This window comes from Pseudomonas sp. NPDC089401, from assembly GCF_044749485.1.
Classification (GTDB): domain Bacteria; phylum Pseudomonadota; class Gammaproteobacteria; order Pseudomonadales; family Pseudomonadaceae; genus Aquipseudomonas.
Window position 1 is genome coordinate 115,344 of the sequence record NZ_JBIVIA010000003.1, and the last position, 113,649, is coordinate 228,992.

99 protein-coding genes and 1 pseudogene (2 of these 100 running past the window's edge) are annotated in these 113,649 nt (G+C 65.5%); 43 read left to right on the top strand and 57 right to left on the bottom strand.

All coding sequences use genetic code 11. The annotated features are described in order from the left end of the window. A protein-coding gene (locus ACIP21_RS07985; protein ID WP_400686128.1) for a TerC family protein crosses the window boundary here: on the bottom strand, positions 1 to 1,105 show its 5' portion. Its footprint begins 467 nt before the window's first position; only the first 1,105 of its 1,572 coding nucleotides appear in the window; its start codon is at positions 1,103 to 1,105; the stop codon falls past the left edge of the window. 284 nt (positions 1,106 to 1,389) lie between these two features. Here ACIP21_RS07985 and ACIP21_RS07990 point away from each other — a divergent pair, with 284 nt between their 5' ends. Further along, positions 1,390 to 1,971: a LysE family translocator gene (locus ACIP21_RS07990; protein WP_400686130.1), complete on the top strand. Its 582-nt coding sequence runs from the start codon at positions 1,390 to 1,392 to the stop codon at positions 1,969 to 1,971. A 49-nt stretch (positions 1,972 to 2,020) separates the two neighbouring features. On the opposite strand, the gene ACIP21_RS07995 is transcribed toward ACIP21_RS07990, so the two are convergent. Both ACIP21_RS07995 and ACIP21_RS08000 read right to left on the bottom strand, forming a co-directional pair. Beyond that, positions 2,021 to 2,857 (bottom strand): AraC family transcriptional regulator, encoded by an 837-nt coding sequence (locus ACIP21_RS07995; RefSeq protein WP_400687099.1) that lies wholly within the window; start codon positions 2,855 to 2,857, stop codon positions 2,021 to 2,023. Between the two features lie 10 nt (positions 2,858 to 2,867). Then, positions 2,868 to 3,410 (bottom strand): helix-turn-helix domain-containing protein, encoded by a 543-nt coding sequence (locus tag ACIP21_RS08000; RefSeq protein ID WP_400686132.1) that lies wholly within the window; start codon positions 3,408 to 3,410, stop codon positions 2,868 to 2,870. Between the two features lie 152 nt (positions 3,411 to 3,562). Here ACIP21_RS08000 and ACIP21_RS08005 point away from each other — a divergent pair, with 152 nt between their 5' ends. Together ACIP21_RS08005 and ACIP21_RS08010 are read left to right on the top strand one after the other, a co-directional pair. Continuing rightward, entirely contained in the window at positions 3,563 to 4,345 is a 783-nt protein-coding gene (locus tag ACIP21_RS08005; RefSeq protein ID WP_400686134.1) for an aldolase, read from the top strand. Positions 4,346 to 4,378: 33 nt separating this feature from the next. Next, on the top strand, positions 4,379 to 5,266 hold the full coding sequence (locus ACIP21_RS08010) for a dihydrodipicolinate synthase family protein (RefSeq protein ID WP_400686135.1): 888 nt from the start codon (positions 4,379 to 4,381) through the stop codon (positions 5,264 to 5,266). Positions 5,267 to 5,391: 125 nt separating this feature from the next. Here the strand turns inward: ACIP21_RS08010 and ACIP21_RS08015 are convergent, their stop codons facing one another. From ACIP21_RS08015 to ACIP21_RS08025, 3 genes are all read right to left on the bottom strand, one after another. Beyond that, complete coding sequence (locus ACIP21_RS08015) at positions 5,392 to 6,810, bottom strand: short-chain fatty acid transporter (RefSeq protein ID WP_400686137.1); 1,419 nt, start codon at positions 6,808 to 6,810, stop codon at positions 5,392 to 5,394. A 192-nt stretch (positions 6,811 to 7,002) separates the two neighbouring features. Continuing rightward, entirely contained in the window at positions 7,003 to 7,659 is a 657-nt protein-coding gene (locus ACIP21_RS08020; protein WP_400686139.1) for a CoA transferase subunit B, read from the bottom strand. Positions 7,660 to 7,694: 35 nt separating this feature from the next. Continuing rightward, positions 7,695 to 8,393: a CoA transferase subunit A gene (locus ACIP21_RS08025; RefSeq protein WP_400686141.1), complete on the bottom strand. Its 699-nt coding sequence runs from the start codon at positions 8,391 to 8,393 to the stop codon at positions 7,695 to 7,697. A 140-nt stretch (positions 8,394 to 8,533) separates the two neighbouring features. On the opposite strand from ACIP21_RS08025, the gene ACIP21_RS08030 reads away from it, so the two are divergent. Together ACIP21_RS08030 and ACIP21_RS08035 are read left to right on the top strand one after the other, a co-directional pair. After that, on the top strand, positions 8,534 to 9,439 hold the full coding sequence (locus tag ACIP21_RS08030; protein WP_400686143.1) for a LysR family transcriptional regulator: 906 nt from the start codon (positions 8,534 to 8,536) through the stop codon (positions 9,437 to 9,439). Continuing rightward, positions 9,427 to 10,248: an aldo/keto reductase gene (locus ACIP21_RS08035; protein WP_400686145.1), complete on the top strand. Its 822-nt coding sequence runs from the start codon at positions 9,427 to 9,429 to the stop codon at positions 10,246 to 10,248. Before ACIP21_RS08030 ends, ACIP21_RS08035 begins: the two co-directional genes overlap by 13 nt. Before the next feature lie 112 nt (positions 10,249 to 10,360). Here ACIP21_RS08035 and ACIP21_RS08040 read toward each other — a convergent pair whose 3' ends face one another. Genes ACIP21_RS08040 through lexA form a run of 4 tightly spaced genes read right to left on the bottom strand, consistent with a single transcriptional unit; the run spans position 10,361 to position 16,097 of the window. Continuing rightward, positions 10,361 to 13,441 carry an error-prone DNA polymerase gene (locus tag ACIP21_RS08040; protein ID WP_400686147.1) on the bottom strand — a complete coding sequence of 1,027 codons (3,081 nt, stop codon included), beginning with the start codon at positions 13,439 to 13,441 and terminating at the stop codon, positions 10,361 to 10,363. Further along, on the bottom strand, positions 13,438 to 14,856 hold the full coding sequence (locus ACIP21_RS08045; RefSeq protein WP_400686149.1) for a Y-family DNA polymerase: 1,419 nt from the start codon (positions 14,854 to 14,856) through the stop codon (positions 13,438 to 13,440). The genes ACIP21_RS08040 and ACIP21_RS08045 overlap by 4 nt, the downstream gene beginning before the upstream one ends. Before the next feature lie 6 nt (positions 14,857 to 14,862). Further along, positions 14,863 to 15,480 (bottom strand): translesion DNA synthesis-associated protein ImuA, encoded by a 618-nt coding sequence (gene imuA / locus ACIP21_RS08050; RefSeq protein WP_400686152.1) that lies wholly within the window; start codon positions 15,478 to 15,480, stop codon positions 14,863 to 14,865. Further along, complete coding sequence (gene lexA / locus ACIP21_RS08055) at positions 15,480 to 16,097, bottom strand: transcriptional repressor LexA (RefSeq protein WP_400686155.1); 618 nt, start codon at positions 16,095 to 16,097, stop codon at positions 15,480 to 15,482. The genes imuA and lexA overlap by 1 nt, the downstream gene beginning before the upstream one ends. Before the next feature lie 95 nt (positions 16,098 to 16,192). Here lexA and ACIP21_RS08060 point away from each other — a divergent pair, with 95 nt between their 5' ends. Next, positions 16,193 to 16,852 carry an HAD family hydrolase gene (locus ACIP21_RS08060; RefSeq protein WP_400686158.1) on the top strand — a complete coding sequence of 220 codons (660 nt, stop codon included), beginning with the start codon at positions 16,193 to 16,195 and terminating at the stop codon, positions 16,850 to 16,852. 237 nt (positions 16,853 to 17,089) lie between these two features. Beyond that, complete coding sequence (locus ACIP21_RS08065) at positions 17,090 to 17,818, top strand: DUF899 domain-containing protein (RefSeq protein WP_400686161.1); 729 nt, start codon at positions 17,090 to 17,092, stop codon at positions 17,816 to 17,818. A 5-nt stretch (positions 17,819 to 17,823) separates the two neighbouring features. Here ACIP21_RS08065 and ureG read toward each other — a convergent pair whose 3' ends face one another. Genes ureG through ACIP21_RS08105 form a run of 8 tightly spaced genes read right to left on the bottom strand, consistent with a single transcriptional unit; the run spans position 17,824 to position 23,397 of the window. Then, the gene (gene ureG, locus ACIP21_RS08070) at positions 17,824 to 18,447 is read right to left on the bottom strand and encodes an urease accessory protein UreG (protein WP_027916761.1); all 624 of its coding nucleotides are present in this window, start codon (positions 18,445 to 18,447) and stop codon (positions 17,824 to 17,826) included. A gap of 11 nt (positions 18,448 to 18,458) precedes the next feature. After that, positions 18,459 to 19,133: an urease accessory protein UreF gene (locus ACIP21_RS08075; RefSeq protein ID WP_400686164.1), complete on the bottom strand. Its 675-nt coding sequence runs from the start codon at positions 19,131 to 19,133 to the stop codon at positions 18,459 to 18,461. Further along, positions 19,133 to 19,678: a HupE/UreJ family protein gene (locus tag ACIP21_RS08080; RefSeq protein ID WP_400686167.1), complete on the bottom strand. Its 546-nt coding sequence runs from the start codon at positions 19,676 to 19,678 to the stop codon at positions 19,133 to 19,135. Before ACIP21_RS08080 ends, ACIP21_RS08075 begins: the two co-directional genes overlap by 1 nt. Positions 19,679 to 19,703: 25 nt before the next feature. After that, positions 19,704 to 20,204 carry an urease accessory protein UreE gene (gene ureE, locus ACIP21_RS08085; RefSeq protein WP_400686169.1) on the bottom strand — a complete coding sequence of 167 codons (501 nt, stop codon included), beginning with the start codon at positions 20,202 to 20,204 and terminating at the stop codon, positions 19,704 to 19,706. Positions 20,205 to 20,214: 10 nt separating this feature from the next. Further along, positions 20,215 to 21,918 (bottom strand): urease subunit alpha, encoded by a 1,704-nt coding sequence (ureC, locus tag ACIP21_RS08090; protein WP_400686171.1) that lies wholly within the window; start codon positions 21,916 to 21,918, stop codon positions 20,215 to 20,217. Continuing rightward, positions 21,915 to 22,232 carry an urease subunit beta gene (locus tag ACIP21_RS08095; RefSeq protein ID WP_027916766.1) on the bottom strand — a complete coding sequence of 106 codons (318 nt, stop codon included), beginning with the start codon at positions 22,230 to 22,232 and terminating at the stop codon, positions 21,915 to 21,917. The genes ureC and ACIP21_RS08095 overlap by 4 nt, the downstream gene beginning before the upstream one ends. A gap of 19 nt (positions 22,233 to 22,251) precedes the next feature. After that, positions 22,252 to 22,554, bottom strand: a complete 303-nt coding sequence (locus ACIP21_RS08100) for an urease subunit gamma (protein ID WP_138217346.1) — start codon at positions 22,552 to 22,554, stop codon at positions 22,252 to 22,254. 9 nt (positions 22,555 to 22,563) lie between these two features. Next, the gene (locus ACIP21_RS08105; protein WP_400686174.1) at positions 22,564 to 23,397 is read right to left on the bottom strand and encodes an urease accessory protein UreD; all 834 of its coding nucleotides are present in this window, start codon (positions 23,395 to 23,397) and stop codon (positions 22,564 to 22,566) included. 272 nt (positions 23,398 to 23,669) lie between these two features. Here ACIP21_RS08105 and ACIP21_RS08110 point away from each other — a divergent pair, with 272 nt between their 5' ends. The 3 genes from ACIP21_RS08110 (at position 23,670) to ACIP21_RS08120 (ending at position 25,675) form a co-directional block, all read left to right on the top strand. Beyond that, complete coding sequence (locus ACIP21_RS08110; protein WP_400686176.1) at positions 23,670 to 24,047, top strand: glyoxalase superfamily protein; 378 nt, start codon at positions 23,670 to 23,672, stop codon at positions 24,045 to 24,047. Continuing rightward, positions 24,044 to 24,403, top strand: a complete 360-nt coding sequence (locus tag ACIP21_RS08115; protein ID WP_400686179.1) for a hypothetical protein — start codon at positions 24,044 to 24,046, stop codon at positions 24,401 to 24,403. The genes ACIP21_RS08110 and ACIP21_RS08115 overlap by 4 nt, the downstream gene beginning before the upstream one ends. 252 nt (positions 24,404 to 24,655) lie before the next feature. Continuing rightward, a complete protein-coding gene (locus ACIP21_RS08120) occupies positions 24,656 to 25,675 on the top strand; it encodes a branched-chain amino acid aminotransferase (RefSeq protein WP_400686181.1) in 1,020 nt (339 codons plus the stop codon). Between the two features lie 52 nt (positions 25,676 to 25,727). Here the strand turns inward: ACIP21_RS08120 and ACIP21_RS08125 are convergent, their stop codons facing one another. The 4 genes from ACIP21_RS08125 to tssI are packed head-to-tail and all read right to left on the bottom strand — an operon-like array spanning position 25,728 to position 31,602. Next, entirely contained in the window at positions 25,728 to 27,914 is a 2,187-nt protein-coding gene (locus ACIP21_RS08125; protein WP_400686184.1) for a lipase family protein, read from the bottom strand. A gap of 3 nt (positions 27,915 to 27,917) precedes the next feature. After that, positions 27,918 to 28,688, bottom strand: coding sequence for a hypothetical protein (locus tag ACIP21_RS08130; protein ID WP_400686185.1), 771 nt, complete (start codon positions 28,686 to 28,688; stop codon positions 27,918 to 27,920). Positions 28,689 to 28,705: 17 nt separating this feature from the next. Beyond that, on the bottom strand, positions 28,706 to 29,539 hold the full coding sequence (locus ACIP21_RS08135; protein ID WP_400686187.1) for a DUF4123 domain-containing protein: 834 nt from the start codon (positions 29,537 to 29,539) through the stop codon (positions 28,706 to 28,708). Beyond that, positions 29,536 to 31,602 carry a type VI secretion system tip protein TssI/VgrG gene (tssI, locus tag ACIP21_RS08140; protein WP_400686188.1) on the bottom strand — a complete coding sequence of 689 codons (2,067 nt, stop codon included), beginning with the start codon at positions 31,600 to 31,602 and terminating at the stop codon, positions 29,536 to 29,538. Before tssI ends, ACIP21_RS08135 begins: the two co-directional genes overlap by 4 nt. A 257-nt stretch (positions 31,603 to 31,859) precedes the next feature. On the opposite strand from tssI, the gene ACIP21_RS08145 reads away from it, so the two are divergent. Together ACIP21_RS08145 and ACIP21_RS08150 are read left to right on the top strand one after the other, a co-directional pair. Continuing rightward, positions 31,860 to 32,540: a response regulator transcription factor gene (locus tag ACIP21_RS08145; protein WP_400686191.1), complete on the top strand. Its 681-nt coding sequence runs from the start codon at positions 31,860 to 31,862 to the stop codon at positions 32,538 to 32,540. Beyond that, positions 32,518 to 33,909: a sensor histidine kinase gene (locus ACIP21_RS08150; RefSeq protein ID WP_400686194.1), complete on the top strand. Its 1,392-nt coding sequence runs from the start codon at positions 32,518 to 32,520 to the stop codon at positions 33,907 to 33,909. The genes ACIP21_RS08145 and ACIP21_RS08150 overlap by 23 nt, the downstream gene beginning before the upstream one ends. 137 nt (positions 33,910 to 34,046) lie before the next feature. On the opposite strand, the gene cysS is transcribed toward ACIP21_RS08150, so the two are convergent. Beyond that, positions 34,047 to 35,429: a cysteine--tRNA ligase gene (cysS, locus tag ACIP21_RS08155; RefSeq protein WP_400686196.1), complete on the bottom strand. Its 1,383-nt coding sequence runs from the start codon at positions 35,427 to 35,429 to the stop codon at positions 34,047 to 34,049. Positions 35,430 to 35,438: 9 nt separating this feature from the next. Continuing rightward, positions 35,439 to 37,142, bottom strand: coding sequence for a glutamine--tRNA ligase/YqeY domain fusion protein (locus ACIP21_RS08160; protein ID WP_400686199.1), 1,704 nt, complete (start codon positions 37,140 to 37,142; stop codon positions 35,439 to 35,441). Between the two features lie 248 nt (positions 37,143 to 37,390). Between ACIP21_RS08160 and ACIP21_RS08165 the strand changes: the two genes are divergently transcribed. After that, positions 37,391 to 37,894, top strand: coding sequence for a peptidylprolyl isomerase (locus ACIP21_RS08165; RefSeq protein ID WP_400686200.1), 504 nt, complete (start codon positions 37,391 to 37,393; stop codon positions 37,892 to 37,894). Continuing rightward, positions 37,891 to 38,613, top strand: a complete 723-nt coding sequence (gene lpxH / locus ACIP21_RS08170; RefSeq protein ID WP_400686202.1) for a UDP-2,3-diacylglucosamine diphosphatase — start codon at positions 37,891 to 37,893, stop codon at positions 38,611 to 38,613. The genes ACIP21_RS08165 and lpxH overlap by 4 nt, the downstream gene beginning before the upstream one ends. Before the next feature lie 123 nt (positions 38,614 to 38,736). On the opposite strand, the gene ACIP21_RS08175 is transcribed toward lpxH, so the two are convergent. After that, the gene (locus ACIP21_RS08175) at positions 38,737 to 41,049 is read right to left on the bottom strand and encodes an acylase (RefSeq protein ID WP_400686204.1); all 2,313 of its coding nucleotides are present in this window, start codon (positions 41,047 to 41,049) and stop codon (positions 38,737 to 38,739) included. Between the two features lie 200 nt (positions 41,050 to 41,249). On the opposite strand from ACIP21_RS08175, the gene ACIP21_RS08180 reads away from it, so the two are divergent. Continuing rightward, positions 41,250 to 41,624, top strand: coding sequence for a fe2+ zn2+ uptake regulation protein (locus ACIP21_RS08180; protein ID WP_400686207.1), 375 nt, complete (start codon positions 41,250 to 41,252; stop codon positions 41,622 to 41,624). A gap of 38 nt (positions 41,625 to 41,662) precedes the next feature. Here ACIP21_RS08180 and ACIP21_RS08185 read toward each other — a convergent pair whose 3' ends face one another. Continuing rightward, positions 41,663 to 41,851 carry a hypothetical protein gene (locus tag ACIP21_RS08185; RefSeq protein ID WP_400686209.1) on the bottom strand — a complete coding sequence of 63 codons (189 nt, stop codon included), beginning with the start codon at positions 41,849 to 41,851 and terminating at the stop codon, positions 41,663 to 41,665. A 370-nt stretch (positions 41,852 to 42,221) separates the two neighbouring features. On the opposite strand from ACIP21_RS08185, the gene ACIP21_RS08190 reads away from it, so the two are divergent. Next, positions 42,222 to 42,602, top strand: coding sequence for a Mor transcription activator family protein (locus ACIP21_RS08190; protein ID WP_400686212.1), 381 nt, complete (start codon positions 42,222 to 42,224; stop codon positions 42,600 to 42,602). Between the two features lie 9 nt (positions 42,603 to 42,611). Here the strand turns inward: ACIP21_RS08190 and ACIP21_RS08195 are convergent, their stop codons facing one another. The 3 genes from ACIP21_RS08195 to ACIP21_RS08205 are packed head-to-tail and all read right to left on the bottom strand — an operon-like array spanning position 42,612 to position 48,741. Next, the gene (locus ACIP21_RS08195) at positions 42,612 to 46,298 is read right to left on the bottom strand and encodes a translocation/assembly module TamB domain-containing protein (protein WP_400686214.1); all 3,687 of its coding nucleotides are present in this window, start codon (positions 46,296 to 46,298) and stop codon (positions 42,612 to 42,614) included. Next, positions 46,295 to 48,037, bottom strand: coding sequence for an autotransporter assembly complex family protein (locus tag ACIP21_RS08200; protein WP_400687101.1), 1,743 nt, complete (start codon positions 48,035 to 48,037; stop codon positions 46,295 to 46,297). The genes ACIP21_RS08195 and ACIP21_RS08200 overlap by 4 nt, the downstream gene beginning before the upstream one ends. A 53-nt stretch (positions 48,038 to 48,090) precedes the next feature. Then, entirely contained in the window at positions 48,091 to 48,741 is a 651-nt protein-coding gene (locus ACIP21_RS08205) for a GNAT family N-acetyltransferase (RefSeq protein WP_400686217.1), read from the bottom strand. 164 nt (positions 48,742 to 48,905) lie between these two features. Here ACIP21_RS08205 and xthA point away from each other — a divergent pair, with 164 nt between their 5' ends. Further along, positions 48,906 to 49,718, top strand: coding sequence for an exodeoxyribonuclease III (gene xthA, locus ACIP21_RS08210; protein WP_400686219.1), 813 nt, complete (start codon positions 48,906 to 48,908; stop codon positions 49,716 to 49,718). Between the two features lie 152 nt (positions 49,719 to 49,870). On the opposite strand, the gene ACIP21_RS08215 is transcribed toward xthA, so the two are convergent. Further along, a complete protein-coding gene (locus ACIP21_RS08215; RefSeq protein ID WP_400686221.1) occupies positions 49,871 to 50,623 on the bottom strand; it encodes an anti-sigma factor family protein in 753 nt (250 codons plus the stop codon). Next, complete coding sequence (locus ACIP21_RS08220) at positions 50,620 to 51,141, bottom strand: sigma-70 family RNA polymerase sigma factor (protein WP_400686223.1); 522 nt, start codon at positions 51,139 to 51,141, stop codon at positions 50,620 to 50,622. The genes ACIP21_RS08215 and ACIP21_RS08220 overlap by 4 nt, the downstream gene beginning before the upstream one ends. Positions 51,142 to 51,264: 123 nt before the next feature. Between ACIP21_RS08220 and ACIP21_RS08225 the strand changes: the two genes are divergently transcribed. From ACIP21_RS08225 to ACIP21_RS08240, 4 genes are all read left to right on the top strand, one after another. Further along, positions 51,265 to 52,317, top strand: coding sequence for a catalase family peroxidase (locus tag ACIP21_RS08225; protein ID WP_400686225.1), 1,053 nt, complete (start codon positions 51,265 to 51,267; stop codon positions 52,315 to 52,317). Further along, the gene (locus ACIP21_RS08230; RefSeq protein WP_400686227.1) at positions 52,314 to 52,847 is read left to right on the top strand and encodes a cytochrome b; all 534 of its coding nucleotides are present in this window, start codon (positions 52,314 to 52,316) and stop codon (positions 52,845 to 52,847) included. Before ACIP21_RS08225 ends, ACIP21_RS08230 begins: the two co-directional genes overlap by 4 nt. A gap of 86 nt (positions 52,848 to 52,933) precedes the next feature. After that, positions 52,934 to 54,139: an MFS transporter gene (locus ACIP21_RS08235; RefSeq protein ID WP_400686229.1), complete on the top strand. Its 1,206-nt coding sequence runs from the start codon at positions 52,934 to 52,936 to the stop codon at positions 54,137 to 54,139. Between the two features lie 79 nt (positions 54,140 to 54,218). Continuing rightward, positions 54,219 to 54,764, top strand: a complete 546-nt coding sequence (locus tag ACIP21_RS08240) for a cupin domain-containing protein (protein WP_400686232.1) — start codon at positions 54,219 to 54,221, stop codon at positions 54,762 to 54,764. 42 nt (positions 54,765 to 54,806) lie between these two features. Here the strand turns inward: ACIP21_RS08240 and ACIP21_RS08245 are convergent, their stop codons facing one another. Together ACIP21_RS08245 and ACIP21_RS08250 are read right to left on the bottom strand one after the other, a co-directional pair. Beyond that, complete coding sequence (locus ACIP21_RS08245; RefSeq protein WP_400686234.1) at positions 54,807 to 55,397, bottom strand: 2-hydroxychromene-2-carboxylate isomerase; 591 nt, start codon at positions 55,395 to 55,397, stop codon at positions 54,807 to 54,809. 27 nt (positions 55,398 to 55,424) lie between these two features. Continuing rightward, positions 55,425 to 56,156, bottom strand: a complete 732-nt coding sequence (locus tag ACIP21_RS08250) for an SDR family oxidoreductase (protein WP_400686237.1) — start codon at positions 56,154 to 56,156, stop codon at positions 55,425 to 55,427. A gap of 88 nt (positions 56,157 to 56,244) precedes the next feature. On the opposite strand from ACIP21_RS08250, the gene ACIP21_RS08255 reads away from it, so the two are divergent. Both ACIP21_RS08255 and ACIP21_RS08260 read left to right on the top strand, forming a co-directional pair. Next, on the top strand, positions 56,245 to 56,808 hold the full coding sequence (locus tag ACIP21_RS08255; RefSeq protein WP_400686239.1) for a TetR/AcrR family transcriptional regulator: 564 nt from the start codon (positions 56,245 to 56,247) through the stop codon (positions 56,806 to 56,808). Next, entirely contained in the window at positions 56,795 to 57,388 is a 594-nt protein-coding gene (locus tag ACIP21_RS08260) for a DUF4157 domain-containing protein (protein ID WP_400686242.1), read from the top strand. The genes ACIP21_RS08255 and ACIP21_RS08260 overlap by 14 nt, the downstream gene beginning before the upstream one ends. A 105-nt stretch (positions 57,389 to 57,493) precedes the next feature. Here the strand turns inward: ACIP21_RS08260 and ACIP21_RS08265 are convergent, their stop codons facing one another. Next, positions 57,494 to 58,498, bottom strand: coding sequence for a bile acid:sodium symporter family protein (locus tag ACIP21_RS08265; RefSeq protein ID WP_400686245.1), 1,005 nt, complete (start codon positions 58,496 to 58,498; stop codon positions 57,494 to 57,496). Between the two features lie 107 nt (positions 58,499 to 58,605). On the opposite strand from ACIP21_RS08265, the gene ampC reads away from it, so the two are divergent. Beyond that, positions 58,606 to 59,748, top strand: coding sequence for a class C beta-lactamase (gene ampC / locus ACIP21_RS08270; RefSeq protein ID WP_400686247.1), 1,143 nt, complete (start codon positions 58,606 to 58,608; stop codon positions 59,746 to 59,748). Between the two features lie 290 nt (positions 59,749 to 60,038). Beyond that, positions 60,039 to 60,371: a hypothetical protein gene (locus tag ACIP21_RS08275; RefSeq protein WP_400686250.1), complete on the top strand. Its 333-nt coding sequence runs from the start codon at positions 60,039 to 60,041 to the stop codon at positions 60,369 to 60,371. A gap of 45 nt (positions 60,372 to 60,416) precedes the next feature. Here ACIP21_RS08275 and ACIP21_RS08280 read toward each other — a convergent pair whose 3' ends face one another. From ACIP21_RS08280 to ACIP21_RS08295, 4 genes are all read right to left on the bottom strand, one after another. Further along, entirely contained in the window at positions 60,417 to 60,713 is a 297-nt protein-coding gene (locus ACIP21_RS08280; RefSeq protein WP_400686253.1) for a hypothetical protein, read from the bottom strand. 155 nt (positions 60,714 to 60,868) lie between these two features. Then, a complete protein-coding gene (locus ACIP21_RS08285; RefSeq protein ID WP_400686256.1) occupies positions 60,869 to 61,057 on the bottom strand; it encodes a hypothetical protein in 189 nt (62 codons plus the stop codon). 135 nt (positions 61,058 to 61,192) lie between these two features. Continuing rightward, a complete protein-coding gene (locus ACIP21_RS08290) occupies positions 61,193 to 61,513 on the bottom strand; it encodes a YbjQ family protein (protein WP_003258990.1) in 321 nt (106 codons plus the stop codon). A gap of 64 nt (positions 61,514 to 61,577) precedes the next feature. Continuing rightward, positions 61,578 to 62,465 carry an EamA family transporter gene (locus tag ACIP21_RS08295; protein WP_400686259.1) on the bottom strand — a complete coding sequence of 296 codons (888 nt, stop codon included), beginning with the start codon at positions 62,463 to 62,465 and terminating at the stop codon, positions 61,578 to 61,580. Between the two features lie 235 nt (positions 62,466 to 62,700). On the opposite strand from ACIP21_RS08295, the gene ACIP21_RS08300 reads away from it, so the two are divergent. From ACIP21_RS08300 to ACIP21_RS08325, 6 genes and pseudogenes are all read left to right on the top strand, one after another. Next, positions 62,701 to 64,098, top strand: coding sequence for a purine-cytosine permease family protein (locus tag ACIP21_RS08300; RefSeq protein WP_400686262.1), 1,398 nt, complete (start codon positions 62,701 to 62,703; stop codon positions 64,096 to 64,098). 109 nt (positions 64,099 to 64,207) lie between these two features. Continuing rightward, positions 64,208 to 64,474: pseudogene (locus ACIP21_RS08305) on the top strand (NAD(P)/FAD-dependent oxidoreductase); the annotation flags it as partial. 145 nt (positions 64,475 to 64,619) lie between these two features. Continuing rightward, a complete protein-coding gene (yghU, locus tag ACIP21_RS08310) occupies positions 64,620 to 65,459 on the top strand; it encodes a glutathione-dependent disulfide-bond oxidoreductase (RefSeq protein WP_400686265.1) in 840 nt (279 codons plus the stop codon). A 136-nt stretch (positions 65,460 to 65,595) separates the two neighbouring features. Then, complete coding sequence (locus ACIP21_RS08315) at positions 65,596 to 67,299, top strand: amidase (RefSeq protein WP_400686268.1); 1,704 nt, start codon at positions 65,596 to 65,598, stop codon at positions 67,297 to 67,299. A gap of 258 nt (positions 67,300 to 67,557) precedes the next feature. Continuing rightward, the gene (locus tag ACIP21_RS08320; protein WP_400686271.1) at positions 67,558 to 68,655 is read left to right on the top strand and encodes a carboxynorspermidine decarboxylase; all 1,098 of its coding nucleotides are present in this window, start codon (positions 67,558 to 67,560) and stop codon (positions 68,653 to 68,655) included. 33 nt (positions 68,656 to 68,688) lie between these two features. Then, complete coding sequence (locus tag ACIP21_RS08325) at positions 68,689 to 69,933, top strand: saccharopine dehydrogenase family protein (protein WP_016394970.1); 1,245 nt, start codon at positions 68,689 to 68,691, stop codon at positions 69,931 to 69,933. 162 nt (positions 69,934 to 70,095) lie between these two features. Here ACIP21_RS08325 and ACIP21_RS08330 read toward each other — a convergent pair whose 3' ends face one another. Next, entirely contained in the window at positions 70,096 to 71,142 is a 1,047-nt protein-coding gene (locus tag ACIP21_RS08330; protein ID WP_400686273.1) for a class I SAM-dependent methyltransferase, read from the bottom strand. A gap of 206 nt (positions 71,143 to 71,348) precedes the next feature. Further along, on the bottom strand, positions 71,349 to 72,926 hold the full coding sequence (gene mqo / locus ACIP21_RS08335) for a malate dehydrogenase (quinone) (RefSeq protein ID WP_400686276.1): 1,578 nt from the start codon (positions 72,924 to 72,926) through the stop codon (positions 71,349 to 71,351). Between the two features lie 137 nt (positions 72,927 to 73,063). Between mqo and ACIP21_RS08340 the strand changes: the two genes are divergently transcribed. The 3 genes from ACIP21_RS08340 to ACIP21_RS08350 all read left to right on the top strand — a co-directional run bounded on the left by ACIP21_RS08340 (position 73,064) and on the right by ACIP21_RS08350 (position 77,614). Continuing rightward, positions 73,064 to 74,284, top strand: a complete 1,221-nt coding sequence (locus tag ACIP21_RS08340) for a putative DNA modification/repair radical SAM protein (RefSeq protein WP_400686279.1) — start codon at positions 73,064 to 73,066, stop codon at positions 74,282 to 74,284. After that, complete coding sequence (locus tag ACIP21_RS08345) at positions 74,275 to 75,117, top strand: TIGR03915 family putative DNA repair protein (protein WP_400686281.1); 843 nt, start codon at positions 74,275 to 74,277, stop codon at positions 75,115 to 75,117. Before ACIP21_RS08340 ends, ACIP21_RS08345 begins: the two co-directional genes overlap by 10 nt. 310 nt (positions 75,118 to 75,427) lie before the next feature. Beyond that, positions 75,428 to 77,614: a TonB-dependent siderophore receptor gene (locus ACIP21_RS08350; RefSeq protein WP_400686284.1), complete on the top strand. Its 2,187-nt coding sequence runs from the start codon at positions 75,428 to 75,430 to the stop codon at positions 77,612 to 77,614. Positions 77,615 to 77,735: 121 nt separating this feature from the next. On the opposite strand, the gene ACIP21_RS08355 is transcribed toward ACIP21_RS08350, so the two are convergent. The 3 genes from ACIP21_RS08355 to ACIP21_RS08365 all read right to left on the bottom strand — a co-directional run bounded on the left by ACIP21_RS08355 (position 77,736) and on the right by ACIP21_RS08365 (position 80,440). After that, on the bottom strand, positions 77,736 to 78,707 hold the full coding sequence (locus tag ACIP21_RS08355) for a biotin-dependent carboxyltransferase family protein (RefSeq protein ID WP_400686287.1): 972 nt from the start codon (positions 78,705 to 78,707) through the stop codon (positions 77,736 to 77,738). Continuing rightward, on the bottom strand, positions 78,704 to 79,591 hold the full coding sequence (locus tag ACIP21_RS08360; RefSeq protein WP_400686290.1) for an allophanate hydrolase subunit 1: 888 nt from the start codon (positions 79,589 to 79,591) through the stop codon (positions 78,704 to 78,706). The genes ACIP21_RS08355 and ACIP21_RS08360 overlap by 4 nt, the downstream gene beginning before the upstream one ends. Before the next feature lie 90 nt (positions 79,592 to 79,681). Beyond that, positions 79,682 to 80,440, bottom strand: coding sequence for a 5-oxoprolinase subunit PxpA (locus ACIP21_RS08365; protein ID WP_400686293.1), 759 nt, complete (start codon positions 80,438 to 80,440; stop codon positions 79,682 to 79,684). A 118-nt stretch (positions 80,441 to 80,558) separates the two neighbouring features. Here ACIP21_RS08365 and ACIP21_RS08370 point away from each other — a divergent pair, with 118 nt between their 5' ends. Beyond that, on the top strand, positions 80,559 to 81,476 hold the full coding sequence (locus tag ACIP21_RS08370; protein ID WP_400686296.1) for a LysR family transcriptional regulator: 918 nt from the start codon (positions 80,559 to 80,561) through the stop codon (positions 81,474 to 81,476). 186 nt (positions 81,477 to 81,662) lie between these two features. Beyond that, positions 81,663 to 82,553, top strand: coding sequence for an aromatic amino acid DMT transporter YddG (gene yddG / locus ACIP21_RS08375; RefSeq protein WP_400686299.1), 891 nt, complete (start codon positions 81,663 to 81,665; stop codon positions 82,551 to 82,553). Between the two features lie 112 nt (positions 82,554 to 82,665). Here yddG and ACIP21_RS08380 read toward each other — a convergent pair whose 3' ends face one another. From ACIP21_RS08380 to gtdA, 5 genes are all read right to left on the bottom strand, one after another. Beyond that, on the bottom strand, positions 82,666 to 83,859 hold the full coding sequence (locus tag ACIP21_RS08380) for a 3-hydroxybenzoate 6-monooxygenase (protein ID WP_400686301.1): 1,194 nt from the start codon (positions 83,857 to 83,859) through the stop codon (positions 82,666 to 82,668). Between the two features lie 37 nt (positions 83,860 to 83,896). Beyond that, on the bottom strand, positions 83,897 to 84,538 hold the full coding sequence (gene maiA / locus ACIP21_RS08385) for a maleylacetoacetate isomerase (protein WP_400686304.1): 642 nt from the start codon (positions 84,536 to 84,538) through the stop codon (positions 83,897 to 83,899). Between the two features lie 18 nt (positions 84,539 to 84,556). Beyond that, positions 84,557 to 85,903, bottom strand: a complete 1,347-nt coding sequence (locus ACIP21_RS08390) for an MFS transporter (RefSeq protein ID WP_400686307.1) — start codon at positions 85,901 to 85,903, stop codon at positions 84,557 to 84,559. Between the two features lie 82 nt (positions 85,904 to 85,985). Next, positions 85,986 to 86,684 carry a fumarylacetoacetate hydrolase family protein gene (locus tag ACIP21_RS08395; protein ID WP_400686310.1) on the bottom strand — a complete coding sequence of 233 codons (699 nt, stop codon included), beginning with the start codon at positions 86,682 to 86,684 and terminating at the stop codon, positions 85,986 to 85,988. A 16-nt stretch (positions 86,685 to 86,700) separates the two neighbouring features. Continuing rightward, positions 86,701 to 87,756, bottom strand: a complete 1,056-nt coding sequence (gene gtdA / locus ACIP21_RS08400) for a gentisate 1,2-dioxygenase (RefSeq protein ID WP_400686313.1) — start codon at positions 87,754 to 87,756, stop codon at positions 86,701 to 86,703. A 141-nt stretch (positions 87,757 to 87,897) separates the two neighbouring features. Between gtdA and ACIP21_RS08405 the strand changes: the two genes are divergently transcribed. The 4 genes from ACIP21_RS08405 (at position 87,898) to ACIP21_RS08420 (ending at position 95,042) form a co-directional block, all read left to right on the top strand. Then, positions 87,898 to 88,824: a LysR substrate-binding domain-containing protein gene (locus tag ACIP21_RS08405; RefSeq protein ID WP_400686316.1), complete on the top strand. Its 927-nt coding sequence runs from the start codon at positions 87,898 to 87,900 to the stop codon at positions 88,822 to 88,824. A 161-nt stretch (positions 88,825 to 88,985) separates the two neighbouring features. After that, positions 88,986 to 91,052, top strand: coding sequence for a maltose alpha-D-glucosyltransferase (treS, locus tag ACIP21_RS08410; protein ID WP_400686319.1), 2,067 nt, complete (start codon positions 88,986 to 88,988; stop codon positions 91,050 to 91,052). 190 nt (positions 91,053 to 91,242) lie between these two features. Continuing rightward, on the top strand, positions 91,243 to 94,227 hold the full coding sequence (locus ACIP21_RS08415) for an autotransporter domain-containing protein (RefSeq protein WP_400686322.1): 2,985 nt from the start codon (positions 91,243 to 91,245) through the stop codon (positions 94,225 to 94,227). A 188-nt stretch (positions 94,228 to 94,415) separates the two neighbouring features. Continuing rightward, positions 94,416 to 95,042, top strand: coding sequence for a riboflavin synthase subunit alpha (locus ACIP21_RS08420; RefSeq protein WP_400686324.1), 627 nt, complete (start codon positions 94,416 to 94,418; stop codon positions 95,040 to 95,042). Positions 95,043 to 95,051: 9 nt separating this feature from the next. Here ACIP21_RS08420 and proP read toward each other — a convergent pair whose 3' ends face one another. Continuing rightward, positions 95,052 to 96,554: a glycine betaine/L-proline transporter ProP gene (gene proP / locus ACIP21_RS08425; protein WP_400686326.1), complete on the bottom strand. Its 1,503-nt coding sequence runs from the start codon at positions 96,552 to 96,554 to the stop codon at positions 95,052 to 95,054. A gap of 222 nt (positions 96,555 to 96,776) precedes the next feature. Here proP and ACIP21_RS08430 point away from each other — a divergent pair, with 222 nt between their 5' ends. Continuing rightward, positions 96,777 to 98,096 (top strand): NAD(P)/FAD-dependent oxidoreductase, encoded by a 1,320-nt coding sequence (locus tag ACIP21_RS08430; RefSeq protein ID WP_400686329.1) that lies wholly within the window; start codon positions 96,777 to 96,779, stop codon positions 98,094 to 98,096. A gap of 49 nt (positions 98,097 to 98,145) precedes the next feature. Next, a complete protein-coding gene (locus ACIP21_RS08435) occupies positions 98,146 to 99,480 on the top strand; it encodes an MFS transporter (protein ID WP_400686332.1) in 1,335 nt (444 codons plus the stop codon). 36 nt (positions 99,481 to 99,516) lie between these two features. Here ACIP21_RS08435 and hemB read toward each other — a convergent pair whose 3' ends face one another. The 4 genes from hemB to ACIP21_RS08455 all read right to left on the bottom strand — a co-directional run bounded on the left by hemB (position 99,517) and on the right by ACIP21_RS08455 (position 107,285). Then, positions 99,517 to 100,491 (bottom strand): porphobilinogen synthase, encoded by a 975-nt coding sequence (gene hemB, locus ACIP21_RS08440; protein ID WP_400686334.1) that lies wholly within the window; start codon positions 100,489 to 100,491, stop codon positions 99,517 to 99,519. Positions 100,492 to 100,602: 111 nt separating this feature from the next. Continuing rightward, positions 100,603 to 105,783 (bottom strand): S8 family serine peptidase, encoded by a 5,181-nt coding sequence (locus ACIP21_RS08445; protein ID WP_400686337.1) that lies wholly within the window; start codon positions 105,781 to 105,783, stop codon positions 100,603 to 100,605. Positions 105,784 to 105,878: 95 nt separating this feature from the next. Then, the gene (locus tag ACIP21_RS08450; RefSeq protein WP_400686340.1) at positions 105,879 to 106,772 is read right to left on the bottom strand and encodes a PA4780 family RIO1-like protein kinase; all 894 of its coding nucleotides are present in this window, start codon (positions 106,770 to 106,772) and stop codon (positions 105,879 to 105,881) included. A gap of 81 nt (positions 106,773 to 106,853) precedes the next feature. After that, positions 106,854 to 107,285 (bottom strand): multidrug/biocide efflux PACE transporter, encoded by a 432-nt coding sequence (locus ACIP21_RS08455; RefSeq protein WP_400686342.1) that lies wholly within the window; start codon positions 107,283 to 107,285, stop codon positions 106,854 to 106,856. Between the two features lie 189 nt (positions 107,286 to 107,474). Here ACIP21_RS08455 and ACIP21_RS08460 point away from each other — a divergent pair, with 189 nt between their 5' ends. Next, entirely contained in the window at positions 107,475 to 108,920 is a 1,446-nt protein-coding gene (locus tag ACIP21_RS08460; RefSeq protein WP_400686344.1) for a PucR family transcriptional regulator, read from the top strand. A 60-nt stretch (positions 108,921 to 108,980) separates the two neighbouring features. Here ACIP21_RS08460 and ACIP21_RS08465 read toward each other — a convergent pair whose 3' ends face one another. The 4 genes in view from ACIP21_RS08465 to ACIP21_RS08480 are tightly spaced (at most 58 nt apart) and all read right to left on the bottom strand, a layout consistent with a single transcriptional unit that may run on beyond the window. Then, positions 108,981 to 110,492, bottom strand: a complete 1,512-nt coding sequence (locus ACIP21_RS08465) for a CoA-acylating methylmalonate-semialdehyde dehydrogenase (RefSeq protein ID WP_400686347.1) — start codon at positions 110,490 to 110,492, stop codon at positions 108,981 to 108,983. A gap of 58 nt (positions 110,493 to 110,550) precedes the next feature. Further along, the gene (locus tag ACIP21_RS08470) at positions 110,551 to 110,901 is read right to left on the bottom strand and encodes a cupin domain-containing protein (RefSeq protein WP_400686349.1); all 351 of its coding nucleotides are present in this window, start codon (positions 110,899 to 110,901) and stop codon (positions 110,551 to 110,553) included. A gap of 12 nt (positions 110,902 to 110,913) precedes the next feature. Then, a complete protein-coding gene (locus tag ACIP21_RS08475) occupies positions 110,914 to 112,296 on the bottom strand; it encodes an NAD(P)/FAD-dependent oxidoreductase (RefSeq protein WP_400686352.1) in 1,383 nt (460 codons plus the stop codon). A gap of 49 nt (positions 112,297 to 112,345) precedes the next feature. Further along, positions 112,346 to 113,649, bottom strand: partial view of an amino acid permease gene (locus ACIP21_RS08480; protein ID WP_400686355.1) — the 3' portion only. Its footprint extends 100 nt past the window's final position; 1,304 of the gene's 1,404 nt are visible here — the last part of the coding sequence; the start codon falls outside the window, past its right edge — the gene reads right to left on this strand; it ends in the stop codon at positions 112,346 to 112,348.

Here is a 113,649-nt window from a genome sequence, read left to right on the forward strand (position 1 = left end):
GGTCCGGCTGGCTGCCCGTCAACAGCTCCTTGAGCAGTTCCTTCTTGTGCACGAAGCCCAGCGGTTCCTCGATGTGGCCATTGCGGATCAGCGGCAGGCGCGAGTACGGCGAATTGGCCAGGGCTGCGGTGATGGCGTCCGCCGGCTGCGCCAGGTCGATCACGTCGACTTCGGCGCGGGCGGTCATCACCGTGCGGATCGGCCGCTCGGCCAGGTTCAGCACGCCACTGATCATCACCCGCTCGCGGCGGTCGAACAGCACCTGTTGCTCACCCCCGTCGACCAGGTCGGCAATCTCTTCGCCCACCTCGTCAGCCTCGACCCGGCGCCCGCCAAGCAGGCGCAGCACCGCATGGGCAGTACGTTCACGCAGCGGCTTGTGCTGCTGCAGGCTGCGCTTGCGGCGGGCACGGGCCAGCTGGTTGAACAGTTCGATCAGGATCGAGAAGCCGATGGCCGCGTACAGGTAACCTTTGGGGATGTGGAAGCCCAGGCCTTCGGCGGTCAGGCTGAAGCCGATCATCATCAGGAAGCCCAGGCACAGCATGATCACTGTCGGGTGGGCGTTGACGAAGCGGGTCAGCGGCTTGCTGGCAACGATCATGATGCCGATCGAGAAGATCACCGCGATCATCATCACCGACAATTGCTCGACCATGCCCACGGCCGTGATCACCGCGTCCAGCGAGAACACCGCATCGAGCACGACGATCTGCGCCACGATCGGCCAGAACGCGGCGTGGCGCACGGCACCACTGGCCTGGGTGACATGGCCTTCCAGCCGCTCGTGCAGTTCCATGGTGGCCTTGAACAGCAGGAACACACCACCGAACAGCATGATCAGGTCGCGGCCGGAGAAGCTCTTGCCGAACACCTCGAACAGCGGCGCGGTCAGGGTGACCATCCACGAGATGCTGGCGAGCAGGCCCAGGCGCATGATCAGCGCCAGGCTCAGACCGATGACCCGGGCGCGGTCGCGCTGATGGGGCGGCAGCTTGTCGGCGAGGATGGCGATGAACACCAGGTTGTCGATGCCCAGCACCAATTCGAGGACGATAAGCGTCAACAGGCCCAGCCAGGCCGTGGGATCGGCTAGCCATTCCATCAGCGGGTACTCACGAAGAAGGCGTCACGAGGACGGGGGCAGGCAGCCCGGGAGGGCAAATGACTATGGGGCCGGGACGGCCGGGGACTGGGGGGCTCCGCGAAGGTGCTCATATAGGCCTTGAATGAAAATAGGGAGGACGATGCTACAAGCACAGCAGGTTTTTCTGATAGCGCGAAACTATTACAAAACCTGTAACAGGTGTTCAGGGGATTTTTCTTCAATACCCATGTCCACGGGGGACCCAGGATGGGGCCTCTATCACGACACAGAGTTGCCCCACCATGAGCCTGTTCCTTTCCATGGCCGCCTTCGCCCTTGCGGCCTCGATTTCCCCGGGTCCGGTCAATATCGTCGCGCTCGGTAGCGGTGCCCGCCATGGCTTGCGTGCCAGCCTGTGGCATGTGACCGGCGCGACCCTGGGCTTCTGCCTGCTGCTGGTACTGGTGGGGCTGGGCCTGCACCAACTGCTGCTGCGCTGGCCGGCATTGGGCGTGGCGCTGCACTGGGGTGGCGTGGCGTTTCTGCTGTGGATGGCGTGGAAGCTGGCCAGCGATGATGGCCAGCTGGGCGGTGAGCGCCAGCACGCTGCACCGTCGGCCTGGCAAGGGGCCGCGATGCAGTGGCTGAACCCCAAGGCCTGGCTGGCGGCGGTGGCAGGCGTGGGGGCCTATACCGGCGGGGAACAGCAGCTGTTGTGGCTGTTTGCCTGGATCTACGCGCCGATCTGTTTCGTTTCGGTGGCGTGCTGGGCCTGGGCCGGGAGTGTAATCCGCCAGTATCTGCGGGACGCGCGGTACATGCGCTTGCTCAATCGCGGTCTGGCGGTGTTGTTGATGGGTAGTGCGGTGTACCTGATCATTTGATGCCGTCTGTAGCTGCCTCTTCGCGGCCAAGGCCGCTCCCACAGGGATATCACGGCACGTGTGGGCAACGCTTCACCTGCAGCAGCGGGCTTGCCCGCGAAAAGGTCGGTACGGCATCGCGATAGTGCCCGGGTGTCGACGCCAGGTGCTGCTTGAAGGCCCTTTGCAGGTGCGCCTGGTCGGCAAACCCGGCCTCCAGCGCTACTTCGGCGATCGCCCGCCCGCCGCGCAGCTGCGCCCGCGCCTGCTGCACCCGCTGGTCGAGCAGGTAACCATGGGGCGTCAGGCCGAAACGCTGGCGAAACGCGCGAATCAGGTAGGAACGGGACAAGCCACAGGCCGCGCAGATATCCGCAAGGCTCAACGGGTCGGCACGATGTGCGCGAATGAAGGCCGCAGCCGCATCCAGCTGTGGATGCTCGGCACGCATGCTGTCGATCTCCGCAGGCAGATAGCGCGGAAGGTCCTCGAAAAACCGGGCCAGCCGCGCTTCCCGATCCGGCAAATCCACCTCGAAAAGATCGGCGAACAGCGCAAGCAGGCGGCTGTAGAGCCCCGCCGCAGTGCTCAACGTCTGTGCCGGCAGCGCAAAGCCGCGCGCCTGCAGCCACGGCAGGTCGACGTACAGCATCAGGTATGACCAGCCCTCACCCTCGATCGGGTTGCAGGCATGCACCACGCCCGGGTTCATCACCACCGTGGTCCCGGCGCCCACCTCGACCTGGCTGTCGCCGCTCAGGTACGTGCTGCGCCCGCTGGTGATCGCGCCGATGGAGAAACAGTCGTGGGAATGCGCTGCATAGCACACCTCGCGCCCGTCGCGTACGCGCCGGGCCTCGACGAAGGGCAATGCCGGATCCCGCCAGAACCGCGACACCTCGATCATCGCCCTGCCCTCACTCGCCGCTGTCATGCACCACCACCAGCAACTGCGCCGGGTGCTCCCCGACCGAACGCAGGCGGTGCGGCGTCTGGGCGTTGAAATGCAGGGCATCGCCCTGTTCCAGCAGGACCCGTTCGTTCATGAAGTCGACCTCGACCTGGCCGGCATGAACGAACAGGAACTCTTCGCCCTGGTGTTCCTTGAAGGTCGGGTCGCTGAACGCGAGGGGCGGCTGAATCAGAAACGGCAGCAGGCTGCGCTGCCCGACCTGGCTGGTCAGCGCCGCGTAGCCCGGGCCCTGCCCGTCACCGACCAGTGCCTGGCGCTCACCCTGGCGCACCAGGCTGTAGAGGCTCTGCCCGGGCTGCTCCTCGGCGAACAGTTCCTCCACCTGGACATTCAGCGCCCGCGCCAGCTTCAGCGCGGCAGCAATCGACGGCGTGTTCAAGCCGCGCTCGACCTTGGACAAGTAACTCTTGGTCATGGCGGATTTCTCGGCCAGTGCCTCGAGGGTAATTCCAAGTTTTTTTCTTAACAATTTCAATCTGTTAGACATGCGACGCGATTTTCCCGGACCCACACGCTTGCTTATGACACTTTGTGTCATATAGGATTATTTGTGTCACGCGCTACCCGCTTCCCCCACCGACCAAAGCAGTGGAACGGGCCAGCACGGACATCGCTCATCACGCCACAGAGGAACATCCCATGGCCAAGACCCTGACGCACAGCAAAGACCAACTGGTCCAGCAGGCGCTGTCGCAGATGCAAGCCTCGCTTGCCGATAATACGTGGACTGTGCGGGAAAAGCTGGCCCTGACCTGCCGAATTCTCTTCGACCACGGCCACGATTCCGGCCTGGCCGGGCAGATCAGCGCCCGCGGCCCACAGCCTGGCACCTTCTACACCCAGCAACTAGGCCTGGGTTTCGATGAAATCAGCGCCAGCAACCTGTTGCTGGTCAACGAAGACCTCGAGGTGCTCGAAGGCCAGGGCATGCCCAACCCGGCCAACCGCTTCCACAGCTGGGTGTACCGCGCCCGCCCGGACGTGAACTGCATCATCCACACCCACCCGACGCACGTCGCCGCCCTGTCGATGCTGGAAGTGCCGCTGGTGGTCTCGCACATGGACCTGTGCCCGCTGTACGACGACTGTGCGTTTCTCGAAGCCTGGCCGGGGGTGCCGGTGGGCAACGAGGAAGGCGAGATCATCAGTGCCGCCCTGGGTGACAAGCGCGCCATCCTGCTCTCGCACCATGGCCAGCTGTCCACCGGTACCAGCATCGAACAGGCCTGCAATTACGCACAGTTGATCGAACGTGCGGCACGCCTGCAATTGCTGGCCATGGCCGCCGGAACCGTCAAGCCCATCGAGCCGGCGCTGGGCCGCGAGGCGCACGACTGGATCGACCGGCCCAAGCGCCACAGCGCCGCCTTCAGCTACTTTGCCCGGCAGAGCCTGCGTAGCCACGCCGACTGCCTGAACTGACCCCAGATTGCCTTGCTTGCGGAGCCTGAAACCATGACCACTCAATTCCACGGCATCATCGGCTACACCATCACCCCGTTCAGCGCCGATGGCGAGCAGCTCGACCTGCCTGCCCTGGGCGCGTCCATCGAGCGCCTGATCGACGGCGACGTGCAGGCCATCGCCCCGCTGGGCAGCACCGGCGAAGGTGCCTACCTGAGCGACAGCGAATGGCAGCAGGTGGCCGAGTACAGCCTCGCCAAGGTGGCCAGGCGCGTGCCGAGCATCGTCAGCGTCTCCGACCTGACCACCGCTGGCGCCGTGCGCCGCGCACGCTTCGCCCAAACCCACGGTGCCGACGCGGTGATGGTGCTGCCGGCAGCCTACTGGAAGCTCAGCGAAGCCGAGATCGTCCAGCACTACCGCACGATCGGTGCCGCCATCGACCTGCCGATCATGCTCTACAACAACCCCGCCACCAGCGGTACCGACCTGCCGGTGGAGCTGATCCTGCGCATCGTGCGCGAAGTGCCCAACGTGACCATGGTCAAGGAGAGTACCGGCGACATCCAGCGCATGCACAAGCTGCACCTGCTGGGCGAAGGCCAGGTGCCGTTCTACAACGGCTGCAACCCGCTTGCGCTGGAGGCGTTCGTGGCCGGCGCCAAGGGCTGGTGCACGGCGGCACCGAACCTGATCCCGGGGTTGAACCAGGCGCTGTACCAGGCGGTGCTGGCGGGGGACCTGGCCCAGGCCAGGGCGCTGTTCTACCGGCAGTTGCCGTTGCTGGACTTCATTCTGAAAGGTGGCTTGCCGGCGACGATCAAGGCCGGGCTGGGGCTCACCGGGTTGCCGGTGGGTGAGCCGCGGCGGCCGGTGTTCGGGCTGGATGACCAAGGCCGGGCGACCCTGGCGACATTGTTAGCAGAGCTGGCTGATTAAGACCTGTATCGGCCTCTTCGCGGGTGAACCCGCTCCCACAGGGATTGCACAAGACTTAAGCCTTGCGCTGTACCTGTGGGAGCGGGTTCACCCGCGAAGAGGCCGGTGCAAACGACGCATTTATATCAAGGCATCACCGGCGGCACATATTGCAGTGTCGCTCCCAGCGCCCAAAGCAACACCAGCACCAACGGCACATGCACCAGCAACTGCACGAACGAGAAGCCGATCAGGTCGCGCGCCTTCAGCCCCAGCACACCCAGCAGCGGCAGCATGTAGAACGGGTTGATCAGGTTCGGCAGCGCCTCGGCGGCGTTGTAGATCTGCACCGCCCAGCCCAGGTGATACTGCAGGTCGTTGGCCACCAGCATCACGTACGGCGCTTCGATGATCCACTTGCCACCCCCCGAGGGGATGAAGAAGCCCAGCACCGCCGAGTACACGCCCATCAGCAGCGCATAGGTATCGTGGGTGGCGATCTGGGTGAAGAACAGCGAGATGTGGTGCGCCAGGGTCTGCTCGTCCACGCCCTTGACCTGGGTGAGGATGGCCGCGATCGAGCCGTACAGTGGAAACTGGATCAGCACCCCGGTGGTGGTCGGCACGGCACGGGCCACGGCATCGAGGAAGCTGCGCGGGCGCCAGTGCAGCAAGGCACCGAGCATGATGAACAGCAGGTTGTAGGTGTTCAGCCCGGAGATCGCGGTGATCGCCGGCTTGGTGGCGAACTCCTGGTACAGCCAGCCGCCGGCCAGGGCCACCAGCATCAGGATCAGGATCGGGCTGTGCTCCAGCCATTCGCCCGGGCGGGTGCGCTTGGGCGCTGGCGGCGCGGTAAAGCTGGGGTCGACACCACAGTCCTCGGCGCTGCGGGCGCTGTTGGGCCCCGGGGCGGTGGCATAGGCGATGACCAGCGAAACGATCACCAGCGCGGCCAGCATGACGCCGGACTGCCACAGGAAGATGGTTTCGGTGAACGGAATGACGCCGGTAATCGACAGGATCGACGGCGGCAGGCTCGCCGGGTTGGCCTGCAGTTGCGCGGCCGACGACGACAGCCCCAGCGCCCACACGGCGCCCAGGCCCAGGTAGGCGGCGGCACCGGCGGCGCGGTAATCCATCTTCAGCTCAGTGCGCCGCGCCAGGGCGCGCACCAGCAAGCCGCCGAACACCAGCGACAGGCCCCAGTTGAGCAGTGACGCCAGCATCGAGATCAACGCCACCCAGCACACGGCCGAACGGCCATTCTTGGGGAGGCGCGCCAGGCGGTCGATCAACCGGGCGGCGGGCGGCGAGCTGGCCACCACGTAACCGCCGATGACCACGAAGGCCATCTGCATGGTGAACGGGATCAGGCTCCAGAAGCCATCGCCAAAGGCCTTGGCGGTGTCGGTCGGCTTGGCGCCCATGGCCAGTGCGCCGATGCACACCAGCATCACGGCCAGGGCGGCGAACACCCAGGAATCGGGGAACCAGCGTTCGGCCCAGTTGGAACAGCGCAGGGCAAAGCGGGCGGAGCGGCTGTCTTGGATTTCAGCGGCCACGGAGGCATTCCTTTTATTGGTTTTATCGGATGTTTCAGCAAAAACGCAAAAAACCCTGTAGGAGCGGCCTTGTGTCGCGAAAGGGCTGCAGAGCAGCCCCGGGGACCTCAGCTTCGCAGCTGAAATTGCCGGGGCCGCTCTGCGGCCCTTTCGCGACACGAGGCCGCTCCTACAGGGGGGCAGCGTGGGGTTTTAGAAGGTCATTTCCTTGACATCGTCCGGCACGATCAGCTTGCCGGCGGTCTTCGCGATGATTTCCTCCACACTCACCCCAGGCGCGGTCTCGCGCAGGATGAAGGCGCCATTGTCGATTTCCAGGTAGGCCAGGTCGGTCAGCACCTTGCGGATGCAGCCGGCGCCGGTCAGCGGCAGGCTGCAGCGTGGCAGCAGCTTGGACTCGCCGTCCTTGGAGGCGTGGGTCATGGTGACGATGATGTTCTCGGCACCGGCCACCAGGTCCATGGCGCCGCCCATGCCCTTGACCAGCTTGCCGGGGATCATCCACGAGGCGATGTTGCCGTCCACGTCCACTTCGAAAGCGCCCAGCACGGTCAGGTCGACGTGGCCGCCACGGATCATCGCGAAGGATTGCGCCGAGTCGAAGATCGACGCCCCCCGGCGGGCGGTGACGGTTTGCTTGCCGGCGTTGATCATGTCGGGATCGAGGGTGCTTTCGGTGGGGAATTCGCCCATGCCGAGCAGGCCGTTTTCCGACTGCAACATCACGTCCATGTCGGCGGGCACGTAGTTGGCCACCAGGGTCGGGATGCCGATGCCGAGGTTGACGTAGTAGCCGTCCTTCAATTCACGGGCGACGCGTTGCGCCATCTGTTCGCGGGTCAGTGCCATGGTCAGGATCTCTTTGTTGTTCTGATGGACGGCGCTCAGGCCTTGACGGTGCGCTTTTCGATGCGTTTTTCGAAGGTGCCGACGATCACCCGGTCGACGAAGATCCCCGGGGTGTGGATCTCGCTGGGCAGCAGCACGCCAGGCTCGACGATCTCTTCCACTTCGACCACGGTGATCTTGCCGGCGGTGGCGGCCAGCGGGTTGAAGTTCTGCGCGGTGTTGCGGTACACCACGTTGCCGTAGTGGTCGGCCTTCCAGCCCTTGACGATGGCGAAGTCGCCGGTGATGGACTCTTCGAGGATGTACTTGCGGCCCTTGAACTCGCGCACTTCCTTGCCGTCGGCCACCGGGGTGCCGTAGCCGGTGGCGGTGTAGAAGGCCGGGATACCGGCGCCGCCGGCGCGCATCTTCTCGGCCAGGGTGCCTTGCGGGGTCAGCTCCACTTCCAGCTCGCCGCTGAGCAGCTGGCGTTCGAATTCGGCGTTCTCGCCCACGTAGGAGGCGATCATCTTGCGGATCTGCCGGTCTTCCAGCAGCACACCCAGGCCAAAGCCGTCGACGCCGCAGTTGTTGGAGACCACGGTCAGGCCCTTGACGCCACGGCGCCTGATTTCCGCGATGAGGTTCTCGGGGATGCCGCACAGGCCAAAGCCGCCGGCCAGTACCGTCATGTTGTCGGTCAGGCCTGCCAGGGCCTCTTCATAGGTTGCTACGCGCTTGTCCAGTCCGGCCATGCTGATCCGCCTTTTGTAGTTGTTGAACCGACGAGGCTGTCGGTGAGCGTGTGCAGCCATCTTCACCGCTGGCGACTGATTTGTTAATTTTGTTTTCATCATCGATTGATAACTTTTCCAAAACAGCGATCACACCTGCCATGAACGTCAAGCAACTGCGCGCCTTCGTCGCCGTCGCCAAGTACCAGAGCTTCGCCCAGGCCGGGGAACACCTGCACGTGTCCCAGCCGGCCCTGAGCCTGACCATCAAGGCACTGGAGGACAACCTCGGCGGCGCCCTGCTCACCCGCACCACCCGCAGCGTAAGCCTGACGGCCGAGGGCGAAGTGCTGCTGCCGCTGGCCCGGCGCCTGCTGGCCGACTGGGACGACACCGAGGAGATGCTGCGCCAGCGCTTCACCCTGCAGCTGGGGCGGGTCTCGGTGGCGGCCATGCCGGCCTTTGCCGGCAACCTGCTGCCGCACACGCTCAAGGTGTTCCGCCAGCGCTACCCCAAGGTCAACGTCACCGTGCACGACGTGATCAACGAGCAGGTACTGGAACTGGTGCGCCACCGCCGCGTCGAACTGGGCATCGGCTTCGAGCCGGAAAACACCGACGGGCTCAACTTCCACCCGTTGTACATGGACCGTTTCGTCGCCGTGGTGCCCGCCGAATCACCCATTGCGCAACTGGCCCAGGTCAGCTGGGCGCAACTGCTGGCCGAGGACTTCATCGCCCTGCAACGGCCGTCCGCCGTGCGCCTGCTGCTGGAGCAGAACGTGGCCGCGCAGCACGGCAAGCTGACGGTGGCGTTCGAAAGCCACCAGCTGTCGACCATCGGCCGCATGGTTGCCAGCGGCCTGGGCGTGAGCGCGGTGCCGGCCCTGTGCATCAACCAGATGCAGGAACTGGGTGCGCGCTGCATCACCCTGGTCGAGCCCGCAGTCGAGCGGCGCATCGGCGTGATCGCCCTGGCCGATCACAAGCTTTCCACCGCAGCCCAGGCGCTGCTCGAGGTGCTGCTTTCCCATACCCAGACTCCGGAGGTGACATGCGTTACGTGAAACTGGCAGGTTGCGAAGTGCCCGCCATTGGCCAGGGCACCTGGTACATGGGCGAAGACCCTTCGCGCCGGGCGGCGGAAGTGGCGGCCCTGCAACAAGGCATCGAGCAGGGCCTGACCCTGATCGACAGCGCCGAGATGTATGCCGAAGGCGGCGCCGAGGAGGTGGTCGGCCAGGCCATCGCCGGGCGCCGCGACCAGGTGTTCCTGGTCAGCAAGGTCTACCCGCACAACGCCAGCCGGCGCGGCGTGCCGGCCGCCTGCGAGCGCAGTCTCAAGCGCCTGGGCACCGAGATGATCGACCTGTACCTGCTGCACTGGCGTGGGCAGTATCCGCTGGAAGAGACGGTCGAGGCCTTCGAGCGCCTGCGCGAGCAGGGCAAGATCCGCCGCTGGGGCGTGTCCAACTTCGATGTCGATGACCTGCGCGAGCTGCACGATCCGCAGTGCGCCACCAACCAGGTGCTGTACAACCCGGCGCAGCGCGGTATCGAATTCGACCTGCTGCCGTGGAGCCGCCAGCGCGGCCTGCCGACCATGGCCTACTGCCCGCTGGCCCAGGCCGGGCGGTTGTTGCAGCACCCGGTGATGCAGCAGATTGGCGAGCGCCATGGGGCGACGCCGGCGCAGGTCAGCCTGGCCTGGGTGACCCGCGAGGACGGGGTGATCGCCATTCCCAAGGCGGTGGCACCGGAGCATGTACGATTGAACGCGGCGGCGGGTGAGCTGAGCTTGACCCTTGAAGACTTGCGGGCGATCGACCGGGCGTTTCCGGCGCCGACGCGCAAGCAGCATCTGGCGATGGTCTGAAGGACCGCGCCGGCCTCTTCGCGGGCAAGCCCGCTCCCACAGGTACTGCACAGTGTCTGAAAGCTGTGCGGTCCCTGTGGGAGCGGGTTCACCCGCGAAGAGGCCGGCAAGCTCAATGAAAATCCCGGCTCTTGACATCCAACCCCTGCAACAGCGGACTGATGTCCTCCAATCGCCGGGCAATCAGGTGCCGCACTCCGTTCTCCTGCTCCAGCCGCCCGCTCACCTTGAGCAACTGCGACCCGACCAGCGCCCGCCGCTGCCGCTCGGCCAGCTCACGCCAGACCACCACATTGACCATGCCGTATTCATCCTCGAGCGTGACGAAGGTCACCCCGCTGGCCGTCTGCGGCCGCTGTCGCCCCACCACCAGCCCGGCCACGGCAATCGCATCACCCTGCTCGACGCCCGCCAGTTCGCCCGAGCTGCGACAGCCCAGCGCCCGCAAGCGTGATCGCAGCAAGCGCAGAGGATGCGGCCCCAATGTCGTCCCCAGGGTGTCATAGTCCGCCACCAGGTCCTCACCCACCGTCGGCGCCGGCAGCCTCACCTCCAGCTCCGGCAACGCCTGCACTTCGGCAAACAGCGGCAACTGCGGCTGCACTGCCGCCACCTGCCAGCGCGCCTGGTGCCGGTCCCGGGCCAGGGCTCGCAGCGCCCCGGCATCGGCCAGCCGGGCGCGGGCGCGGCTGTCGAGCCCGGCACGCAGGCACAGGTCCTCGATGTCGCGCCAGGGCCGTTGTGCCCTCGCCTGCTCCAGCCGCCGGGCATCGCCCTCGCTGAGCCCGCGGATCTGCCGCAGGCCCAGGCGGATCGCCAAGGCCTCGCCGCATTCAGGCTCCAGGGTGCAGTCCCACTCACTGTGGAACACATCCACCGGCCGCACCTCGATGCCTTGGCGCCGGGCCTCCTGCAACAGCTGGTCGGGGCTGTAGAAGCCCATCGGCCAGCTGTTGATCAGGGCACAGGTGAAGATCGCCGGTTCGTGGCACTTGAGCCAGCTGCTGGCATAGCACAGCAGGGCAAAACTGGCCGCGTGCGACTCGGGGAAGCCGTAGCTGCCAAAGCCCTTGATCTGCTCGAAAATGCGCTCGGCAAAGGCCAGGTCGTAGCCGTTGCGCAGCATGCCCTGTACCAGCCGCTCACGGTGCGGCTCCAGGCCGCCATGGCGCTTCCAGGCGGCCATGCTGCGGCGCAGCTGATCGGCCTCGCCGGGGCTGTAGTCGGCGGCGACCATTGCCAGTTCCATCACCTGCTCCTGGAACAGCGGCACACCCAAGGTGCGTTGAAAAACCTCCTTGAGCTTTTCCGACGGATAGCTGACCGGCTCCTGCTTCAGACGGCGACGCAGGTAAGGGTGCACCATGTCGCCCTGGATCGGCCCCGGGCGCACGATCGCCACCTCGATCACCAGGTCGTAGAAGGTCTTGGGCCGTAGCCTTGGCAGCATGGCCATCTGCGCCCGCGACTCGATCTGGAACACGCCCATGGTCTCGGCACGGCTGATCATGGCGTAGGTGGCCGGGTCCTCACCCGGGATGGTCGCCAGGGTCAGGTGCCGGCCGCGATGGCGCTGCAGCAGGTCGAAGCAGCGGCGCAAGGCGCTGAGCATGCCCAGGGCCAGCACATCGACCTTGAGCAGGCCGACCATGTCCAGGTCGTCCTTGTCCCACTGGATCACCGTGCGTTCGGCCATGGCGGCGTTTTCCACCGGCACCAGGTGATCCAGCGGCTGCTCGGAAATGACGAAGCCGCCCGGGTGCTGCGACAGGTGACGGGGAAAGCCGATCAGCTCGCCCGCCAGCACCAGGATGCGCCGCAGTGAGGGGCTGCCGGGCTCGAAGCCTGCCTCGCTCAGGCGCTGCGGGTCGGGAATCCGGTCACTCCAGCGCCCGCAGCATTTGGCCAGCGCATCCACCTGGTCGGGCGGCAGGCCCAGCACTCGCGCCACGTCGCGCACCGCGCCCGCCGCATGGTAGGTGTTGACCACCGCGGTAAGCGCGGCGCGATGCCGGCCATAGCGGCGGAACACATACTGGATGACTTCTTCACGGCGATCGTGCTCGAAATCCACGTCGATGTCGGGCGGCTCATTGCGCTCGCGGGACAGGAAGCGCTCGAACAGCAACCGGTGCTCCATCGGGTCGAGCTCGGTGATGCCCAGCACGAAGCACACCACCGAGTTGGCCGCCGAGCCGCGCCCCTGGCAGAGGATGTGCTGGCTGCGGGCGAAGGCGACGATATCGTGCACGGTGAGGAAGTAGCTTTCGTAGCCCAGTTCTTCGATCAGCGCCAGCTCCCTGGCCAGCACCTCGCGCACCTTGCCGCTCGGGCCGGCCGGCCAGCGCAGCGGCAGGCCGCGTTCGCACAGTTCGCGCAGCCAGCTTGCCGGCGTCTGGCCTTCGGGCACCAGCTCGCGTGGGTACTGGTACCGCAACTCGCCCAGGTCGAACTGGCAACGCTCAGCGATGGCCGTGCTCTCCTGGAGCAGATCGGCCGGGTACAACTCGGTCAGTTGCTCAAGGGAGCGCAAATGGCGCTCGCCATTGGCAAACAGGTGGCGCCCCGCCTCGGCCACGCTGCAATGCTGACGGATGGCGGTCATGCAATCCTGCAGGGCGCGCCGGCCACGGATGTGCATGTGCACATCGCCGCAGGCCACGGCGCGGATCCCTAACTGCGCCGCCAGCGCGCGCGAGCGCGTCAGGCGCACGTCATCGCCACTGCCCCGATGCTGGTGCACCCCCAGCCACAGGCGCTCGCCGAACAGGCCCCGCAGCCATCGGCCGGGCTCCGGGTCGCTCGGGTCATCGGCGATCCACACGGCCAGCAACCCCTGATGATGTTGCTGGAGGTCGTCGCCGAACACCTGGTAGTCGCCCTTTCCAGCCCGCCGCCTGGCCCGGGTAATCAAGGCACACAGGTTCTGGTAACCGCCGAGGTTCTCCACCAGCAGCAGCAGTTTCGGGCCATCGTGCAGGCGGATTTCGCTGCCGACGATCAGCCGCAGTTGATGGGCCTTGGCGGCTTGCCAGGCACGCACGATACCGGCCAGCGTGCATTCGTCGGTGATTGCCAGGGCCTGGTAGCCCTGCTCGCGGGCACGACGGAACAGCTCGTCGGCGCTGGAGGCGCCACGCTGGAAGCTGAAGTTGGACAGGCAGTGCAGTTCGGCATAACCCGGCGTGCTCATGCGAACCAGCCCTGCAGCCACAGCGGGCCGGGCTGGGCCAGGTCGCGGTAGGCCCAGCCGCGCAGCCCTTCGCGGGTTTCGATGCGGTAGTAGTCGCGACGCACGTCGCCGCCGTCCCACCAACCCGACTCGATCCGCTCGGCCTGGCCCAGCAAGGTGTGGCCCAGCGCATCCAGCGCCTGGGGCGCGGGCAACAACCAGCCAGGGCGGCTGCCCGGCGCGACCGGCAAGCTGCCCTGGGCGCCCTGCTCCGCCCGCTGCCAGGCGCATTCCGGGCGGTGATCGGCTTCGGCACGCAGGCCTTTCACCGCTTCGTCGCCCAACCGAGCACGCAGGCGTTCGCGCAACTGCTCCCAGGGCTGGGCCTGCTTTGCCCGCGGGTCGAACAACGCCTGGTGCTGGGGCACGAACGGTGGCAGGTCGTCGGCGACCAGCCGCAGGTTGCGCACCGGCGCCGGGATACGCAGCGGTTCCAGCCGCCCGCGGGCCAGCTCGAACAGCACGACGGCATCACGCTCGGCGGCCAGCAGCCCGACCTTGAGCACGGTGTCCGGCCCTTCGACATGCTCCAGGTACAGGCAAAACCGCTGCACACCGCAGTCACGTCCGGCGAGGAATGCCGCCAGGTCGTTGAGCATGCGCCGCAGCGGGAACAGCAGGGCCTGGTGCGACTCGACATCGAAGTTGAGTTCCAGGCGGGTTTCGAAGCGGTCCGGCGGCTGGTAGAAATGCAGCCCCAGGGAGCGCTGGCCGAGCAACTGGTCCAGGTGCAGCTGCACCTGCGCGCTGAACCGCCTGGCCAGGGCATCGCGAGGCAACGCCAGCACCTGGTCCAGCTGCCGCAGGCCCATGCGCGCGAAGGCCTCGGCAGCTTCAGCGGGCAATCCGACCCGGTCGACCGGCATCCGCGCCAGCGCTGCACGGGTATCGTCGGCACAGGTCAATGCCAGGCCGTCATGGCCGTTGGCAAGCATGCGCGCCGCCACCGGGTTGGTGGCCAGGACAATGCGCTGACGCAGCCCCAGCTCGGCCAGTTCCTGGCGCAGGCGGGCCTCGAACAGGGGCCATGGACCGAACAATTGAAGGCTTGAACCCACCTCCAGCAGCAGCGCACGGGGGTAGTGCAGGCTGACCTGGGCACTGAACCGGTAAGCCCAGGCGGCCAGCAATTGCTGCAACTGCTCGATGCGCGCGGGGTCGGCCTCGACACAATGAAAGCCATCGGCCAGGGCGCGTGCGGCGGTGAGCGTCTGCCCGGCACGCAAGCCCAGCGCGGCGGCGGCGGGATTGACCGCCTGCACCACTCGACGCTGGACAGGCCCGCCGATCAATACCAGCGGCGATTCGGCGTCATCACGCTCACGCAGGATCGCGTCCAGCGCCAGTTGCGGCAGAACAATGCAGGCCCAGAGCATCGCGCATCAGCCTCGCCCAGGGCAGGCAACGGCGGCCGGTGGCATGCCGCCACGGCACTTGAGCACGCGCCACTGGGCGGGGCGGGTGTCGAGGGCGATGCGCAGCGCGGCCGGCGATGGGTTGTGCGCGGCCTGCTGCGGGCGGCAGGCAAAGGCCAGTGCCTGGCCGGTTTCGGCGGCGACCTGCAGCCTGCGCAGGGCGCGATCGTCAGCCCGCTCGGGCCAGCACAGCACGGCAGCGCAACTGCCGGAGCGCAGGCATTGCTCGGCGGCCCAGAGGCTGTCGGCCTGCTCGGCATCAACCTGCACCAGCCAGCGCAAGTCCACGCCTGCGGCCTGCCAGGCCGGTGGGTAGGGAATGAACGGTGGTGCCACCAGCACCACCCGGCCGCCGTCGGCGGTCAGGCGCGCCAGCGATGGCCAGAGCAACTGCAATTCGCCGCAGCCTGGGCTTGCCAGCAGCAACTCGCTGAGCGCCGCCGCCGGCCAGCCGCCTTCGGGCAAGCGTTCGTCGAGCACGGCATGGCCGGTGGGCTGCAACCCGGCCGGGCGTGCCTGGGCCTGGCGCCCACGCCAGACCTGACGCTGGTCGAGCAGCCGATCGAGATCGACCACCGCGCCCATCAGTCGCGCCTCAGCAGGCCGCAGAACACGCCTTCGATGAAGAACTCGCGCTCAGGCCCCACGTCGATCGGCCCATAGGCCGGGTTGCGTGGCAGCAACCGATAACCGCCAGGCTGGCGTTGCAGGCGCTTGATGGTGACTTCGCCGTCCAGGCGCGCGACCACGATCTGCCCGTCACGCGCGTCGGCCTGTTGCAGGATACCCACCAGGTCACCGTCGAAGATGCCGTCGTCGACCATGGAATCGCCGCGCACCTTGAGCAGGTAGTCCGGCGTGCGGCGGAACAGGCTGGGGTCGAGCAGCAACTGCTCGTGGATGCCCAGGTCGGGGCCGATGGGCGCGCCTGCCGCCACCTGGCCGAGTACCGGCACTTCGAGGATTTCCGGGCGGCGCAATGGCTCGGCCAGGCGAATACCGCGCGCCTGGTTGGGCGTGACGTCGATGTAGCCGGCCTGGCACAGCGCCGTGATGTGCTTGCGCGCCACGCTGCGCGAGGCGAAACCGAAGCGGCTGGCGATGTCGGCCAGACTCGGTGGCTGGCCGTGATCGGTAATCCGTTCGCGGATGAAGGCGAGGATTGCCCGGCGTTTGGGAGTGAGATTGTCCATGGAGCACATTTGTACTCCTTTTGCAGGACACTGAACAGCCCCCTTCGTCTTCCGGTTTCGCTATCATCCCCGGGCTTTTTGTTTTTCAACTACCTGGATACCTGATGCTGACTGCCCTGCTGTTCGATCTCGATGGAACCTTGACCGACACCGATACCCTGCATTTGCAGGCTTTCCGCCAATTGCTGCATGACTACGACGGCCGTGAACTGACCCAGGCGCAATTCGATGCCCAGGTCAGCGGCCGCTCCAACGGCGCGTTGTTCGCCGAGTTGTTCCCCCTGGCCGATGCGGCGCAACGCCAGGCGCTGGCCGAGCGCAAGGAGGCGCTGTTCCGTGAACTGGCGCCCGAACTCAAGCCCATGCCCGGGCTGCTGCGCCTGCTGGACCATGCCCAGGCCTGGGATGTGGGCGTGTGCGTGGTGACCAATGCGCCGCGGCTCAATGCCGAACACATGTTGAATGCCATGGGCCTGACGTCGCGCTTCGAGCACGTGCTGGTGGCGGATGAACTGGCGCGGCCCAAGCCTGATCCGCTGCCCTACCTGACCGGTTTGCAACGCCTTGAGGCAGTGGCCGGCGAGGCGCTGGCGTTCGAGGATTCGCTGCCAGGGGTTGCGGCGGCGAGTGGGGCCGGGATCTTCACCGTGGGCATTGCCACGACGCAGGCGCCGGAGCGGTTGATCGAAGCCGGGGCGAAGCTGGTGGTGAAGGACTTCAATGACCCACGGTTGTGGGCACTGATCGAGACCATGCACGGCTGAAGGCCTGCAGCTCTCCATCTGTCCTGCTCGCTATGGGAGCGGGTTTACCCGCGAAGAAGACAACCCGCTGGATGGCACGGGCTTCGCCCGTGTTCGCGGGTGAACCCGCTCCCACCGCAACCGCGCCGGCATGAAATGAACGGTTTCAGACCACCGTCCGTCGCACCCGCGATTGCCCTGTCGAATACCTGTCCTTGCCACTCGACCATGGACTGTCCCCCTCACGGAGTCAGCGCCATGAGCACCCCCGATCACAAGCACCCGGTCACCACGCGCGAGCAATGGCTCGCCGCCCGCCACCAACTCTGGCTGCACGAAAAAGCCTTCACCCACCAACGCGACGCACTCTCCGCCGCCCGCCGCGCCCTGCCCTGGGTCAAGGTCGACAAACCTTACCGCTTCCACGGCGCCGACGGCGATCTGGCCCTGGCCGACCTGTTTGCCGGGCGCAGCCAGCTGCTGGTCTACCACTTCATGTTCGTCGAGGGCTGGAGCGAAGGCTGCCCCGGCTGCTCGTTCCTCGCCGACCACTTCGACGGTGCCAACCTGCACCTGGCCCATCACGATGTGTCGCTGGTGGCCGTGTCACGCGCGCCCTACCCCGAGTTCCAGGCGTTCCGCCAGCGCATGGGCTGGCGCTTCCCCTGGTACTCGTCAGCGGGCAGCGGCTTCAACGAAGACTTCGGCGTGAGCGTCGGCAGCGAAGGTGCGCGCCACTACAACTACGAACCCTACAGCGGCGGCGAAAGCGAGCTGCCGGGCCTGAGCGCCTTTTTCAAGGATCAGGACGGCACGCTCTATCACACCTACTCGACCTATGCCCGCGGCCTGGACATCCTGGTCAACACCTACAACTTCCTCGACCTCGCACCCTTGGGCCGCAACGAAGCGGGAACCATGGACTGGGTGCGGCATCACGATCGCTATGATGAGCAAGCGCAAAAACCGCACTGCTGCCATGAGTGAGGGTGTCAGCCCCGCACGCCCAGCATCCCGCGCTCGACGATGAAGTCGATCACCGCCTGCAGGCCTTCGCCCTTCTTCAGGTTGCTGAAGGTCCACGGGCGCTGCGGGCGCATGCGCTGGGTGTCGCGCTCCATGACTTCCAGCGAAGCCCCCACGTAGGGCGCCAGGTCGGTCTTGTTGATCACCAGGAAGTCCGACTTGGTGATGCCGGGGCCGCCCTTGCGCGGGATCTTCTCGCCTTCGGCCACATCGATGACGTAGATGGTCAGGTCGGCCAGTTCCGGGCTGAAGGTGGCGCTAAGGTTGTCGCCACCGCTTTCGACGAAGATCACTTCGAGATTACCGAACTTGCGCGCCAGCGCTTCGACCGCCGCCAGGTTCATCGAGGCATCCTCGCGGATCGCGGTATGCGGGCAGCCGCCAGTCTCGACACCGACGATGCGCTCGGGCTCCAGGGCGCCGGCCTCGGTGAGGATGCGCTGGTCTTCCTTGGTGTAGATGTCGTTGGTGACCACGGCAATCTGGTAGTGATCGCGCATGGCCTTGCACAGGCATTCGAGCAGCGCGGTCTTGCCGGAGCCGACCGGGCCGCCGACACCGACGCGCAGGGGTTGTTGATAGCTTTGCATGCAGGCAGTCCTCAGGAACGGAACAAACGGGTGTATTGGGTTTCGTGTCGTGACGAGGCGATGGCCAGCAACGGCAGGCCGCCGCCAAGCTGGTCATCGTCCAGCGCCAGGGCCTGGTCGAGTACTTCGGGCAGTTCGGCGCCCAGGTCGCGCAGCAGGGTCTGCGCCGCCTGCTGGCCGAATGGCACCAGCTTGACCCCGGCCATCACCGCGCCTTCCAGCCAGGCGAAGGCATGGCCGAGGGCCAGTTGGCGCAGCGGGATCTGCCAGTGGGCGGCGAGCCAGGCCATGCCGCCAAGCTGGCTGAGTTCGAGGCTGGCGCGCCAGGCCGGGTCCTGGCCCAGCTGCCAGCCATCGAGCAGGCGCGCGAACGCCGAGCCGCGCTGCTGTTCTTCCAGGCGCAGCTCGGCGGTTTCGCGGTTGGCCAGCAGGAAGCGGCTCCAACGGGCGAATGCGGGTGCATCACCCGCCTCGCAGGCGCGGTACAGGCGCGCCAGGACCGGCCAGTCGAGGCAGGCCAGGGTGTCGTGCAACTGCTCGCGCTGCCAGGCGCTGAAGCTGGCGCTGTCACGCACCCAGCCTGCCTCCACGGCCCACTCCAGGCCCTGCGAGTAGGTGAAGCCACCCACCGGCAGGCCGGGGCTGGCCAGCTGCAGCAGGCGCAGCAATGCCAGGTCGCTGTTCATCAACCGGCCAGCACCAGGGCGGCGCCGGCCAGCATGCCGCCGCCAAAGGCCTTCTGCAGGCCACTGTGGCGGCGCAGCAGGCAACCGAGGCCAAAGCCGACGGCCAGCAGCAGGCCACTGACCGTGACGAAACCAGCGCTGAACATCCAGAAGGCGCTCGGCGTGGCTTCGACGCCATGGGCCCAGCCGTGGAACAGGGCGAACACCGGCATGGCCAGGGCCAGCAGCAGTTGGCGGCTCGGCAGCAGCACGGCGGCGGCGGCCACCAGCACCGATACGGCGATCAGGGTTTCCATGCCCAGCACGTCACCGAACAAGTGGCCGCACACGGCGCCGGCGAACATCGACGCCAGGGTCGCCAGTGGCAGGGCCAGGTTGCGGCGGGTCAGCGCGGCGAGCACGCCGGTGCCGAGCAGCATCAACAGATGGTCAAGGCCGGTCAGCGGGTGCAGCAGGCCATCCTGCAGCGGGTTGCCGTCATGGCCGGGGTGGGCGAAGGCTGGCAGTGCGACCATCAGCAGCACAAGGGCGAGGGTCTTTTTCATTGTGGGCTCCTTGGATTCGAAGGGTTCAGGAATGGGCAGGCAGGCGCACGAACGGATGGTCGTTGCCGTGGCTGTGGCTACCGTGGCCGTGGCTGTGCGGCGCGCTCTGGTAGGCGCCGGCCTCCGGCTCGAACGGCGCCTGTTCGGCCTCCACGGTCAGGCCCAGGCCACGCAGCATGTCGTCGAGCACATAGTCGTGCTGGTAACGCAGCAGGCCGGGCTCGATCTGCAACGGCACATGGCGATTGCCCAGGTGATAGGCGGCGCGGGCCAGCAGGTGCGGGTCGGCGCAGCGCACGGTCGACACCGCTTCAGGGGCGGCCAGCACGCGGACCACCTGGCTGCCGTCGGCATCGGCGAGCAGCTCGCCGCCACGCAGCAGGTGGCCGCGTTCGAGCATCAGGCCAGCGTCGCGGCCATCGTCGAGGGTTACCCGCAGGCGGCTCTTGATACGGCTGTCGACGTCCAGGGTGACGGTGCCGGTGACGGTGTCGGATGCGGCGATCCGGCGGCTAAGGACAATCATCTTCACTCCTTCAGAACAGGAAATAGCGCTGGGCCAGCGGCAGTTCGCTGGCCGGCTCGCACACCAGCAACTCGCCGTCGGCGCGCACCTGGTAGGTCTGCGAGTCGACTTCGATCACTGGCTGCAAGGTGTTGTGGAGCATGTCGGCCTTGCGCACCCGGCGGCAGCCGTGGGCCACGCCGATCAGGCTGTGCAGGCCCAGCTCCTGGTGCAGGCCACGGTCCATGGCGGCCTGGGACAGGAACGTCATGCGCGTGGCATGGCGGGCCGCGCCCAGAGCGCCGAACATCGGCCGGTAGTGCACCGGCTGCGGGGTCGGGATCGAGCCGTTGATGTCGCCCATGGGCGCGGTGGCGATCATCCCGCCCTTGATCACCAGGGCCGGCTTGACCGCGAAGAAGGCCGGCGACCACAGCACCAGGTCGGCCAGCTTGCCGACCTCGACCGAACCGACCTCATGGGCGATGCCATGGGTCAGGGCCGGGTTGATGGTGTACTTGGCGATGTAGCGCTTGACCCGGAAGTTATCGCTGTAGTGGGTGTCCGGGGCCAGCGGGCCGCGGCGCAGTTTCATCTGGTGTGCCACCTGCCAGGTGCGCAGCACCACCTCGCCGACCCGGCCCATGGCCTGGGAATCGGACGAAGTCATGGCGAAGGCGCCCATGTCGTGGAGGATGTCTTCGGCGGCGATGGTCTCGCGGCGGATGCGCGACTCGGCGAAGGCCACGTCCTCGGCGATGCTCGGGTCCAGGTGGTGGCAGACCATGAGCATGTCCAGGTGCTCGTCGACGGTGTTGATCGTGTATGGCAGGGTCGGGTTGGTCGAGGACGGCAGCACGTTGGCCTGCCCCGCCGCGCGGATGATGTCCGGCGCGTGGCCGCCGCCGGCACCTTCGGTGTGGAAGGTGTGGATGGTGCGGTCACCGATCGCGGCCAGGGTGTCTTCGATGCAGCCCGACTCGTTGAGGGTGTCGGTGTGGATCGCCACCTGGATGTCCATCTCCTCGGCCACGCCCAGGCAGCAGTCGATGGCCGCCGGGGTCGAACCCCAGTCCTCGTGCAGCTTCAGGCCCACCGCGCCGGCGGCGATCTGCTCGCGCAGCGCTTCCGGGCGGGAGGCGTTGCCCTTGCCCAGCAGGCCGATGTTGATCGGCAGGCAGTCGGCGGCCTGGAGCATGCGCGCCAGGTACCAGGGCCCCGGGGTGCAGGTGGTGGCGTTGGTGCCGGTGGCAGGCCCGGTGCCGCCGCCGATGAAGGTGGTGACGCCGCTGGTCAGCGCCTCCTCGACCTGCTGCGGGCAGATGAAGTGGATGTGCGAGTCGATGCCGCCTGCGGTGACGATCTTGCCTTCGGCGGCGATCACTTCGGTGCCCGGGCCGACCGCTACCGTCACGCCGGGCTGCACGTCAGGGTTGCCGGCCTTGCCGATGGCCGCGATGCGCCCGTGCTTGACGCCGATATCGGCCTTGACGATGCCCCAGTGGTCGATGATCAGGGCGTTGGTCAGCACCAGGTCCATGGCCTCGGCGGCGAGCATCTGGCCCTGGCCCATGCCGTCGCGGATGACCTTGCCGCCACCGAACTTGACCTCTTCGCCATAGACCGTGAAGTCCTTCTCCACCTCCACCCACAGCGCGGTGTCGGCCAGGCGCACGCGGTCGCCCACGGTGGGGCCGAACATGTCGGCATAGGCCCTGCGGGAAATACGGCTCATGCCCTGCCCTCCAGCGCGCCATTGACCTTGCCCTGGAAGCCGTACACTTCCCGCTTGCCGGCGTAGGCCACCAGTTGCACCGTGCGCGACTGGCCCGGTTCGAAGCGCACCGCGGTACCGGCCGGGATGTCGAGGCGAAAGCCGCGGGTCGGCGCGCGCTCGAACACCAGCGCGTCGTTGACTTCGTAGAAGTGATAGTGCGAGCCGACCTGCACCGGCCGGTCGCCATGGTTGGCCACGCTGACGCTGACCGTGTCGCGGCCGACGTTGAGTTCGATGTCGCCGGCGGCGACCTGGATTTCACCTGGGATCATGCTGGGCTCCTGCGCCAGGTCAGACGATGGGGTCATGCACGGTCACCAGCTTGGTGCCGTCGGGGAAGGTCGCCTCGACCTGCACGTCATGCAGCATCTCGGCGACACCGTCCATGACCTGCTCGCGGCCGAGCACTTCGCGGCCCAGGCTCATCAGTTCGGCCACCGTGCGCCCGTCACGGGCGCCTTCGAGCACTGCGGCGCTGATCAGCGCCACCGCCTCCGGGTAGTTGAGCTTCAGGCCACGGGCCAGGCGCCGTTCTGCCAGCAACGCGGCGGTGAACAGCAGCAGTTTGTCTTTCTCTCTCGGGGTCAGCTCCATGGCGCTCTCTCAAGTGGCCCAGATGCGCGGCGGGCAGGCGTCCAGGCCGAGGACGGCCGGGCGCAGGACGTGCCAGAGGCGCTGCAGGGTGTGTTGCAGGTGTTGGTTGTCATGGTCGAGCAGGCGGATCACCAGCAGCGAGCCGAGCAAGGTCGCGCCTGCGGGGGTGTCGAGTGCTTCGAGCAACGCCCGCGCCTGTTCGAGCACGGCCGGGGTGGCCGGGGCGGCGCAGAACGTGGCGAGCAGCGGATGGCCGCCGACCTTGGCCAGCTGCCCGCCTGCGATGCGCAGGCGCTCGTGCAGGCCGGGGTCATCGGGCAGCTCGATGCACAGGCGGCTGTCCAGCGCGCCATGTTCGAAGCGCTCGTTCATCACCGGGCGGCCCAGGCACAGGGTTTCCCAGGCCAGCAGCCTTGCACTCGGCTCCAGGGTGAAGCGGCTGTCGAGGCTGGCGCGGGCGCCGTTGAAGAAAATGCTGTCCTGGGGCAGCCACTCCAGGGTGCTGCCGGCCTCCAGGTGGAAGCGCTGGGCCAGCCGCGCGGTGGGCCCGATGCTCCGGTAGAACTTGCTGGCGCCAGGCATGGTCAGCAGCGCGTGGGTGCCGGGTTCAAGGTGGATATCCAGCTCCAGGCGATCGCCGGCGACGATGCCACCGGGCGGGTGCAGCACATAAACGTGGCACGGTGCGCCTTCCGGGTAGAACGGGCGTTGCACCAAAAGCGGGCCGAAATGCCGCCGCGCACCAAGGCGGGTCACGCCGTTGCGCTCGACGAAGCGCAACTGCAAGTGCGCGCTCCAGCCGGCGTCCTGCTCCGATGATTCGATCTGCTCCGCGAGCGACATCCTGCGGCCCCTTGATATCCGTGGCCTGGCGGCCGTTTAGAGGGTCATGCATGGCACCGTTGGGTGATGGCAGACTGACCACTCGATCACATTAAGCTGGCTGGATATAGCAGGTTGCGGGCCAACTTCGCAGGTGAATGCACATGAAAGATTTTCGACGAGGGCTCTGGCATGGGGCATACAGCGCCACTGCGCACAGCGCGGGGGCGGCGCTTGGCCCTGTTTCGGTGCTGCGCTAAAGTCTGTGCTTTGCCTTCGGCCAAGGAACCGCCATGCCCCTCGCCCCTGCCATTCCGATCCTGCGCATCTTCTCGGTGGACAAAGCCAAGGAGTTCTACCTGGACTTCCTGGGTTTCCAGCTCGACTGGGAACACCGCTTCAGCCCGGACCTGCCGCTGTATGCGCAGATCCACCGTGACGGGCTGATCCTGCACCTGAGCGAACACCACAGTGACGCCTGCCCGGGCTCGACCGTGTTCGCTCGTACCGATGATCTGCTGGCACTTGAGCGCGAACTGCTGGACAAGCAGTACGGCTACGCCCGCCCGCAGGCCGAACGGGTCGACTGGGGGTTGCAGATGCAGGTCCGCGACCCGTTCGGCAACCTCTTGCGCTTCTGCCAGCAGATCGACGACGAGGCTGCCCAGTGAAGGCCATGGGCAAACGCCAGCTGGCACGCCTGGAGCGTGAGCTGGTCGCCTGCCTGACCGATGCCTGCGAAACCGCCAAGGCCGAGATCGTCGGGTTCAGCTGGCTGACCCATCGGCTCGACCCGGATGACTTCCCGGCCAGCCTGCGGATTACCTGGGTGTTCGACAGTGAGGCTGATAAAGCGGCTGCGCTGGCGGGTGCGGCGAAGGCGCGCATGCTGGCGCTGACGGCCCAGGCGCTCGATGAAGCGGGCGTGACGCTGGATCACGTGGCCTGGCATGTGCGCTTCGACAGTGAAGAAGCCTGCACGCGCAGCCATGCCGGGGATTGGAACGGGCGCCTGCAGCAACGCTGAAGCCGGGTTTGCCTTGTGCTGCCTGGGCCGGCCTCTTCGCGGGTAAACCCGCTCCCACAGGTCCTGCGCAGTGGTGACCCTGTGGGAGCGGGTTTACCCGCGAAGAGGCCGGGCCAGACAATCGAGATGTTCCAGGTAATGGCCAATTCGTGACTGGCCGTTCCCGATCCGCGAGGTTTGTATTATCGTGGCGTGGTGCGCATATAACAGCAGCCCGAGCGATCGGGCACTTGCAAGACAATCGAGGGTGTCATGAGTAACGAGAGCATTAACTGGGACAAGCTGGGTTTCGACTACATCAAGACCGACAAACGCTACCTGTCCGTATGGCGCAATGGTGAGTGGGACAAAGGCACCCTGACCGAAGACAATGTGCTGCACATCAGTGAAGGCTCCACCGCCCTGCACTATGGCCAGCAGTGCTTCGAAGGCCTCAAGGCCTACCGTTGCAAGGACGGCTCGATCAACCTGTTCCGCCCAGACCAGAACGCCGCCCGCATGCAGCGCAGCTGCGCGCGCCTGCTGATGCCGCATGTGCCGACCGATGTGTTCATCGAGGCGTGCAAGCAAGTGGTCAAGGCCAACGAGAAGTTCGTCCCGCCGCACGGCAAAGGCGCCCTGTACCTGCGCCCGTTCGTCATCGGCACCGGCGACAACATCGGCGTGCGCACCGCCCCCGAGTTCATCTTCTCGGTGTTCGCCATCCCGGTGGGTTCATACTTCAAGGGCGGCATGAAGCCGCACAACTTCCAGATCTCCAGCTTCGACCGTGCCGCCCCTCAGGGCACTGGCGCCGCCAAGGTCGGTGGCAACTACGCCGCCAGCCTGCAGCCGGGCGCTGAAGCCAAGAAGGCCAACTTCGCCGACGCCATCTACCTCGACCCGCTGACCCACACCAAGATCGAGGAAGTCGGTTCGGCCAACTTCTTCGGCATCACCGCCAACAACGAATTCGTCACCCCGAAATCGGCGTCCGTGCTGCCAGGCATCACCCGCCTGTCGCTGATGGAACTGGCACAATCGCGCCTGGGCCTGACCGTGATCGAAGGCGACGTCGAGATCAACAAACTCGACCGCTTCATCGAAGCCGGCGCCTGCGGCACCGCTGCCGTGATCACCCCGATCGGCGGCATCGAGTACAACGGCAAGCTGCACGTGTTCCACGACCTGGAGAAGGTCGGCCCTGTGACCACCAAGCTCTACAACGAGCTGACCGGCATCCAGAGCGGTGACGTCGAAGCGCCAGCGGGCTGGATCGTCAAGGTCGCCTGATCCGCTATAGCGCTGTAAAGAAGGGGCATGCCTTTGCGGGTATGCCCCTTTTTCATACCAGGTTCAGCGGGTCGTTCGGGTCGTCCACTGCGTCCAGGTAGGCGAGGATGTCGTTGTAGGTCATCGCTGGCGTAGCAGGCTCTGCGGGTGCCAGTTCGATGGGCGCCTGGGCCAGAGGCTCGGCGCGGGTGTTCTGTGCATGGGCATGCCAGCGCGCCAGGGCGGCCGTGAGGTGAGGTGCGCCGGCATGTTCGCCGTAAACATCGGCGGCGCTGACCGGCGTGTGGTTCAAGGTCGCCAGGCGCTCGCGGGTGACGTTGATGCGGGTCAGCTCCTGTTCCAGTTGCTTGAGGCTTGGTTCATGGGTGCGGGCGTAGTGGTCACCGCGGGCGAGGCGCGAGCGGCGGTTGACCAACTGGTCGCTGATGCCGTTCAACGCCTGCTCGACCAGGCGTGTCTCCCTGCGCGTGACAGCCGGCGTGTGATTGGCCAGCGCTTGCTGGTGGCGACGCAGGGCCGCCCAGCAGGCGGGTATGTAGCTGGAGACCATCGAATGGTCCGCGAGGCTGATCGAGCGGTGCTCCGGCAAGCCTTCAGACTGGCGTATGTAGCGGCTGCACAGGGCTTGATCGGTGATGGTGGCGCAACCTGGGGCCCAGAGGATGGCCGACGAGGATTGCGGCGTGAGTGCGATTGGCATGAAATGGCGCAGGTTGCCGTGGTGACCATAGTATTCGCCATCCTGGTTGACCAGGCCCGTGCGCAGGGTTTTCGCGCCGAGGGTTGTGTTGATTGGCAGCATCAAGGCGCCTGCCCCCATGACGTCGTAGCGTGGGTTCATCCAGGGTAGCGGGACGCTAGGGATCAGGTCGTCGTGGTTGACGATGCGGTGGTGGACCAAATCGGCGGCGCCGCGGATGAAAGACAGGTCGCCGGCTCGGGGGGCGCCGTAGGTGTAGAGCTGGATGGTATATTTGTAAGGAGAGCGACGCAGCATTTCTGCCAATATCAAGGCTACAGCGCCGCCTAGGCTGTGACCGCAGATGATGAGGTTCTCCCTCATCTGGTTACTCTCAAGATACTTCGTCACAAAATCATAGGCTTTAAGCGCTGACTCATAGAACCCGCGATGAACTCGCCCCTCTCCTTCCTCGAAGGGCACCTGCAAGGCATCGATGTCACGAATAAAGTCTGCGGCTTCGTTAGTTCCGCGAACGGCAATCAGCGCATATTCGGGTGTATGTGTAATGAATGCTTGAGTATCCGTCTCCTTGTCGACATCTCTATCATCAAGAAAATGCAGACGTGCCGGATTCTGCTGGTCGTCACCCAAGGATGGATCATTTACTGGATACAGATCCGGATCAAACGGTGTAATCTCAAGACGTTCGGAGTAAGCCACCTCCTCATATATCGGATAGATTGGTTGTGACTGTTTATGATCTACACGCCAAATTTCATGAAACGAACCCAGCGCCTCTCCAAACCAATTTCCACTGGTGGGAACGCGCGGAAAGCCAACACTCGATGCCAGTACTGGATGCTCGTCCGGATCCTGACCAAATGGGTTATAACTGAGCGTTGAAATTAACGCCAACTGGTAGAGGTTCAACACATTGAATTCGGACTTTTTCGAAAGGAGCAGCCGTAGCGCTCTCAATGGACGCACCTCAAGCACAGTAAAAACATTGGGCATGAGACAGACCCCACGCTTACCAAACTCCCCCATAATTTTACTTAACGCCTTATTGGGAGGCGTACTGCGCTCAGCCAATGGCGGCAGATGGCATGCATAGCGAACTAACTCTCTGACCTCTACTTGACAGTAACGATCTGCAGTTGCTTGCGCAGGATTATGAAAAGTCCTGGAACCATCAGTATTTACATAAAAAGTATTTTCAGCTCGCACTTGAAGCTCTGTGATTTTCAGCGGGTAGTTCTCGCGCCCCTGGAGTTCACGATAGGATCTAAGAGCACCTGCATATTCGCTCTCGAATCTTAGTGTAAGTGCGCCATGGTGGTGATTTAAAACTTTACCACACCCATCCACATCCAATGACCCTCCATAAGCTATTCCTTCACTATCAATCGCTATAAAATAGAGCCCTGCATAGGGAACACCAGAGCCATTTTCGTCAACCAATTGAAATGTTGTTTCATTAGCACGTTCTGGACATGTCAGTACCCGATCGTTCAGAGAGGCCAACAAATCCGCTTCCAGCCTAGTATTACAACTCATTAATCACTCCTCACAGCCAGGATAAATCGAGCAACGCCTACCACCGGGAATTTCAAAATCGATAAAATCGGAGTAGTTTCCGTCACAAAAACCACCGGTATCTTCAGCCCCCTTTCCCGCACAACGCTTCCAGCCGTTTGGAAACTCAACCCAGGTATTTCTCATAGACGGCGTGTGTCTCCGATCTACCCGGATATTCATCCGAACAATTTTTCCAGGCAATTGATCGACTGTGTACGCAGCAAAGGGGTGCCCTAGCCCCTTTTCACCGCGCTCATTATCCTTCTTGCACGACATCGACCTCATTAGCACTCGATCAGTCCCAAATGTTCGGAACATCCACTGGCACACTCCATAAAAAACATCCCCCCCAGATTCGTCAAACTCTCGATGATATTTCTTATCAAGAACCTCATATATCCCAACATTTGCTGGATCCCCCGTAATTTCGTGAATCGTACTTCCATACTTAGCACGTATCTTCAACTCCAAATGTCGGACCACCATCGAACACCCATTGGCCACCTTGCGAATTTCGATCTTCGTTACAGGGTTGTAGTTTTTTCGCCAATCTTTATTGATCGACACCCCGCGAAATCCCGCATCACACTGCGAATCAAACTCTTGCCTGTACCAGGCAACTCCGTGATAAGAGAAATTCTCCGGCAATTCACCCACCAACGTGAACGTGTTGCTGGCCTCCTCCCTACACCCGGCCAATAGCGCCAACAGCCCAACCCCCAAAAACAACTTCATCTTCCTTTCGACGCTCATGCTTCCTGTTCTCCCCTTCATTGGTCCACCGTCCGATACCGCAACCGCTCCAGATGACTCTGCGGACTTTCTCCCACTTGCGGCCCCCATGCCCCAGGCAACTCGAAGCCTGGCATGCGCAAGCTCTGCACCAACAAGAACTCCCGTTGTTCCGGCGTCTCCCACCCCCACTCACGCGCCAACGCCAGTTGCTTGCGCAACCAGTCAGGGCCAGTGGGAAGTTCGAATACCTTCAAGTAAACAGCGAAGTGCCGGGCCAGAAGGAAACGGTGGGCGTTGGCCAACAGCACCTCTTGCGCAGTTGCTTCGCTGTCAGGTCTTGCCTGCAACCAAAGCGGCTCGGTTGGCAATGGATACATGCCAGGGGCGGGATTATCCTGTTGCGCCCAACGTGTCCCCTGCCAATAGCAGACGCTGATGGCCGGCCCCAGAAACGCCGGCAGCGCGTTTACCGGCAGAGCGTGCAACGTCGCCGCCAGCACCCGGTCGTCATGGCAGCGATAAAGCACCTGACGCGGCCGTTGCCCGATCAGCAAGCGCGCCCGCCAGTGCGCGGTCCATTCGGGCAACCCGCCAGCTGGCAAGCTCGCCAGCCACCCCCAATGCCGCTGCGGCGCGTCCAGCAGCGTCTGAACGATCTTCACCTCGGCCTCGCCGACCATGAAGCAACACGGCCCCAGCTCCGTCAGATGCGCCACCTCAGTCTGGGCATACAACGCACTCCAGCGCTCACCCGGCAGGCAGGCCAGCAGCGCCGCGCGTTCGTCGAAGCCGGCATCCAGCATCAAGGCAATCGACCGGCCGGCGGCACGCTGCTGCGCCATCCAGGCCCAAGGCGTCATGGCATTCATTGCGCACCTCCCAACACGTCAGCGCCGTGACGGCAGGCCTCGCAAACCGGGCAATAGGCAGCACCCAAGCGTCGGCTCTGCTGCATCAGCGCCGCCTGTGCCGGGGCCATGCTCACCGGCAATGCCAGTGGCTTCGGTAGCCCTTCGCCCTGCCCGGGCTGCAAGGGGCTGGCGACAACACTGGCCGCAGGCAGGCCGCCTACCTGAATGGGGCTGCTGGCGAAGATCCCGGCGCCATTGATAAGCAGGTGCTGGCCCGCCACCTTCAGCGTGATACTGGCGCCACCCTCCACCACCACCTCACGCGCCGCCGACAGCTGCACTTGTTGCCCGGCATGCTGGGCCAGCACCGTGCCGACCCGGACCTGGCAACCCTGCTCGACGGTCAGATGATCGCTGGCACGCAACAGCACCTTGCGGTCGCCACTGACGGTGCGCAGTTCCTCCGCTTCCAGGGTGATCTGGCTGTCGCCCCTGATCAGCACCTGCTGCCGGTTACCGACCTCCAGCCGGCTGTCATGCGCGACCCGCTGCTCGAAATCGCGCTGGGCGCGCAGGTACAGCAACTCGTGGCCAGCGCGGTCTTCCATGGCCAGTTCGTTATAGCCACCGCCGCCACCAAGGCTGCGGCTGCGCAAAACCGTGCGGGACTTGTAGTCAGGCAGCGGATACGGCGGGGTATGCAGGCTGTCAGGCAGGCAACCACTGACCACCGGCTGGTCCGGGTCGTCGTCGAGAAAACTCACCAGCACGGCCATGCCGACCCGCGGCAAGGTCACCGCGCCATGGCGGTCGCCTGCCCAGCTGGACGCCACCCGCAGCCAGCAACTGCTGTGCGCATTGCCCTGCCCTTCGCGGTCCCAGTGGAACTGCACCTTGATGCGCCCCAGCCCGTCGCAATACACCTCTTCGCCCTCGGGGCCGGTGACCCGCGCGGCCTGGCAACCGGGCATGCGCGGGCGTGGATGGACAATGCCCGGCCGGAAGTGGGCGTCCCAAGGCGTGGCAGTGAAATGATTGGCGTAACGCGGCGCCTCATGACTGTGCGAGTCGGCACACTCTTCCAGCACCTGTGGCTGGCTACCCTCGTGACGTATGGACGTCAGCAGCCACAAGTCGTTGCAATCGGCCCGGGGATGCCCCGTCAGGCGCAACAAGTGCCCGCTGACCAGCGCAGGCGCGTCACTGTCGCCCTTCGCCTGGCGATGGTCGATGCGGCAGCGCTCCAGGGTACGCTTGCTCAATGCACTCCCACGGCGTTGCGCCAAGGTCTGGCGCAGGCCGCCCGGGTAGTCGTAATGCTCCAGTGCCGGTGCCGCTTCCCCGCTCTGATCACAGCTGGCATAGGCCAGCTGCGCCGCGGCCTTGCGAAAGTCATGGTCGCGCAGCTCGACCCGACTGACCGTGGTCTGCAGCGCGATGCCGAACGCCTGGACCACCGGGCCATCGGCCTGCAGGCCGGCTGGAGGCATGAACGGGACCGCATTGGCCAGCCGTGGAAAATGCGATTGGTGATCGGCAAAAACCAGCAGGTGCCCTTGGGGCGAATGAACGAAGTGGTAATGCAGGCCTTCTTCCTGGCACAAGCGCTCGATGAACGCCAGGTCGCTCTCCGCGTACTGCACGCAGTACTCGCGCGCCTCGAAGGGCTCGGCAAGCTGGAACCGGTAGGCGTCGGCGAGGATGCCGTGCTCTTCGAGCAACCGGGCGATCACCTGGGCAACGGTGCGTTGCTGGAAGATGCGATGGTTGCGGCGCAGTGCCAGGCGCGCCAGCTGTGGCGCGAGGTGCACGTGATAATGGCTCAGGCGAGTGCCGCTGGCCCCCTGGCGCACCCCTGACACCACCCCGTGCACACCATTGCCTTGGTCGTCGAAGGCAAGGTAGGCCGGCTGGTTGAGCAGTGCTTCCAGTGCCAGCTCGGCTTGCTCGCTGACCAGTTCGATGTCGAAGCCGTAGACGCAACTGATTTCTTCGCGGCCGCTGAAAGACAGCACCTGCAAGTCGTTGGGCGTGGTACCGACAATAAAGCGGACGGGTTCTGAACCGTAGGGTTTGAACATCCGGTGTCCTTTGATGAGGTTGATCTGGTACTTGTCAATCGACAAAGCCGGAAACCTATCAAGAACATCCGCGCATATATGTAGGACCGTTCGCCGTCAAATGTAGGATCGGTCTAAACCCGCCCAATGGCAGCCGCACCACAATTTGCGGCCGGCGTAGATCATCTCAAACGCCAGCACAGATGAATTTTTCTTAAATTCCGTGCAGTCTATTCTTTGGCACAATCAAGTCTCTCTTTAGACGCCCAGGAACGAGCATGCCACGCGTACTGACCATCGAAGACGACGCCGTCACCGGCCAGGAAATCGTCGCCGAACTCTCCAGCCACGGCCTGGATGTGGATTGGGCCGATAACGGCCGCGAGGGCCTGGCCAGAGCCATCGCCGGCGGTTACGACCTGATCACCCTCGACCGCATGCTGCCCGAGGTCGATGGCCTGACGATCGTCACCACCCTGCGCAACCTGAAGATCACCACGCCGATCCTGATGATCAGCGCCCTGTCCGACGTCGACGAGCGGGTACGCGGCCTGCGCGCCGGCGGTGACGACTACCTGACCAAACCGTTCGCCTCCGACGAGATGGCCGCGCGGGTCGAAGTGCTGCTGCGACGCAACAGCGTGCCCATGACCCAGACCCGCCTGCAGGTCGCCGACCTGCAACTGGACCTGATCAGCCACGAGGCCCGCCGCGGCGAGCAGACCCTCAACCTGCTACCCACCGAGTACAAGCTGCTGGAATACCTGATGCGCCACAGCGGCCAGGTGATCACCCGGATGATGATCTTCGAGGAAGTCTGGGGCTACCACTTCGACCCGGGCACCAACCTGATCGACGTGCACATCGGCCGCCTGCGCAAGAAGATCGACTCCCCCGGCCAGTCGCCACTGATCAGGACGGTACGGGGCTCGGGCTATGCCATCGCTGAACCCGTCTAAGGGCTGGAGTTCTTCCACCAGCCGCCTGCTGGCGCTGTACAGCTTCCTGTTCGTGGCCTGGAGCAGCATCCTCATGGGCGTGCTGTATTTCGAGGTGTCCAGCTACCTGAACAAACTCACCCGTCATTCCATGCTGCAGCGCCAGCACCTGTTCGCGCACATGAGCGGCAAGCAGCTGGATGACGCCCTGCTCGCCAGCCAGGCGTTCGAGGAGCGCGCCTTCGACGCCTACGGCCTGTTCGACGCCCAGCTCAACCCAGTGGGCGGGCGCATCCGCGCGATCCCGGCGGAGCTGGGCCTGGATGGCAAGGTCCACGAACTCAAGCGCTGCCTGGATGCCGACGACCCGCACATGCCGCGTGACAGCTGTGACGCCGTGGCGATCAAGGTGCAGGACGGCCGCTGGCTGGTGCTGTTCCGCGACAATGGCTCGCTGTTCGTGGTCACCCGGATCATCCTCCACGCGCTGCTGTGGGGCATCTCGCTGACCCTGATCCCGGGCTTTGCCGGCTGGTACTGGCTGCGCCGCCGGCCGCTCAAGCGCATCCGTGCGATCCAGGCCCAGGCCGAGCTGATCGTCGCGGGCGACCTCACCCACCGCCTGCCGCTGTCGGCGCGGCGCGATGAACTGGACATGCTGGCGGACATCGTCAACGCCATGCTCGACCGCATCGAGCGGCTGATGCACGAGGTCAAGGGCGTGTGCGACAACATCGCCCACGACCTGCGCACGCCGCTGACGCGCCTGCGCGCGCAGCTTTACCGCATCCGCCAGCACAGCGACACCGACTCGCCCCAGGCCGAAGCGCTGGACCAGGCGATCGGCGAGACCGATACGCTGATGGCACGCTTCCGTGGCCTGCTGCGCATCAGCGAGCTGGAAGACCGCCAGCGTCGGGCCGGCTTCGTCCAGCTCGAGCCGCACGACCTGCTGGTGGAACTGCACGACTTCTACCTGCCGCTGGCCGAAGATGTCGGCATCCGCCTGAACCTGGAGCAACCGACACAGCTAGCGGCGCTGCATGGCGACCGTGAGCTGCTGTTCGAGGCGTTGGCCAACCTGGTGGGCAATGCCATCAAGTTCACGCCAGAGGATGGCCGAGTGGCCATTACGGCGACGCAGGATGAGACCGGGGTGCACATCGCCATCGAGGACAGCGGGCCGGGAATTCCCGAAGAAGAGCGCGCCGCGGTGCTCAAGCGCTTCTATCGCAGCGATGAAGGGCACCGCCACTCCGGGTTCGGACTAGGGTTGTCGATCGTCGCGGCGATCGTCGACCTGCACGGGTTCGGGCTGGAGATTGGCGAGAGCGAGCTGGGTGGGGCGAAGCTGGTGCTGCACTGCCCGCTTGCCGGGCTTGCCAAGTAAAAGCTGGGGCCGCTTTGCGGCCCATTCGCGGCACAAGGCCGCTCCTACAGGGACCGCGCAAGCTTCAGATGCTGCGCGATACCTGTAGGAGCGGCCTTGTGTCGCGAATGGGCTGCGAAGCAGTCCCATGACGCCGATCAGTCAGCCAGACGCCAGGTGGTCGCGCCCTTGCTGTCTTCCAGCACCACGCCCATGGCCGTGATCTGATCACGAATCCGGTCGGACTCGGCCCAGTTCTTGTCCGCACGTGCCTGCAGACGCGCCTGGATCAATGCCTCGACCTCGGCCGCATCGACCTTGCCTTCGGCGCCGGCACGCAGGAAATCGTCGGCTTCCAGCTGCAGCACCCCCAGCACATCCCCCAGCTCGCGCAGGCGACCGGCCAGGCCGGCGGCGGCATCGACATCGCTGTCGCGCAGGCGGTTGATCTCGCGCACCAGGTCGAACAGCACGGCGCAGGCTTCTGGCGTACCGAAGTCGTCGTTCATCGCCACGCTGAAGCGCTCGACGAACGCCTCGCCGCCCTTGGCTGCCACGCGCGGCAGGCCACGCAGGGCGTGGTAGAAGCGCTCCAGGGCACCCTTGGCATCGCGCAGGCTGTCTTCGGAGTAGTTGATGGCGCTGCGGTAGTGGCTGGCCACCAGCAGGTAGCGCACCACCTCCGGGTGGTACTTGTCGAGCACGTCGCGAATGGTGAAGAAGTTGTTCAAGGACTTGGACATCTTCTCGCCATTGATGCGGATCATGCCGCAGTGCATCCAGGCGTTGGCGTACTGCTTGCCGGTGGCCGCCTCGCTCTGGGCGATCTCGTTCTCGTGGTGCGGGAACTCCAGGTCGCTGCCGCCACCGTGGATGTCGAAGCTCTCGCCCAGGCAGCAGGTGGACATCACCGAGCACTCGATGTGCCAGCCCGGACGGCCCGGGCCCCACGGCGAATCCCAGTAGGGCTCGCCCGGCTTGACGCCCTTCCACAGGACGAAATCGAGCGGGTCCTGCTTGGCTTCGTCGACCTCGATGCGGGCACCGATGCGCAGGTCTTCGATCTTCTTGCGCGACAGCTTGCCGTAGCCGACGAACTTGCCGACCCGGTAGTACACGTCACCGTTGCCCGGCGCGTAGGCGTAGCCCTTGTCGATCAGGGTCTGGATCATCGCGTGCATGCCGGCGATGTGGTCGGTGGCACGGGGTTCCAGGTCTGGCTTGAGGATGTTCAGACGGCGCTCGTCTTCGTGCATCGCCTCGATCATGCGCGCGGTCAGGGCGTCGAACGCCTCGCCGTTCTCGTTGGCGCGGTTGATGATCTTGTCGTCGATGTCGGTGATGTTGCGCACGTAGGTCAGGTCGTAGCCGCTTTTACGCAGCCAGCGGGTGACCAGGTCGAACGCCACCATGCTGCGGCCATGGCCAAGGTGGCAGTAGTCGTACACGGTCATGCCGCACACGTACATGCGCACCTTGTTGCCATCGAGTGGCTTGAAGGTTTCCTTGGTCTTGCTCAGCGTGTTGTAGATGGTAAGCACGGCGGTTCCTCAGCTGCCCCAGGAGTCACGCAGGGTGACGGTGCGGTTGAACACCGGGCGGCCCGGCTGGCTGTCCTTGAGGTCGGCGCAGAAGTAGCCTTCGCGCTCGAACTGGAAGCGGTCTTCCGGCTGCGCCTGGCCCAGCGATGGCTCGGCGCGGCAGCCGCTGAGCACCTGCAGCGAGTCCGGGTTGATGTTGTCGAGGAAGCTGCCGCCGTCCTCGGTCTTCTCCGGGTTGGCGGAGCGGAACAGGCGGTCGTACAGGCGCACTTCGCACTCGACGCTGCCTTCGGCCGGCACCCAGTGGATCACGCCCTTGACCTTGCGGCCTTCCGGGTTCTTGCCGAGGGTGTCCGGGTCGTACGAGCAGCGCAGTTCGACGATGTTGCCGTCGGCATCCTTGATCGCCTCGTCGGCGCGGATCACGTAGCTGCCGCGCAGGCGCACCTCACCGGCTGGCTCCAGGCGCTTGTAGCCCTTTGGCGGCACTTCCATGAAGTCGTCGCGGTCGATGTACAGCTCGCGGGCGAACGGCAGCACGCGCACGCCCATGTCTTCCTTCGGGTGGCGCGGCAGTTCGAGCTGCTCGACCTGGCCTTCGGGGTAGTTGGTGATGACCACCTTCAGCGGGCGCAGCACGCACATGGCGCGTGGCGCGGTGCGGTCGAGGTCGTCACGGATGCTGAATTCGAGCATCGACATGTCGACCACGCCGTCGGAACGGTTGGTACCGATCATGTCGCAGAAGTTGCGGATCGACGCCGGGGTGTAGCCGCGACGACGGAAGCCGGACAGGGTCGACATGCGCGGATCGTCCCAGGCGCTGACGTGCTGCTCGTCGACCAGCTGCTTGAGCTTGCGCTTGGAGGTGATCGTGTAGTTCAGGTTCAGGCGGCTGAACTCGTACTGGCGCGGGTGCGCCGGCACCGGCAGGTTGTCTAGGAACCAGTCGTACAGCGGACGGTGGCCTTCGAACTCGAGGGTGCAGATCGAGTGGGTGATGCCTTCGATGGCATCCGACTGCCCGTGGGTGAAGTCGTAGTTCGGGTAGATGCACCACTTGTCACCGGTCTGGTGGTGGTGGGCATGGCGGATGCGGTACAGGATCGGGTCGCGCAGGTTCATGTTCGGCGAAGCCATGTCGATCTTGGCCCGCAGCACGCGCTCACCGTCCTGGAACTCGCCGGCCTTCATGCGCGCGAACAGGTCGAGGTTGTCTTCGACGCTGCGCTCGCGGAACGGGCTGTTCTTGCCAGGCTGGGTCAGGCTGCCGCGGTATTCCTTGGCTTGATCAGGGGTCAGGTCGCAGACATAGGCCTTGCCACGCTTGATCAGCTCAACGGCCCAGTCGTGCAACTGGTCGAAGTAGTTGGAGGCATAGCGCACTTCGCCGGCCCACTCGAAGCCCAGCCACTTGACGTCGCTCTGGATGGCGTCGATGTATTCCTGGTCTTCCTTGGCCGGGTTGGTGTCGTCGAAGCGCAGGTGGCAGACGCCGCCGAACTCCTTGGCCAGGCCGAAGTTGACGCAGATCGACTTGGCGTGGCCGATGTGCAGGTAGCCGTTGGGCTCCGGCGGGAAGCGGGTGACGATGCTGCTGTGCTTGCCGGCGTCCAGGTCGGCCTGGATGATCGGCCGCAGGAAGTTCGCAGGGACGGCGGGGGCGCCTTTGGCAGCGGCGTTGGGCGCGTTGTCGGCAGTGGGCTTGCTCATAGGATCCTTGAATGCACGTGTCCGGCCTGGGTAGGCCGATTGAATCAAAGGGCCTATCATAGCCGAAGCAGTCAAGCTGCTGACAGCCGGGCCCGGACAAACAGGCGTGATTTATCACGGCTTTTTGCCGCAGCCTGGCAAAATGGCCTGTGCGCGCCATGTGTCGTGTTCGCGTGATCCTGCGTCAGGTGATAACCGGCGCCTTGCGCACCCTAATTCCCGATTGCCTTGAAAAAGCGAGTTTCAGCATGTCCAAAGTCAAATTGACCACCAACCACGGCGATATCGTCATTGAACTGAACGCTGAAAAAGCCCCGATCACCGTGGCCAACTTCATCGAGTACGTCAATGCCGGCCACTACAGCAACACCGTGTTCCACCGTGTGATCAAGGGCTTCATGATCCAGGGCGGCGGCTTCGAGCCTGGCATGAAAGAAAAGAAAGACAAGCGCCCTAGCATCCAGAACGAAGCCGACAACGGCCTGGCGAACGACAAATACACCATCGCCATGGCGCGCACCATGGAGCCGCACTCCGCCTCGGCGCAGTTCTTCATCAACGCCTCGAACAACGACTTCCTCAACCACAGCGGCAAGAACGTCCAGGGCTGGGGCTATGCGGTATTCGGCAAGGTCACCGAAGGCACTGACATCGTCGACAAGATCGAAGGCGTCTCCACCGGCTCCAAGGCCGGCCACCAGGACGTGCCGAAAGAAGACGTGATCATCGAGAAAGCCGAGATCATTGAGTGATACTGCTGATCTCCGATCTGCACCTGCAAGAAGAACGCCCGGATATCACCCGGGCGTTTCTTGATCTGCTCGATGGCCGTGCTCGCCATGCCAAGGCGCTGTACATCCTTGGCGACTTCTTCGAGGCGTGGATCGGCGACGATGCCATGACCCCGTTCCAGCAGTCGATCTGCCAGGCCCTGCGCCAGCTGAGCGACAGCGGCACGGCGATCTACCTGATGCACGGCAACCGCGACTTCCTGATCGGCCAGGACTTCTGCAAGGCCGCCGGCTGCACGCTGCTGGCCGACCCGAGCGTGATCGACCTGGGTGGCGAGGCGGTATTGCTGATGCATGGCGATACCCTGTGCACCCGCGACGTCGGCTACATGAAGATGCGCCGCTACCTGCGCAACCCGCTGACCCTGTGGATCCTCCGGCACCTGCCGCTGGCCACCCGGCACAAGCTGGCGCGCAAGCTGCGCAGCGAAAGCCGCACGCAAGTCCGCATGAAGGCCACCGAGATCGTCGATGTCACGCCGGAGGAGGTCCCCAAGGTGATGGCAGCACATGGCGTGCGCACCCTGGTGCATGGCCATACCCATCGGCCGGCGATCCACAAGTTGATGGTCGAGGGTGAACCGGCACGGCGTATCGTGCTGGGCGACTGGGACCGGCGAGGCTGGACCTTGCAGGTCGACGGCCAGGGTTTTGCCCTGGAGCCGTTCGAGTTTTCCTGACAGATCACCTTGGATTCTTCGCGGGTAAACCCGCTCCCACAGGGGCTGCAGCACCAAGGCCAAGGTGATGCGGTCGCTGTGGGAGCGGGTTTACCCGCGAAGAGGCCCTGACAGGCTAGCGCATCACGGCTGGCTGGCCACCGCCCCCTTGTCCCGCTCGCTGATCACATACTGCTTGTACTGCGGATCCGCCTCGATCTGCGCCTCGGTGAACGGAATCGGCGCCAACTGCTTGGCCGAGAATGCCTTGGTCTGGTCGCTGAAGTGCGCCGAACCGGCCTCGCTGGACTGGGAGAACGCCAACAGCCCACGCGCCTGCGGGCCCTTGTCGGTGAAACTCACCAGTTGCAGGTAGCTGGTCCCGCTGACCACCAGGCGCTTGCCCGGCCCGTGCGGGATGCTGAAGATCGCGTTGTATACCCCCAATCCCTGAGGGCCGCCCGGCACCGGGGTGCCATCGATGGCCTGCTGGATCTGCCCCCACTGGCTGCCCTCCTCCACGCCGGCCTTGGCCACCTGCTGCAACGAGGCCAGGGCCGCCTCGCGCACCAGCTTGCGTACAGCCGCCTGCTCGACAGCCAGCCCACGCGGGGTGTGCTGCGGGTCGTTCGGATCGAAGGCCACGCGCCAGCCCTCGGGGTGCTCGGCCAGCGCCCTGACGATGTTGTCGAAATGCACCAGGCCGATACCGCTGTTCAGGTCGGCCTTGCCGTTCCAGGCTGCGAGGCTGGCGCACACGGCCTGCAGGTCCGCCTCGGCACCCTTGCACCACTGCAGCAGGTCGGGCAGGAGCAGGTCGGCCAGGTAGACATCGTCATCGAGCACCATCTTCTGCAGATCCTCGACACCCAGCCTGGCGTTGCCCTGCAGGCGCTCCAGCGCATAGCGCCCACGCATGCCCAGTGGCTGGTCGTTGCGGCTGACCAAAGGCGAGAAGCCTGTCAGCGGCTGGGCCGGGTTGGCCATCCACGCCGGGTCGTTGGAGTTCTGCACGAAGTCCTTGCGCTCCAGGCTCGGCAGCAGATGCGCCGGGAAGATGCCAGGCTGAGCAGCCTGTGGGTCGACCTTCCACTGGCAGGCACTGCGCGAGCCATCCAGCACCACCAGCGGGCCTTGCGCCGCCGGGTTGCTGCACTGGCTGAGCAGTTGCTGGTCGACGTAGGGCACGACCGACTGGTTCAGGTACAACGCCTGGCCTGCGGCATCCACCGCCAAAGTGTTGACCCACGGGATCCCTTGCAGCTGTTCGACCGAACCTTTCAGCGCGGCCAGGCTGTCGGCACGGTTGATGCGATACCACTGCTGCAGCACGCGGGTGTTGTCCAGGTTGGCGTCACGCAGGCTGAACGCGGCCTGGGTGTTCCAGTCCAGGCGCCCAGGCCAGACCACCACCGGGCCGTAGCCGGAGCTGTAGACCTGACGTTCGACCTGGCTGAGGGTGCCGTCGTCGGCCTTGACCGTGACACTCACGGTCTGCCGCTCCAGCGGCAGGGACTTGCCGTCCTGCAGGTAGCGGGTCGGGTCCTTCGGGTCCAGCTGCAGGCGGTACAGGGTGAAGTGCTTGGACGTGTCCACCGTGTGGGTCCAGGCCAGGTGCTGGTTGAAGCCGATGTTCACCACGGGCAGGCCGGGCAAGGCGGCGCCCATCACGTCGAGCTGGCCAGGAATGGTCAGTTGCATCTGGTAGAAGCGCATGCCGCCCATCCATGGGAAGTGCGGGTTGGCCAACAGCAGGCCGCGACCATTGGCTGATCGCGCGGCACCCACGGCCACGGCATTGCTGCCGCGCTCCGAGGCAAAGCGCTGCTGTTGCGCCAGTGCCGCGCCAAAGGCCGGCAGCGCCTGCTGGCTGGTGACCTGCGGGGGCTGCGCCGCCACCAGCGCCTCGGCGAACTGCCCCAGGCCACCTTCGGCCAGCAGCCGGCGAGTGAGCTTGACCAGGTCCAGGCTGGTGATCGGCCGCAGCCATTGGCCATCGCCACACTCGGCCGGCAGCCCCTGGCCGCGGCGCTCGGCCAGGGCACGGTTGAAACCACTGGCATAACCGTCCAGCAGGTCGCGCACCGGTGCTGGCTGGGCCTGGAAGTAAGCGCTGACGGCAGCCGGGGTGTTGAGCCAGGTGAAGAACAGGTCGCTGGTCAGGTTGTCACGCTGTTCAAAGGTCTTGCCCTTGGCACCGAAGTAGCGCGAACGCTCGCCGCTGACGGTCAACACCTCATTGGCCAGCAAGCACAGATTGTCCTGGCCGTAGGCGTAGCCGATGCCATAGCCAAGGCCACGTTCGTCCTTGGCCACGATATGCGGCACGCCAAAACTGGTACGGCGGATCTGCGCGCTGGCATCGCCGTTGTTCTCCCGCGCCTGCGCGGCAAGGCTGGAGGCGACCAGCGCAGCCGCGAGGACGGCGCAGGTCTTGGGACGCGAAATGGGCAACACGGGCACTCCTCGGATTCAGGGATCATTCCCGATCAGACGAATGGCCAGATGAAAATTTTACGCGACAGGGCAAGGCGGATCGTCTTCATGGAAAGCGCAGCGAATCTTTTTCACACAAACACTGCAGATTTTCCATTCTCATTCGTCCTACTTAGTGAGGCACCCAGTTTTCGGGAAAGTCCACGAAAAGGAGCATTCACATGTACAACCCGCAACCCTCATTGCAGGCCGGCCACGCCCCGGCCAAGGTGGCCAACGGAGCGGCTGCCGGCGGGGACGAGCGTGTCGGCAACGAGCAGATCCGTGAACTGCTGCGCACCTACGGCCTGCGCACCAGCCTGATCCGCCTGAAAGTGATCGATGCCCTGCACGCCGCTGACCGCAACGGCCGCAGCATAGGTGTGCGTGGCGTGCATGCACAGCTCGAGCAACTGGACATACCGCTGTCGTTCCTCAGTGTACGCGAGGTGCTCAAGCGACTGTGCGTGGAAGGCGTGATCAGCCTGGGCAGCGACAAATGCTACAGCCTCGAGCCGCAGGCACGCGCCGTGCTCGAGCAGCCCGTGCCACGTTGAGTGCGCGGCCGGCCATGCCTTGGCCGGCCATGCACGGGTCAGGGCTTGACCTTGCGCCGCAGGATCCCGTTGATCACCACCACGATGACCGCGATGACGATGGCGAGGATCTGGAAGGTCTGCTCGCTGATGGTGCCCTGCTTGGCCAGATGGGACAGGCCGAACATGAGGCCCAGCATCACCAGGATGATCAGGACGGAGTATTTGAGGCGCTGCATGTGTGTCATCGATTGTTCCTTGCAACATCGGGGCAAATGGCTCGCAACGAGCCGTGGCCATGATACAACGCCCACCGCCTGAGGCGACGATTTTCCTGCTGGAGGGGGCCGCCACCCATTTGCATCGACAAACAGCAGCAACACGGATATTCGGGGCCTTGAGAGCATTCCCCTGTCCGTTTTCCTACATCGGACCACATAAATGCCCGCAAGACCTGCTCACTGAAACTACAAGCACCAGCCCACTTGGCGCCTAGCGACAGCCTTCCTTGCTCACTGAAAATCCAGTCATGCCAATGACCTGCGTTACTGGCATTCGCCGACCCGCTATCACGGATCTTCACAGCATCGCGCACCATTACCCGCGAGGAAGCCTCACATGGAATTGCCAGACCTCAACTCGATCGACATCAGCCAGCTGCCCCATTCGCTACAGGCCCTGATCGAATGCATCGGCATCGAAAATGCCTACCATCTGACCTGCACCTACGGTGGCAGGCCCAAGTACATTCCCAAGCATCGCGAGCGCACCAAACTTGCCGACATCCTCCCCGGCGATGCGCTTGATGCCCTGATCAAGCGCTTTGCCGGCGTGGCGCTGGAAATCCCCAAGGCGGACCATTTCCTGCGCCAACTGCGCAACCTGCAAATCCAGAAGGAGAGCGCCAACGGCCTCTCGCGAAGCCTTCTGGCCGACAAGTATGGGCTGAGCCTGCGCCAGATCGGTAACATCCGGCGCCAGGAACCCTGCGCACGCTGACGGCTGCCGTCAGAAGTCGCGCTTGTAGAAAATATCCAGGGAGCTCGCCAGGCCACTGGCCGCTTCCAGGTAGACTTTCTTGCTCAACTTGTAGCGCAGCGCAATGGTGTTGGCCGGTTCGAATACCCCTACCCCATACCGCAAGCTCAGCTTTTCCGTCAGGTTGCCACTGGCCACCACACTGGTACTGTTGCCCGAGCCCTCGGTATCCAGCTGGAAATCATCGATCCCCAGGCTCGACGCCAGGCTGCCGGTCACCCCGGCGCTGCCTGCCAGGCCCAGGCCCAGGGCGGCCTGGGCAAGCATGTTGCTATCCTCGCCCGAGGTGCTCAACGGGCGCCCCAGCACCAGGTACGACAACGCTTGCTCCTGACTCATGGCCGGTTCCGAAAACACCTTGGTGGTCGGTTGCTCGGCACTGCCGCTCAAGCGAATGCCCGCGGTCACGTCGTCGACCTGGCGAATCGCCTCGATATCCAGGTAGGGCGTGTCGATCGGCCCGGCGAACAACAGCCGCGCACGGCGAATGGTCAAGCGCTGGCCATAGGCCCGGTAGCGGCCGTCGGCCAGGTTCAGTTCACCGCGCGTATCCAGGTTGTCGCCGATGTGCACATGCCCCAGCAGATTGGCGGTCAGGCCGAAACCGCTGAACGACAGCTTGTCCTGGCCCACCTCCACGTCGATGTCCATGGCCATCGCCATGGGCGGCTTGCCCTCTTCGGTCTGGTGACCGACGATGACCGTGTCGTCCGAGACCTTGACGGTCGACGGCGGCAACTCCCGCACGGTGATCTTGCCCTTGGGCACCCGCACCTTGCCGATCACCGCCAGTTTGTCGTCGATCAACCGCACGTTCAGGTCCGGCGCCACTTCCAGCGCAGCATAGGGCTCCACCGTCACCGGCAGCTGCTGGCCTTGCAGGCGCAGGTCCATGCCCAGCGCCTGCCCCCAGGTCAGCAGGCCATTCAACTGGCCGCGCCCGGCGTCGCCACTTGTCCAGCTGCCATCGAGGCGCACCTGCTCACCGGCGATCAGGGCCTGCAACGACAGGCCCTGCAGACTGACTGGCAGTTCGGCGCCACTGACTTCGCCACCGCTGAGCATCAGGTTGCCGTTGACTTGGGGCGCCAGCAAGGTGCCGGACAACCGGCCACTGCCATTCAACTGACCCGCCAGCCGCTCGACCATGGGCACGAACGGCCGGGCAATCGACAGGTCCAGCCCCGCCAGACGGAAGTCACCCGCCAGGGGTTTGTCCTTGCCCAGCGGATCGAGACGTGCATTGAGATTCAACTCACCCAGGCGTTCGCCACGGAACTCCAGACGGGTATCGATACGCCGCGGCGCGAGGGTGCTGTCCACGCGCAGGGCCTGGTAAGGGAAGTCGATCCAGCGCCCCTTGTCGCGCACCCGCAGGGTGCCGCCGCTGGCATCGACGCGGACCGTGCCCTTGGGGCCGCCGGCCGGAATATCCAGGTTGATGTCGGCATTGAGCAGCCCCTGCCAGGCGAAGTCCTTGGGCAACCATTGCGCCAGGCTGTCCAGCGGGAACTGCTTGAGGTGGTAGCGCAGCCGCGGCTCCGGCGCCAGGCGCTGATCTTCGCCGCACAGGCTGGCCTGGCCGGAGCGCCAGCAGTGGGCACCGAAGTCCAGCTGGCCGCTGGCCAGGCGCTGCAGCCGCGCCGGGGCCTGCAACTGCCAGTCCTGGCCGCCGGCCTGGATGCGACCAGTGGCCAGGCGGCCACGCCAGTCACCTTTGCTCAATTGGCCATCCAGGCCCAGGTCAAGCTTGAGCTGCGGCCCTTCGAGGGCCAGGGTCAGCGCTTGCTGGCGGATATCGCCCTTGCCGTTGGCCTGCAAGCTGCCCAGCGGCGTTTCACCCAGGCGAATCCCGCTTGCCTTGAGGTCGATGGCGGCGCGCTGGGCATTGTCCAGACGCGCCTCCAGGTCGAGGCGTTGCAGGCGATTTTCCGCCTGGGCCAATTGCTGCCCCAGCAGGGTCAGGCTGCCTTGCGGGGCGTTCAAGGTGCCGCTGACGTCCAGACGGCCCTTGACCTGCCCCTGCAACCGAGGCCACAGCTGCCCCAGGCGAGGCAGGTCGAGGTCGATGCGCCCGGCCAGGCGCTGTTGCAGGCTGCCACTGCCGTTGATGCGGTTGTCACCCAGTTGCACGGCCAAGGCGCCAAGCGTCCAGGCCTGCCCGGCGCCTTGCGCCTGGACCTTGAGCACCGCTGGCTGGCCGCGCAGGCGGCCCTTGAGGTCGAGCTGGGCATCGAGGCTGAGCTGTTCGCCTTTCAGCTCGCCCTTGCTGCGCAAAGGGCCAGCCAAGCTACCCGGCAACTCGGCAAGCCAGTAGGCCGGGTCGAGTGCCGACAACTGCAGGTCGACATCCCAGGCCAGGGTATCGGCGAAACGCACGGCGACATCGCCAGTCGCCTTGCCTTGGCCAGCGCTCAATGCAAGCTGCGGCAGACGCACCTGGCCCAGGTCACCCTCGAACGGGCTGGCCAGGGTAAAGGCACCGGCCGGGCCGTCGAGGTCGCCGTTGAACTGCCCCTGGTACTTGCCATCACGGTACTGCACCTGGGCGTTGAAGCGTTTGAGGGTGACTTCAGGTGGCGCCTCCAGCGGGTACAGGCGCATCCAGGGGAAATCCAGCCAGTCGAGCTGGGCATCGGCGCTCAGGCCCTGCTGCCAGTCGGCACTGGCCTGCAGCTTGACCCGCTGGGTATCGCTGGCCGTGAGGTCCAGTGCATCCAGTTTCGCGCCCTTGGCATCGACCTTGCCGGTCAGGGCCAGGGCCACGGGCGCCTTTTCGGCCGGCAGGCTGGCGCTGCCGGAAAGCCGATAGCCCTTGAGCAGGTCGCCCTGGGCATCCAGCTTGAGCTGATTGAACTGCAAGGTGTCCGGCAGCGATGCCGTCGGTTTGAAGGCATCGGCGCGAACCTGCAGCCTGGCAGGCAGGTGCTCGGCCAGGGCCTGCAGTTCACCGGTCAGGCGGGCATCGAGGTAACCGCTGCTGGTCGCGTCCAGGACAAGGGTCTTCTGCAGTTCGCCCCTGGCGCTCAGCGCCAGCTGCCAGGCCTTGCCCTCCACGGCGGGCAGTTGCACCTGCCCCTGTAGTTGCAAGGGCCAGTCACCCTCGGGTTTCACCTCGCCCTGCACATCGACCCGCAAGTCGTCGCGCTGCAACTGCAGGCTGTCGATGCGCAGCCCGCCTGCTGTCCAGTGCGCCGCCAGGTGCAAGTCGCCGAGCAGATCGCTGCCGTCCAGGCGCACCTGGCCCACCTGGACCTCGCCCACCTCGATGGCCAGCGGCAGATGCAATGCCGGCAGTTGCAGCGGGCCACTCTCGGTGCCCTGCTCGCTCGGCGCGAAGGCCATGTCGACACGCTGGGCCTTCAACTGGTCGATGCACAGCGTGGCCTTCAGCAGGCACGCTGGCGACCAGTTCAGCAGCGGGGCTTGCACCTCGATCCGATTGCCGCCATCCAGCCAGCTCAGGCGGCTGGCCTGCCAACTGCCCGCCAGGCGCCCGCGGAAGTCATCGACCGTCAGCCCAGGCACTTGGCCGAGCGCCCAGCGGCTGCCGCCCTCGGTCCCCAACAGCACACCCAGCGCCATGAACAGCAGCAGCACACTCGCCAGCAGGGCCAGCAGAACCCCCATCGACACACGCATCAACACACGCTTCAAAGCTCAGGCCCCATGGAGAAGTGCAGGCGGATACCGCCCTCGTCATCGAGCGCCTTGGCCAGGTCCAGGCGCAGCGGCCCGACCGGCGACACCCAACGAACACCGAAACCGACCCCGGTCTTGAGGCTGGGCAGTTCCAGGTTGTTGAACGAATTGCCTTGGTCGACGAAGGTCGCCACCCGCCATTTATCAGCCAGCGAGTACTGGTACTCGACACTGCCGGCCACCAGGTAGCGCCCGCCGATGCGGTCACCGTCGCTGTTTTTCGGCGACAGCGTCTGGTAGTCGTAGCCACGCACGCTCTGGTCGCCACCGGCGAAGAAGCGCAGCGACGGCGGGATGTTGTTCTTGTAGCCGTTGGTGGCGCTGCCACCGAACTGCACCCGGCCGAGGAATCGGTGGTTGTGGCCCAGGGTAGTGAGGCCCTTGAGCAGCACGTTGGCGTGCAACAGGTTGGTGTCCGACACCAGCCCCTCCTTGGCCACCTGGGTATCGAACTGCAGGCGGTAGCCGTTGTGCGGGTCGATGCGATTGTCACTGCGCAGGTAGCTGAAGCTGATACCCGGCATCAGCAGGTTGCTCAGGCCCGAATCGTCGCCCAGGCGGTATTCTTCGCGCTGGTACTTGAGCGAGATCACCCGCTGCCAGCCGCTGGGCAGCTTGCTGTGCCATTCGGGGCCGACGGTCAGCAGCTTGCTGAGCGTGTCGGTACCGGCCAGCTCCTCGTTCTGGTAGCCGCCGGCGAAACGCAGCTTGTCGGTCAGTGGTGGGTCCAGCGGGACGTCGTACCACAGCCCGACGTTCTGCCTCGGCGCCGAGATTTCGGTTTCCCAGCCATAACTGTGGCCCTGCGGGTTGACCCAGTGGCGGGTCCAGTTGGCCTTGCCACGCGGGCCGACGTCGGTCGAGAAGCCCAGGCCCAGGCCCATGGTGCGGGGCTTGCGGCTGTCGAGGCGAACCGCGACCGGGATGTCCTCACCCACCGCGGCAGTGGGGGCGGCGTCGACCCGCACGCCTTCGAAGTAGCCGCTGGACTGCAGGTCGTTGTTGAGCTCGGCAATCAGCTCGGAATCATAGGGTGTGCCAGGGGTGAAGGAGACCATGCGTTGCAGCAGGTCCTGGTCCAGCGGGGTGTCGCCACTGAACTCGACCTTGCCCAGGCGATAGCGCGGGCCGCTCTGGTACACCAGTTCGATGTCGGCCACCCCCGCCTGCGGGTCGACCGCCAGGCGCTGACGGCTGAAACGCCCGCTGAAGAACCCATAGCGCGAGGCCTGGTTCTGGATCAGCCGCTTGGCGTCCTCGTACAGGCCGTGATTGAGCTGTTCGCCCGGGCGCAGGGCCTTGCTGTCGGGCACCCGGAATGCCTTCATTTCACTGGCCGGCCCTTCGATGCGCACGGTCACGTTACGCAAGCGCACCGGCTCACCGGGGGCAATCTTGATGATGAGCCTGGGGGATTGATCGGCCTTGGCGGGCGGCTTGACCTCAGTCTCGATCTGCGCCTGATAGTAGCCAAGTGCCTGCGCGGCCTTGCGCGCCTGCTCCTCTGCCCCGCGACTGAAGCGCAGCAGCGCGTCCTCATCACGGTCACCCAAAGTGCCGATATAGCCTTCGACATTGGCCTTGAGCGCGCTGTTGGTCGGCTTGACCTGCACCAGCAACTCGCTCTGGCCCCATGCTGCGAAACTGGCCGCCCAGAAAACCAGGCCCCAGTTGAGTCTTCCTGAATACGTCATGCGGCGCATGCTACCAGAGCCAGGCGCTCAAGACAGGTGCCTGGCAGGCCTCATCAGGCAAAAGAAGTCGTTGAGGAAAGCGGATTGGGATGAAAGAACACCCTCTCTCGGATTGGCCCTACGGCCACCTCGCCAATTTCTAGGTAGCCCTGACGCTGGTAAAACGCCAGGTAATGCGCGTTTCCTGAGTCCAGCACCACGCCTTGGGTGTTGGGATCCTCCGCGCACCAGTCGTGCACAGCCTGTAACAATTGTTCGCCGTAGTGCTGACCGCGAAACTGTGGATGTACCCCCAGCAACGGCAGCATGTGCACCTGGCCGGGCGGCAGGCAGCCGACCAGCGCGGCCTGGTACTCCAGGTAGCGCCGGGTGCAGCGCTGACCGGTACCGAGCAGCATGCGCAGGCGCCAGGCCCAGCTGTCGGCGACGCCGAGCCGACGCTGCGGCGGTACGATCAGTGCCAGCGCGATCAGCCGGTCCTCCAGCAGCAAGCCGACCGCAGGCAACTGCAGGTAGAAGTGCTGGCGTACCCATTCGCGCACCATCACCCGCAGGCGACGTTCGTAGCCGGGGCGCTGGGCTTCGAAGATATAGGCAAAGGTGGGGTCATGACGGTAGGCGTTGTAGAGCAGCGAACGGGCCTCACGGCTGTAACCGTCGTCGAGCGTGCAGATGCGAGCCTGGGCGGCAGTGGCGTCGGGCATTGCGGGCAGACCTCCTGGAAAGGGCATACATGCCTTGGAGGTGTCCCACTGCGCATCGTTCACCTCGTCGCATTGCACATTAGCAGTGCATCACCCTGGCCGCCACGCTGGTGATCACGGCCGATGTCGGCTAGCATCCGGCCTTTTACCAGGATCATCTTTCCATGAAGATCGTCTGTTTCAACATCAACGGCCTGCGGGCCCGCCCGCACCAGCTGGCGGCGCTGATCGAAAAGCACCAGCCGGACGTGATCGGCCTGCAGGAAACCAAGGTCAGCGACGATCAGTTCCCCCTCGCCGATGTCCAGGCCCTGGGCTACCACGTGCACTATCACGGGCAGAAGGGCCACTACGGCGTCGCCCTGCTCTCGCGCCAGGCGCCGCTGAGCCTGCACAAGGGTTTCGCCAGCGATGAGGAAGACGCCCAGCGCCGCTTCATCTGGGGCACCTTCGCCGATGCCGACGGCACCCCGATCACCATCATGAACGGCTATTTCCCCCAGGGCGAAAGCCGCGACCACCCGACCAAGTTCCCGGCCAAGCAGCGCTTCTACAGTGACCTGCAGGCGCTGCTCGAAGGGCAGTTCAAGAACGACCAGCCGGTGCTGCTGATGGGCGACATGAACATCTCGCCCCAGGACTGCGACATCGGCATCGGCCCGGACAACGCCAAGCGCTGGCTGAAGACCGGCAAGTGCAGCTTCCTGCCCGAGGAGCGCGAGTGGATGGAGCGGCTCAAGGGCTGGGGCCTGGTGGACAGCTTCCGCCACCTGCACCCGGAAGTGGCCGATCGGTTCAGCTGGTTCGACTACCGCAGCCGCGGTTTCGAGGACGAGCCCAAGCGCGGGCTGCGCATCGACTTGATCATGGCATCCCAGGCACTGCTGCCGCGGATCAAGGCAGCCGGCGTGGACTATGAACTGCGCGGGATGGAAAAACCTTCGGACCATGCGCCGATCTGGCTCGAATTGAGCTGACCTCCAAAACCCTGCCGGCCTTTGTAGGAGCGGCCTTGTGTCGCGAACGGGCTGCAAAGCAGCCCCTCGATTTCAGTTTCACCGCAAATATTGCCGGGGCTGCTCTGCAGCCCGTTCGCGACACAAGGCCGCTCCTACAGGACGCGTCGCTATCAGAGCCCCAGCCGCAACGCCTCGCCCACCCCGGCCCCGCGCACGTCGTCCGCCGCACTGACCAGGGCAAAGTTGTACGCCCCATGCGACCAGTAGCGTGCCTCCAACTGCCCATCCACCCGCTGCCCCTGGGGCATGCGCTCATAGCGTTCCCCCGGCGAGCGCAGGAACAGGCTGATGCGCTGCCCGTCACGGTCCTGGAACACCAGCAATGCCGCCGGCCCCTGTTCGTTGCTGAGCAGGCGCGCGCCCACCGGCTGGAAGCCGTAACCCGCCAGGTCCGGCAATTGCCCCACACGGTTGAAATGCCGCCCCAGCCAATCGCGCAGCTGCGCCGGGTCGCTGGCCTGGATATCCAGCGCCTGGCTGCCGGCGAACAGCCGATGGGCCTGCACGGCGTCGGCCATGGGCAGGTCGTTGCTGGCCAGGGTCACCTGCCGCGCCTGCCAGCCGCCCAGCCCGCCCACACCCAACGCCAACAGCAGCACCGCCGCCGAGGCCAGGCGCCGCTGGCGGCGCTGACGCACCTGGCGCTGCAACTGGCGCAGGTCGAGCGACGCCACGCCCGGCTGCTCGGCAAACCCTGCCAGGGCCGCACGCAGGCGCCGGGCATCATTGCGCCAGGCCTCGACCCGCGCCGCTTCCAGGGGGTTGGCTGCCAGCCATGCCTGCACCTCGGCGCGCCGCTGCGGTGTCAGGCGCTCGTCGACATAGGCATGCAGTTCTTGCTCGCTGGGGATCAGGCGTGTCATTTCAGTCTCCGCAAGGCCGGGGGCTGGGGGTTGCCCTCGGTCAGTTGGCGCAGGGCGGTGCGCGCCCGTGAAAGCCGCGACATCACGGTGCCGATGGGAATGTTCAGGGCCTCGGCGGCCTCCTTGTAGCTCAGCCCTTCGACGCTCACCAGCAACAGCAGGGCGCGCTGTTCGGTGGACAGCTGGGCGAAAGCCTGCAAATCCGCCTGGGCCAGGACGATATCCTCGAGATTGTCGCCCACGGCTTCATGCTGCACAGCGTCACGGCCAAACCATGACAACCAGCGGGCATGCAGGCGCTCGCGGCGCTTGCCGTCGAGAAACAGCCGGTAGAGGATGGTGAACAACCAGGCACGCAAGGCTTCGGCCTCACGCTGCTGGCCACGGCGGCTCAAGGCGCGCTCGACGGTGGCCTGGACCAGGTCGTCGGCGCTGCCGCTGTCGCGGGTCAGCCACAGGGCAAAGCGGCGCAGGCGTTGCAGCAGTTCGCGCCACTGCTGTTCGTCCAGGTCTTGCATGGCCAGTTACCGGTCTCGGGTTTGTCAGTGTAGGGGGCAGACGCCCGGCAACAAAATTTATTCCCGCCCCGGGAATAAGTTTTTCCCTGCTGCGTCGTACTGGCACCTTCACTGAACCGGACGATGATCATGACCCCACCCTTGCAAGGCCCCGCCAAGGCCCTGCGCCTGGCCGGCATCGGCGCCGTGATGCTGGCCCTGGGCGCAGGTTTCGCCTACGCCGCCGGCTGGCTCGGCGAGCCGCAACTGACCCCGCAACGCATCATCGACACCTTCGAAGCCCAGGCTGGCCATCACCCGGGGTACCGCAAGAACCACGCCAAGGGCCTGTGCGTCAGCGGCTACTTCCAACCCAGCGGCCAGGCCGCCAGCCTGAGCACCGCGCGCGCCTTCAGCCAGGCCCGGGTGCCGGTGATCGGCCGCTTCGCCATCGGTGGCGCCAACCCGTTCGCCCCAGACACCAGCGTGCCGGTGCGCAGCCTGGCGATCCAGTTGAGCACCGACGACGGCCAGGTCTGGCGCACCGGCATGAACAACCCGCCGGTGCTCGCGGTGAGCAACCCGCAAGGCTTCTATGACCAGGTGCTGGCCGGCGCACCGGACCCGGCCACCGGCAAACCGGACCCGGCGAAACTGCAAGCCTTCTTCGCCGCCCACCCGGAAAGCGCCGCGTTCCGCCAATGGGCGGCGGGCTACAAGCCCAGCGACAGCTTTGCCAGCACCCAGTACCACAGCATCAATGCCTTCCGCCTGATCGACGCCAACGGCGACGCCCACCCGGTACGCTGGCAACTGGAGCCACAGACGCCGTTCAGCGCCCTGCCCGGCCAGGTCGACGACAAGCAGTTCCTCCAGCACGACCTGGCGCAGCGCCTGGCCCAGGGCCCGCTGCGCTGGACCTTGCGCCTGGTGCTGGCCGACGCCGGCGACGCGGTGGACGACCCGGCCCGGCCCTGGCCTGCCGAGCGGCGCAGCGTGGATGCCGGGACCCTGTTCATCGAACAGGTCGACGGCCCCGAACAAGGCGCCTGCCGCGACCTCAACTTCGACCCGCTGATCCTGCCCCACGGCATCGAACCGTCCGCCGACCCGATCCTCGCCGCCCGCTCGGCCGCCTACTCGGTGTCCTTCAACCGCCGCAGCCACGAGTCGCTGAGCACAGGAGCGCAACCATGAAACCCGAAGCCTTCCACCCCCTGGCCCGGCTGATCCACTGGCTGATGGCGATGCTGATCCTCGCCATGCTGTTCATCGGCGTGAGCATGGTCGGCGACCTGTCGCCGCGTCACCCGCTGCTGGTCGAACTGCACAAGGCCACCGGCCTGGCGCTGCTGGCCCTGGTGCTGGTGCGCATCGGCCTGCGCCTGAGCCTGCCGCACCCGCCGCTGCCGCGCGACCTGCCAGCGTTTCAGCGCTTTGCCGCCGGCGCCTCGCACCTGGTGCTGTACGGCCTGATGCTGGCCATGCCGCTGCTGGGCTGGGCCATGCTCTCGGCCGGCGGCTACCCGCGGCCACTGCAACTGCCAGCGATCGCCCCGCACAACCTGCAACTGTATGCCGTGTTGCGCGAGGCCCACGGCTGGGCCGGCTACCTGCTGTTCGCGACGGTACTGGTGCACCTGGGCGCGGCGCTGATGCACGCGCTGGTGCGCCGTGATGGCGTGTTGCGCAGCATGTGGCCTGGCCCCCTGCGCCGTAGCGAATGATCGATGAAGACCAGGGCGGGCTCGACAAACGATAAGGGTTCTCATTAATCTCAAGCCCCATCGTATCGAACTGCCCTGGACTGCCCATGAATGTCGCAAAGGACCCTGCCCTGCTCACCCCCGCCAGCACCCTGGATCTACGTCCACTGCTGCTGGCCAACATGGCCTGCACCATGTCGATGATGGCCTTCGTCGCCCTGATCGGCCCGATCGCCCGCCTGCTCGGCATGGCTACCTGGCAAGCTGGCGCGGCGGTGACCGTGGCTGGCGTGGTCTGGGTGCTGCTGGCCCGGCCCTGGGGACGCGCCGCAGACCGCCTGGGCCGGCGCCGGGTGCTGCTGCTCGGCAGCGCCGGCTTCACCCTGGCCTATTGGCTGCTGTGCCTGTTCGTCGAAGGCGCCCTGCGCTGGCTGCCGGGGGCGACCCTGGCGTTCGTCGGCCTGATGCTCGCGCGCGGTTGCATCGGCGCGTTCTACGCCGCCATCCCGGTGGGCTGCAACGCCCTGATCGCCGACCATGTCGAACCCCAGCGACGGGCCCAGGCCATGGCCTCGCTGGGCGCGGCCAACGCCGTCGGCCTGGTGCTGGGGCCGGCGCTGGCGGCGCTGCTGGCGCGGCACAGCCTGAGCCTGCCGTTTCACGTGATGTCGCTGCTGCCGGCCTGCGCCTTCCTGGTACTGCTGTTCAAGCTCAAGCCACAGCCCCTGGCCCACAACCACGCGCCCAGCCCGGTGCGCCTCGGCGACCCGCGCCTGCGTCGGCCGCTGCTGGTCGCGTTCAGTGCCATGCTCAGCGTCACGGTGTCGCAGATCGTGGTCGGTTTCTTCGCCCTCGACCGCCTCGGGCTCGGGCCTGCCGAGGCGGCCCAGGCTGCCGGCGTCGCCCTGACCACGGTGGGCGTGGCGCTGATCCTGGCCCAGGTGCTGCTGCGCCAGCTGCAATGGCCACCGCTGAAGATGATCCGCGTCGGTGCCAGCGTCTCGGCGCTGGGCTTCGCCTGTGGCGCCCTGGCCGACAGCGCGCCGTGGCTGTGGGGCTGCTACTTCGTCGCGGCCGCCGGCATGGGCTTCGTCTTCCCGGCCTTCTCGGCGCTGGCGGCCAACGCCATGCAGGCCGGCGAACAGGGCGCCACGGCAGGCTCGGTCGGCGCCGCCCAGGGCATGGGCGCGGTGATCGGCCCGCTCGCCGGCACGCTGGTGTACGCCGTCGATCCACGCCTGCCGTTCCTGGCGGTCGCCCTGCTGCTGTTGCTGGTCGGGCTGTGGCCGATGCCACGCGCGCAAGCGGCCTGAGAAGCACAGCGCGCAAGCGTGCAGAGTGTGTTTTAATGCCTCGCCCATTATTTTTAACACCTCTGATTACAAGGCGGCTATGGACACGGGGACACGACTCAAACTGGTGCGTGAACGCAACAACCTTTCCCAGCGGGAGCTGGCCCGCCGCAGCGGCCTGACCAACTCGACGATCTCGCAGATCGAACAGAACCGCGTCAGCCCCTCGGTCAGTTCCCTGAAAAAACTGCTCGAAGGGATCCCCATGACCCTGGCGGAGTTCTTCAGCTTCGACGAGCCGGTACGGGAAGAGCGCTTCGTGTTCCGCGCCGGCGAGCAGCCGGACCTGGGCCGCAACGGCCTGCGCATGCTGCTGGTCGGCGCCAGTGTCGAGGCCCGGCAGATGCGCATGCTGCGCGAACTGTATGCGCCGGGCGCCGACTCGGGCGAGCCGATCGTGCATGCCGAAGGCGAGGAATGCGGCCTGGTCACCCGGGGCACCGTCGAACTGTGGGTCGATGGCCAGGTGAGCATTCTCAGCTCGGGCGATGGCTACTACATCCCCACCACCCTGCCCCACAGCTTCAAGAACATCGGCCCCGACGAAGCTGAAATCATCAGCGCCAACACCCCGGCGAACTTCTGAGCCGGGCTGGCCTCATCCGCAGTGAGGCCAACCCCGTATTCGTCAGCCAAGCGCCGCTTCGACGAAGTCCAGGCGGTCCTGGCCAAAGAACATCTCGGCGCCGACAAAGCAGGTTGGCGCACCGAATACCCCACGCGCCACGGCCTCCTCGGTCACCCGCTTGAGCTCGGCCTTCACCTCGCCGTCCGCCGCCAGGGCTTGCAAGGCCTCCGGGTCGAACCCCGCCTGGTGGAGGGTCTGGTGCAATCTTTCAGGCTCGCCCAGGTTGCGCCGCTGCGCCCACAACCCGTTGAACAGTGCCGCCAGCAGCGCCTCGAAACGCTCGGGTGAGCGCATCTGCACGCCCATCAACCCGCGCATCAGGTGCAGGGTGTTGATGGGGAACCCCGGCGGTAGCCCGAACGGCACGCCATATCGCGCGGCGAAGCGCCCAAGGTCGATGGACATGTAGCGGCCCTTGGCCGGGATCATCGCCGGCGAAGCGTTGCCAGTGGCCTGGAACACCCCGCCGAGCAGCATCGGCCGGTACACCAGGTTGGCGCCATGCCGGGCGCACAAGGCGGGCAACTGGGTCCAGGCCAGGTAACTGGCCGGGCTGCCCAGGTCGAAGTAGAACTCAACGGTCTTGCTCATGGGTCACGCTCCTTGGTCAGTCAGGGCCTACCAGCGCTCGATCCACGGGCGCAGGTCGAGTTCGAAGGTCCAGGCATCGCGCGGCTGGGCATGCAGGAACCAATAGCTGTCGGCGATGTGCGCCGGGTCGAGGATGCCGTCCTGGTCTTTCAGGGCATAGCGCTCGGGGAAGCTGTCGCGGATGAACGCCGTATCGATGGCGCCGTCCACCACCACATGGGCGACATGGATGTTCCTCGGCCCAAGCTCGCGCGCCATGCTCTGGGCCAGGGCACGCAAGCCGTGCTTGGCACCGGCGAAGGCGGCGAAACCGGCCGCGCCACGGGTACCTGCGGTGGCGCCGGTGAAGAGGATCGTGCCACGTTCACGGGTGACCATGCGGCGCGCCACGGCCTGGGCGGTGAGAAAACCGGCGAAGCAGGCCATCTCCCAGATCTTGAAGTACTTGCGTGGGGTTTCTTCAAGGATGCTGCAAGGCACATTGGCGCCGATATTGAAGACAAAGGCTTCGATCGGGCCGATATCGCGTTCGATGGTTTCAATCAGTGCGGCAACGTCCTCCTCCTTGCGTGCATCCGAGCCAAAGCCGTGGGCCTGACCACCGGCGGCGCGGATCTCGTCGACCAGCGGCTGCAGTTTTTCCACCTGGCGCCGGGTAACGCAGGCGATGTAGCCCTCGCGGGCGAAGCGCTTGGTGATCTCGCCACCGGTCGCATCGCCGGCACCGATCACCAGCACCACTTTTTGTTGTTCTGCCATGCCTGCCTCCATTGATGAATGATCGTTTAGTAAACGAACGCTATGTTAAGATCGCCCCCATCGTCAAGCCAGTGCGTAGAGGTTGCCCGTGCGCTATTCCACCGAACACAAGCAGCAGACCCGCGAAAAGCTGCTGGCCAGCAGCGGCGCGCTGGCCAAGCGCGGCGGGTTTTCCAGCACTGGCGTGGCCGGGTTGATGAAGGCCATCGGCCTGACCGGCGGCGCCTTCTATAACCATTTTCCGTCCAAGGACGACCTGTTCACCGAGGTGGTGCGCCAGGAGCTCTGCAACAGCCCGCTGGCCCGCCTGGCTCACCAGGGTGCCAGCCGCGAGCGCCTGGGCCGCTGCCTGCAGCAGTACCTGAGCCTGGCGCACCTGCACAACGCCGAAGGCGGCTGCCCGCTGCCGCCACTGGGCGTGGAGATCGCCCGTGCCGAGCGACCGGTGCGTGAAGAGGCCGAGCAATGGCTGGTGGCGCTGCATGGCGCATGGAGCGAAACGCTTGAAGACCCAGCGTTGGCCTGGGTGCTGATCAGCCAGTGCGTGGGCGCACTGGTGGTCGGGCGCATGCTGGCCAGCGAGGATGTTCAAGGGCAACTGCTGGATGCCAGCAAAGGGTTTGTCGAAAGGGCGTTGAATGAGGCGGGTTGATCTCTTGCTCGGGCTGCTGCTGGCCGCACCGGCGATGGCCGAACAGGCTTGCCCGCCGGGGCAGTACCAGGTCTGCCTGATGGGCTGTTTCTGCGCGCCGATCGACCCTGGCCAGGCCGGGCAGATCCTCAAGGATGTCGAGACCGTGGCCTCCGGCAGCCTGGCCTACGCCCTGCGCCAGGCCCGCGACGAAGCCGCCGCCAGTGGCAGCGAGCCGATCCCCTTGCATATCCGCGCGCAACTGGAGCCTTGGTACGACTTCGCCGTGCTCGATGCCGCGCGCTACCGGGTCGGCGACGAAAAGCAGATCAGCGCGGCCAATGCCCTGCTGCAGAACCCGGACGTAAATGCGGTGACGCTGATCGATACGGTGATTTTCCGCCGGGCCAGCGATGCCGAGGACAATGTGGCGCTGTGGGCCCACGAGCTCAAGCATGTGCAGCAGTACCAGCAGCTGGGGGTGGAGGAATTCGCCCGGCGCTATACGCGCAACTACGAGGAGCTGGAGGGGCCGGCCTACGAAATCGAAGCGCAGGTGGCGAAGGCTTTGCGTGAGCGCAGTGCCGGGCAGGCTCGTTGACCCCCGTCGGCCTCTTCGCGGGTAAACCCGCTCCTACAGGGCTATCGCAGTTTTTGTAGGAGCGGGTTTACCCGCGAAGAGGCCGGCAAAGACATCATCAACGCATCAGGAAGACGCGGTCGCCCGCTCACCCACCTGCTCACGCGCGGCATACCGCTGCGCCAGCACCGCGCAGACCATCAGCTGGATCTGGTGGAACAGCATCAGCGGCAGGATCATCGCGCCAATCCCGCTACCGACGAACAGCACCTGCGCCATTGGCACGCCAGTGGCCAGGCTCTTCTTCGAGCCGGCGAACAGAATGGTGATGCGGTCTTCCAGGCTGAAGCCCAGTACCTTGCCCAGCACACGCGTAGCCAGCAGCACCACCGCCAGCAGGATCCCGCACACGGCGAAAAGGCCCGCCAGGTGCTGCGGCGAAACCGTGTGCCACAGGCCGGTCACCACTGCCTCGCTGAAGGCGGTGTACACCACCAGCAGGATCGAGCCCTGGTCCGTCATCTTCAGCCAGCGGGCGTTCTTCTTCACCCAGGCGCCGATCCAGCGCCGCGCGATCTGCCCGGCCACGAACGGCACCAGCAGTTGCAGGGTAATCTTCAGCACCGCATCGAGCCCCGAACCGGTATCGCCGCTGGCACCCAGCAGCATCACCACCAGCAACGGCGTCAGGAAGATACCGATCAGGCTGGACGCCGCGGCGCTGCAGATGGCTGCCGGCACATTGCCGCGGGCCAGCGAAGTGAAGGCGATGGCCGACTGCACGGTGGCGGGCAAGGCACACAGGTACAGCACGCCCAGGTACAGGTCGTTGCCCACCAGCGGCACGAACAGTGGCTTGAATGCCAGGCCCAGCAACGGGAACATCACGAAGGTGCATGAAAACACCAGCAGGTGCAGGCGCCAGTGGCCGGCGCCGGCAACGATCGCCTCACGCGACAGCTTGGCGCCGTGCAGGAAGAACAGCAGGCCGATGGCCAGGTTGGTCAGCCAGCCGAAATACACCGCGCCGTCGCCCGAGCAAGGCAGCACGGAGGCGATCGCCACCGTCCCGAGCAGGCACAGGGTGAAATTGTCGAACAACATGCGCAAATACTTCATAACAGTTTCCATCTTGTCGTTGTGCAGGGGCACACGATAAGGTCTAGCGTTTTTTCCCGCTAACGCCGGTAGCCCCATCGGTATCGCCCAACGGACACCTGCCTGAAAAGGACCTCTGCATGCCTTACGCCCGCCTCGCCCCCTTGCTGCTCGCCATGGCTGTCGCCCCGGCGTACGCCACCGAGCCGCTGCAAGCCCGGGTGGACGACGTCATCCGGCCCTTGATGAAGCAGCAGGACATCGCCGGCATGGCCGTTGCCGTCTACGCCAATCGCCAGGCGTACTACTTCAGCTATGGCGTGGCTAGCAAGGCCGACGGCCAACCGGTAAGCCCCGACACGCTGTTCGAAATCGGCTCGCTGAGCAAGACCTACACCGCGACCTTGGCCGCCCTGGCCAGCGCAGAAGGCAAGCTGGACCTCGAAGCCCCCGCCCAGCGCTACCAACCAGCACTGGCTGGCGCTCCCCTGGGCAAGCTCAGCGTGCTGGAGTTCGGCGCCTACAGCGCCGACTGCCTGCCGTTGCAGTTGCCGGATGACGTACAAAGCCCGGAGCAGGTACTGGCATTCTTCAGCGCCTGGAAGCCACGCAGCGAACACGGTACCCGGCGCTGCTACTCCAACGCGAGCCTGGGCCTGTTCGGCGACCTGGCAGCAAGGGCACAGCAGCAGCCCTTTGCCGACATCATGAACAACCAGCTGTTGCCACGGATGGGCCTGAAACATACCTACCTGCAAGTGCCGAAAACCGAGCAAGGCCTGTACGCCCAAGGCTATGACGCACAGAACCAGCCGGTACGCGTCGGCCCCGGACCCTATGCGGACGAAGCCTACGGCATCAAGACCAGCGCCAGCGACCTGCTGCGTTTCGTGCGCCTGAACATGCAGCCTGCGGAGCTTTCGCCCGCCCTGCGCAAAGCCACGGCCATCACCCAGGCCGGCTATTTCCAGGTCGGTACCATGACTCAGGGCCTGGGCTGGGAACGCTACCCCTACCCCGCCAGCCTGGACACCCTGGTGGACGGCAACAGCCCGCGGCTCATCCGCGAACCCCAGGCCACTCGGCGCCTGAACCCGGCGCTGCCCGCCCTGCCCGCAGCCTGGTACAACAAGACCGGCTCCACCAACGGTTTCGGCGCCTACGCCGCGTTCATCCCGTCCGAGGGCAAGGCCATCGTGCTGCTCGCCAACCGCAACTACCCCAACGAAGCGCGGGTGCGTGCGGCCTACGAGATTCTCTCCCAGCTGGGCCACCGGGAGTAGTTCAGGAAGGATTGTCCGACAAGATGTAGTGCATAAAAATATTCACTACAAAACGGTTGACGCCGTTCTGCGCGCTTGTGCATGATGAGGCCGTCTCCCTGATCGGGAGCGGTGGCAAGGGTGTTCCAGACGGCTTGCGCGGTAACGCAAACCGTCCGTGGAGAGGGAATCTGTCCAAAAGGCAGCGTGAGAAAGCCCCTGTTGCGATGCTGCTGTAGCAGCCTTGGTAGTGCGCTACAACCTGTGGCGCCAACTGTGACAATCAACAACAAATAGGTGATGGGGGCTTTATGATGAACTTGAACGACAAACCGACGATCGACCAATTGGCTCAGCTGTTCGCTGGACGCAAGGACAGCCTTGACGACCACCTGCTGTGGGTCAGCCAGACCGGCGAGGTACGCCTCGACCGCCTGCCGCCGAACACGGTCGAAGATGAATTCGAAGCGCACCTGCCCAGCATGCGCGCCCGCTTCAAGGTCTACCGCCGTGGCCAGGGCTACGTCGGCAAGAAGGCCGCCGCCGACACCGAGTTCGTCGGCCGCGTGCTGCAGACCCTGCAACAAGAATGGCCCGCCGCCCGTGAGCGGCAGGCAGTCAAGGTGATCGAACCGCTCAACTGACGGGCGACACCCTTCTGGAGCCCGGCCCGAATAGGCCGGGCTTTTTCATGCCCGCCGCTGCTGCCGTGGCATGGGCATGGCACCGGTGGCCAGTGCCCGGGCACGGTCGACACCCCACACCAGCGCGCGGGTCATGGTCTCCCCGGGGCGTGTCGGATAGTACTCTTCCAGCAACGCCCGCCCGTCCCGCCCGTACAACCCGAGAAACAGCTGCGTCGCCCCCAGCCGTGACAGGCGCACCTGTACATCGAGGGAAGTGCCATCACTCAGCGCTTCTTCATGGCAGCGGCAGTGCAGCTGCAGATCGGCCCACTGCCAATAGATCTCGTCCCTGACTCGCATGGAAATCTCCCGTTCCTCGAATGCCGCGCCAGCAGACCACAGCTGAGGCGGCTCGGCGAGCGCAACCCGCCATTACCATGAGCAGGATCAAGCAATACCAACAAAAACCCCGCCGTTCGGCGGGGTTGTGTGAGCAGGTTGACTTTTTCGCCGGATCACTTCCGGGCAGGTACCCGCAGCGTGAAGCGCCCCCTCTTGCTGCGTTGCTGGTGAGCCGGCTTGAGCTGCTCCGACTCGTCCAGGGTCATGTGGGCGAACCCCAGGCGCAGATCCGCCTGACCGCAGCGCACCTGGCTGTTGATGGGGAACGCATCGTTCATGTCTTCGAAAAAGGACTCGCTCATGCCCTGTCTCCCTTCAGTGGCAGCCGCGTCGGCAAGAAAAGCCCCACCTGGAAACGCGACCCGAAGCAGTGAGACTAGTCGGTCAGTTGCGGACTGCCCGGACGAACCTTACGCGCCCGACCAATGGCAACTGGCTTATTTCAGCCTCACGGCAGTACCAGTGGCGAACACCACGACCATGCCGCCCTGTACCGAAGGCATGCTGATCTCGAAGTCGACGCCAACCACTGCATCGGCTTGCAACTGCCGTGCCCGTGCCTTGAGTTCCTCGGTGGCCTGCTCGCGGGCTTCGCGCAGGGCGCTTTCCAGGGTCTGCGAACGGCCGCCGAAGAAATCGCGAAAACGTGCGAAGAAATCGCGCACGAAGTTGATGCCCTGCACCGATTCGGAGCTGACCACGCCGAGGTATTCGGCGATCGGGCGGCCTTCGAGCTGGCTGGTGGTGGAGATGATCATGGGGAGCTCCTTGGCCTGGCCAAAAGGCCAAGTCTACCAAATGCGCCAGCCGCTTCGCGGCAACCTAGTGTGCGCTGGCCGCCCGCAGGCGCCGCCCCAGTTTCGGCCCGAATACATTGACCAGCAAGCCGAGCATCACCAGCAACGCGCCCCAGCCCTGCACCGCCGTCAACCGCTCCCCCAGCAGCCACGCCGACGAGCTCAAGCCGATCACCGGTACCAGCAGCGAGAACGGCGCCACCTTGCCGGCCGGGTGGCGCGACAACAGCTTGCTCCACAGGCTGTAGCCAACCATGGTGGCGACGAACGCCAGGTAGGCCAGCGCCAGTACCGAACTCCAGCTGATGTTGGCCAGCGCATGGCCGATCCGCTCCGGCCCTTCCAGCCACCACGACAGGGCCAGGAACGGCAGTGGTGGAATCAGCCCGCCCCAGATCACCAGCGCCACCAGGTCCACCGAGCCGAAACGGCGGGTGATGATGTTGCCCATGCCCCACATGGCCCCGCCGCACAGGGTCAGCAGCAACGCCACCAGCGGCACGTGGCCGCTGTCCTCGCTGCCGATCAACGCCAGGCCGCTGGCCGCCACCGCCAGGCCAAGCACGCTGGCCATGCGCAGCCGTTCACCCAGGAACAGTGCGGCGAAGCCCAAGGTGAAGAACGCCTGCGATTGCAGCACCAGCGATGCCAGCCCCGGCGGCATGCCGCTGTACATGGCCTGGAAAAGGAAGGCGAACTGCCCGAGCGAGATCGTCGCGCCATAGGCGATCAGCCAGCGCCATGGCAGCTTTGGCCGCTTGACCAGGAGGATGGCCGGGAACGCCACCAGCAAAAAGCGCAATGCTCCGAGCAGCATCGGCGGCAGGCCATCGAGGCCGACCTTGATGACCACGAAATTGACTCCCCAGGCGACGATCACCACCAGGGCGATCAGCAGGTCCTTGAGCGGCATTGCACCATCCTTCTTCAGGCGTTCTAGACATATTTCGTAACAGCATAAGGCCATTTTCCGCACATGGACCAGCACAGTTGCCACCAACCCTTACGCAACAGCTGGGCTGTTACGGCCCACACACTTCACTTGACCTTACTTGTATAGACATGCTCATATCGGATGGAAGTCACTCGCCCGGCGCACCGGCAGTGGCCTTTTCTCCCGCACAAAAACAATGAAGTGGAGCCCCTCAATGTCTCGCAAATCCGTGCTCGAACGGCGTTCCATCGACTACATTCCCGAAGCCGAACGCCATGGCAGGCTGTACAGCCAATTCACCCTGTGGCTCGGCGCCAACCTGCAGATTACCGCCATCGTCACCGGTGCCCTGGCCGTGGTGCTGGGCGGCGACGTGTTCTGGTCGCTGATCGGCCTGCTGGTCGGCCAGCTGATCGGCGGCGCGGTGATGGCCCTGCATGCGGCCCAGGGCCCGCGCCTGGGCTTGCCGCAGATGATTTCCAGCCGGGTGCAGTTCGGCGTCTACGGCGCGGCCATTCCGATGGTGCTGGTATGCCTGATGTACATGGGCTTCACCGCCACCGGCACGGTGCTGTCCGGGCAGGCCATCGGCCAACTGCTCAGTGTCAGCGACAGCACCGGCATATTGATCTTCGCCTCGGTGATCGTGCTCGCCACCCTCGCCGGCTACCGGGTGATCCACTGGATCGGCCGGGTCGCCAGCGTGCTCGGCATCATTGCCTTCGTCTACCTGTTCAGCCGCATCCTGCTGCTCGCCGACATCGGCCAGCTCCTGGAGAACCGCCATTTCAGCTGGGCTACCTTCCTGCTCGCGGTGTCGCTGGCCGCGTCCTGGCAGATCGCCTTCGGCCCTTACGTGGCGGACTACTCGCGCTACCTGCCGAGCAGCACCTCGCCGGTGAAAACCTTCCTCGCCGCAGGCCTGGGCTCGGTGATCGGCGCCCAGGCCTCGATGGTCCTTGGCGTGTTCGCCGCAGCCATTGCCGGCGGGCAGTTCTCCGGGCATGAGGTGGCGTACATTGTCGGCCTCGGTGGCGCCGGCACCACCGCCGCGCTGCTGTTCTTCAGCATCGCGTTCGGCAAGGTGACCATCTCGACGCTGAACTCCTATGGCAGCTTCATGTGCATCGCCACCATCATCAGCGGCTTTCGTGGCCACCTGGCGATCAGCCGCGTGCAGCGCCTGGTATTCGTGCTGGCCATCGTCGGCGCCGCCACCCTGGTGGCCCTGCTCGGCCAGCATTCGTTCCTCAGCGCATTCAAGTCGTTCATCCTGTTCCTGCTGACCTTCTTCGTGCCGTGGAGCGCCGTCAATCTGGTGGACTACTACTTCATCACCCAGGAACGCTACGACATCCCCGCCCTGGCCGACCCCAATGGCCGCTACGGCCGCTGGAACTGGCCGGGCATCAGCGTCTACACCCTGGGGGTGCTGGTGCAGATGCCGTTCATCGATACCAAGCTGTACACCGGGCCCATGGTCGCGCATCTTGGTGGCGTGGATGTGTCGTGGCTGATCGGGCTGCTGGTGCCGAGCGTGCTGTACTACTGCGTGGCGCGCCGGCGGGCCGCCGAAGCGCCGGCCAGCATGATCGTGCCAGAAGCGCACTGACGCCCAGGAGCTGGGGCCTGGGCGCAAAAGAGCTGCCGACTGGCCCCGTAACATCGTTGCCTGCAATTAGGGTCTACCTTGTCTTACTGACTTTCCCAGGAGCACAACGATGAACAATATCCTGATCATTGGCGCCGGCGTCGCCGGCCCATGGAGCGCCCTGAGCGCTATTCGCCAATTGCAGTTGCAGTCTGGCAGGGATGCCCAGGTGACGCTGCTGACGCCCCAGGCCGAGCTGCAGCAAGCGCTTGCGCGCAGCAACCTGTGCCTGGTGCACGGCACCGCCTCGCGGATCGATGCACTCGACAGGCGCGTGCACTACCGCACCGTGTCCGGCACACGTTGCAGCCTGTCCTATGACCGCCTGATCTCCGCGCAACTGTGGCCGCTCTAGCGCGCAGCCTGCGCCATGCAACTGGCGCCTGCGGCCAATGCAATTGCGCTTTTGCGCGAACCCGTGGCATAGATGCAGGTCCACGTCTTTACGTGACGGTTTTCGCGTCTTCCAAGGAGATTCCTGCATGAGCAAGCCCTCTTACGTCCCGCCCAAGGTCTGGCGCAACGATGCCGCGTCCGGCGGCCAGTTCGCCAGCATCAACCGGCCGATCGCCGGGCCGACCCATGAGCGGGACCTGCCGGTCGGCAAGCACCCCTTGCAGCTGTACTCCCTGGCCACGCCCAACGGCGTCAAGGTCACCATCCTGCTGGAGGAACTGCTCGCCCTTGGCCACAGCGGCGCCGAGTACGACGCCTGGCTGATCCGCATCGGTGATGGCGACCAGTTCTCCAGCGGCTTCGTCGAGGTCAACCCCAACTCGAAGATCCCCGCCCTGCTCGACCGCAGCGTCGAGCCACCGGTGCGGGTGTTCGAGTCGGGTTCGATCCTGCTGCACCTGGCGGAAAAGTTCGGCGCCTTCCTGCCCAAGGCCCCGGCCGCGCGCACCGAGACCCTCAACTGGCTGTTCTGGCAGATGGGCTCGGCGCCGTATCTGGGCGGCGGCTTCGGCCACTTCTACGTGTATGCGCCGGAAAAGATCGAGTACGCCATCAACCGCTTCACCATGGAAGCCAAGCGCCAGCTGGATGTGCTGGAGCGGCGCCTGGCGATCAGCCGCTACCTCGGTGGCAATGAGTACAGCATTGCCGATATCGCCGTGTGGCCGTGGTATGGCCAGCTGGTACGCGGCAACCTGTATGGCGCGGCGGAGTTCCTGGCGGTGGAAGAGTATCCACAGGTGTTGCGCTGGGCCGAGGAGATCGCCCTGCGGCCGGCGGTGCAGCGTGGCACCCGGGTCAACCGGACCTGGGGCGATGAGGCCAGCCAGTTGCCTGAACGGCATTCGGCGGCGGATCTGGACTGAGTGCAAAGGGGCCGCGCTGCGGCCCCGACAATGCCGCACTGCAAAAAACCATTTCTCCTGCGCAAACCTCCCACCCCTGATCCCTTCTTGTACACTCCTCGCACTAGCCCCCACCTGCACATTTTTTGGTGAAAGCATGATCGAGGTAACCGAGGTTTCCATTGCCGAGCTGCGCGACGCGCTCGAAGCGGGCCGCACGACGGCGGTCGAGCTGGTCAAGGCCTACCTGGCACGCATCGACGCCTACGATGGAGCCGACACCGCCACCGCTCTGAACGCCGTGGTGGTGCGCAACCCCGAAGCGCTCAAGGAAGCCGAAGCTTCCGACGCCCGTCGCGCCCAGGGCCAGACCCTGAGCCCGCTGGATGGCATCCCCTACACCGCCAAGGACAGCTACCTGGTCAAGGGCCTGACTGCCGCCTCCGGCAGCCCGGCCTTCAAGGACCTGGTCGCCCAGCGCGACGCCTTCACCATCGAGCGCCTGCGCGCCGCCGGTGCCGTGTGCCTGGGCAAGACCAACATGCCGCCGATGGCCAATGGTGGCATGCAGCGTGGCGTCTATGGCCGCGCCGAGAGCCCGTACAACCCCGCCTACCTGACCGCGCCCTTCGCCTCCGGCTCGTCCAACGGTGCCGGCAGCGCCACCGCGGCCAGCTTCAGCGCCTTCGGCCTGGCCGAGGAAACCTGGTCGAGCGGCCGTGGCCCGGCCTCCAACAATGGCCTGTGCGCCTACACCCCGTCGCGTGGGGTGATTTCGGTACGTGGCAACTGGCCGCTGACCCCGACCATGGACGTGGTGGTGCCTTACGCCCGGACCATGGCCGACCTGCTGGAGATTCTCGACGTGGTGGTCGCCGACGACGCGGACACGCGTGGCGACCTGTGGCGCCTGCAGCCTTGGGTACCGATCCCGGCCGCTTCCAGCGTGCGCCCGGCCTCCTACCTTGACCTCGCAGTCGACGCCAGCGCCGTCAAGGGCAAGCGTTTCGGCGTACCGCGCATGTACATCAATGCCGACGACCAGGCGGGCACCTCCGAGAAACCTGGCATTGGCGGCCCGACCGGGCAGCGCATCAACACCCGTGCCAGCGTCATCGAGCTGTGGAAGCAGGCGCGCCAGGCCCTGGAAGCGGCCGGCGCCGAAGTGCTGGAAGTGGACTTCCCGCTGGTGTCCAACTGCGAAGGCGACCGCCCGGGCGCACCGACGGTGTACAACCGCGGCATCGTCAGCCAGGCATTCCTGCATGACGAACTGTGGGAACTGTCCGGCTGGGGCTTCGATGATTTCCTGCGCGCCAACGACGACCCCAAGCTCAATCGCCTGGCCGATGTCGACGGCCCGCAGATCTTCCCCCACGACCCGGGCACCCTGCCCAACCGTGAGGATGACCTGGCCGCCGGCATGGACGAGTACGTCAACATGGCCAAGCGCGGCCTGAAGACCTGGGACCAGATCGAGACCCTGCCCGACGGCCTGCGCGGCCTGGAGCAGACCCGCAAGCTCGACCTGGAAGACTGGATGGACGCCCAGGGCCTGGACGCGGTGCTGTTCCCGACCGTGGCCGACGTGGGCCCGGCCGACGCCGACGTCAACCCGGCCTCGGCCGATATCGCCTGGAGCAACGGTATCTGGGTGGCCAACGGCAACCTGGCCATCCGTCACCTGGGCGTACCGACCGTGACCGTGCCGATGGGCGTGATGGCCGATATCGGCATGCCGGTGGGGCTGACTTTTGCCGGCAAGGCCTACAGCGACAATGCGCTGCTGAGCTTCGCCGCCGCCTTCGAGGCGACCGGCTCGCGCCGCATGATCCCGCCGCGCACACCAGCCCTGGGCTGATGGCCCCATCGCGAGCAAGGCTCGCTCCTACCGGGCATTTACGAATCCCGTAGGAGCGAGCCTTGCTCGCGATGCGCCGCCCAAGCGGCGTGCAAGCCTACCGTCACCATTGGTCAGACTGTCATCAGTCTGTTCCCTTCCCCCTGTACTACTGAACCTGCCAGTGCCGAAACAATTCACCTGCGGCCCTTTCGATCTGCAGCAAGTGAAGGCACAATGCGTGTCTTTTTTTTGGCCGGCCTGGCCGGGGGCCTTTAAATGATCAAGACGCCGTACTACCTCATCGACAAAACCAAGCTGCTGAGCAACATGGAGAAGATCGCCTACGTGCGCGAGAACTCCGGTGCCAAGGCGCTGCTCGCCCTCAAGTGCTTCGCCACCTGGTCGGTGTTCGACCTGATGCAGCAGTACATGGACGGCACCACCTCGTCCTCGCTGTTCGAGCTCAAGCTCGGTCGCCAGAAGTTCGCCGGCGAGACCCATGCCTACAGCGTGGCCTGGGCCGATGACGAAATCGAGGAAATGCTCGAGAACTGCGACAAGATCATCTTCAACTCGATCGGCCAGCTGCAGCGCTTTGCCGAACAGTCCGAAGGCAAGGTCCGTGGCCTGCGCGTCAACCCGCAGGTGAGCAGCTCCGACTACCTGCTGGCCGACCCGGCCCGCCCGTTCAGCCGCCTGGGCGAGTGGGACCCGGCCAAGATCGAACAGGTGATCGAGCAGATCTCCGGCTTCATGTTCCACAACAACTGCGAGAACGGCGACTTCAGCCTGTTCGACCAGATGCTCACGCACATCGAGGAGCGCTTCGGCCACCTGCTGCACAAGGTCCAGTGGGTCAGCCTCGGTGGCGGCATCCACTTCACCGGCGAAGGCTATGCGCTGGACGCCTTCTGCGCGCGCCTGAAAGCCTTCTCCGAGAAGTACGGCGTGCAGGTCTACCTGGAGCCGGGCGAAGCGGCGATCACCAACAGCGCCTCGCTGGAAGTGACCGTGCTCGACACCCTGTACAACGGCAAGCACCTGGCCGTGGTCGACAGCTCGATCGAAGCGCACCTGCTCGACCTGCTGATCTACCGCCTCAACGCCAAGATGGCCCCCAACGACGGCGAGCACACCTACATGGTCTGCGGCAAGTCGTGCCTGGCCGGTGACATCTTCGGCGAGTACCAATTCGAGCGTCCCCTGGCCATTGGCGATCGCCTGTCGTTCATCGACACCGCGGGTTACACCATGGTCAAGAAAAACTGGTTCAACGGTCTGAAGATGCCGTCCATCGTGGTCAAGCAACTCGACGGCAGCGTCGAGGTGGTCCGCGATTTCGGTTTCGAAGACTACGTTTCCAGCCTGTCGTAAGACAGGCTTTCAAAGTAAGGAGCGAAAGGTAAATTGAAGAAGAACGTTCTTATCATTGGTGCAGGAGGTGTCGCCAAGGTGGTGGCCCACAAGTGCGCGCAGCATAACGACGAACTGGGTCGTATCGCTATCGCGTCACGGAACATCTCCAAATGCCAGGCCATCATCGACAGCGTCAAGGCCAAGGGTAGCCTCAAGGTACCCGCCGACATCCAGGCCTTCTCGCTCAACGCCCTCGATGTCGAGGCGACCAAGGCGCTGATCCGCGAGACCGAATCGCAGATCGTCATCAACGTCGGTTCCGCCTTCCTCAACATGTCGGTGCTGCGTGCCTGCATCGATACCGGTGTCGCCTACCTGGACACCGCCATCCACGAAGAGCCGGGCAAGATCTGCGAGACCCCGCCGTGGTACGGCAACTACGAGTGGAAACACCTCGAAGAGTGCCAACAAAAGAACATTACCGCCATTCTCGGCGTCGGTTTCGACCCGGGTGTGGTGAACAGCTACGCAAAACTTGCGCAGCAGCAATATTTCGACAGCATTGATTCGATCGACATCCTCGACGTCAATGCCGGGTCGCACGGCAAGTACTTCGCCACCAACTTCGACCCGGAAATCAACTTCCGCGAGTTCACCGGCCAAGTCTGGAGCTGGCAGAACAGCCAGTGGACCAGCAACACCATGTTCGAGGTCAAGCGCACCGACGACTTGCCAGTGGTAGGTTCGCAGAACCTGTACCTGACCGGTCACGACGAAGTGCACTCGATCTCGAAGAACCTGAACGTGCCGAACGTGCGTTTCTGGATGAGCTTCGGCGAGCACTACATCAACGTGTTCACCGTGCTGAAGAACCTGGGCCTGCTCAGCGAGCAGCCGGTGAAGACCGCCGAAGGCCTGGAAGTGGTACCGCTGAAGGTGGTCAAGGCCGTGCTGCCTGATCCGGCTTCGCTGGCCCCGGGCTACACCGGCAAGACCTGCATCGGTGACCTGGTCAAGGGCACCAAGGATGGCCAGCCGCGCGAAGTGTTCATCTACAACGTGGCTGACCACGAAGAAGCCTACGCCGAGACCGACAGCCAGGGCATCTCCTACACCGCTGGCGTGCCGCCGGTGGCTGCAGCACTGCTGGTCGCCCGTGGCGAGTGGGATGCCAAGCGCATGGTCAACGTCGAGGAGCTGCCGGCCGAGCCGTTCCTCAAGGCGCTGGACGTGATGGGCCTGCCGACCCGCGTGAAAGATGAAAAAGGTGATCGTCCTTGGGACGCTGAAGCCTAAGCGGTAAACGGAAGGGGCGCCAATCTGGCGCCCCTTCTGCTTTTCCAGGCCTGACCTCTTCGCGGGTAAACCCGCTCCCACAGGTATTGCACTGACTTCGAGCCTGCGGTGATCCTGTGGGAGCGGGTTTACCCGCGAAGAGGCCTGGCCTGGAAAAGCACCTTACTTCCGAGCCTCCAGAATCAGGTTGAACGGTGTCTGCGCTGCCCGCCTGAACTGGCGGAAGCCCGCCTCCTCGAACACCGCCCGCAACCGCGCCTCCCCCGCCTGCGCTCCCAACCCCAACCCAACCTCCTGGGACAGCGAATTGGGCGTGCAGATGAACGTCGAAGCCGCATAGAACAACCGCCCCACCGGCGTCAGGTTGCCGTCCAGCGAATCCTCGGCATAGGGCTCCACCAGCATCACCGTGCCATCCTCCTTCAACGCCCGGTACGCATGCCTGGCCGCGCCCACCGGGTCGCCCATGTCGTGCAGGCAATCGAAGAAGCACACCAGGTCATGGTCATGCCCCGGATAGTCCTTGGCCGACGCCTGCTGGAAGCTCACCCGCCCCTCCAGCCCGGCCTCGCGCGCACGCTCGCTGGCAGTAGTGATGGACGGTGCATGGTAGTCGTAACCGGAGAAACTCGACGCTGGAAACGCCTGGGCCATGACCAGGGTCGAGGCACCATGCCCGCAGCCGACATCCGCCACCTTGGCCCCGGCCTGCAACTTGGCGACCACGCCCTCGAGCGCCGGCAGCCAGTCGGCCACCAGGAAGGTGCGGTAGCCAGGCCGGAAGAACCGCTCGGTGCCGCTGAACATGCACGGGTGATGGTCGCCCCAGGCCAGCCCGCCATCGCCACGCATGGCCGCCTTGAGCTTGTCCTTGTCGTGGAACAGTGCCGCAATCACCGCCGCGCCGCCGGCCATGTACACAGGCGACTCTTCCAGTGCCAGGGTCATGGCCTGGGCCTCGGGCAGGGTGAACGTGCCGTGGTCATGCACCATGTAGCCCGACGCGGCCTGGGCGTTGAGCCACTCGCGCACCAGTCGTGGGTGGCAAGCGGTCTTCGCCGCCAGCGCCTCCGGGGTGATCGGCTGGCTGTCGGCCATGGCCCGGTACAACCCCAGTTCATCGCCCAGGATCACGTTGGCCAGGGTCGCCGCAGCGCCCATGTCACCCACCAGCTTGCCCATGAATTCGTGAAGCCTTGCCTCGTCCATGACCAGCCCTCCTCTGCAAGAAGGCCATCGCCAGCGAGGGACATCCGCTCCAGGGAGGCGGTGGTCGGTTGAATGGAATCGGCTCGCCACGTAGCAGGCAGCAGCGAGCCATCTGTAAGTCTAGATCGGCAAAATGGCACACCCTGCGCAATGCCCTCCTGCCCAGACGACAGGCCAGCGGACTGCCCGCAGCCGCAGTCAGCCCCCTAGGGCGCAGGCGCGCTGGAAGGCGGGGCCAACTGCAGCACTTCGTTGGTGTAGGCCCACTCCTTCTGCACCTGGTCCGGATGGTCGTTCAGGCGGATGCCATAGGACGGCACGATCTGCTTGATCTTCGCCTGCCACTCAGGAGTGGCGACCTTGGCCTTGAACACCTTGTTCAGCAGGTCGAGCATGATCGGCGGTGCGGTGGAGGCGCCTGGCGAGGCACCGAGCAGGCCGGCGATGCTGCCGTCCTTCGAGGTCACGATCTCGGTGCCGAGCTTGAGCACGCCGCCCTGGCTGTCATCCTTCTTGATGATCTGCACCCGCTGGCCGGCCTGCCACAGCCGCCAGTCTTCCTTCTTCGCCGCAGGGAAGTAGGTGCGCAGCGCCTCGAAACGGTCGTCGTCCGACTGCAGCACCTGACCGATCAGGTACTGCACCAGGTCGAACTCGCGCACGCCCACGCGCACCATCGGCCAGCTGTTGTGCAGGCTGACGCTGGCGAACAGGTCGAGCAGCGAGCCCTGCTTGAGGAATTTGGTGGAGAAGGTGGCGAACGGCCCGAACAGGATCATGCGCTTGCCATCGAGCACGCGGGTGTCCAGGTGCGGCACCGACATCGGCGGCGCGCCGGTGGCGGCGATGCCGTAGGCCTTGGCCATGTGGCGCTGGGCGATGGCCGGGTTGTCGGTGACCAGGAACGAACCGCCCACCGGGAAGCCGGCGTAGTCCTTGGCCTCGTCGATGCCGGATTTCTGCAGCAGCGGCAACGCCGCACCGCCAGCACCGATGAACAGGAACTTGGCATCGGTGGCGTGCTTGCCGCCATCCTTGAGGTTCTTGTACTCGACGTGCCAGGAGCCGTCCGGGTTGCGGCTGATGGCCTCGACTTCGCTGGACAGTTCGAGGTCGAAGTTCGGCCGGGTCTGCAGGTAGCCTACGTACTGGCGGGTGATCTCGCCGAAGTTGACGTCGGTGCCGATCGGCGTCCAGGTCACGGCCAGCTTCTGGTTGGGGTCGCGGCCTTCCATCATCAACGGCACCCACTTGGCGATCTGCGCCGGGTCCTCGGAGTACTGCATGGGCTTGAACAGCGGGCTGGCCTGCAATGCCTCATAGCGCCTCTTCAGGAACCTGATGTTGTCGTCGCCCCAGACGAAACTCATGTGCGGCGTGGTGTTGATGAACGACCGGGGGTTCTTCAGCACGCCCTGCTTCACCTGCCAGGCGAGGAACTGCCGGGTGACCTGGAACGACTCGTTGATCTCCACCGCCTTGCTGATGTCGATCTTGCCGTCCTTTTCCGGGGTGTAGTTGAGTTCGGCCAGGGCCGAGTGGCCGGTGCCGGCGTTGTTCCAGCCGTTGGAGCTTTCCTCGGCGACCTTGTCCAGGCGCTCGACCATCTGCATCGACCAGCCTGGCTCCAGTTCGTTGAGCCAGACCGCCAGGGTCGAACTCATGATGCCGCCGCCCACCAATAGCACATCGACCTTCCTGTCTTCCGCCGCTTGGGCGCTTAGCAGGCCCCAGGCCAGGGTCACGCCGGCCAGGGCCAGCTTGGACTTGAGCGTCATGTTCATGATCTCTCCCGTGCGTAGCGCTGCGTATCGTTCGCTACTAGCTTAGCCGAGGGATTTCGTCGGGTATCAGTTGCAGCACTTGCAATGCGGTCAATCTCAAAATACTGTATGAATAACCAGCACGTCGAGACATCCCCATGCAACTCATCGCCAAACTCGGCATTCTCGCCGACGCCGCCAAGTACGACGCCTCCTGTGCCAGCAGCGGCGCGCCAAAGCGCAGCTCGCGCGGCAGCGACGGCCTGGGCGCCACCGATGGCATGGGCATCTGCCACAGCTACACCCCGGACGGGCGCTGCGTGTCGCTGCTCAAGGTCCTGCTGACCAACTTCTGCCTGTATGACTGTCAGTACTGCGTCAACCGCCGCTCCAGCAACGTGCCGCGGGCGCGTTTCAGCCCCGAGGAAGTGGTGCGCCTGACCCTGGATTTCTACCGGCGCAACTGCATCAGCGGGCTGTTCCTGAGCTCCGGGATCATCCGCTCGGCCGACTACACCATGGAACAACTGATCCGCGTCGCGCGCCTGCTGCGCGAGGAACACAACTTCCGCGGCTACATCCACCTCAAGACCATCCCCGACGCCGACCCGCTGCTGATCGAGGAAGCCGGGCGCCTGGCCGACCGCCTGAGCGTCAACATCGAACTGCCCACCGACGCCAGCCTCAAGCGCCTGGCCCCGGAAAAGCACGCCCACACCATCCGCCAGGCCATGGGCGTGATCCACCAGGGGCAGCTGGCGGTGGCCGATGAGCCCAGGGCGCCACGCTTCACGCCTGCCGGGCAGAGCACACAGGTGATCGTCGGCGCCGACGCCACCGACGACAGTACCCTGCTGCGCAACGCCGAGTCGCTGTACCAGGGCTACGGCCTCAAACGCGTGTACTACTCGGCCTTCAGCCCGATCCCCGACAGCCCCGGCAGCGTGCCCCTGGCCGCCCCGCCGCTGCTGCGCGAGCACCGCCTGTACCAGGCCGATTTCCTCCTGCGCGGCTATGGCTACAAGGCCGGTGAACTGCTCGGGCAGAGTGGCAACCTGGCCCTGGATATCGACCCCAAGCTGGCCTGGGCGCTGGCCAACCGCGAGGTGTTCCCGCTGGACGTCAATCGCGCCGAGCCCGCACTGCTGGCGCGCATTCCCGGCATCGGCCTGCGCAGCGTGCAGCGCCTGGTGGCGCTGCGCCGCGAACGGCGGGTGCGCTACGACGACCTGATCCAGCTGCGCTGCGTGCTGGACAAGGCCCGGCCGTTCATCGTCACCAGCGACTACCACCCGGCAGACGGCGAGCTGCGCAGCGGCCTGCTGCGGGCCCGCCTGCGCGAGCCCCAGGCGCCGGTGCAGATGGGGTTGTGGGGATGATCGCGCTGGACTGCGACGACCTGTTCGGCACCTGGCGCGAGCAGGCCCGCACCCTGCTCGGCCATGGTATCGACCCGGCCGAGGTGACCTGGGCGCAAGGCCCGATCGACGACTTGCTGGCGCAGCCGACACCGCTGCCTGAAGGGCCCGGCCCGTTTCGCGCCAAGGTGCCGGCGGCGTTGCTCGGCCAACTCGAGCAAGCCGCACGCTACCGCGGCGAGCAGCGTTGGAACCTGCTCTACGAAGTGCTCTGGCGCGTGGCCCATGGCGATCGCACGGCGATGCTGGCCGGCGACCGCCTGGGCAGCGAACTGCAACGGCGCATCAAGCAGGTCAGCCGGGAGGCGCATCACCTGCATGCCTTCGTGCGCTTCGTGCCGTTGCCAGAGGCATTGGCCGAGCACCTGCAGCTGGACCTGGTGGCCTATCACGAACCGGCCCACGACATCCTGCACAGCGCCAGCGGGCACTTCGCCGACCGCCTGGGGCGCCAGCGCTGGTTGATCGCCACGCCACGGGACGGCATTCGCTTCGACGGTGAAGTCTTGGATTATCGACGCCAATGCCCGGACGATTGGCGGCAATGGGCACGCAATGCCGATGACCCCGGAGCCGAGCTGTGGCGTACCTATTACCGCCATACCTTCAACCCGGCGCGGCTCAATCCGGACGCCCTGCGCCTGCACATGCCGGGGCGGTTCTGGCGGCATCTGCCGGAAGGGATGCTGATTCCTCAACTGGAGGGGTTGGCGCGCCAGGGCAAGCAGCGCGATGGGCAGGCGCTGGAAGTGGGTGAGTTGCTGGGCAAACGGATTACACATCCCAAACCATGATGTCGCCTGACCGGGCCTCTTCGCGGGTAAACCCGCTCCCACAAGTACTTCACAGGATTCAAGGACTGTGCAATTCCTGTGGCTCCCACAGGGACTCCATAGGATTCAAGGCCTGTGCAATCCCTGTGGGAGCGGGTTTACCCGCGAAGAGGCACGGACGGTTTTCAACAAACTCCTCCGCCGGGCATTTGTGAAAAAAATGTAAAAAATCTTACAGGCCTCATTGTAAACGGACGACAAATCCTGACAAACTAATTGCTAATCGTTCTCATGTTTACTTACGTTAGCAATGCACAGGAACTCGCCCTTCATGCCGTCGTGCCTCGCGCCCATGCGCCCCCTCCCCGCCCGTAACCTGCTCGCCCTCGCTGTCTTCATGGCTATCACCGCCCCGGCCCTGGCCGACGACAGCGATAAATCGCAACAGGACAAGCCCGCCACCCTGGAGCTGGGCGCCACGGAAATCAGCTCGAATCAGCTGGGGACTACAACTGAAGGTTCAGGCTCATACACCACCGGCTCCATGTCCACCGCCACCAAGCTGCCGCTGACCTTGCGCGAAACGCCCCAGGCGGTGACCGTGATCACCCGCCAGCGCATGGACGACCAGGCCATGACCAGCATCAACGATGTGGTCAAGGCCACCCCTGGCCTGTTCCTCGACTACTCCAACGGCCCCGGCCGCCAGGCCTACACCGCCCGCGGTTTCGACATCGACAACCTGATGTACGACGGTATTCCCACCGGCTACAGCGGTGTCACGGTCGGTGCCCAGCCAAACCTGGCGATGTTCGACCGGGTCGAGGTGGTGCGCGGCGCCACCGGCCTGGTCACCGGTGCCGGCAACCCGTCGGCAGCGATCAACCTGGTACGCAAGCGGCCGCTGGCCGAGCAGAAGGTCACCCTGACCGGCGCCGTCGGCAGCTGGGACAACTACCGTGGCGAAATCGACGCCTCCAGCCCGCTGAACGACAGCGGCACCCTGCGCGGTCGGGTGGTGGCCTCGTACCGCGATGCCAACAGCTTCATCGATGACGTGGAAGAGCAGCACGACCTGTTCTACGGCATCACCGAAGCCGACCTGTCCGAAGACACCACCCTGACCCTTGGCTTCTCGCATCAGAAGGACAAGACCAACTACTTCTGGGGTGCCATGCCCACCGCCCTCGACGGCCACCACATGGGCTTCTCGCGCTCCTACAACCCAGGCAGCGACTGGGAAAACAAGGACCAGGAGATCAACACCGTGTTCGCCGAGGTGCGCCAGCGCCTGGCCAACGACTGGAAGCTGCAGGTCAACGCCAACTATTCCGAGCAGCAGGCGACCTTCACCGGGTCGTACCAGTCGCGCTGGGCCGGGTTGCAGGCGCCGATCTCGCGCACGGCCTACCAGTCGAAACACCAGGAAAACCAGGTCGGCCTGGACGCCTTCGCCAGCGGCCCGTTCGAGCTGCTCGGCCGCAGCCACGAACTGGTGGTGGGCGCCAGCAAGCGCATCTACGACATGGACACCCGCAACTACAGCCCGTACGACACCAACTGGCCGCTCAACGCCGGCAAGCCGGACTTCGTGCACACCGGCAACAGCCGCACAGTGACCACCCAGAACGGGGTCTACCTGACCACCCGCCTGAGCCTGGCAGACCCGCTGAAGCTGATCCTCGGCGGGCGCCTGGACTGGTACGACTACGACGACAAGGAAAGCAGCAGCGCCGACTACAAAGTGACCCGCAACGTCACCCGCTACGCGGGCCTGATCTACGACCTGGACGAGCACCACTCGGTCTACGTCAGCTACAGCGACATCTTCAACCCGCAGAGCTACAAGGATGCGTCCGGCAGCCCGCTCAAACCGGTCGAGGGCAAGAACTACGAGGTCGGGATCAAGGGCGCCTACTTCGACGGTGCGCTGAACGCCAGCGTCGCGCTGTTCCGTATCGACCAGGAAAACCGTGGCGTCTCGCAGACCGACCTGAGCGGCTGCAGCGACCCGACCAACTGCTACGTGGCCTCGGGCGAAGTGCGCAGCCAGGGTGTCGACATCGAGCTGCAAGGCGCACTGACGCCGAACTGGCAGGTCGGTGGCGGCTACACCTATTCCCGCGTCCACACCCTCAAGGATGCCGCCAACCCGGGCAACGTCAACCAGCGCTTCGACACCGACACCCCGGAACACTTGTTCAAGCTGACCACCACCTACCGCTTCCAGGGGCCGCTGGAGAAACTGCGGGTGGGCGGCAACATTTCCTGGCAGAGCCGTATCTACAACGACTTCACCGTTGCCGATGGCAGCGAGTACCGGTTGATCCAGGGGTCGTATGCGGTGACCGACCTGATGGCGGGTTACCAGGTCAACCAGAACCTGGACTTGCAGCTCAATGCCAACAATGTGTTCGATCGCAAGTACTACTCGGCCGTAGCCAACTCGGTGAGCTATGCGGGGGATTCGTGGGGAACGCCGCGTAACCTGATGCTGACGGCCAAGTACAGTTTCTGATTACCGCAGTGGATGGCACCGGCTGTGCCGGTGTTCGCGGGTGAACCCGCTCCTACAGGGATTGCGCAAACCTGTGGGAGCGGGTTCACCCGCGAAGAGGCCGGTACAGGCTATAGATCAATCAGCCAAACACCCGGCCCAGAAAGCCCAGCTTCTTCTTGTACGACCGCCGCGCCTGCAACGCCTCTTCCAAGCTCACCGCGAGGAACCGCGCCTGCTGGTTCGGCTGCATCTGCCCGATCAGGTCGAGGTCGGCGCTGATCACCGTGCCTATCATGGCATACCCCCCACCCGACACCGCATCCCGGTGCAGGATGATCGGCTCCAGCCCCGCCGGCACCTGGATCGAGCCGATCGGGTAACAGCTGTCGACGATGTTCGACGGGTCCGACCCGGCACCAAACGGCTGTTCACGCGGCTGGAAGCTCAGCGCGCTGCCGCCCTTGTAGCGGTAGCCAATACGGTCGGCCTCGGAGCCCACGGTCCAGGCATCGGTGAAGAAGCTTTTCGCGGCGCGCTCGGTCAACCGGTGGAAGTACAACCCCGGCACCACCCGCAACACCACCTCGCCCCCCAACGATTGACGCAAGGCCATCGGCAGGCTGGCCCCGACACGGGTACTCCCGCTCGGTACACCCACCGCCAGCACATCCCCCGCCACCAGCTTGCGCCCCTGCAACCCGCCAAGGGCACCCAGCGCATAGGTCGAACGGCTGCCGAGCACCTCGGGCACATCGATGCCACCCGCCACCGCCAGGTACGCCCTCGCCCCTGCCGTGGGGAAGCCAAAACGCAGCAGCTGGCCGGCACGCACCGCGAAGGCGGTATCCGGGCGCTGCTCGCGGCCATCGACCAACACCGGCATCTGCGCGCCGCACACGGCCACCAGCGCATCGTGCTGGAACTCCAGCTCCGGCCCCACCAGCGTGCACTCCAGGCCCGCCGTTCCCGGCGGGTTGCCGACCAGCTGGTTGGCGGCGCGCAGCGCATACTGGTCGAGTGCGCCGGATGGCGGGATGCCCAGGTGGTAGTAGCCTTCGCGGCCGAGGTCCTGCACCGAGGTGGCCAGGCCAGGCTTGATGACCTTGATCATGCCAGCGCCTCCTGCAGCGTTCCGGGGTAACCGACCGGGTCGGCGAGAAAGGCATCCAGGGAGAACTCCACCGGGCGGATGCGCAGGTCGAAGCGCCCGTCCTCGACGTCCGCCACCGCCTGGTCGTAGGCCTGGCGGTCGATGGGCTTGAACTGCACGATGTCACCGGGGCGGAAGAACACCATGTGCTCCTTGAGGTAGGCCAGGGTCTGCTGCGGGTCATAGATCGGTGCCGGGGTGACGCCGAACATCTGGTAACCCCCGGCCCCACGTACCGAATAGATGCAGCCGAAGCAGCCGCCGTGGCCAAGGGTCAGCTTGGGGGTATCGGTGCGCGGGCGCAGGTACTTGGGCACCTGCAACTGGCGCTCGCGCTCGACCATCTGGAACATGAACGGCAGGCCGGCGACGAAGCCGACCATCGACACGAACCACGGCGCGCCGCTATGCGCGGCAATGAACGCCTCGACATCGGCCAGGCCATTGATGCGCGCGGCGTATTCCAGGTCGGTGCTGCTCGGGTCCTGGTGGCGGTCGCGAAAGCGCATCAGGGTTTCATGGGTCCAGGGGTCGTTGTACAGCACCGGGATCTCGATGATCCGTGTGCTCAGGGAACGTGCGGCCACCGCCTCGGCCTCGGCGCCGCGCACGGCTTCGAGCAGCGCTTCTGGGGCGATGCGGTCGGGGTCGAAACGCACCTGGAACGAGGCGTTGGCCAGGCAGATGTCGAGCACCCCGTCCAGTGCCAGGCGCTCGACCGCGCGGGTCACGGCCATGCCCTTGAAGAAGGCCTCCAGCGACATGCTGTCGCTGACCTCGGCGAACAGGTGCTCGTCGGCACCGAAGCTGTAGCGGATCGGGGGAGTGGCGAGCGGCTCGGCCATGTCTGCTCCTTTTCTTGGAATCGTTATCGAAAGGCAGGCAAAAACAACATCGGGTGGCAGCGGCGTCTGTGCGCCGCCGGCCGTTGAAACTCAGCGCGGCGCGCGCACTTCGATGCCGGCGCCGTCCAGCGCCGCGCGGGTGGCTTCGACCAGGTCGAGCGCGCCCGGGGTATCGCTGTGCAGGCAGATGGAATCGAACTCGATCGCCAGGTCCTGCCCTTCCACCGTGCGCACCACACCCTCCTGGCAGGCGCGCAGGACGCGCTCGGCCACCCGCTGCGGCTCGTAGCCGCGCACATTCCGGGTGAACACGATGGACCCGCTCAGATCGTACTCGCGGTCGGCGTAGAACTCGCGCACGACCGGCTGGCCGAGGTCCTGGGCGATACGGCAGATCACCGAGCCGGGCATGCAGTACAGCAGCAACTGCGGCTCGATCACCTGCAGGTTTTCCACCAGCAGGCGTGCGGCCTCTTCGTCGCGGGCCAGGTGCATGTAGAGCGCGCCATGGGGTTTGATGTGCTGCAGGGTCACGCCCTGGGCGCGGGCGATCTCGCGCAGTGCCCCCAGCTGATAGAGGATATCGTCGACCAGTTCCTGGGCCGGGGCATTGATGTGCCGGCGGCCAAAGCCGACCAGGTCACGAAAGCCCGGGTGGGCACCGACACCGACGCCCAGCACCTTGGCCCGCGCCACGGTGCGGCGCATGGTGCCGGGGTCGCCGGCATGGAAGCCGGTGGCGATGTTGGCCGAGCTGATGTACTTCATCAGTTCGTCGTCGACCCCGTCGCCGATGGTCCAGGGGCCGAAGCCTTCGCCCATGTCAGAGTTGAAATCCACTGCCCGCATCGTTGTTCTCCTGGCTTGTGACTGCATGCAAGCCACGTTAGATTCTTCGCTACCCCTTGGGAAGATCTATAAACAGATAGGGTGTCTTCGAAAAAACAGATGCCCATGGAGCCATGCCGTGTCACTGACCCTGCGCCAGGTCCGCTACTTCGTCGCCACTGCCGAGATCGGCCAGATCTCCCAGGCGGCGATCCACCTGAACATTTCCCAGTCGGCGGTGACCACCGCGATCAAGGAACTGGAGGCGATGCTCGGCGTGCTGCTGTTCCAGCGCTCGGCCCAGGGCATGAGCCTGACCGACGCCGGGCGGCACTTTCTCAACCGCGCCTATGTGATCCAGCGCAGCGTCGACGATGCCCTCAACAGCCCGCTGCCCGACGTGCGCGCCAGCGGCCTGCTGCGCCTGGCGGCCAGCTATACGGTGATCGGCTACTTCCTGCCGCACCATCTGCAGCGCCTGGAACACTGGCACCCGGACGTGACTCTGGAAGTGCACGAGCAGGAGCGCAGCGCCATCGAGCAGGGCCTGCTGGAGGGACGCTTCGACATGGCCGTGGTGCTCACCGCCAACCTGACCCACCCGGACATCGTTTCGCAAACCCTGTTCAACTCCGAGCGCCGGCTGTGGCTGCCCGGCCATCACCCGCTGTGCGAGCACTCGGCGGTGAGCCTGGCCGATGTCGCCCGGGAGCCGTACATCCTGCTGACCGTGGACGAGGCCGAACAAAGCGCCATGCGCTACTGGGAACAGGCCGGCGAGCGGCCAGACGTGCGGGTGCGCACCAGTTCGGTGGAAGCGGTGCGCAGCATGGTCGCCAATGGCAGTGGCGTGGCGATCCTTTCCGACCTGGTGCACCGGCCTTGGTCGCTGGAGGGCAAGCGCATCGAGACGGTGACCATCAGCGACCCGGTGACGCCGATGAGCGTCGGCCTGGCCTGGCACCGCGAACGCACGTTCAGCCCGGCGATGCAGGCGCTGCGCGACTATTTCCGCGATGCCTTCCTGGCCCCCCAGCAGCTTTCCGCCCGGCGCTGAACTTCGAGCCTTGCGCCGCTCTCGTAGGAGCGGCCTTGTGTCGCGAAAGGGCCGCAGAGCGGCCCCGACAGCCCATGCTGCGAAGCTGAAATCCTGGGGGCGCTTCGCACCCCTTTCGCGACACAAGGCCGCTCCTACAAGGCTCGGTGTTAGACTCACCGGCTTTTTTCCAACCGAGGACCTGCAATGCGCATCACCAGCGGCCCTGCCGCCACCGCCTGCGGCCTGGCGGCGATCCTTCTGTGGAGCACGGCCAGCGGCCTGATCCGCAGCGTCAGCGAGTACTTCGGGCCGATCGGCGGCGCTGCGTTGATCTACAGCTTCGGCGCCACCCTGCTGGTGCTGCTGCTCGGCCGCCCGCGCCTGCGCCATGCTTCGCGCTTCTACCTGATCACCGGTTCCACACTGTTCGTCGCTTACGAAATCTGCCTGTGCCTGGCCCTGGGTTTTGCCGTCAGCCGCACCCAGGCCATCCAGCTGGGGGTGGTCAACTACCTGTGGCCAAGCCTGACGGTACTGCTGGCGATCTTCATGAACCGCCAGCCGGCGCGCTGGCTCATCGTGCCGGGGACGCTGGTCGCGCTACTGGGGATCCTGTGGGTGGTGAGCAGCGACGGGCTGTCGCTGGACAGCATCGCCGCCAACGTCGCCTCCAACCCGCTGAGCTACAGCCTGGCGGCGGCCTGTGCGATCACCTTTGCCCTGTACTGCAACGTCACCCGCCGGTATGCCAACGGGCAGAGCCATGTGGTGCTGTTCTTCCTGCTGACGGCGGCGGTGTTGTGGGTGAAGTACTGGATCAGCAGCGAGACGCTGCCGCCCTTCTCCCTGCGTCACGGCCTCGAGCTGACGGCGGCGGCTGTGGGCATGGCGGGTGGGTATGCGCTGTGGAATATCGGGATCTTGCGCGGCAACCTCACCTTGCTGGCGACGGCTTCGTACTCGGCGCCGGTACTGTCGTCGGCGTTTGCGGCGGCCTGGCTGGGGGCGCAACTGGGGTGGCAGTTCTGGCAGGGGGCGTTGCTGGTGACGGTCGGATCGCTGTTGTGCTGGCAGGCGACCCGCCAGACCCAGTAAGCAGGTTCGGCCTCTTCGCGGGTAAACCCGCTCCCACAGGTATTCCACTGTCCTCAAGGTGTGTGCAATACCTGTGGGAGCGGGTTTACCCGCGAAAGGGCCGGGCCTGAAATCAGCGTTTCAGGCAGGTATCGACGTTCCAGCCATACAGCCACTGCACGGCATCCTGGAACTGCGCCTGCGAACGCCCTTCCCATAGCTGGTTACGCACCAGCCGCTCGACGCCCTTGGCGTGATACAACCGCCCCATCTCCCGCGCCGACCACAGCACCCGCGCCGTGCGCGGAATGCGGATCGACTCGTACAGGCGGAACGCCGCCTGCAGGTCATGTTCGCAGGCCTTCACCGCCTGCCCCAGCACCACCGCATCCTCCAGCGCCATGCAGGCGCCCTGGGCCAGGTACTGGGTCATCGGGTGCGCAGCATCACCCAGCAAGGTCGCACGGCCCTCCCCCCAACGTTCCACCGGGTCGCGGTCGGCCGTGGCCCAGCGGCGCCATGAAGTCGGCCGGTCGAGCATCTGCCGCGGGCGTTCATGGATACCCTCGAAGTACGACAGCACCTCGTCCTTGCTGCCATCGGTGACGCCCCACTGCTCTTCGTTGCGGCTGTGGAAGGTCACCACCAGGTTGTACTGCTGGCCGCCGCGCAGTGGGTAATGCACCAGGTGGCAGCGCGGGCCGGCCCACAGCATCGGCGCGTTGACGCGCAGGTCTGCGGGCATGTTCTCGACATCCACCACGGCGCGGTACACCACATGCCCGGTGACCCGCGCCGGGTCGCCGACCATTCGTTCGCGCACCACCGACTTGACGCCATCACAGCCGATCACCGCGTCAGCCTGGTAACGGTTGCCGTTGCTGTCGGTCAAGGTCACGCCGTGGTCGTCCATGGCCATGCCGGCAATGTGCGTGGAGGTCTGGAAGCGGATCAGCGGGTTCTGCTGCACGGCCTCGAGAATCGACAGGTGGATGTCGGCGCGGTGGATCACTCCATAGGGGTTGCCGAACCGCTGGCGGAAGTGCTCGCCGACTTCGATGCGCCCGACTTCGTGGGCGTCGATGGCGTCCATCATGATCAGGTGGTCGGTGAACACCGAGCGGTTGCGCGCCGCATCGCCAACACCCAGGGCATCCAGCGCCGCGTAGGCGTTGGGGCCGAGCTGGATGCCGGCGCCGATCTCACCGATGTGGTCGGCCTGCTCCAGCAGCAGTACCTGGATGCCCTGGGCGGTCAGGGCCTGGGCGGCGGCAAGGCCGCCGATGCCGCCGCCGACGATGATGATTTTTTGTTGTCTGGCAGTCATGGTTCGGGTCTCCGTGCAGGCTCGGGGCCTGCGATTCTTATTGAATGAAATCGGCTTGGCGGCCGGGGGCGGCGCGCTGGAAGGCCGCTTGCGCCTGGCAGTGGTCGTACACCGCCATGACCCGTGGGTAGGCGCTCAGCTCGCAGCCCATGCGTTCGGCGTTGGCCACCTGGGGCACCAGGCAGCAGTCGGCCAAGGTCGGCTCGTCGCCGAAGCAATACGGGCCGCTGCCGTGGCGTTGCAGCAGGGCTTCGAGCGCGGCAAGGCCCTCGGCGACCCAGTGCGCGTACCAGCGGCCCTTTTCCTCGGGGCCGACTTCCAGCACGCGTTGCAGGTAGCCGAGCACCCGCACGTTGTTCAGCGGGTGGATATCGCAGGCGATCAACTGCGCGACTTCCAGCACCCGCGCACGTTGCAGCGGCTCGCGGGGCAGCAGTGGCGCCTGCGGGTACTGCCCGTCGAGGTAGTCGATGATGGCCAGCGACTGGGTCAGGCTGGCGCCATCATCGCGCACCAGCACCGGCACGCCGCCAATCGGGCTGAGTTCACGGTGCGCGGCCTGGCGCTGTTCGCCGGCACGCAGGTTGACGCCGTGGTAGCCCGCCTCCAGGCCCTTGAGTGCCAGGGCAATGCGCACCCGGTAGGAGGTGGAACTGTTGAAGAAACTGTAAAGCTGCATGGCGTGGGTCCTGCTCGGTCAGAGCGTGATGTGGGGGTTGGCGCGCAGCACGGTGGCCGGCCGCACGCCCTTGAAGAAGATCGCCACGGCGGCCAGCACGGCCGGCAGCATGAGCACGCCGAACAGCGCCTCGAACGACAGCCCGGCATCCACCAGCAACGCACCGCCGAAGGTGCCGCACACCGAGCCGATGCGCCCTACCCCGTGCGCCCAGCTGACTCCGGTGGCGCGGCTGCTGGTGGGGTAGAACGCGGCGGCCAGGGCGTTGGCCCCGACCTGCGAGCCGCTGATGCAAAAACCCATGCCGGCCACGCTCAGGCCCAGCAGCGCATAGTCGCCGTGGCTCTGGCCGATGGCGACCAGGCACCCGGCGCCTGCGAGCAAGGCCAGCACCAGTACGGCATGCGGATCGAAGCGGTCCATGGCCGCACCCAGGCACAGCGCACCGAGGGTGCCACCGATCTGGAACAGCGCACTGATCAGCGCCGCCTGGCTCAGGGTCAGGCCGGTATCCTTGACCAGCAACGGCAACCAGTTGGTCATGCCATAGATGATCAGCAGGCTCATGAAGAACGCCAGCCACAGCGCCAGGGTGCCCCGGCGCAGCGGTGCGGCGAGAATCTGCCGCACCGGTGAATGGCCCTCGCCCCCCTCGTCGACACGCAGGCCCTCGCAGCCTGCCGGCAGTGCGGCGATGCGTTGCAGGATGGCCCGCGCCGCAGCGGGTTTACGGCGCGCGAGGAACCGCACCGACTCGGGCAGTGCCAGCATCAGCACCGGCAGCAGCACCAGCGGCAGCACGCCGCCCAGGGCCAGCACGCTGCGCCAGCCGAACAGTGGCAGCAACTGCGCGGCGACCACGCCACCCAGCGCCGATCCCAGTGTGAAGCCGCAGAACATACCGGTCACCATCAGCGAGCGACGCCGTTGCGGGCAGTACTCGGAGGTCAGGGTAATGGCGTTGGGCATCGCTCCGCCCAGCCCCAGGCCGGTAAGCAGGCGCAGCAGCGCCAGGCTGTGGAGGTCCTGGGCAAACGCGGCGGCCAGGCTGAACACGCCAAAGCACGCCACCGACAGCAACAGCACGCGCTTGCGCCCGAAACGGTCGGCCAGGGGCCCGGCCATGAAGGCGCCAAGCATCAGCCCGATCAGTGCGGCACCCAGCACCGGGCCCAATTGCGCGGCGCCGATCTGCCAGTGTTCACGCAAGGCCGGGGCGATGAAACCGATGGCCGCGGTGTCCAGGCCGTCAATGGCCGTGACCAGAAAGCACAGCAGCAGGATGCGCCACTGCAAGGCGCTGACCGGCTGGCTGTCGATGAAGGTCTGTGCATCCACGGTGTTGTTCTTGTCGGTGGAAGACATGGGAAAAACCTCCGGGCCGGCGCACAGGCGCGGGCCACGCATGAAACCGGGAGGAAGGGCCAGCCGCGCCGGCCCGAAGCAATCAGATGACGCGCACGTGGAGCTCGCCCAGGCCGTCGATGCCACCGACCATCAGCTCGCCGACTTCGACCGGGCCAACGCCTTCGGGGGTGCCGGTCATGATCAGGTCACCCGGCTGCAACGCGAAGAAGCGCGACAGGTAGGCGATGGTTTCCGGCACCGACCAGATCAGCTTGTCGATGTCGCTGCGCTGGCGGTCCAGGCCTTCGACCTGCAGCCAGATGGCGGCCTGGGCCGGGTGGCCAACCTGGCTGGCCGGGTGCAGCGGGGCGATTGGCGCGGAGGCATCGAAGGCCTTGCCGATCTCCCACGGGCGGCCCATTTCGCGCATCTTCATCTGCAGGTCGCGGCGGGTCATGTCCAAGCCTACGGCGTAGCCGAACACGTGCTCGCTGGCCTGTTCCAGCGGGATGTCACGGCCGCCTTTGCCGATGGCGGCGACCAGTTCGATTTCATAGTGGTAGTTGCGGGTTTCGGCCGGGTACGCCAGCTCCAGGGTCTGGCCCTCGGCTACCGGCACCACGGCATCGGCCGGCTTGCAGAAGAAGAACGGCGGTTCGCGGTCTGGATCGAAGCCCATTTCGCGGGCGTGGGCGGCGTAGTTGCGGCCCACGCAGTACACGCGGCGCACCGGGAAGTGCTGGTCGCTGCCAGCGATGGGCAGGCGGGTGATGGCGGCAGGTTCGAACAGGTCAGTCATGGCGGGGTTCCTTGGATCAATGGTGTTCGCGGCTTTCGCGCAGCAGCCCGAGGGCCTCCTGCACCGGCCGGTCGGAATAGCTGAACAGCACGCACGCGTCGTCGGCCTGCAGGCTCAACCCGGCCCAGCTCGGCACCACGAAGGTGTCCTTGGGCTCGAAGTGGAAGGTCTGCCCGCCGATGACGGCGCGGCCACGGCCCTCGACCACCGAGTACACGGTGGCGTCGGTGCAGCGTGCGGTCTTGCCGACGAAGCCGGGTGGCAGCAGTTGCATGCAGGTGCCGATGGTCGGCATCGCCCAGCCGCCGGTGGCCGGGTTGACATAGCGCAGCTTGACGCCGTCCCAGGCGTCCACGTCGCCCTGGCGCTCGAGGGTGGCCAGGGCCTCGCGGGTGCGGGCATAGGGGTAGCTGAAGATCGGCGAGGTGCGGTCGTGTACTTCGTGGCGCACCGGCAGCATGTTGGCGCCGTAGCGGGCCAGGCTGTTGCCCTCCGGGCGGCTGACCGGCTGCATGGCCTCGGGGTAGTTCTCGGCGAAACCGGCGCCGTAGAAGCGCACGGTGGGGATGTCCAGGCCGTCGAGCCAGATCACCGGCTCGCCGCCTTCGGCTTCGCTCGGGTTGCCGTGGTCATGCCAGGTCCAGGACGGGGTGATGATGAAGTCGCCCGGGTGCATGGTGGTGCGCTCGCCATCCACGGCGGTGTAGGCGCCCTGGCCTTCCACCACGAAACGCAGGGCCGACTGGCTGTGGCGGTGGCTGGGGGCGATCTCGCCGGGCAGGATCAGTTGCAGGCCGGCGTACAGGCTCGGGGTGATCGAGGCCTGGCTGCGGATGCCCGGGTTCTCCAGCACCAGCACCCGGCGTACGGCTTCTTCGGCGCTGATCAGTTGGCCGGCTTCCATCAGGTACGGGCGCACTTCGCTGAACCGCCACAGGGCCGCCACACAGGGAGTGGTGGGCTGGGGTGGCACCAGGTTGTGCAGTTGCTCCCATAGCGGGAACAGCGCCTGGCTGTCGATGCGTTGATAGAAATCGGCGCGGGCCGTACCGATGTTGTCGTTGTTGTTCATCGCGTCACCTGTGGTGGGCTGTGAAGGGGCTGATGGCAGTGGCAGCGCCCCGGTGTCGGATCGATTAAACGCCCGCTCGACATACAAAAAAAATGATATTTTCATATGCAGCCATATGAAAAAGTTGATGGGAGTTTTGCCATGCACTGGACCCGCCGCCTGCGCCCACGCCACCTGCAACTGCTGGTGACCCTGGCCGAAACCGGCAACCTCAGCGACACCGCACGGCAGGCCTACACCACCCAGCCGGGGCTGTCGAAGTTCCTCAAGGAGCTGGAGGAAGACGCCGGCGCCCTGCTGTTCGAGCGCCACGCCCGCGGCCTGCGGCCGACCGCCGAGGGCACGTTGCTGGTCAACCATGCGCGGCGCATCCTCAGCGAAATGGAACGGGCGCAGAGCAACCTGGATGCCCTGCGCGAAGGCAACACACCCAACGTGGCCCTCGGCACCTCGCCCGCTTCGGCGCCGAGCCTGGTGCCGGATGCCATCCTGTACTTCCTGGAAAAACACCCGAAAGCGCAGGTATCGTTACAGGAAAGCACGATGAACGTGCTGCTCGAGCGCCTGCATCTGGGCCAGCTGGACGTGGTGGTCGGGCGCGTCGACAACTACCAGCCGAGCCAGGCCTTGCACAGCGAGATGCTGTTCCGCGAGCCGATGCAGGTGGTGGCCCGCCCCGACCACCCGCTTGCTGAACGCAAGGGCTTGAACTGGGACGATCTCTACCAGTACGACTGGCTGCTGTGGCCGCCGGCCACACCGATCCGCAACCGCCTGGACAGCGCCTTGAGCAATGCCGGGCGCAAGCCGTTGCCGTGCCGGATCGAATCGTCGTCGCTAATGGCCAACCTGTGGCTGATGCAGAACAGCGACATGCTGTCGGTGGCGTCCGCGCGGGTAGCCGAGCATTTCCATGGGCGCGGGCTGCTGCGCAGGCTGGATTTCGAACTGGAGGCGGAGGGGTCGATCGGCATGTGCTGGCGCGATGAGCCGCATATCGAGGGGGCGGTGCTGGATTTGCTGGAGAGCTTGCGCTTGGCGGCCCGCTCGCCTATTCGCAAGCCTTGATCGGTGTTGGCTTCTTCGCGGGTAAACCCGCTCCCACAGGGACCGCTATCCTTGTGGGAGCGGGTTTACCCGCGAAGAGGCCCCAGCAAGCTTCAGCCGAACGATCAGCCACCAATACCGTCATAACCTTGGCCGGTGTCGCCACGCAAAGAGGACGCGAAATGACCCAACCCGACCCGTCATACCTCAAATGGCTCGAAGAACGCTCCATGCTCAAGGCCTCCCAGGAACGGGCCCGGCTGTACTCCGGCCAGCCTCGCCTGTGGCAGAACCCCTACGCCGAAGCCCAGCCACGCCGGGCCACCGAGATCGCCTCGGTGTGGCTGACCGTCTACCCCGACGCGATCATCGCCCCCGAAGGCTGTTCGGTGCTCGCCGCCCTCGGCCATGAAGCGCTGTGGAAACGCCTGTCGGAGATCGGCGTGCAAGGTATCCACACCGGCCCCATCAAGCAGTCCGGCGGCGTGCGTGGGCGCGAGTTCACCCCCAGCATCGACGGCAACTTCGACCGCATCAGCTTCGACATCGACCCGCTCTACGGCAACGAGCAGGAACTGGTGCAGATGAGCCGCCTGGCCGCCGCGCACAACGCCGTGACCATCGACGACCTGATCCCTTCGCACACCGGCAAGGGCGCCGACTTCCGCCTGGCCGAACTGGCCCACGGTGCCTACCCCGGGCTCTACCACATGGTCGAGATCCGCGAGGAAGACTGGCCATTGCTGCCCGACGTGCCGCCAGGCCGTGATGCGGTGAACCTGGCGCCGGCCCTGTGCGACGAACTCAAGCTGCGCCACTACATCGTCGGCCAGTTGCAGCGGGTGATCTTCTTCGAGCCCGGGGTCAAGGAGACCGACTGGAGCGCAACCGCACCGATCACCGGGGTCGACGGCAAGACGCGGCGCTGGGTCTACCTGCACTACTTCAAGGAGGGCCAGCCGTCGCTGAACTGGCTCGACCCGAGCTTCGCCGCCCAGCAGATGATCATCGGCGACGCCCTGCACGCCCTGGATTGCCTGGGCGCGCGCGGCCTGCGCCTGGATGCCAACGGTTTTCTCGGGGTGGAAACCCGCGCCAGCGGCAGTGCCTGGTCCGAGAGCCACCCGCTGTCGATCGTCGGCAACCAGCTGATCGGTGGCATGATCCGCAAGGCCGGCGGCTTCAGCTTCCAGGAACTGAACCTGACCCTGGACGACATCGCGCAGATGTCCAAGGGCGGCGCCGACCTGTCCTACGACTTCATCACCCGCCCGGCCTACCAGCATGCGCTGCTGACCGGCGACACCGAATTCCTGCGCCTGATGCTCAAGGAGATGCACGCTTTCGGCATCGACCCGGCGTCGCTGATCCACGCGCTGCAGAACCACGACGAGCTGACCGTCGAGCTGGTGCACTTCTGGACCCTGCACGCCCATGACATGTACCTGTACAAGGGCCAGACCCTGCCCGGCGGGATCCTCCGCGAGCATATCCGCGAGGAAATCTACGAACGGCTGTCCGGCGAGCATGCGCCGTACAACCTGCGCTTCGTCACCAACGGCATCGCCTGCACCACCGCCAGCCTGATCACAGCCGCGCTGGGCATCCGCGACCTCGAGCAGATCGGCGCGGCGGACATCGCATTGATCAGGAAGGTGCACCTGCTGCTGGTGATGTACAACGCCATGCAGCCCGGCGTGGTGGCGCTGTCGGGCTGGGACCTGGTCGGCGCCCTGCCCTTGCCGGCCGAGGCGGTGGCCGAGCGCATGGTCGATGGCGATACGCGCTGGATCCACCGTGGCGGCTACGACCTGGCCGGGCTGGCGCCGGATGCAGAGCAATCGGTGCGTGGCATGCCCCGTGCCCGTGCGCTGTACGGCAGCCTCGACAGCCAATTGGACGACCCTGCGTCGTTCGCCAGCCAGGTGAAGAAGCTGCTCGCCGTGCGCCAGGCCTATGGCATCGCCACCAGCCGCCAGGTGCTGGTGCCCGAGGTCAGCAGCACGGGGCTGCTGGTGATGGTGCACGAGCTGCCGGCCGGGCGTGGTATCCAGATCAGCGCGCTGAACTTCGGTCAGGAGGTGATTGCCGAGGAGCTGCAGCTGACCGGGTTCACGCCGGGGCCGGTGGTGGACATGATCAATGAAACCGTCGAGGGCGACCTGACCGAGGATGGGCGGCTGATGGTCAACCTGGATCCTTTTGAGGCGCTGTGCCTGAGGATCGTCAACAGCAGCGGGCATGTCTGAAGGCTGTGCCGGCCTCTTCGCGGGTAAACCCGCTCCCACAGGACTCCCACAGCCTTAAAGGTTTGTGCAGTACCTGTGGGAGCGGGTTTACCCGCGAAGAGGCCGGCACAGACAACCCCGAGCTTTCAATGAAACCGTAATATCGCATGGCCATATTGGGCGGCCCTGAACAATAACTCATGGTCGCCCAATGCATTTCACGCCCAACCGCCTGGCCCTGTGCATCGCACTGGCCGGTGCCGCCTTCGCTCCCGCCGCCCTGGCCAAGGACTACCTGATCGACAGCGCCAGCACCGATACCCTGGAGCTGAAGAAGTCCGACACCCTCAAGGTCACCGCGAACGGCAGCATCACCGCCGGCAGCGACGACGGCGTGATCCTGCCCAAGCACACCAGCGGCGCGACCCTCACGGTCGACAACGCCGGCATCATCCGCTCCACCAACGGCCGCGGCATCGACACCAAGGACGAAGGCGAAGACCTCAGCCACTACGTGATCAGCAACCAGGCCGGCGCGCTGATCCAGGGCACCAACGACGGCCTGCGTTTCCAGACCAACCCCTCGGCCGGCGGCACCCTGAGCATCGTCAACGCCGGCACCATCGAGTCGACGGTCGAAGGCCAGGCCATCGACCTGGAAACCCTGGACAACCCAGCCTTCACCACCACCTTGGTGAACCAGGCCAGCGGGGTCATCCACGCGGTGGGCAACGATGCGATCAAGACCGGCTCCAACGCCACCATCACCAACTACGGGCTGATCTACACCGACACCGCGCCGCAGGACAAGAACGGCCTGGACCAGAAATGGGACGGCATCAAGATCGGCATGTCCACCGGCGTCACCGTGTACAACTACGGCACCATCAGCGCCGACCGCCACGGCGTCGACCTGAAGACCGATGCCACCCTGTACAACTACGCCGGGGCCAGCATCACCGGGCGCAACGGCTCGGGCTTCGGCTCCGACGGCAGCGGCACGGTGTACAACTGGGGCACCATCACCGGCGCCATCGCCGACGGCAAGATCAACGGCGACGGCGATGGCGTCGACATCGACAAGATCGGCTACGTGTACAACGCCGGCACCATTCAGGGCCTGGGCGCCAAGGGCGTGGACAGCGGCGGCCGACCCAACGGCAGCGAAGGCATCGCCATGGGTGGCGGCACCGTGATCAACACCGACACGGGGGTGATCCGCAGCGTCGACAACGGCATTCTGGTCGACGACGGCGCCGAAGGCTCCGGGGTGGCGGCGACCAGCATCACCAACGCCGGCCGGATCGAAGGCGAAAACGGCTTCGGTATCAAGCTGATCGGTGACTTCGCCGACACCGTGATCAACAGCGGCACCATCAGCGGCGGCAACGGCCTGGCCCTGAGCATGGGCGCGGGCAACGATACCCTGGTCGTGGAAACCGGCGGCCTGTTCGATGGCCTGGTCGATGGCGGCGACGGCATCGACAGCGTGACCCTGAACGGCACCGGCAGCTTCGGCAACAGCGCCAACTTCGAGACCTTGAAGGTCAGCGGCGGCAGCTGGACCCTGACCAGCATCGACGACTTCAGCCAGGGCGGCGTGGTGACCTCGGGTGCCACCTTGATCAACCAGGGCAGCATCCTTGGTGAAATGCTCGTCGAGCAAGGCGCCACCTATGCCGGCGGTGGCGCGGTGGGTGGGCTGCAAGTGAACGGCACGCTGCTGACCAACACCGGGCTGGGCGTGGCCAAGGTCGACGGCGACCTGAACTTCGGCCAAGGGGCGACCCTGGAATATGGCGTCAACGCCGATGGTAGCAGTGCGCCGATCAGCGTCACCGGCACCGCCAACCTGAACGGTGCCACCCTGCGCGTGCAGCCGACGCCGGGCGAATACCCGTGGCAGAGCCACTACACCGTGCTGACCGCCGGCGCCGTCAACGGCAGCTTCGCCCTGGTCACCAGCGACTACGCCTTCCTGACCCCGACCCTGAGCTACAACAGTACCTCGGTGGGCCTGGACTACACCCGCAACGACGTCGCCTTCGAGCATTACGCACAATCTGGCAACGGCGCAGGCGCCGCGCGCAGCCTGGCCAGCCTCGGGCACAACAGCAACCTGTACAACGCCGTGCTCGGCACCAGCACGGCCGGTGCCGGCAGCGCCATCGAGCAGCTTTCCGCCAGCAACACCGCCAACCTTGCCGCCGCCACCCAGGCCGGCGCCAGCCAGGTCGGCAGCAGCATGCTCGGCGCCATGCACAGCCTGGGCAGTACGGGCGGATTGCTGGTGGGCATGAACGACGAAGACGGCCCTGCCCTGGCCGCCACCGGTGTGCCTCGCGAGGCACGCAACCTCAATGACCCGAACGCCCAAGGGCGGGTGTGGGCGCAGGCCCTGGGCAGTTACGGCAAGGTCGATGGCAGCCATGGTGCCAGCGCGCTGGAGCAGCGTACCGGCGGTGGCGTGCTGGGTGTCGACTGGGCGCTGGGCAGCGACTGGCGCCTGGGCCTGCTCGGCGGTTACTCGCGCACGCGCCTGGACAGCAGCGGCCTGGACGGCAACGTGCGCAGCTGGCACGCCGGTGTCTATGCCCAGCACCAGAGCGGCCCGCTGGCCCTGCGCCTGGGCGCGGCGTACAGCAGCCATGGCGGCGACAGCAAGCGCCAGGTGGCGTTCGAGGGCTTCAACGAGCGCCTCAAGGGCGATTACGACGCCGACAGCCAGCAGGCCTTCGTCGAACTGGGCTATGCCCTGGGCAGCGGCCGCCTGAGCGCCGAGCCATTCGCCAACCTGGGCTACCAGCGCTACCACCGCGACAGCTATCGCGAGCATGGGGGTGATGCGGCACTGGCGGTGGATGCCGATACCCAGGACAACTTCAGCAGCACCTTTGGCGTGCGCCTGGCGCACCTGGGGCAACTGGACAACGGCATGAGCCTGACGCCACGGGCGACCCTGGGCTGGCGGCATACCTACGGCAGCGTCGATACCCGCACGCGCCAGGCATTTATCGCCGGGGGCGATGCATTCAGTGTCGAGGGCAGTGCCATCGACCGCGACAGTTTGCTGGTGGAGGCCGGGCTGGACCTGGGCTTGAGTGCGCGGCAGACCATTGGCGTGGGGTATAGCGGGGAATTGGGCAGCAACAGCCGCAACCATGCCATCGTCGGGCAGTGGCAGATGAAGTTCTAGATAATTGGCGCCTGCACTGGCCTCTTCGCGGGTAAACCCGCTCCCACAGGGACTGCACAGGTTTCAAGGACTGTGGGGGCCTGTGGGAGCGGGTTTACCCGCGAAGAGGCCGGTACAGGCAGCTTGCAATTACAGCTTCACGGGCATAGTTTCCTGATGATTTCCATCTCAGTGCCCAGGAGCAACCCATGTACACCGGCATCGTCCAGGCCGTCCGCCCTCTCCTAGATGTGACCACCTACCCGGGCCACAACCAGTTCACCATCGACCTCACTCCCGACCTGCTCGACGAGCTGAAGATCGGCGCCAGCGTCAGTGTCGAAGGCACCTGCCTGTCGGTCACCGAGATCCACGGTACCCAGGTCAAGTTCGATGCCATGACCGCCACCCTGGAACGCACCAACCTGCGTCTGTTCAAGGCCGGCCAGGGCGTCAACATCGAACGTTCGGCGAAGATGAACGCCGAAGTCGGCGGCCACCTGATGGCAGGCCACATCGCCTGCACCGCCGAAGTGGTCGAACTGTTGATCGAAGAAACCGGCGCCTTCATCCGCTTTCGCATGCCGCCCGAGTGGGGCAAGTACGTGTTCCCGCGCGGTTTCCTCGGCGTCAACGGCTGCAGCCTGACGGTCGCCGATGTCGAGGACAACGTGGTGACCATCAACCTGATCCCGGAAACCCTGCGCCAGACCACCTTCAGCCATTACCCGGCCGGCGCGCTGCTCAACATCGAGGTGGACCACCAGACCATGGTCCTGGTCGACGTGGTCGAACGCACCATCAAGAGCACCCTGGCCCGCGAAATGCCTCGCTGAGCCCTCCCCTCAGTCGATGCGCGGGTGCTGCTGCACCAGCAGCTTGCGCTTGGCCTCGAGCTCGGCGATCTGCGCATCGATGTCTTCGATCTTCTGCTCGATGTTGTCGTGGTGCTCCTGCAACAGCTCACGCGCCTCCTCGATATCCGAAGCCGCCGGTGCGGCGCCGCGCAGGGGCTTGTTGGCGGTTTCCTTCATGGTCAGGCCGGTGAGCAGGCCGACTGCGGCGATCACCATCAGGTAGTACGCCGGCATGTACAGGTTGCCGCTGCTTTCCACCAGCCAGGCGGCGATGGTCGGGGTCAACCCGGCGATCAGCACCGAGATGTTGAACGCGCTGGCCAGGGCACTGTAGCGGATGTGGGTGGGGAACATCGCCGGCAGGGTCGAGGCCATCACGCCGATGAAGAAGTTCAGCAGCACGGCGATGATCAGCAGGCCGGAGAAGATCAGGCCGAGCGCGCCGCTGTTGATCAGCATGAAGGCCGGGATGGCCAGCGCGAACAGCCCCACGCTGCCCACCACGATGAACGGTCGACGGCCGTACTTGTCGCTCATCAGCCCGATGAGTGGCTGCACGAACAACATGCCGACCATGATCGCGATGATGATCAGCACGCCGTGGTCTTCGCTGTAGTGCAGGTTGTGCGACAGGTAGCTGGGCATGTAGGTGAGCAGCATGTAGTAGGTGACGTTGGTGGCGATCACCACGCCGATGCAGGTCACCAGGCTGCGCCAGTGCTGGGTGGCGACTTCCTTGAACGACACCTTGGGGCCTGAGGCCAGGCCGTCGCGGTCGCCCTGTTCGAGCTTTTCGACGTGCTGCTGGAACGCCGGCGTCTCCTCCAGCGCGTGGCGCAGGTACAGGCCGATGATGCCCAGCGGCAAGGCCAGGAAGAACGGCAGGCGCCAACCCCATTCGAGGAATTTTTCCTCGCCCAGCAGGGTGGAGATCAGCACCACCACACCGGCGCCCAGCACGAAGCCGGCGATCGAGCCGAAGTCCAGCCAACTGCCGAGAAAGCCCCGCTTGCGGTCTGGCGCGTACTCGGCGACGAAGATCGAGGCGCCGGTGTACTCCCCTCCGACCGAGAAGCCCTGGGCCATTTTCGCCAGCAACAGCAGGATCGGCGCCCAGATGCCGATCGAGGCGTAGGACGGTATCAGGCCGATGGCGAAGGTGCTCAGCGACATGATCACGATGGTCGCGGCAAGGATCTTCTGCCGCCCGAACCTGTCGCCCAGGGCACCGAAGAACAACCCGCCCAAGGGGCGGATCAGGAACGGCACGGAGAAGGTGGCCAAGGCCGCAATCATCTGCACGCTGGGGTCGGCGTTGGGGAAGAACACCTTGCCCAGGGCGTAGGCGACGAAGCCATACACACCGAAGTCGAACCATTCCATGGCGTTGCCCAGGGCCGCGGCGGTGATCGCCTTCTTCATCTTGGCGTCGTCGACGATGGTGATGTCTTTCAAGCCGATTGGCTTGACGCTTTTCTTGCGAGATTTCATGCCTGTGTCCCAGTCGCTGATGGCTCTATGGGATCAGATACAACGGGACACTAAATAATTCAGCGCTTACTGATTTTTTCTGAGCATGAAGAATCGACAGGGGAAAGAGCGAATAGTAGACAAATTGTATTATGCCGATAGACAATGACAAAATGTCGCACCAGGCGGCCGGGACAGCGCCTCGGCAGGCCAGCGTGCAAGGTCGTTAACCGGAGTATAAAAATGCACAAAGTCACTTCGTTGCCTGGCGATGACGCCCGTCCCGGCTGGTACCACACCAGCCGCAAGCGCCAGCCGCGCCCTGGCCATACCGGCCGCAAGGACGCGCGCTGGACCATCGTCGGCGCAGGCCTGACCGGCTTGGCCGCAGCGCGCCAGATGGCGTTGAACTTCCCCAATGAAGAAATCGTGCTGATCGAGGCCCAGGAAGTCGGCTTCGGCTCGGCCGGGCGCAATGCCGGTTTCGCCATCGACGTGCCCCACGATATCGGCGCCAAGGACTACATCGGCGACGTCACCACCGCGACCAAGGTCCTGCGCCTGAACACCCTCGGCCAGGATTACCTGCGCGACATCGTCGAACGCAACGGCATCGACTGCCAGATGTCCGACTCCGGCAAGTACCAGGCCGCCGTCGGCGCCAAGGGCATCGCCATCCTCGAGGCCTACCGCAGCGGCCTGGAGAAGATCGGCTGCAGCGCCACCCTGATCGACGAGCCGGACCTGCCGGCGCATATCGGCACCTCGTACTACAAGAAGGCCCTGCACATCCCTGGCACCCTGCTGCTGCAGCCCTCGGCACTGGTCAAGGGCCTGGCCGACCACCTGCCAGCCAACGTCACCCTGTATGAAAACACCCCGATCACCGCGATCGACCAGGGCGAACGCATCACCCTGACCCACCCTCGCGGCACGATCGTCACCGACAAGCTGATCCTGGCCAACAACGGCTTCGCTTCGGCCTTCGGCTTCCTCAAGGGGCGCCTGCTGCCGACCTTCCTGTATGCCAGCCTCAGCCGCCAGCTGACTGACGAGGAGCAGGCGCGCCTGGGTGGCCAGCCGGTGTGGGGAGTGATCCCCGCGCACCCGTTCGGCAGCACCGTGCGCCGCACCGTCGACAACCGCATCCTGATCCGCAACAGCTTCAACTTCTACCCCGACGGCCGGCCACGGGCCAACGCCCTGCAGCGCCACCTGCCGGCCCACCGCAAGTCGTTCGAGCGGCGCTTCCCGATGCTCGGCAAGGTCGACTTCGAGTATTCCTGGAGCGGCGCCATCTGCCTGTCGGAAAACCACGAAGGCTTCTTCGGCCAACTGGCGCCGAACGTGTACGGCGCGCTGTGCTGCAACGGCCTGGGCATCACCCGCGGCACCGCCACCGGCAAGCTGCTGGCCGACTGGCTGGTGGGTGAGCGCAACGAACACATCGACTTCCTGCTGGCCTCGCCAGGCCCGAACAAGACCCCGCCACAGCCGTTTCTGTCGATCGGCGTGAACTCGGTGCTCAAGTGGGGCCAGTTCCGCGCCGGCCTGGAAGTCTGACACCGTGGGCCATCAGCGCCCGCAACCTTCAATGAATCAAGAGAAAATCATGCGTTCCACTGCACAACCCGTCATGATCGACGATGTTGCCATCAACAGCTTCCACCAACTGCTGACTTTGCGCACCGGCCTGGGCTGGGTGATGGTCGGTTACATCCTCAGCATCATCGGCGTGGCCAACCTTCCCATGACCGCCGCCCTGCAGCTGAGCGGTGTCTGGCAAGGCATGATCGCCGCCATGGCCCTGCTCGGGGTGTTCGCCGGCGGCTTCTTCGGTGGCTGGCTGACCGACCGCGTGGGCCGCCAGAAGCTGTTCTTCGTGGCCCCGGCGATCGTCCTGCTGGCGTCCCTGGGCATGCTGGTGGTCCAGGACCCGCTGATCCTGTCGCTGCTGCGCCTGAGCTGCGGCCTGGCCGTGGGCATCGAGTACACCGCAGCCGGTTCCCTGCTGACCGAGTTCCTGCCGCAGAAGTCCCGCGGTGGCCGCCTGTCGCTGCTGACCGTGCTGTGGTTCGTCGGCGCGGCCCTGGCCTACATCGCCGGCAACTTCATGCTGGCCGACGCCGGCCCCGAACACTGGCGGGCAGTCATGGCCAGCCCGGCACTCATCGCCGGCCTGCTGCTGCTGGCCCGCCTGGGCACCCCGGAGTCGCCGCGCTGGCTGCTGAGCAAAGGCCGCCGCCAGGAAGCCGAGCAGGTCATCCGCCAGGTCTATGGCGATGACTTCTCCTTGCGCAACATCGCTGATGACAACGCCAGCGGCCAGGCGATGTCGTTTCTCGACGCGCTGCGTGCCGGCTACGGCAAGCGCATCTTCTTCGTGGTGAGCTTCTGGGCCTGCGCGGTGATCCCGCTGTTCGCCGTGTACGCCTTCGTGCCCAAGCTGTTCCAGGCGCTGAAGCTGACCGGCAACCTGGCGGCCTTGGGCTCGATGGGCATCACCCTGATCCTGGTGCTGGGCTGCTGCGTGGCCACCTGGTTGATCAACCATTTGGGCCGGCGCACCATCATCATCCACAGTTTCCTGTGGTCGGGGCTGGCATTGCTGGGCCTGGGGCTGTTCCCGGATGCCCAGGGCTGGGTGGTGCTGACGCTGTTCGGCGCCTACGCGCTGTTCATCGGCGGTGCCCAGGTGCTGGAATTCGTCTACCCGAACGAGCTGTTCCCCACCGAGATCCGCGCCTTCGCGGTCGGCATGGGCGCGTCGCTGGCGGCGTTCAGTTCGGCCATCGGCACCTGGCTGGTGCCGATTTCGCTGGAGCAGTTCGGCATCGCCAACACGCTGTTCGCGGCCACCGCGATCACCATGCTGGGGCTGGCGGTATCGCTGCTGCTGGCACCGGAGACGAAGTCGATGAGCCTGCAAGAGGCGGCTGCGCTTTGAAGCTTGAGCGCCGCGTTAGCGGCGCTCGATCTCACATCAGATGCCGTCGCGGGCCAGGTCCATGGCGAAGTAGGTCAGGATCAGGTCGGCACCGGCACGCTTGATCGCGCCGAGGCTCTCACGCACCACCCGGCCCTCGTCGATGGCGCCAGCCAGGCCGCCGAACTTGATCATCGCGTACTCGCCGCTCACCTGGTAGGCCGCCAGCGGCAAGCGCGAGGCGGCGCGGATGTCGGCGATCACGTCGAGGTAGGCGCCGGCCGGCTTGACCATCAGCACATCGGCCCCCTCCTGCTCGTCGAGCAGCGACTCGCGCACCGCTTCGCGGCGGTTCATCGGGTTCATCTGGTAGCTCTTGCGGTCGCCCTTGAGCACCGTGCCGCCGGCTTCACGGAACGGGCCATACAGCGACGAGGCGAACTTGGTCGAATAGGCCATGATCGCGGTGTCGTGGAAGCCGGCACCGTCCAGGGCGCTGCGGATGGCCTGGACCTGGCCGTCCATCGCCGCCGACGGGGCGATGAAGTCGGCACCGGCGGCGGCGGCGATCACCGCCTGCTTGCCCAGGTTGGCCAGGGTGGCGTCGTTGTCCACGCCATGCTCGTGCAGCACGCCGCAGTGGCCGTGGCTGGTGTATTCGCAGAAGCAGGTATCGGACATCACCACCATCTCCGGCACGCTGTCCTTGCAGATGCGCGCCATGCGCGCGACCAGGCCGTTTTCGTTCCAGGTGTCGCTGCCGGTGGCGTCGAGGTTGTGCGAGACGCCAAAGGTCATCACCGACTTGATGCCGGCACGGGCATAGCGCTCGATTTCCTCGGCCAGGCGCTTCTCAGGGATGCGGTTGACCCCCGGCATGCTGCTGATCGGCACGAAGTCGTCGATGCCTTCCTCGACGAAGATCGGCAGGATCAGGTCTTCCAGGCGGAATTCGGTTTCCTGGAAGATCGTGCGCAGGGAATCGTTCTGGCGCAGGCGGCGTGGACGAACGGAAGGGAAACGGTTGGACATGACAGCTCCAGGGCATTTTTGAACGGCGTATACCTTATGCCTGTCGCGCGCCAGTGAAAAGGCCGGATGACGAGATTATGCAGTGCATCAAAGGCAATAGTCGGCACTGGCTCAGGTTGGCTGGGCAAACAGGAAGTCGCCCGGCCTGACCTGGGCGACTTCCAGGGCATCCAGATAGAGCAGCTTCACCCCCTTGTCCCGGGTCGAGATCGACACGCCGTGAATCTGGGCGAAGCCGTTCAGGTGAAAACGCTCGTCCTTGTCGATCTGCAAGTCCAGGTAGCTGCGGACACCGGCCTGGCTGAGGTCGATCTTGTCGAGGCCATGGCGAAAACCGCGCACCGTGTTCTTGTAGTCCATCGCCTGCGCCTGGCGCACCACCACGAACACGCAGGGCTCGGCGCCGGCCGGCCGATAGAGGATACCGTCCAACGCCGCCCGCCACTGCCCCGCCTCATCCAGTTCCAGCGACACCCCCTTGCCGCCGCCCTCCAGCAGTACCCGATGGGTGGTGGGTAGCTGCAGCGCTGCCTCGGGATCGCCTGTCAGGTATCCCGGCGCGCTGTCGACCGAGGCCAGGAAGCGGAAATGACGTGGCCCCAGCGCCTCCGGCGGCAGGTCCGGCCAACGCACTGTCTGGCCATCGCCGAGCAGTGCCAGCACCGCGCTGCCTTCCTGGCGCAGGCGCAGGTCGGCGAACCCCATACCGGCAAACCCGACCAGGTCGACCACTTCCCGGGCGCCATCGAACTGTTCGATCACATCACTGCCGCCCGCCCGCCGGTGGATCACGTAGCGGTCAGTGCCCGCTCCGCCCCTGAGCAGATTGCTGCCGCGCCCGCCATCGAGCAGCGCGCCAATCGCCCCGGCACTGAGGGTATCGTCGCCATCGCCGCTGATGAGGTTGTGCACCGAGCCTGGGGTGATCGTCAGCGGGGTGCCACCGAGCAAGGCGATGCCACTGCCCAGGTCCACCGCCACGCTGCCGCTGACCGCCGCTGCATTGAAGGTGTTGCGCCCCCCGGCGCCACCGTTGGCCGCATCGTCCAGCACCTGGCGGCGGGGGTCCTGGGCCAAGGCATGGGGGTATTCATCGGTGTACAGGTACACATCGTCGCGACCGCTCGAACTGCCCACCAGACGCAGGGTCCAGCGGTGCAGTGTCAGCGGCAGTCCCTTGGCGGCGGCGCCGACCTCCAGCCGCCAGTCACCTGCGGACGCTTCGCCACGGTAATGGGTGGACATCAGCCCATGCTTGAACCAGCCCGAGCGCAGGCTGCCGGCGTCCGCGTCATCACTGCCGGGCGCCTTGCCTGCGCGCTCGAGCAAGACACTGCGTGTTCCGTGGGGCGAAATCAGCGCCAGGGTCAGGTCACCCAGGCGACCGAGCACGGCGTAGAAATCGACCTCGGCATGCTCGACCCGCACATCGCCTGGCATGTTCAAGGTGAAGGTCGCGACCTGCCCCGGCAGAATCCGCTCGTCCAGGGCCGCGCTGCCGGCGCTCAGCTGCCGCTCGTTGGCCGTGCTCGCCTGCCAGCCCCACGACTCGGCCAGGCGCACCGCCGCACGCGCATCGACCAGGCCGAAACCATAGTCGTGGCTGGCGCGCATGCCACCGCCATTCCAGCTGCGGCCGGCGTTGCCCTGCCAGGCGGTAGCACGGTCATCGACCTGGCGCGCGCACACCGCGAGGATCTGCTGGACATCCCGGTAACCGAGACGCGGGTTGGCCTGCAGCATCAGCGCCACCACCCCGGAGACCATCGGCGCAGCCAGGCTGGTGCCCTGGGTCAGGCCGTAGGCACTGCCCACCTGCGCGCCGCGCTCGGCCCGCAGGCTGACACCGGTCGACAGCACCTGGCTGCCGGGGGCGGCGACCAGCAGGCTGGCACCGGGGTTGGAGAACGGTGCACTGGCCACCTGCAGCAGCGACAGGTCGGCACGGGCATTGATTGCCGCCACCTCGATGGCATGGCGCGAGTTGTTGATCAGCGAACCTTGCGCACTGCCCCCCTTGTCACGCTGGTTGCCCCCCGCCGCCACGAGCACGGTGCCCAGCCCGCTGCGGCCGTTGGCAGCCGCCAGCGACGTGCTCAGCACCAGGGCCAGGGTGTCGTCTACCCGGCCTTGCAGCACATTGTGCACGGCGAAATCGTGCTTGAACCCCCAGCTGTGGTTGGCGATGTCATAGTTGACCATCTGCCCCAGGCCGGTCAGGTCGTCACCCTGATTGGCCAGGTAGTGCCCGCCGAGCGTCGCTTCGTAGCTGACCCCTATCCCCCCTTGGTCGTTGCGCATGCCGACCATCACGCCCGCCACCTGGGTGGCATGCTGGGACGGCACCTGAGGCAAGCGGCCCTCGCTGCGCTGGGTGGTCAACCAAGCGGGGTCGACATTGCCCTTGAGGTCCGGGTGCTCGATATCGAATATTTGCGCGGCGACGGCAAATTCGCCGCCCGGTTCGAACTGGCCGATCCGCACGCCCTTGCCGCTGAAGTCCTGCCACACCGGCCGCACGTCCAGTGCATCGAGGTGCCATTGGCGCGTTGCCAAGGGGTCGCCGGGCGCCTGGCCATGCAGCAGCGTGACCTGGGCCTGCAAGGGTGCGGCGGCATCGCCGCTGGCAGTCGACACCGTCATCGAGCGGTTGCCCGCCGCATCGACCAGCTCATAACGAAAGCGGATGTCCGTTGCCGCCTGAAGCAGCGGCGTCACCTGCACATCCCCCTGCTGATTCAGGTTCACCGTCGCCCCGTGGGCGTCGCTGACCGCAGCGATGCGCAATGGCCCCTGGCTGCCAAGGGGCGCATCGTTGGCCAGCAACGCCGCGGCAGGCACCACGAAGCTGGCGCCTTGCCGGGCGAAGGCGGCCTGCTGCCGCGCAGTGAAGGTATCGCTGACCGGCAAGGCCGCCGGCGCCCGCAGGTCGACGGCGGCAAGGTCGCTGAAGCTGAGCTTGTGTATGTCGGTCAATGTCAGGCTGCCGTCGCGCCCCATGACCCGATCCGTCACCCGGTAGCCGTCCTCGGTACGCAGGATCAGGTATTCATCGTGGCTGCCATGCAGGACCACCAGGTCGACGCCGCCTGCGCCATCGATCAGGGCATCGCCCTGCCCGGCCTCGATCACATCGTCCGCGGCGCTGCCGGTGATGCGGTCCGGGCCAGCACCGGCGTGGATGATGCTCCCCCCGGCCGCCGCGCGGATACGATCACCAGAGGGGCCGGCATAGATGACCGCCCTGCCGCTGCCGCCGAGGATGATGTTGCGGCCGGTGCCGCCAACCAGTACATCGTTGCCGCCACCGCCGATCAACAGGCTGTCGCCGCTACCGCCCTTGATGAACACCCCACGCTGGCCGCCGCTGGCGATGATGTCGCGGCCACGTCCGCCCTGGGCGATGCTCAGCCCGGCTTCGGCCATGTTCAGGCTGACGCCGTGCTGGCCGACGATCAGTGCGCTGTCATCCCCGCCGTTACCCTGCAGGTTCGCCTGCTGGTCGCTGGCGCTGATCACCAGCACATCGTCGCCTGGGCCACCGAGGTAGGTGTTGCTGCCTGCGCCGCCGACCAGCCAACTCCCGCCTGGCGCCGCCTTGAGGGTATCGTCGCCGCCTGCGCCCTGTACGGTGTCCACGCCCAGCGCGGCGGCGTCGAGTTCGGTGGCGCCGCCTTCCCCGCTGATGAAGGCACGGCGGGTGGTCGATCCGCTCGTCGTCCTGAGCAAGGTACCGGCCGGATGGGCCTCGGCCTGATGACTGACCCGCTCGGCCACCAGGCGCACGGCCAGCACTTCGCGCTCGGCGCCATTGACCGTGAATGTGCTGCGGGCGATGACCTCGTTGCCCTGGCGCCGCTCAGCCAATGGCTGCACCTGCCGCAGGCCGATCCGGGTGATGCCGTGCACCGCGGGTGGCTGGAGTTCACCGCCATCGACACGACCATCGTGATTGCCGTCGACCCACAGCTTCAGGCTTGCCCAGACCGGGTCGTCGGCGGTTATCGCCCCGTCAGCATTGCTGTCGACACTGGCCAGCGCAGCCAGGCCGTCGTTGAACGGTGCCTGCCCAGGCTCACCCATGTAGTACTCGGAAAACAGCTGCCGCATGCTGGCGACCTGCCCCTGGCCATCGTCATGCACCAGCAGGCCGGTGTGCCGGTCTGCCCAGCCCGTGCGGCGCAGGCTGCCACTGTTGTCGACGTCGAACAGTACCGGGTCTTCCAGGCCAGTCATGCCCACCCCCTGCCCGCCGAGGTCGAACAGCAGAGGGTCGACAAAGGTGTTGAGGGTGGTCATGGCCGCCAGGCCATTGAGCACGGCGGCGTTGCGCAGGCTGAAGTCCGCCTGCTGCGTGCCCTCCCGGTAGAAGTCGGCGAGGTATTGCGAGGGACGCACGTTGGGGTCGTGCTGCAGTTCCCCCGGGCGGATCCCGCCTGTAGCCAGGCTGCCCTTCTGCGCCGAAACGAAATCGCTGTTGGCCAAGGTCGCGTCGGCAAAGGCGATGCCATGGGTGAGGCGCCGGGTCACGAAGCCCGCGGCCACATCGCCACGGACGTCGTCCAGCCCCTGCACCTCTCGCCGGGAGCTGCGGCGGGTGTCGATGTCGATGATGAGCGGCGAGCGCGGCGACTGCGCCTCCCCGTCCGGCAACGTCTCTGTGACCGGGGCTGGCCTGAAAAGGCTGTTGAAGGCCGCCACCGCCATGTCGTACCAACCTGCCGGGGCCTCGACGCGGTTGATCCACTCGCGGGCGGCACTGCGTACCTCGGGCGGCCCCAGCACGCAGTTCTGCCCCATCATGACGTGGGTCTGGAAGGCCAGCTGCGCTTCCTTCAACGGCTCGCCAGCGGCAGACAGGACGTGCCGCCAATAGGCGTCCTTGCTGTCCTGCGGCATGGCCAGGAACACCGAATGCAAGGTCCAGGCGCTGGCAGGATAGCCGTTGCCTTCGAACACCCGCCGATGAAACGCGGCCACCTCGGCCTGTGGCAAAGGCCCGGCCAGCGTGCCGTCCACCAGCCGGGCATCAAGCGCGGACAGGTAGGCCGTGGCCATGCCGCGCCGAATCACCTCGACCTGTTCGTCGCCCATCGGCACGCCCGCGTCCGCGGCGACCGACTTCATGTAGTGAATGGCCGCCACCCCGGCGATCGAATCGCCCCGGGCCACACCATTGGCCAGCACCGCGTACTGGTCGCCCTTGGCCGCCAGCAGGTCATACATCGCGCCAGGGCCGTTCTCTGCCAGGGCGGCGCGGGCCAGCGCCAGATCGTTAACCGACAACCTCATACACCTGTCCCCGCCTGTGAGGCGCACCAAGAAAAGTGCGCGCCACAGTGCCAAGGGGGGATGCCTCAGGTGCGGTACTTAATCGCTGCGCTGAGTCATTGCAGCCAGGGTGGCGTCGGCTCCTCGCCCTTGGCCGGGCCATGCTCGGCCTCATCGCGTGCCGCCCGGCGGCGGGCGTCGTCGAGCCGCGCGGCATCGATCTCGCGCATCACACCGGCGACATCGGCGACGTGGTCATCGCCTTCGAATTCCCCGCTCAGCGCGCTGTCGGGCCGCAGTTCGCCCGCTTCGTACAAGGCCCACATCTCATCGGCATAGCGGGTGGCCTTGAGCTCCGGGGCGAAACGCCCGAAGTAATGCGCCATGTTCGCCACGTCGCGCTGCAGCATGCTGAACGCGTGGTTGTTACCCGCCGCATCCACGGCCTGGGGCAGGTCGATGATCACCGGGCCGTCGGGGCCCAGCAGCACATTGAATTCGGACAGGTCACCATGCACCAGGCCGGCGCAGAGCATCAGCACGATCTGGCGGATGACGAAGGCGTGGTATTCGCGCGCCTCCTCGGCCTCCAGGTGCACATCGTTCAGGCGTGGCGCGGCGTCGCCGTCGGCGTCGGTGACCAGTTCCATCAGCAGCACACCGTCCTGGAAGTCGAACGGTTTGGGTACCCGCACGCCGGCGCCGGCCAGGCGGAACAGCGCCGCCACCTCGGCGTTCTGCCAGGCGTCCTCGGCCTCCTTGCGGCCGTACTTGCTGCCCTTGGCCATGGCCCGGGCCTGGCGGCTGTTGCGGACCTTGCGGCCCTCCTGGTACTCGGCGGCCTGACGGAAGCTGCGCTTGTTTGCCTCCTTGTAGACCTTGGCGCAACGCACCTGGGCGCCACAGCGCACCACGTACACGGCGGCTTCCTTGCCGCTCATCAAGGGTCGCAACACTTCGTCGACCAGGCCGTCTTCGATCAGGGGTTCGATTCTTTTCGGTGTCTTCATCAGGCTGCGTTCGGGGTCCTGGCTGGGGTGGCCGACATCCTCTCACAGGCTGGGACGAGTTGCTCGTCTGTCTGCACCGGCTCAGGCCGCCAGGCGCCGTTGCACGATGGCATGCCGGGCCTTGTCGAATGCCCAGTTGTACAGCACGGTGTAGGGCAGGATGATCACGAAGAAGCCCAGCTCGACCATCAACGCCTGCACCAGCGAGATCTCCAGCATCCAGGCCGCCACCGGCAGGCACCAGACCACCAGGCCGGCCTCGAAGCCCAGGCCGTGGATGAACCGCGCCAGCGCCTTCCACTGGATACGCGGGGTGGCCACGCAGCGGTCGACCAGGGTGTTGTAGACCATGTTCCAGGCCATCGCGATCAGCGACAGGGTGACCGCCAGCCCGCCCGCCGTGGCCAGCGACTTGCCCATGATCCAGGACAGCAGCGGCGCACACAGCAGCACGGCAAACAGTTCGTAGCCCACGGCGTGGACCATGCGTTCGGTGAAAGAGACGTTTTTCATGACAGATTCCATCGTTGTGGTTGCAGCGTGGCGACCATTCTCGTTGATGGAACTGATACTCGCGACATACCAGCTATCGATTTAATCAATACACATGACCTGATCGAAATTGCTTTGCATCTTCAGGAAGTCTGGACATCTTCAGGTTATCCTTCTGACTGCCCGAACACTGCGAAACGAGCGTATTGGATGCTGACCGTGCAAGACCTGATCGCCATTGACCTGTTGAAGCTCGAGGCCATGGCCGGTCAAGCCGGCACTGCCAGGATGATCACCTGGGCACACACTGTCGACCTGCCCGATCCTTGGCGCTGGGTATCCCCCGGCGACCTGGTGATGACCACCGGCGTAGGCATGCCCCATGGCGACCAGGCCCAGGTGCAGTGGCTGGAAAAACTGGTTCAGAGCAACGCAAGTGCACTGGTCATCGCCCCGCGCGATGATGCCCCGACGCTGACACCGGCATTGCTGGAGGCCGCTGACCGCTTGCTCTTTCCGCTGCTCCACGGCAACTTCGAGCTGGAGTTCGTCAAGCTCTCGCACTACGTCATCGAAAGTGTGCTGCAGGCGCAGCGCGCGCGCTTCAATGCCAGTGAGCGACTGTTCCAGACCTACGCGCAAGCGTTGCGAATGGAATCGGACATGCGCGGTCGGTTGTCGATCCTGGCCAGGAGCCTGGATGTGGACCTGGCCATCGAAGACACGCTGACCGGCGCCACGGTCGTCGAAAGCCAGCATGCCGATGCCCACGCCCGAGAGCATGTCGAGCGGATCCCGATTCCCGGAAGGACCAAAACCAACCTGATCATCAGCCGCCGCCCACAGCTTTCGCAGGATGATTCGATCCTGGTGCGCTCGCTCGTGGGCCTGCTGGGGGTAGAGCTGGAACGGCAGATGATCCATCGAGACCAGCAGCGCGAAGAGGGTTCCACGCTGTTGCGCAGCCTGCTCGACAGCGAAATCGAACCGGCGCTCACCCGGCCGATGCTCGAGCGTCGCGGCCTGGAAGGCACCCTGGTCGCCCTCGCCGTGCAACCGGGTGGCAATGGCGCTCGGTCAATCGATGAGATCCACCATGCACCGGCTTTGTATGCCGCCACGCCTCTGTTGTTGACCGAACGCCGTTTGCTGCTGGCGATAAGCCGCGACGATGGCATGCTTTTCCAGGCGCTGCTGGAGGGATTGGGCGCGGGCACACGCATAGGTATCAGCGGGCCGATCACCACCGCGACCGGCTACCGGGAAGCAGCACGCCAAGCGCGCCTGGCACTGACCCAGGCGGCAGAACTGAATGTGCCGACCCTGCGCTACGGCGAAGCCGACACCGGCCTGATCATGGCGCCCAAGACCCTGGCCGAGGCGCGGGCACTGGTTGCGCGCTACCTTGGCCCCCTTATCGAGCATGACCGGGTTCAGGGCGCAGCGCTGCTGACCACCTTGACCACCTTTCTCGACAATGACGGTAACTGGAAAGCCAGCGCGCTGGACCTGGGCATTCACCGCCAGACCCTGGTCTACCGGATCAAGCTGGTGGAACAGCTGACCGGCTTCAACCCCACCACCACCCAGGGTATCGCCCGGTTCTGGATCGCCCTTCAGGCAGGCCGAAACGCCGCACTGCTGGAAACACCCTGACGCCCGAAACAAACGGCCCCGCTGCGTGGGCGGGGCCGTTTGCTTGTCCAACAGTACAGCTTAGTGGCTGGTCGGCATCGCGAACTCGGCCCCTTTGGCAATCGCCTGGGGCCAGCGCTGCATGATGCTCTTCTGCTTGGTATAGAAGCGCACCCCTTCCTCGCCATAGGCATGCATGTCGCCGAACAGGCTCTTCTTCCAGCCGCCGAAGCCATGCCAGGCCATCGGCACCGGGATCGGCACGTTGATGCCGACCATGCCTACCTGGATGCGGCGGCCGAACTCGCGGGCGACATGACCATCGCGGGTGTACAGGCTGACGCCGTTACCGAATTCGTGGGCGTTGATCAGTTCCACCGCTTCGCCGAAGTCTTTCACCCGCAGGCAAGCCAGTACCGGGCCGAAGATTTCCTCCTTGTATATGCGCATGTCCGGGGTGACCTTGTCGAACAGCGTGCCGCCCATCCAGAAGCCGTCGGCGCAGCCCTCACCGGCCGTCTGGCCGTTGAACTCGCGGCCATCGACCAGCAGTGTCGCGCCCTCTTTCACGCCTTGCTCGATGTAACCGGTTATGCGTTGGTGGGCAGCTCGGGTGACGATCGGACCCATCTCGGCTTCGAGGTTGGTGCCGTTGAGCACCTTGAGTTCCAAGGTACGCTCGATCAGCTTCGGCATGACTTTTTCTGCCGTCTCTTCGCCCACGAACACGGCCACGCTGATGGCCATGCAACGCTCGCCGGCCGAACCGTAGGCTGCACCGATCAGGGCGTCGACGACCTGGTCGATGTCGGCATCGGGCATCACCACCAGGTGGTTCTTCGCGCCTCCGAGGGCTTGCACGCGCTTGCCGTGACGGGCACCGGTCTCGTAGATGTGGTTGGCGATCGGGGTGGAGCCAACGAACGACACGGCTTGAACATCCGGGTGTTCGATCAATGCGTTGACCGCCTCCTTGTCGCCCTGCACCACGTTGAACACGCCATCCGGTAGCCCGGCCTGCTTCAGCAGGTCGGCGATGAACAGGCTCGGGCTCGGGTCCAGCGGGCTTGGCTTGAGTACGAAAGTGTTGCCGGTAGCGAGGGCGACCGGGAACATCCACATCGGCACCATCACCGGGAAGTTGAACGGGGTGATGCCGGTCACCACACCCAGCGGCTGACGCAGGGTCCAGTTGTCGATGTTGGTGCTCACTTGGTCGGTGAAATCGGTTTTCAGCAACTGCGGTGCGCCGCAGGCGAACTCGACGATTTCGATGCCGCGCATCACCTCGCCCTGGGCATCGGTGAACACCTTGCCGTGCTCGGCAGTGATCATGCGGGCCAGGTCGTCACGGTGCTCGTTGAGCAGCGCCAGGAACTTGTTCAACACACGCGAACGACGCAGCGGCGACAGGTTGCTCCACGCCGGGAAGGCGGCCTTGGCCGAAGCTACGGCAGCATCCACGTCCTTCTGTGCCGACAGTTGCACCTGGCCGGTGACCGCAGCGGTAGCCGGGTTGTAGACCGGCTGCTGCAGGCCGCTGGTGGCATCGGCACGGGTGCCGGAGATCCAGTTGGTAATGGTGGTGGTCATCTTTGCTCTCACATCTTGAAAAGGGTAATCCGCGCGGGACGCCTGCCCCGCCGGGCAATCAATAAATGGCGTAGACCTTGCGCACGGTCTCGATCACATCCCAGCGGCCGGTCCAACCCGGCGGCAGGATGATGAGATCACCGCCAGTGACTTCCACGACTTCCTTGCTCTGCTCGTCAGTCAGCAACGCACGCCCGGAAATGATGTAGGTGAACTCGGTATCGGGACGATCGATCACTGGCCAACCACCTGGCTGGCACTCCCAGACCCCCAGGTTGCCCACCGCGGAGGGCGCCAGGGTCTGGATGGCGATCTGCGGATCGCCCTGGTCGGCACCCGCGCGCTGGCCGGCGGGGTTCAGTGGCAACGATTGAATCGCAGCGGACTTGATGATCGTGAAAGTGGTCACGGTTGTTCCTCTTCAATGTGCACCGGTCAGCTTTTCCAGCAGCATCGCAGTGCGAGATGGACGATGGGTGAAGCGCTCTTCGATATCGCTCAGCGAGGCTGCGGCCAGCCCGCTGTTGATACCGAGCCAGCGCAGTGGCTCGCGCTCCCAGGAGGGCGAGCGGTGATTGACCAGGGGTAGCGTGTCGAGGTCTCCCTCGCGCTCGAGAATCAGGTTGCGCAAGATGCGCCCGGCCAGGTTGCTGGTGGCCACGCCATCGCCCACGTAGTTGCCGGCCCAGGCCATGCGCTTCTTGCGGTCGATGCTGACCGTCGGGCACCAGTCGCGCGACACGCCCAATGCACCACCCCAACGGTGGGTGATGCGCGCATCGGCGAGGTCCGGGAAGAACTCGACCAGGGTGTCGTGGAGCTTGGCGTGGATGCTGTCGACAAGGTCGGCTTGGTCGGTCATGCGCGAGCCCCAGTTGTAAGGGGCGCCCCTGCCACCGAAGACCAGCCGGCCTTCGGCCGTGACCTGTCCATAGACCCGCAGGTGGCGCATGTCGTTGAACGCCATGCGGTGGTCCAGGTTGAGCTTGCGCAGCCGTTCGCGGGGCAGCGGTTCGGTGGCCAGCATCAGCGAGTACAACGGGATGACGAAACGCGAATGCCCTGGCTGCTGGGAGGTAAAGGCCTCTGTCGCGCGCACGGTGATCTGTGTTTTTACGCAGCCCTGCGCGGTGTGCACCACACCTGGCGCCATTTGCGTTACCGCCGACTGCTCATGGATCTTCGCGCCCATGCTTTCCACCAGACGCGCCAGGCCACGCACGAGCTTGCCCGGGTGGATCAAGGCGCAATGCTCGGTGTAGAGCCCGCCCAGTGCGCCCTGAGCACCTACTTGAGCCTGCGCTTCGGCCTCTTCCAATACCCGCCACTGCGCTGGCAGGCCGAAGCGTGCCGAGGCCTCCACGGCCGCGCGCGCCCTGGCCATTTGCGGCGCACTGCGCGCCAGGGACAGGAAGCCCTGCTTGGCAAAGTCAGCCTCGACCCCCTCGAGGGCGAGCACACGACCAATTTCATCGACCGTTTCATTCATGGCCTGCTGCAAGCGCAGTGCAGCGCTGTGCGAGTACATCTGCGTGACGCGCTCGAGGGAAATCGGAAAGATCGCCGATGCCCAACCGCCGTTGCGCCCCGATGCACCGAAGCCGACTTCGCGCTTCTCCAGCAGAACCACACGCAGGTTCGGCTCGCTCTTGAGCAGGTAGTACGCCGTCCACAACCCCGTGTAGCCGGCACCGACGATCACCACGTCGGCCTGGCTGTCACCTTCCAGGCGCCTGCGCGGCTGGGCAGGTTCGAACCACAGGGGCCGGTTCGGTAACTGGGACAAATCTGATTTGGCTGACATGCTGTGGGCTTCCCGTTGATGCCTGGAACAAGGGTGGTAAAGCGAGACACTAGATTTTGTCGGTAGCCGGCCGGACCTGGCCCAGCGATCGCTGGCGTCGGTTTCGCGCCATCTGCAAGCCGATGTACGAGAGCGCAATGGCAGCGATTGCGATGAGGCATTGCAGCAGGCTCACTTGCATGGCAGGGTCGAACGCCATGCTGGCCAGCACCGCAACGATCGATGCGGTGACCAGCAGCGGCAGCCAGGGGTGGCCCCACATGGCAAACTTCAAGGTGCCCTCGGCGACCCATTTGCGGCGCAGCTTGAGCTGCGACAGGCAGATCATCAGGTAGACGAACAGGAACACCGTGCCGGAGGAGTTGATCAGGAACTGGAACACCGTGTCCGGCCACAGCGCAGCGATCACCACACAGCCGTAGCCCACCAGCGTCGAGGCGACGACACCGCGAACGGGCACGCCTTGGCGGTTCACGCCGGCGATCCAGCGCGGCGCTTCGCCATTGGCGGCCAACACATGGAGCAGGCGCGAAGAGGTGTAGAGCCCGGCGTTGAGGACCGACAGCACAGCGACCAGAATGACCATGGTCAACAGGTCGCCGGCGCCTGGAATGCCGATGTGCTCGAGCGTGCTGACGAATGGCGACTTGCCGGGAACCTGCACGGTCCAGGGCTGGACGATAACGATGAACAAGGTGGCGAGAACGAAGAACACCAGAATGCGCAGCATCACGGTGTTCACGGCCTTGCGGATATTGCGCGAAGGGTCTTGCGATTCGGCAGCCGCCAGGGTGGCCACTTCGACACCGGTCATGGAAAAGATCACCACGACCACGCCGGTAAACAGCGAACCGACGCCATGGGGCAGGAAGCCACCATGCTCCGTGAGGTTGTCGAAGCTGGCCGTGGAGTTGGGCCACAGGTGGAACACGTAAGCCCCGGCCAGCACCAGAAAGGCGATGATGGCAGCCACCTTCACCCCGGCAAACCAGTACTCGGCCTCACCGAACGAGTGCACCGACAGCATGTTCAGCAAGGTCATGCTGACCATCAGCCCCAAGGCGATGGCCCAGACCGGAATGTCCGGCAGCCAGGCGTTGATGATCTGCCCACCGACGACGGCCTCGAAGCCCACGACGATGACCCAGAAATACCAGTACAGCCAGCCGGTCATGTACCCGGCCGGGCGCCCGAATGCCAGGCGGGCGTAATCGACGAAAGAGCCTTTGGCGGGATGTGCTGCGGCCATCTCGCCGAGCATGCGCATGACCAGTGCGACGATAAGGCCGGTGATGGCGTAGGTGATGAATGCAGCAGGTCCGGTCGAGGCGATGACCGCGCTGGAGCCGACGA

Bases quoted from the DNA above. Each gene is read 5' to 3' on its own strand.
- ACIP21_RS07990 (WP_400686130.1), top strand. From the start codon at position 1,390: ATGAGCCTGTTCCTTTCCATGGCCGCCTTCGCCCTTGCGGCCTCGATT.
- ACIP21_RS07995 (WP_400687099.1), bottom strand. From the start codon at position 2,857: ATGATCGAGGTGTCGCGGTTCTGGCGGGATCCGGCATTGCCCTTCGTC.
- ACIP21_RS08000 (WP_400686132.1), bottom strand. From the start codon at position 3,410: ATGTCTAACAGATTGAAATTGTTAAGAAAAAAACTTGGAATTACCCTC.
- ACIP21_RS08005 (WP_400686134.1), top strand. From the start codon at position 3,563: ATGGCCAAGACCCTGACGCACAGCAAAGACCAACTGGTCCAGCAGGCG.
- ACIP21_RS08010 (WP_400686135.1), top strand. From the start codon at position 4,379: ATGACCACTCAATTCCACGGCATCATCGGCTACACCATCACCCCGTTC.
- ACIP21_RS08020 (WP_400686139.1), bottom strand. From the start codon at position 7,659: ATGGCACTGACCCGCGAACAGATGGCGCAACGCGTCGCCCGTGAATTG.
- ACIP21_RS08025 (WP_400686141.1), bottom strand. From the start codon at position 8,393: ATGGCCGGACTGGACAAGCGCGTAGCAACCTATGAAGAGGCCCTGGCA.
- ACIP21_RS08030 (WP_400686143.1), top strand. From the start codon at position 8,534: ATGAACGTCAAGCAACTGCGCGCCTTCGTCGCCGTCGCCAAGTACCAG.
- ACIP21_RS08035 (WP_400686145.1), top strand. From the start codon at position 9,427: ATGCGTTACGTGAAACTGGCAGGTTGCGAAGTGCCCGCCATTGGCCAG.
- ACIP21_RS08040 (WP_400686147.1), bottom strand. From the start codon at position 13,441: ATGAGCACGCCGGGTTATGCCGAACTGCACTGCCTGTCCAACTTCAGC.
- ACIP21_RS08045 (WP_400686149.1), bottom strand. From the start codon at position 14,856: ATGCTCTGGGCCTGCATTGTTCTGCCGCAACTGGCGCTGGACGCGATC.
- imuA (WP_400686152.1), bottom strand. From the start codon at position 15,480: ATGGGCGCGGTGGTCGATCTCGATCGGCTGCTCGACCAGCGTCAGGTC.
- lexA (WP_400686155.1), bottom strand. From the start codon at position 16,097: ATGTGCTCCATGGACAATCTCACTCCCAAACGCCGGGCAATCCTCGCC.
- ACIP21_RS08060 (WP_400686158.1), top strand. From the start codon at position 16,193: ATGCTGACTGCCCTGCTGTTCGATCTCGATGGAACCTTGACCGACACC.
- ACIP21_RS08065 (WP_400686161.1), top strand. From the start codon at position 17,090: ATGAGCACCCCCGATCACAAGCACCCGGTCACCACGCGCGAGCAATGG.
- ureG (WP_027916761.1), bottom strand. From the start codon at position 18,447: ATGCAAAGCTATCAACAACCCCTGCGCGTCGGTGTCGGCGGCCCGGTC.
- ACIP21_RS08075 (WP_400686164.1), bottom strand. From the start codon at position 19,133: ATGAACAGCGACCTGGCATTGCTGCGCCTGCTGCAGCTGGCCAGCCCC.
- ACIP21_RS08080 (WP_400686167.1), bottom strand. From the start codon at position 19,678: ATGAAAAAGACCCTCGCCCTTGTGCTGCTGATGGTCGCACTGCCAGCC.
- ureE (WP_400686169.1), bottom strand. From the start codon at position 20,204: ATGATTGTCCTTAGCCGCCGGATCGCCGCATCCGACACCGTCACCGGC.
- ureC (WP_400686171.1), bottom strand. From the start codon at position 21,918: ATGAGCCGTATTTCCCGCAGGGCCTATGCCGACATGTTCGGCCCCACC.
- ACIP21_RS08095 (WP_027916766.1), bottom strand. From the start codon at position 22,232: ATGATCCCAGGTGAAATCCAGGTCGCCGCCGGCGACATCGAACTCAAC.
- ACIP21_RS08100 (WP_138217346.1), bottom strand. From the start codon at position 22,554: ATGGAGCTGACCCCGAGAGAGAAAGACAAACTGCTGCTGTTCACCGCC.
- ACIP21_RS08105 (WP_400686174.1), bottom strand. From the start codon at position 23,397: ATGTCGCTCGCGGAGCAGATCGAATCATCGGAGCAGGACGCCGGCTGG.
- ACIP21_RS08110 (WP_400686176.1), top strand. From the start codon at position 23,670: ATGCCCCTCGCCCCTGCCATTCCGATCCTGCGCATCTTCTCGGTGGAC.
- ACIP21_RS08120 (WP_400686181.1), top strand. From the start codon at position 24,656: ATGAGTAACGAGAGCATTAACTGGGACAAGCTGGGTTTCGACTACATC.
- ACIP21_RS08125 (WP_400686184.1), bottom strand. From the start codon at position 27,914: ATGAGTTGTAATACTAGGCTGGAAGCGGATTTGTTGGCCTCTCTGAAC.
- ACIP21_RS08130 (WP_400686185.1), bottom strand. From the start codon at position 28,688: ATGAGCGTCGAAAGGAAGATGAAGTTGTTTTTGGGGGTTGGGCTGTTG.
- ACIP21_RS08135 (WP_400686187.1), bottom strand. From the start codon at position 29,539: ATGAATGCCATGACGCCTTGGGCCTGGATGGCGCAGCAGCGTGCCGCC.
- tssI (WP_400686188.1), bottom strand. From the start codon at position 31,602: ATGTTCAAACCCTACGGTTCAGAACCCGTCCGCTTTATTGTCGGTACC.
- ACIP21_RS08145 (WP_400686191.1), top strand. From the start codon at position 31,860: ATGCCACGCGTACTGACCATCGAAGACGACGCCGTCACCGGCCAGGAA.
- ACIP21_RS08150 (WP_400686194.1), top strand. From the start codon at position 32,518: ATGCCATCGCTGAACCCGTCTAAGGGCTGGAGTTCTTCCACCAGCCGC.
- ACIP21_RS08160 (WP_400686199.1), bottom strand. From the start codon at position 37,142: ATGAGCAAGCCCACTGCCGACAACGCGCCCAACGCCGCTGCCAAAGGC.
- ACIP21_RS08165 (WP_400686200.1), top strand. From the start codon at position 37,391: ATGTCCAAAGTCAAATTGACCACCAACCACGGCGATATCGTCATTGAA.
- ACIP21_RS08180 (WP_400686207.1), top strand. From the start codon at position 41,250: ATGTACAACCCGCAACCCTCATTGCAGGCCGGCCACGCCCCGGCCAAG.
- ACIP21_RS08185 (WP_400686209.1), bottom strand. From the start codon at position 41,851: ATGACACACATGCAGCGCCTCAAATACTCCGTCCTGATCATCCTGGTG.
- ACIP21_RS08190 (WP_400686212.1), top strand. From the start codon at position 42,222: ATGGAATTGCCAGACCTCAACTCGATCGACATCAGCCAGCTGCCCCAT.
- ACIP21_RS08200 (WP_400687101.1), bottom strand. From the start codon at position 48,037: ATGACGTATTCAGGAAGACTCAACTGGGGCCTGGTTTTCTGGGCGGCC.
- ACIP21_RS08205 (WP_400686217.1), bottom strand. From the start codon at position 48,741: ATGCCCGACGCCACTGCCGCCCAGGCTCGCATCTGCACGCTCGACGAC.
- xthA (WP_400686219.1), top strand. From the start codon at position 48,906: ATGAAGATCGTCTGTTTCAACATCAACGGCCTGCGGGCCCGCCCGCAC.
- ACIP21_RS08215 (WP_400686221.1), bottom strand. From the start codon at position 50,623: ATGACACGCCTGATCCCCAGCGAGCAAGAACTGCATGCCTATGTCGAC.
- ACIP21_RS08220 (WP_400686223.1), bottom strand. From the start codon at position 51,141: ATGCAAGACCTGGACGAACAGCAGTGGCGCGAACTGCTGCAACGCCTG.
- ACIP21_RS08225 (WP_400686225.1), top strand. From the start codon at position 51,265: ATGATCATGACCCCACCCTTGCAAGGCCCCGCCAAGGCCCTGCGCCTG.
- ACIP21_RS08230 (WP_400686227.1), top strand. From the start codon at position 52,314: ATGAAACCCGAAGCCTTCCACCCCCTGGCCCGGCTGATCCACTGGCTG.
- ACIP21_RS08235 (WP_400686229.1), top strand. From the start codon at position 52,934: ATGAATGTCGCAAAGGACCCTGCCCTGCTCACCCCCGCCAGCACCCTG.
- ACIP21_RS08240 (WP_400686232.1), top strand. From the start codon at position 54,219: ATGGACACGGGGACACGACTCAAACTGGTGCGTGAACGCAACAACCTT.
- ACIP21_RS08245 (WP_400686234.1), bottom strand. From the start codon at position 55,397: ATGAGCAAGACCGTTGAGTTCTACTTCGACCTGGGCAGCCCGGCCAGT.
- ACIP21_RS08250 (WP_400686237.1), bottom strand. From the start codon at position 56,156: ATGGCAGAACAACAAAAAGTGGTGCTGGTGATCGGTGCCGGCGATGCG.
- ACIP21_RS08260 (WP_400686242.1), top strand. From the start codon at position 56,795: ATGAGGCGGGTTGATCTCTTGCTCGGGCTGCTGCTGGCCGCACCGGCG.
- ACIP21_RS08265 (WP_400686245.1), bottom strand. From the start codon at position 58,498: ATGGAAACTGTTATGAAGTATTTGCGCATGTTGTTCGACAATTTCACC.
- ampC (WP_400686247.1), top strand. From the start codon at position 58,606: ATGCCTTACGCCCGCCTCGCCCCCTTGCTGCTCGCCATGGCTGTCGCC.
- ACIP21_RS08275 (WP_400686250.1), top strand. From the start codon at position 60,039: ATGATGAACTTGAACGACAAACCGACGATCGACCAATTGGCTCAGCTG.
- ACIP21_RS08280 (WP_400686253.1), bottom strand. From the start codon at position 60,713: ATGCGAGTCAGGGACGAGATCTATTGGCAGTGGGCCGATCTGCAGCTG.
- ACIP21_RS08285 (WP_400686256.1), bottom strand. From the start codon at position 61,057: ATGAGCGAGTCCTTTTTCGAAGACATGAACGATGCGTTCCCCATCAAC.
- ACIP21_RS08290 (WP_003258990.1), bottom strand. From the start codon at position 61,513: ATGATCATCTCCACCACCAGCCAGCTCGAAGGCCGCCCGATCGCCGAA.
- ACIP21_RS08295 (WP_400686259.1), bottom strand. From the start codon at position 62,465: ATGCCGCTCAAGGACCTGCTGATCGCCCTGGTGGTGATCGTCGCCTGG.
- ACIP21_RS08300 (WP_400686262.1), top strand. From the start codon at position 62,701: ATGTCTCGCAAATCCGTGCTCGAACGGCGTTCCATCGACTACATTCCC.
- yghU (WP_400686265.1), top strand. From the start codon at position 64,620: ATGAGCAAGCCCTCTTACGTCCCGCCCAAGGTCTGGCGCAACGATGCC.
- ACIP21_RS08315 (WP_400686268.1), top strand. From the start codon at position 65,596: ATGATCGAGGTAACCGAGGTTTCCATTGCCGAGCTGCGCGACGCGCTC.
- ACIP21_RS08320 (WP_400686271.1), top strand. From the start codon at position 67,558: ATGATCAAGACGCCGTACTACCTCATCGACAAAACCAAGCTGCTGAGC.
- ACIP21_RS08330 (WP_400686273.1), bottom strand. From the start codon at position 71,142: ATGGACGAGGCAAGGCTTCACGAATTCATGGGCAAGCTGGTGGGTGAC.
- mqo (WP_400686276.1), bottom strand. From the start codon at position 72,926: ATGAACATGACGCTCAAGTCCAAGCTGGCCCTGGCCGGCGTGACCCTG.
- ACIP21_RS08340 (WP_400686279.1), top strand. From the start codon at position 73,064: ATGCAACTCATCGCCAAACTCGGCATTCTCGCCGACGCCGCCAAGTAC.
- ACIP21_RS08350 (WP_400686284.1), top strand. From the start codon at position 75,428: ATGCCGTCGTGCCTCGCGCCCATGCGCCCCCTCCCCGCCCGTAACCTG.
- ACIP21_RS08355 (WP_400686287.1), bottom strand. From the start codon at position 78,707: ATGATCAAGGTCATCAAGCCTGGCCTGGCCACCTCGGTGCAGGACCTC.
- ACIP21_RS08360 (WP_400686290.1), bottom strand. From the start codon at position 79,591: ATGGCCGAGCCGCTCGCCACTCCCCCGATCCGCTACAGCTTCGGTGCC.
- ACIP21_RS08365 (WP_400686293.1), bottom strand. From the start codon at position 80,440: ATGCGGGCAGTGGATTTCAACTCTGACATGGGCGAAGGCTTCGGCCCC.
- yddG (WP_400686299.1), top strand. From the start codon at position 81,663: ATGCGCATCACCAGCGGCCCTGCCGCCACCGCCTGCGGCCTGGCGGCG.
- ACIP21_RS08380 (WP_400686301.1), bottom strand. From the start codon at position 83,859: ATGACTGCCAGACAACAAAAAATCATCATCGTCGGCGGCGGCATCGGC.
- maiA (WP_400686304.1), bottom strand. From the start codon at position 84,538: ATGCAGCTTTACAGTTTCTTCAACAGTTCCACCTCCTACCGGGTGCGC.
- ACIP21_RS08390 (WP_400686307.1), bottom strand. From the start codon at position 85,903: ATGTCTTCCACCGACAAGAACAACACCGTGGATGCACAGACCTTCATC.
- ACIP21_RS08395 (WP_400686310.1), bottom strand. From the start codon at position 86,684: ATGACTGACCTGTTCGAACCTGCCGCCATCACCCGCCTGCCCATCGCT.
- gtdA (WP_400686313.1), bottom strand. From the start codon at position 87,756: ATGAACAACAACGACAACATCGGTACGGCCCGCGCCGATTTCTATCAA.
- ACIP21_RS08405 (WP_400686316.1), top strand. From the start codon at position 87,898: ATGCACTGGACCCGCCGCCTGCGCCCACGCCACCTGCAACTGCTGGTG.
- treS (WP_400686319.1), top strand. From the start codon at position 88,986: ATGACCCAACCCGACCCGTCATACCTCAAATGGCTCGAAGAACGCTCC.
- ACIP21_RS08415 (WP_400686322.1), top strand. From the start codon at position 91,243: ATGCATTTCACGCCCAACCGCCTGGCCCTGTGCATCGCACTGGCCGGT.
- ACIP21_RS08420 (WP_400686324.1), top strand. From the start codon at position 94,416: ATGTACACCGGCATCGTCCAGGCCGTCCGCCCTCTCCTAGATGTGACC.
- proP (WP_400686326.1), bottom strand. From the start codon at position 96,554: ATGAAATCTCGCAAGAAAAGCGTCAAGCCAATCGGCTTGAAAGACATC.
- ACIP21_RS08430 (WP_400686329.1), top strand. From the start codon at position 96,777: ATGCACAAAGTCACTTCGTTGCCTGGCGATGACGCCCGTCCCGGCTGG.
- ACIP21_RS08435 (WP_400686332.1), top strand. From the start codon at position 98,146: ATGCGTTCCACTGCACAACCCGTCATGATCGACGATGTTGCCATCAAC.
- hemB (WP_400686334.1), bottom strand. From the start codon at position 100,491: ATGTCCAACCGTTTCCCTTCCGTTCGTCCACGCCGCCTGCGCCAGAAC.
- ACIP21_RS08445 (WP_400686337.1), bottom strand. From the start codon at position 105,783: ATGAGGTTGTCGGTTAACGATCTGGCGCTGGCCCGCGCCGCCCTGGCA.
- ACIP21_RS08450 (WP_400686340.1), bottom strand. From the start codon at position 106,772: ATGAAGACACCGAAAAGAATCGAACCCCTGATCGAAGACGGCCTGGTC.
- ACIP21_RS08455 (WP_400686342.1), bottom strand. From the start codon at position 107,285: ATGAAAAACGTCTCTTTCACCGAACGCATGGTCCACGCCGTGGGCTAC.
- ACIP21_RS08460 (WP_400686344.1), top strand. From the start codon at position 107,475: ATGCTGACCGTGCAAGACCTGATCGCCATTGACCTGTTGAAGCTCGAG.
- ACIP21_RS08465 (WP_400686347.1), bottom strand. From the start codon at position 110,492: ATGACCACCACCATTACCAACTGGATCTCCGGCACCCGTGCCGATGCC.
- ACIP21_RS08475 (WP_400686352.1), bottom strand. From the start codon at position 112,296: ATGTCAGCCAAATCAGATTTGTCCCAGTTACCGAACCGGCCCCTGTGG.